The sequence below is a fragment of the Mycolicibacterium sp. XJ1819 genome (genome assembly GCF_053483675.1).
The window spans coordinates 1-108,507 of record NZ_JBEFST010000009.1 but is presented as its reverse complement, the minus strand read 5'-3'; the positions used below and the strand labels follow the sequence as shown (position 1 = coordinate 108,507).

Sequence of the window (108,507 nt, the reverse complement as noted above, 5' to 3'; positions counted from 1 at the left end):
ACGCTGGAGCGAATCAAGGACGCGGGATCGATCAAGGTCGGTATCGCCGGTGAGGTGCCGTACGGCTACACCGCCGACGGCGAGGTGACCGGGGAGGCGCCCGAAGTCGCCAAGGCGGTCTTCCGGGCGATGGGCATCGACAGCGTCGACGCCACCCAGGTCGAGTTCGGCCAACTGATTCCGGCGCTCAACGCCGGCCAGTACGACATGGTGGCCGCGGGCATGGCGATCCTTCCTGCTCGCTGCGACAACGCACAGTTCTCTACCGTCGACTACGTCACCCCGACCGCATTGCTTGTCCCAGCGGGAAATCCGCAGCAGGTCAACAACTTCGATGACATCAAGGCCAAGGGCCTCAAGCTCGCGGTGCTGTCCGGCACGGTGGAGGAGGCCGTCGCCCGTGACCTGGGTATCCCCGCAGGCGATATCCAGCACTACGAGGGCCAGCCGGAGATGCTGCAGGCCCTGTTGGACGGGCGGGCGTACGCCGGCGCCCTCACCGACATCTCGCTGCGCCGGATGGTGGCGGACAATCCCGCCGCACCGTTGGAGGTCACCGAGGGATTTGTGCCGATTGTGAACGACAAGAAGCAGATTCAGGCCGGCGGCTTCGTGTTCCGCAAGGGCGACGATTCATTGGTCGAGCAGTTCAACGCCGAACTGCAGAAACTGCATGACAGCGGCCAGTGGCTGGAAATCGTCCGACCGTTCGGCTTCACCGAGGACAATGTGCCGCCGAACGACCTGACCACCGCGCAGTTGTGCGAGGCCGCCTGAGCCGACGCTGATGTTCGACAACATCGGGCTGTTCGTCGAGACCATCTCCCGCGGGCTGCTCGTCACCGTTGAGGCGACCCTCGGCGGCATCGTGCTCGCCACGGTGCTTTCGTTCGTCTTCGGGCTTGGCCTGCTGTCGGGTTCCCGAATCATCCGGGGCTTCGCCCGCGTCTACGTCGAACTCTGGCGAGGCACCTCCGAGGTGGTCCAGCTGATGTGGATCTACTTCGTGCTGCCGGTCCTGGTGGGCTACCAGATCGTCCCGCTGGCGGCGGGCATCGCCGTGCTGGGGCTCAACCACGGCGCGTACGGCGCCGAGATCGTGCGCGGCGCCATCCAATCCGTGCCGAAGGAGCAGTACGAAGGGTGCATCGCGCTCAACCTCACGCGGACCCAGCGGATGCTGCGGGTGATTCTGCCGCAGGCGCTGGTGGAGATGGTGCCGCCGTTCAACAACCTGTTCATCCAGCTGCTGAAGAGCAGTGCGCTGCTGACCATCATCACCGTCCATGAATTGACCTACCAGGCCCGCGAGGTGCTCATCGACCGGTTCATCTCGCAGGCGGCCACGATCTGGACCATCGTGCTGCTGTTCTATCTGGCACTGGCGATCCTGATCACCTTCGGGATGCGCACGCTGGAGCGTTGGGCCGCCAAGGTCGCCGGCCGCAGACCGCCGCCGCGCCGTGGGCTGTGGACCGTGTTGCGCACAGGCCGAACGAATTTCAGCGCCGGACCGTCAACCACTCGGCGCGCCGCGGAGGGTCGGCGATGATTTGGGACTGGAACTTCGCGTGGGAGGTGCTGCCCAGAATCGTCGTGGACGGCCTGCGCGTCACCGTCGTGGCGACCATCGCAGGTTCGGTGTTGGCCTATGCGCTCGGCCTGGCCCTGGCGCTGCTGCGACGATCGCGAAACACCGTCGTCAGCGCGGTCACCTGGGGGTTCATCGAGTTCGTCCGCAGCACTCCCCTGCTGGTGCAGATCTTCTTTTTCTTCTTCGTGCTGCCCGACATCGGACTCAAATTCGATCCGCTGACCACCGGGATCATCGCGATCGGCCTGCACTACTCGACCTACACCGCTGAGGTGTACCGGGCCGGAATCGAGGCCGTCCCCGCCGAGCAGTGGGAGGCCGCCGTCGCGCTGAATCTTCCGCGCCGGCGCACCTGGACCGCGGTGATCCTGCCGCAGGCCATTCCGCGCGTTCTGCCTGCGCTCGGCAACTACACGATCTCCATGCTCAAGGAGACACCGCTGCTGCTGATGATCGGGGTGCTGGACATCGTCGGCGTGGCCAATCAGGCCGGCTCCCGCGCGTTTCGCTACGTGGAACCGATCACCATCGCCGGCGTGCTGTTCTTGGTGCTGAGCTACTCGGCGTCCCTACTGGTCCGATGGTTGGAGCGACGTGTCCGATACAGCGGCTGAGATGATCCGGTTCGACGACGTCGTCAAACAGTTCGGCGACCACGTGGTTCTCGACGGCCTGAGCTTCTCAGTGCGCCCCGGTGAGTTCGTGGCGTTGATCGGCCCCAGTGGGTCGGGTAAGACCACAATCCTTCGTCTTCTGATGACGCTGGAGACGGTCACCGACGGACGCATCCACGTCGCGGGCGAATGCCTCAGTCACATGGTCCGCGGTGGGCGCGAAGTGCCTGCCGACGAAAAACATCAGCGGCGGGTCCGCAAGCGCATCGGCATGGTGTTCCAGCAGTTCAACCTGTTTCCCAACATGCGGGTGTTGGAGAACCTCACCGAGGCGCCGATCCGCTCACTCGGCCTGAGTCGCGACGAGGCCGAAACCAGGGCGCACGAACTGTTGCGGTTGGTGGGGCTGACCGACAAGGCGACCCAGCGTCCCTACCAGTTGTCCGGAGGCCAACAGCAGCGGGTGGCGATCGCCCGTGCCCTCGCCATGCAACCCGACGTGCTGCTGCTCGACGAGGTCACCTCTGCCCTGGACCCCGAATTGGTGGCCGGAGTGCTCGGTCTGCTCAGGGATATCGCCGCCTCCACCGACATTACGTTTCTGTGCGTCACGCATGAGATGAACTTCGCCCGCGACGTCTCCGACCGGGTGCTGATGTTCGACGACGGTCAGGTCGTGGAGGACGCGCCGCCCGACAAGTTGTTCACCGACCCCGACCATGCGCGCACCCGCTCATTTCTGCGGGCCGTGTTGGAGCGGGGCTGACCGCGGTTCGCGTGCCGCGCCCTCGTGGTGGCGAAGTCGACGTATTGGCGTGATCTACCCGCACTTTGTCGCCCGTTTGTCCGTTTGGGCGTTGGGGGCGTCGGGGAAGGTCAGCGCGGGCGGGTCTGGACGTAGAACTCGACGTCCTCACCCTCGACCTTCTCGACCCGCATGTCCGCGATGTATCGCCTGCCGTCGGGGCCGGTGAAGGTGCATTCGAACGTCGTGCCCTGCTTGGCGTCGACGCCCTCGGGACAGGCGACGTCCTTGGGCGTGAACCCGGTCTGCTGCTTGACCAGATCGACGACCGACCGGGCGGCGCCTTCGGGTCTGATGGTCCCCGCGCAGCCGGCAGTCAGCAACGCAACCGACGCGGCGACGGCCAGCAACACGGTGCGCATCGCAGCAGTATGGCAGAGATAGCAAATCTTTGGAGAAATTTACCCACACGTCATCAGGCGGCGGAGGCCACCCGGTACACGTCGTAGACGCCCTCGACATTGCGCACCACGTTGAGCAAATGGCCCAGATGCTTGGGATCGCCCATCTCAAAGGTGAACCGGCTGATCGCCACGCGGTCATCGGAGGTCGTCACCGACGCGGACAGGATGTTGACCTTCTCGTCGGCGAGCACCCGGGTGACATCCGACAGCAACCGGTGCCGGTCCAGGGCCTCGACCTGGATCGCGACCAGGAACACCGAGGACGGCGACGGCGCCCACTTGACCTCGATGATGCGCTCGGACTGCTCCTGCAGCGAACCCGCGTTCGTACAGTCGGTGCGGTGCACGCTGACCCCACCGCCGCGGGTGACGAACCCCAGGATGTTGTCGCCGGGCACCGGCGTACAGCACTTGGCCAGCTTGGTCAGCACCCCGGGCGCGCCGGGCACCGCCACCCCGACGTCGTCGCTGCTGCGCTGGCGCACCGGCATGGTGGCCGGCGTCGAACGTTCGGCGAGCTCGTCGGTCGCGTCTTCGTCACCGCCGAGCAGCGTCACCAGCCGGTGCACCACGTGGCGGGCCGACACGTGCCCCTCCCCCACGGCGGTGTAGAGCGCCGACACGTCCGCATAGCGCAGGTCGCGGGCCAGCTCGGACATCGACTCGGCGCTCATCAGGCGCTGCAGCGCCAGCCCGCCGCGGCGGACTTCGCGCGCGATGGCGTCCTTACCGGCCTCCAGCGCCTCTTCGCGGCGCTCCTTGGCGAACCACTGCCGGATCTTGGCCTTGGCCCGCGGCGACCCCACGAAGGACTGCCAGTCCCGCGACGGGCCCGCGTTAGGCGCCTTGGACGTGAAAACCTCGACCTGGTCACCGTTTTCGAGCTCACGCTCGAGTGCGACCAGCCGCCCGTTGACGCGTGCGCCGATGCAGCGGTGCCCCACCTCGGTGTGCACCGCATAGGCGAAGTCCACCGGCGTCGAACCCTTCGGCAGCGTGATCAGATCCCCCTTGGGGGTGAACACGAAGATCTCTTGCACCGCAAGGTCGTAGCGCAGCGACTCGAGGAACTCGCCGGGGTCGGCGGCCTCCCGCTGCCAGTCCAGTAGCTGGCGCATCCAGGCCATGTCGTCGATCTCGGCGGCGGCGTGGCTGGGCGGAACTCCGTTGCGGCCCTTGGCTTCCTTGTAGCGCCAATGCGCCGCGATGCCGTATTCGGCGGTCTTGTGCATGTCGGTGGTGCGGATCTGCACCTCCAGCGGCTTGCCCTCCGGGCCCACCACCGTGGTGTGCAGCGACTGGTACACGCCGAAGCGTGGCTGGGCGATGTAGTCCTTGAACCGCCCGGCGATCGGCTGCCACAGCGAATGCACCACGCCCACCGCGGCGTAGCAGTCGCGGACCTCGTCGCACAGGATGCGCACACCGACCAGGTCGTGGATGTCGTCGAAATCGCGGCCCTTGACGATCATCTTCTGGTAGATCGACCAGTAGTGCTTGGGTCGGCCCTCCACCACCGCGTTGATCTTCGACGCCGTCAGGGTCGAGGTGATCTCGGCGCGCACCTTGGCCAGATAGATGTCACGCGACGGCGTTCGGTCGGCGACCAGTCGGACGATCTCCTCGTACTTCTTGGGGTGCAGGATCGCGAACGCTAGATCCTCGAGCTCCCACTTGACCGTCGCCATGCCGAGTCGATGAGCAAGTGGCGCAATGACTTCCAGCGTTTCCCTGGCCTTGCTGGCCTGCTTCTCCGGCGGCAGGAAACGCATGGTGCGCATGTTGTGCAGCCGGTCGGCGACCTTGATCACCAGCACCCGTGGATCGCGTGCCATCGCCAGGATCATCTTGCGGATGGTCTCGCCTTCGGCGGCGGTGCCCAGCGCGACCTTGTCCAGCTTGGTCACCCCGTCGACCAGGTGGGCGACCTCGCTGCCGAAATCCTCGGTGAGCGCCTCGATCAGATACCCGGTGTCCTCGACGGTGTCGTGCAGCAGCGCGGCGATCAGCGTCGTGGTGTCCATCTCGAGTTCGGCCAGGATCTGGGCGACGGCCAGCGGATGGGTGATGTACGGGTCGCCCGAGCGGCGCAACTGGTCGGCGTGGCGCTGCTCGGCGACCTCGTAGGCGCGCTGCAGCAACGCCAGGTTGGCCTTCGGGTAGTACTGCTTGTGCACCGCGACCAGCGGTTCGAGCACCGGGCTGACCGGGCTGCGCTGGGCGGTCATCCGCCGGGCCAGCCGGGCCCGCACCCGCCGCGAGGCGCTGGTCGAGGTCTTCGGGGCGTCCGGCGCCTGGGCCTCGGCGGCGTCCTTGCCCGGCGGCGACTGCACGGCCGGTCCTGCGACGGGATCGTCAGCCATGGTCACCTCCTCGTCCGCCTGGGTTCGCGCGGGCCTGCTCTGAGCGGGGCCGCCCCAGCTTCGAGGATATCGCTCAGACCGTGTGCAGGGACGTCACGGCGAGCGGTGCGACCTGCCCACGGCCGCCCAGGGCGGTCAGTTCCAGCACCACCGCGGCCCCGATCACCGTCGCGTCGCAGGCCGTGAGCAGCCGCGAGGTGGCCGCCAGCGTCCCGCCGGTGGCCAGCACGTCGTCGATGATCATGATCGAGCGCCCGGCGAGCTCGGTGCCGTCGGCCGGTATCTCCAGCGTCGCGGTGCCGTACTCCAGGGCGTAGGTCTGGCGGTGCACCGGCGGCGGCAGCTTGCCGCCCTTGCGCACCGCCAGCACACCGGTGCCGAGCCGGATCGCGGCCGCGGCGCCCAGCAGGAAGCCGCGGGCGTCGATGCCCGCCACCAGGTCGGCGCCCTCGGCGACCTGGGCGAGCGCGTCGGTGACGACGGCCAGTCCGTGCGCGTCGGCCAGCAGCGGGGTGAGGTCCTTGAACTGCACGCCCGGCTCGGGGAAGTCGGGCACTTCGCGCATCAGCGTCGCGATGAGCGCCGAGACGTCCTGACCGGAGCTCGCGGGCCCGTCCAATCCGCACCTCACCGCGACAGCACCCAGCGGTCCATGTTCCAGCCCGCGCCCCACCGGGTCGGGTTGCTGCTGACCGCGTACATCTTGTTGGAGGTCAACACGGTTCGCTGCTGCCGATACAGCGGCAGGGTCGGCATGTCGGCCCACAGGATCGGTGCACCCTCGCCGAGCAGCCGTGCCAACTCCTTGGGGTCCGCGGCCACCGCCATCGCCGCGATGATGTCGTCGATGCGCTTGTTGGAGTAGCGCGGCAGATTGTTGCCGTTGTCGGTGTGCAGCGTGTACGCGTCCATCACCGACGCGCCGGTCGACCCGCTGCCCGCCGAGCCGCCCGTGCTGGCCAGCAACACGTCGATCTCGTTGTTGCGCAGGGTCAGCGGGCCGGTGGTCTCGGTCGCGGCGTCCTGCACGGTGATCCCGGCGGGTTCACACGCCTTCGCGATCGCGCCGACGGTCGCGGCGAGCCGGGCGTTGGGGCTTTGGTAGCCGATCCGCACCGTCAGCGGCCGGCCCTCCAGCGCGGCCCGCGCGGCCTCGGGGTTGGCCGCGGTGAACTGTCCGGCCTCGGCGGCGGCCTCGGAGGCGCTGTAGGCGTCTTCGGCCACCGGGCTGATCCGCGTGTTGGCGATCGGCACCTCGGCGTTGCGGGCGATCACGTCGCGCGGCGTGCAGTGGGCCAGCGCACGCCGAGCCGGTACGGCGGCCATCGGGCCCTGCGGGCTGAAGATGAGCTGCTCGATACCCGCGGACGGGGCCTCGGTGCGGATGAAGTCGTCGGGCGGGGTCAGCGTGCCCGAGGAACCCGTCGCGATGTCGACGACGTCGTACTCACCCTGGTTGACCCGGTCCTGGATGTCGGCGCTGAGCTGATAGACGGTGACCTTGTCGGTGACCGGCTCGGCGCCCCACCACTTGTCGTTGGCCACCAGCACCACGGCGCCGTCCTCGGTCACCGAGTCCAGCTTGTAAGGGCCCGAGGACGGGAACTTCTTGAGGTCCAGATCGGGTTTGAGTTCCCACGTGCTGTTCCACACCTTGGCGATGCGTTCGATCGTCGGGCCGTCGTTCTCCAGCAGAGCGGTGGTGACGTCGACACCGAGCGCGTCGGCGATCACGTGCGAGGGCATCATCGAGGTCGCGGTGAACAACTGCCCGAAGTCGACGAAGCTGCGGTGCTGGACGAACGACACCCGCGCCTTCTTCTCCCCGGGTGTGCAGTCCACCGACGCGATGTCGCTGTAGCCCGCCCGGCTGGCCGCGTCGAAACCCGGGAACCGGCCCGACTGCGACGCCCACGCCAGCACCACGTCGTCGCACGTGATCGGCTTGCCGTCGGAATACACCGCGGCGGCGTTGATCTCGTAGTCGAGCACCAGCGGGGCGCGCCCGACCACCGAAACACTGCCGAAGTCGTGATCGCCCACGATCTGACCCTCGGGCCCGTGGTAGGTGAACCCCGTCAGCACCCTCGCGAACGCCTGGGGGCCACCGGATGCCGCGCCGGCGACGGTATTGGTGTTGTAGGTGCTCAAGATGCCGTCGACGGCGTAGTCGATGCTGCCCGCGGGGCTGCCCGCGCAAGACGTCAGTCCGGCGGTCAGCAGGGCCGCCGCCAAGAGACCACCACCTCGGCTCCAGGACTTCATCGACGCGCCTACCGTCGCCGGCTGTCGCGCTTACCCGAGGGTCGTCCGGTGCGGCCGCCGGTCGGTCGTGTGGGACGGGCGCCGGGTGCGGGCTTGTCGGCAAGCGGTGCGGCGGCGGCCCGCGGAGCGGCAGCGACGGTCTCGGGTTCGTCGGTGTCGGTGTCGGTGTTCTTGGCGCCGGCCGCGTTGCGGCGGTTGAGCACCCGACGCGTGTGGTTGCGGACGACGTCGGTGCGTTCACGAAGCGTCACCAGAAGCGGTGTGGCGAAGTAGATCGACGAGTAGGTGCCGACGATCACACCGACCAACTGCACCAGCGCCAGGTCCATCAGGGTGCCGACACCGAGCAACCACACCGCGACCACCATCAACGCGATGATCGGCAGCACCGAGATCAGGCTGGTGTTGATCGACCGCATAAAGGTCTGGTTGACCGCGAGGTTGGCGTGCTCGGCGAACGTGCGGCGGGTGGTGTGTTCGAAGCCGTGGGTGTTCTCCTCGACCTTGTCGAACACGATCACGGTGTCATACAGCGAGAACCCGAGGATGGTCAGCAGCCCGATCACGGTCGCGGGGGTCACCTCGAACCCGACGATCGAGTACACCCCGGCGGTGACGATGAGGTCGAAGAACAGCGTGGCCATCGCCGCCATCGCCATGTAGCGCTCGTAGCGCACGGTGATGTAGATGGTGGCCAGCACCAGGAACACCACCAGCGCCATCAGCGCCTTCTCGGTGATCTGGCCGCCCCAGGTCTCCGAGACCGCCGAGTCGCTGATCGCCTGCCTGCTCGGCTGCCCGTCCGCGGACAGCGGCTCAAAGGCGTCGAACAGCGCGGTGCGCAGTTCCTCGGTCTCGTCGTTGGTCAGCGTCTCGGACCTGATCTGTACGGTGGCCGATCCGCCGCTGCCGACCACCACCACCGATTCGGGGGTCTTGCCGAGCGTCTCGTTGAACACGTTCTCGACCTGCTGGACCGTGACGGTGCCGGTGGCCGTCGCCGTCGGCATCGACACCTTGGTGCCGCCCTCGAAGTCGATGCCGAAAGTGAAGCCGCGAAAGACCATGCTGGCGATGCAGACCGCGACGATCAGGGCGCTGATCGCGTACCACATTTTGCGCTTGCCCACGACCTCGAATGCACCGGTGCCGGTGTAGAGCCGGACGAAGAAGCCGTGGCGGGGCAGATCCGCTGCCAGCTCCGGCGCCTCCATCGCGGTGGACCTCAGATCCTCCGGGTTGTCGGTCCGCTTGGTGTCTTTGGCGTTCTTGGCGGCCATCTCGTCAACTCCGTCCCGTCGCATGTGCGGCCGCTCGTCGTTCGCGGGCGATCTGCTGCACGGCGCCGAGACCGTTCAGCGACGGTTTGGCCATCGTCGGCGACTTCGACGCCAGGTACACCAGCGGCCAGGTCACCAGGAACACCACCGTGACGTCGAAGATCGTCGTCAAGCCGAGGGTGAACGCGAAGCCCTTCACCTGGCCGACGGCCAGGAAGTAGAGCACCGCCGCGGCCAGGAACGTCACCGCGTTACCGGACATGATCGTCTTACGCGCCCGGGCCCAACCGCGTGGCACCGACGAGCGGAACGAACGGCCCTCGCGAATCTCGTCTTTGATCCGTTCGAAGAACACCACGAACGAGTCGGCCGTGGTGCCGATGCCGATGATCAGACCCGCGATACCCGCCAGGTCGAGCGTGTAGTTGATGTATCTGCCCAGCAACACCAACACCGCATAAACCATGGCTCCGGCCGCGACCAGCGACAGCGCCGTGAGCACACCCAACGCGCGGTAATAGAGCAGCGAGTACGCCAGCACCAGGGCCAGCCCGATCGCACCCGCGATCAACCCCGCCCGAAGCGACGTCAAACCCAGTGTGGCGGAGACGGTTTCGGCTTCAGAGGATTCGAACGACAGCGGAAGGGAACCGTACTTGAGCACGTTGGCCAGTTCGCGCGCGGTCGACTCGTTGAACTGGCCGGTGATCTGGGTGCGCCCGCCCGGTATCGGCTCGAGGATCTCGGGGGCGCTGACCACCTGCGAGTCCAGCACGAATGCCGTCTGGGTGCCGACGTTGGCGGCGGTGAAGTCCGCCCAGGTACGCGAGGCGTCGCCCTTGAACTGCACGTCGACGACGTATTCGCCGCGTTGCTGGTCCAGTCCCGAGGAGGCGTTCTCGATCTGCTCACCGTTGATGATCGACTTGTCGAGCAGATAGACCTGGTCGCCGTCCTGCGAGCAGGCGATCAACGGCAGGTTCGGGTCGTCGTTACCGGCGAGGATGTCGTCCTCGTGGCAACGGGTCGCCTGATACTGCAGCGCCAGCCCCTGGATGATCTGGTCGGTGCTCTGCCGCCGCTGTTTTTCCGCGGCGATGCGTTCGGCCAGCGAGGGCTCACCGGGTGGCGGCGGCGCGTCGGCCGGCGTCGGCGTGACCGGAGCTTCGGGCGACGGCGACGGCGTCGGTGACGGTGGAGGTTGGGCGGGGGCCGGTTCCTGTGGATACGGCCGCGGCTGCGCGGGCACCTCGGCGGGCGGGGCGGGCGTCTGCTGGGCCGGCGGCTGCGGCGCCTGCGGCGCTCCGGGTGTGCCGGGAGCGGCGGGCGCGGCGGGCGGCGCGTTGGCCGGTCCCTCGGTCTGCTGCTGTTCCTCCGGTGGCATGGCCGGCATCTGGTAGATCACCGGGCGGATGTAGAGGCGCGCGGTCTGGCCGAGCGTGCGCGCCTCGCTCCCGTCGGTGCCCGGCACGGTGATCACGAGGTTGTCCCCGTCGATGATGACCTCGGAGCCCGACACGCCCAGCCCGTCCACGCGGGCACTGATGATCTGCTGGGCCTGCATCAGGGCCTCACGAGTGGGCCGAGACCCGTCCGGAGTGCGGGCGGTCAGCGTGACGCGGGTGCCGCCCTGCAGATCGATGCCCAGCTTGGGCTCGGCCTGTTTGTCCCCGGTCAAGAACACCAGAAGATAGGCGCCGATCAGCAGAGCCAGGAACAACGACAGGTAGCGGGCAGGTTGCACCGGCGCCGAGGGCGATGCCACGTTTCTAAGGTCTCCTCGAGATCATTTCGTCAGCACCGCAAAGGGTACGTGCTCGTGCTGAGAACTTAGCTGTCAGTCTTGCGGTTCGGGCTGTCGGTGATCTCGATGGCCGTCGACTCCTCGTCGTAGCCGTCCTCGTCATAGTCCTCGTACTCGTCGTCATCGTCGTCGAGGTCGTCCTCGATCTTGTCCCGCACGGCCAACTTCATCCAGGTGGTGACCACGCCCGGGGCGATCTCCAGGTCGACGGTGTCGTCGGTGATCTCGGTGATGGTGCCCTGCAAACCGGATGTGGTGTGTATCCGATCGCCGATCTCCAGGGAATTGTGCAGGTCAATGGTGGCCTGCATGGCCTTCTTCTGGCGTCTGGACGCGAAGAACATGAAGGCGCCCATGATGATGAGCAAGGGCAGGAATATGACCAGATCCATGTCAGCAGCTGTCTTTCGTATAGGTCTGTTCGGCAACAGCGCACGACCGGCAGGCCAGGCGCCCCGTAGTTGACCAGTGTGCCATTGCCGCGACGGGTCGATGAAAGTCCGTCGACACATCTGGGCAGACGGCCCTCGTGACGACGAATTCCGTCGCGCTGATCGAGCTAGGCGGTGGATCCCGCCGGGACCTGGCGTTGTTTTCGACCGAATCGGTGCATGGCCGTCTAGGCTCGATGGCGGTGCGTGAGCGCGAAAACCCACGATCGGCAACCTGACCATCAGGAGCTCTCATGACAGACGGATTACAGGTGTCGAACTTCATCGCCGGTGAGCGCGTCGACCCCGTCGACGGGTCGACCATGGCGCTGGTCGACCCCAGCACCGGGGAAAAGTACGCCACCGCACCGATTTCGGGACCTCAGGACATCGACAACGCCTACGCCGCGGCCGCCGCGGCGTTCGCCGACTGGAAGCGCACCACGCCGGCGCTTCGGCAGAAGGCGATGCTCGACTTCGCCGACGACGTCGAAAAGCACGCCGAGGAGCTTGTTGTCGCCGAGGGGCGCAACACCGGCAAGCCCAATCACGTCACCACGGCCGAGGAGATTCCGCCGATGGTCGACCAGATTCGGTTCTTCGCCGGCGCGGCACGGATGTTGGAGGGCAGGTCGGCCGGCGAATACATGGAGAACCACACGTCGTGGATCCGCCGCGAGCCCGTCGGCGTGATCGGCCAGGTCGCGCCGTGGAACTATCCGATGATGATGGCGATCTGGAAGTTCTGTCCCGCCATCGCGGCCGGCAACACGGTGGTGATCAAGCCCAGCGACACCACACCGGTGACCACGGTGATGCTCGCCGAGATCGCCTCTCGCCACTTCCCGCCGGGGGTGCTGAACGTCGTCTGCGGGGACCGCGGCACCGGCGCGGCGGTGGTCGCGCACCCGACGCCGCAGATGGTGTCGATCACCGGTTCGGTGGCCGCGGGTCGCGCGGTCGCGGCCAGCGCGGGCGAACAGGTGAAACGCACCCATCTGGAATTGGGCGGCAAGGCGCCGGTGATCGTCTTCGACGACAGCGATATCGCCGTTGCCGCCGAGGGAATCGCGACGGCGGGGTTACTTCAACGCCGGCCAGGACTGCACTGCGGCCACCCGTGTGCTGGCGACGGCCAAGGTGGCCCCGGACCTGACCGACGCCCTGGCCGAACAGGCGCGCGGGGCGGCGACGACGTACGGCCGGCCCGCCGACGACGAGGACGCCTGGGTGCCGCCGGTCAACAACGCCGACCAACTCGAGCGGGTCTTGAGCTTCCTCGGTGACGTGCCCTCACATGCCGATGTCGCCGTCGGCGGAGGACGCCAGGGCGACAAGGGTTTCTACGTCGAGCCGACGGTGATCGGCGGGCTGCGCCAAGACGACCGACTGGTGCAACAAGAGATTTTCGGCCCGGTGATCACCGTTCAGTCGTTCACCGACGAGGATGAGGCGATCGCGTGGGCCAACGGCACCGAATACGGGCTGGCCTCGTCGGTGTGGACCCGTGACGTGTCACGCGCTTTACGCGTCTCGGCCGCTTTGGATTTCGGTTGTGTGTGGATCAACACGCACATCCCGTTGGTGGCCGAGATGCCGCACGGCGGATTCAAGTCGTCGGGTCACGGCAAAGACCTGTCGATGTACGGCTTCGAGGATTACACCCGCATCAAGCATGTAATGGCCTACACAGGCTGATCGCCACTCCACAAGTTGCCGAGCAACCGGGCGACCCGGTCCCGGTCGATCAACAGCGGCGAAATGTGACGGGGGCTCCTCGCTCTAGATGCGCGTCACCAACGAAGCGACGTAGCGGTGGATGTCCTCGACGCTCAACTCCTCGCCGTCGACCTCGAGTTCGATCAGCCGGGACACCAGGTCGTCGCCGGGCTGGTAGCACCGCTCGGCGATCATCACGTCGACATACTGATGAAGCGTGTCCATGGACTCCGGCGAGGGGTCCGCGGCCCAACGGGTGAACAGCGGCCAGTCGCGGGCGGGCACACCCAGCGCCTCGCACACCGCGGTGATCGAATATCGGCGTGCCGCATGGGAACCGGCGCGGCCGGAGGGGTAAGTCATAGCTAGGCACGCTAGCTTTTAGGCCTGGTCGACGTCAGTCATGACGATCACAGACCGGGGGTGAAGCTGATCTCATTTCCACGAAACTGTATTCCAGCAGACAACGTCGAAAGACGGCCTGCTGGAATACAGTTTCGCGGCCAGATCAGTGGGCGTGGGTGTGGCGACGGTTGAACACGTCACGCCAGCTACGGCGAGACCGCACAGGCGCGCCGGCCGGGCGCATCTCCGTCGTGTCCGTCGCGTCCGGGTCCGTCACGCGCGCTGTGTCCGTCGCGTCCGAAGTCGTGGTGGCGGTCGTATGAGCCACGGGGCTGTCCACGAACTCGATATCGCGCACACTGCGCACCGAGATGCGGCCCAGCGCGAGCGCGCCCAGGAACACGATCAGCGCGCCCAGGCCGGAGAAGTACGCCAGATCCAGCGCGATGGCCTTGGCCTCGGTCGCGGCCACCGGTGCGCCTACCTCACCGATGCCCAGCGGGCCGGCCAGCGCACGCCCGACGACGAACCAGGCACCGCCCGCCACGGCCAGCCACCCACCCAGCATCGCGGTGGCGCGGTTGCCCGACACCAGCAACAGCAGGCCACCGAGCGCCACGGCAGCGCCGGGCAGCACCTCGAGCCACCCGCGCGCGGTGGTCCACGTCCACGCCGCGTCCGAGTTGAACGCGAAGTCGAAGTACGGGCCGACGAACGGGATGAGTGCACCCCACAGGCCCAGCAAGATCAGTAGAAACCCGCTCATGGCGCCGCGACTGCGGGACATCCCCAGCCGACCGCCTCGCGGTCGAATACGCGCATCAGTCATGTTGGCCTCCTTGGTTGGCGAGTGATTACCCACCCTCACCTCGGTGTAACCCGGCCCGACGCGACTAGTTTGGCGGTATGGGAATCCGTGGCACCCGAGAGGCACTCGCCGACGCGTGGGAGCGTTGGGCTCGGCGCTGCACCGCGCTCACCGCGGCCCAGTGGTCGGCGCCGACGCGTTGCATCCCATGGGACGTGCGCGCCCTGATCGCCCACGTGTGCCCCGATCCCGCGATGTTCGACATGCTCACCGAGGCCGTGATCGACGGGCCGCCGGCCGTCGACGACGCCGCAGAATTGTTGCGCCTGTTCAACGAACCCGGCGGCGTCGCGCATACATCGGCCGGCAGGGTGGCCGAGCAGGCGCTCACCGATGCGGCCAAGCTCTCCCCGCAAACCGTCGTCGCGCGGTTCGCCGAATCCGCCCACATTCTGCGGTCCATCTCGACGCCCGACTCCACGGTGATCAGCTACCCCGTGGTGGGCAGCACCACGCTGGCCGTCATCACCGAGACGGCGCTGATGGAGGCGACCGTGCACCTGCTCGACCTCGCCGACGCGGTCGGTGGCGTCACGCCGTCGGACGCCGCGCTCACCGCGACGCGTGACCTGCTCATCGGCGTACCCGACGCCACCGCCGCCGTCGAGGTGCTCGCCGGCCGCGCCGATCCTGCCACGGCGCTGCCCGCGGTCCGGTGACGCTCAGGGCCGTCCGCGTACCCGCTCGACGATGTCGATGATGTTGTCGGCGACGAACTTCGGCTGATACAGCATCATGTTGTGGCCGCTGCCGCTCGACACGATGTGGGCGGCGCCCAGCGCCGCCGCCAACTCGGCGTTCGCGGCGTGGATCTGGGCCAGTGTGTAGTTGTCGGGGCTGAGGGCCTCCGGTGGCTGGAACTTGTCGGAGCTGAGCACCACCGCCGGTACCCGCGGCAGCGGTGGTGCGGCGTGAATCTGGGCAATCGACTCGGAGATGACCACGGCCTCCGCGCCCGGCTGCGGCGGGATTCTGGTGTCGCGCTCGAATGCGGCGTTCTGCGCGGGACTGCCCAGTGCGGTCAGGTATTCCGACAGCGGATCGACCATCACGATGCCCGCCACCAGCCCCGGATGTGTCCGTGCCAGCAGGTCGAGGATCAAGCCGCCGTAGGAGTGGGCGACGAACACGAACGGCCCGGGCAGCCGGGCCGCGTCGATCAACGCGATCACATCGTCGACGTCGCGCTGCACGGTGTGCGGCTGTGGCGCCGGCGTCGACAGGTCGACGCCGTCGGGTCGGGTGTCAGGACGGTCGTAGGCACACACCTGTGTCGTCTTGGCCACCGTCGGCGCCACCGCCTCGGAGCTGGGCTCCAGCCCGGCCTCCGTGATCAGGTCGTAGGGCGAGGACCGAATCGGATCATCGGGCGGGACAACATAATTCCAGGCCTCGGCGTAGCTGCCCTTGCCGGGTATGACGAAGACGGTGGGGCCGCCGGCGCCCTGACAATCCAGAAACAGCGCACGATCGCCGCCGATGTCGACAAGACCCGAGGACGCCACCGGGTCGGCCGCGCCGGCCGCGCATCCGCCGATCGTCACGATGAGCACGGCAAGCGCTGCCAGCCTCTTCATCTTGCGGACGCTACAAGGTCAGGCCGACCACCATCAGCACTATCGCGATCAGCGGCAGGATCCCCTGTGTGACCGCCGCGCGCGCCTTGTCCGGTGACGACGCCAGCAGCACCACCGCCGCGGCCAGCATCGACCCGGTGCCCGCGAAGACCAGCGCAAGGCCGACGTAGTTGTAGCCGACGCCGCCGATCACGAGTCCGGCAGACGTGACGACCGCCAGGAACAGGTTGTAGAAGCCCTGGTTGAACGCGAGTTCCTTGGTGGCGTGCGCCTGCTCCTCGGTCAGTCCGAAGGTCGCACGGGTACGCGGAGACGTCCACGTGAACGACTCCATCACCCAGATGTAGACGTGCAGCAACGCCGCGAAACCGGCGAAGACCAGACCGATGTAACCCATTACGCCCCCACACTTTCCACTCGCACGACGGGCGGGATTGCCAGCATGGTCAACCCGGTCAGCGCCATCCACGCGAGCACGCAGTACGCGGTGGGCAGGCCGATCCACGTCTGAAGCAGCGCCGGAACGCCCAGTACCGCAAGCGCCGCCGACCACTTGGGCAGCACGCCGGTGCGCCAGACGATGTAGGCGGTGGCGAAGATCAGCGCCGCCGACCCCAGGTAGCCGCAGGTGTACAGCCACAGCGCCAAACCCAGGAACGGTTGGGCGTATTCGGTGACGGTCACGTCGCCGAACTGTACGATCGCCGCGGGCACGGCCACCTCGGCAGCCAGACCCGCACTCGTCAGCGCGAGGTAGAGCGCCCCGCCGAGCAGTGCGACGTAGGCCGCGCCGGTGACCCCCGACGCGGTGCGCAACATCGCGACCAGCACCCCCACGAACAACAGCGCGAACAGCACGTGCAGCAACGCCAGCGTGCCGTTGGCGGTGAGAAACGCCGCCGCGTCGTCGAAGTAGCGATGCGCGTCACCGGGAGCGCGTGGGTGCTCGGGCGACCCGGCGACCAACGCGGGAATCAGGGCGCCCGCCGCCGCCACCCCGCACAATCCGCCGATTCGGATGGTTCCGCTGCCCATCGCACCTCCCTAATCGAACAAGCCGCCCTGCCCCATCCCGCCGACTCCGGCCGGGGGCTTGAGCCCCAGATGTGTCCAGGCCTGCGCGGTGGCGACCCGCCCGCGCGGGGTGCGGGCGATCATCCCGGCCCGCACCAGAAACGGCTCGCACACCTCCTCGACCGTGGTGGCCTCCTCCCCCACCGCGACCGCCAGCGTCGACACCCCGACCGGTCCGCCGCCGAAACTGCGTGTCAGCGCGGACAATACGGCCCGGTCGAGTCGATCCAGCCCCAACTCGTCGACGTCGTAGACCTCCAATGCGGCCTTGGCGACGTCGCGGGTGATGACACCGTCGGCGCGCACCTCCGCGTAGTCGCGCACCCGCCGCAGCAACCGGTTGGCGATGCGCGGCGTGCCGCGGGAGCGCCGGGCGATCTCGGCTCCCGCCTCGGCGCCCAACTCGATTCCCAGGATGCCTGCCGAACGGGACAGCACCCGTTCGAGCTCGGTCGGTTCGTAGAAGTCCATGTGCGCGGTGAAACCGAACCGGTCGCGCAGCGGCCCGGTCAACGCGCCGGACCGGGTGGTGGCGCCCACCAACGTGAACGGCGCGACCTCCAGCGGAATCGACGTGGCACCGGGGCCCTTGCCGACCACGACGTCGACGCGGAAGTCCTCCATCGCCAGATACAGCATCTCCTCGGCGGGCCGGGCGATGCGGTGGATCTCGTCGATGAACAGCACGTCGTGTTCGACGAGGTTCGACAGCATCGCGGCCAGATCCCCCGCACGTTCCAGCGCGGGACCGGACGTCACCCGAAGCGAGGTACCCAGTTCGGCGGCGATGATCATCGCCAGCGACGTCTTGCCCAGGCCCGGCGGCCCGGACAGCAGGATGTGATCCGGTGTGCCGCCGCGGTTCTTGGCGCCCTCGATGACCAACTGCAACTGCTCACGCACCCGGGGCTGGCCGATGAACTCGTGCAGGGTCCGCGGCCGCAGACTGGCGTCGATATCGCCCTCGCCGACCGTCAGCGCCGGCGACACCTCGCGCTCGTCGGGGTCTTCGGAGGAGTCTTCGTCAAAGCGGCTCATTTGTTACCCAACATCGACAATGCCGCCCGCAGCGCCGTCGCTTGCGTGGCCTCTGGTTCGTTGGCCAGTACCTTGTCCGTCGCCTCCTCGGCCTGCTTGGCGCTGAAGCCAAGCCCGACAAGGGCTTCCACAACCGGAGTGCGCACCGAGTGACCGCCGAGGACGACCGCGTCCGACGGAGCCACCGGCCCGATCTTGTCCCGCAGTTCGAGCACCATCCGCTCGGCACCGCGCTTGCCGATGCCCGGTACCCGCGTCAGCGCGGCGATGTCACCCTCGGAGAGTGCCTGCCGCAGCGAATGCGGATCGTGCACCGCGAGCGTCGCCATCGCGATCTTGGGCCCGACCCCCGAAACGCCGAGCAGGGTGAGGAACAGGTCGCGGGAGTCGGCGTCGGCGAAACCGAACAGCGTCATCGAGTCCTCGCGCACGATCATCGCGGTGATCAACCGGATTTCGTCGCCGCGGCGCAAGGTGGCCAGCGTGGCCGGTGTCGCCATCACCTTGTAACCGACACCGGCGGCCTCGATGACCGCGTGGTCCAGGGCGATCTCGAGCACCTCACCGCGGACGGATGCGATCACCGGGCCGCCCTCACTTTCGCCTTGACCGCCGCCTGGTACTTGCGTTTCTGCTCGGCGGCCAACGCCTCGGCCGCGGCCATTCTGGCGATCATCGGGGCACGCCAGCAATGGCAGATGGCCAGCGCCAGCGCGTCGGCGGCGTCCGCTGGCGTCGGCTTGGTCTGCAGCGCAAGGATTTTCGTCACCATCGCGGTGACCTGTGCCTTGTCCGCGCTGCCGTTGCCGGTGACGGCCGCCTTGACCTCGCTGGGGGTGTGGAAGTGCACGTCGATTCCGCGCTTGGCGGCCGCCAGGGCGATCACCCCGCCGGCCTGGGCGGTGCCCATCACCGTGGACACGTTCTGCTGAGAAAACACCCGTTCGATCGCGATCACCTCGGGGCGATGGGTGTCCATCCAGTACTCGACGGTGTCGCTGATGATGAGCAGACGACGATGCAACGGTTCGTCGGACGGGGTGCGCACCACGTCGACGTCCAGTGCGACCACCTGACGGCCCTTGCCACCCTCGATGACCGAAAGCCCACAACGCGTCAACCCCGGGTCGACGCCCATCACCCGCATGGGTCAACTCCTTGTCGTGAACACTTGTTCGAGAGACTAGCCCGACTCACCGACCGGATCGGGGAGGACACGCCTTCCCCGCCCGCACCAGGGGATTATCGGGCTCGCCGTCGTGGGTATGCGGTGCGGTTGATGCTCGTCTCGAGCATTCCCGATGAATGGAGTTGAAACCCGAACCGATGCCCGACGACAAGGAACTGCAGACCGCCACCAACCTCGCCGTGACGCTGGCGTGGGTCGGGGGCGCCGTGGCCGCCGCCTACCTGCTGGGGGTGGTGATCACCTGGGTGCTGACGCGGGTGAGCCGCCGCAGCGACCTGCTGCGGGACATCGAGGTGCTGTGCCGCCTGCCGGTGCGCGCCACGCTGATGGTCGTGGCCGCCACGTTCGCGGTGCGACAGGCCTCCGACCCGGCCGACTCCTGGCGCGGCCTGGTCGACCGCACCCTGCTGATCGGGCTGATCGCAACGCTCACCTGGCTGGTCACCGGGCTGGTTCTGGTCGCGGAGCGGCGCGCGATCGCCCGCTTCGGCGGCGGAACCGAGGAGATCTCCGACGCGGACCGCCGCTGGCGGCGGGTTCGCACCCAGGTGACGGTGATGCGTCGGCTGGCGATCGCGGTCGTCGTGGTGCTCGGCGCGGCCGCCATCCTGATGACGTTCCCGCGGTTCTCCGACATCGGCACGACGGTTTTCGCCTCGGCCGGGGTGTTGTCCGTGGTCGCCGGCCTGGCCGCGCAGACCTCTTTGGGCGCGGCGTTCGCCGGCATGCAGATCGCGTTCTCCGGTGCGATCCGGGTCGGCGACGTGGTGCAACTCGAAGACGGGCAATGGTGGGGCCGCATCGAGGAGATCACGCTGACCTACGTCGTCGTGCGCCTCTGGGACGAACGCCGACTGGTGCTGCCGTGCTCGTACTTCACCACCGAACCCTTCGAGAACTGGACCCGCAACGCCACCCAACTGATGGGCACCGTCGATCTCGACGTCGACTACTCGATCCCCCTCGACGACATGCGCGCGGAGTTGGACCGGCTCCTGGCCGAGAGCCGTCTGTGGGACGGCCGCAGCGGTGTGCTGCAGGTGACCGACGCCGTCGGTGGGGTGGTCCGGGTGCGCATCGTGGTCAGCGCGCCCAACTCCGGCGCGCTCTACGACCTGCGCTGCGCGGTGCGAGAAGGCATGGTCGCCTGGCTGCAGCGCACCCGCGCGCTGCCCCGCGACCGCATCGAGGCTTCCGAACTGAACCCGGTGCTGCCGTCGCGCACCGACGACGACGCACCGCGGGCGGCCCCGGGCATGTTCTCCGGGAGCCCAGAGGCCGAGGCGCGCGGACGCGCGTTCAGTGACTCACCCGAGGACTCGCTCGACGATTCTGCCGAGAACCGAGCATTCGCCCGGTCGAACGGCAGCCGCTGAGCGGTCAGTCCTCGCTGTCGAGAATCGCGGCGACGTCGTCGGGGACGTCGATGTTGGTGTAGACGTCCTGGACGTCGTCGAGTTCCTCCAGCGCGTCGACGAGCTTGAGGATCTTGCGGGCGCCCTCCAGGTCGACCGGCACGGTCACCGACGGCTCGAAACCGGCCTCGGCGGACTCGTAGTCGATCCCGGCCTCCTGCAACGCGGTGCGCACGGTGACCAGATCCCCTGGCTCGCAGATGATCTCGAACGTGTCACCGAGATCGTTGACGTCCTCGGCGCCCGCCTCGAGCACCGCGGTCAGCACGTCGTCTTCGGTCAGGCCGTCCTTCTCCAGCGTGATCACGCCCTTACGGGAGAACAGGTAGGCCACCGATCCCGGGTCGGCCATGTTGCCGCCGTTGCGGGTCATCGCCACCCGCACGTCACCGGCGGCGCGGTTGCGGTTGTCGGTGAGGCACTCGATCAGCACGGCGACACCGTTGGGGCCGTACCCCTCATAGGTGACGTTCTGGTATTCGGCGCCGCCGGCTTCCTCACCGCTGCCGCGTTTGCGGGCGCGCTCGATGTTGTCGTTGGGCACCGACGACTTCTTGGCCTTCTGGATGGCGTCGTACAGCGTCGGGTTGCCCGCCGGGTCCCCTCCGCCGACACGGGCGGCGACCTCGATGTTTTTGATCAGCTTGGCGAACATCTTGCCGCGGCGGGCGTCGATGACAGCCTTCTTGTGCTTGGTGGTGGCCCATTTCGAATGGCCGGCCATAAATGTCCTAACTCTTTCCGTGCGCTGAGTCCGCCCAACGAGTCTACGTGGAGGTTTACCCGCTACCGCACGGCGGCAGGCGGTGTCAGCGCGACAATCCGGTAGCCGACGCCCGCCGGCCAACCCACATGCCCGTGGATGTGGACCTGGATCCACGTCGGCGCGCCGGACGGGTCGTCGGTGAACGTCGCGGCGGCGCCGGCGATGACGCCGGTCTCACCGGAGCCCTGCCGCGTCACCGACACCGACAGCGTCGCGTCGCCGAGAGCGAGCCGGTCATAGGCCAGGCTGTCCGGGAGGAAGAACGACGCCGAGAAGTTCGGGGTGCGGATCCCCCGCGGCGCATTCGGCGACCGCCGCAGTACCAGCCCCGACACCTCGGGTTTGCCGTCGAACCACACCGTACCGACGTACTCGGTGCGCCGCGCCTCCCCGCCGCCGGGAGTGCGCGCCAGCGTGTCGATCCGCGGCTGTGGCTCGACCTCGACCATCGTCATCGATCAAAAACCTAGCTCGGTGTTAGCTACACCACATTGTTTCGCGGTGAACTTACTGCCGAGTAAGATTGCGCTGAATCTGTCAGCAGCGCGGATCACCACTCGAAAGGACCGCGACTCATGTCGTTCTCGCTTGAACTCCCGGCCGACCTCGTCCACATCCAGAGCTGGGTCCACGACTTCGCCGCCGACGTGATCCGGCCCGCGGCCGCCGAATGGGACGAGCGCGAAGAGACCCCGTGGCCGATCATCCAGGAGGCCGCCAAGGTCGGCATCTACTCGATGGAATTCTTTGCCGAGCAGTCCGCCGAACCGACGGGGCTGGGCATGCTCGTCGCGTTCGAGGAGATGTTCTGGGGCGACGCGGGCATCGCGCTGTCGATCCTGGGCACCGGCCTGGCCGCCGCTTCGCTGGCCAGCACCGGCACGCCCGAGCAGATTGGTGAGTTCCTGCCGCTGATGTTCGGCACCGTCGACGATCCGAAGGTGGCGGCGTTCTGCTCGTCGGAACCGGGCGCAGGCTCCGACGTCGGCGCGATCCTGACCCGGGCCCGCTACGACGAGGCCACCGACGAGTGGGTGCTCAACGGCACCAAGACCTGGGCCACCAACGGGGGCATCGCCGACGTGCACATCGTGGTGGCCTCGGTGCACCCCGATCTCGGTGCCCGCGGTCAGGCGACGTTCATCATCCCGCCGGAGACCCCGGGGTTCCGGCAGGGCCAGAAATTCCTCAAGCACGGCATCCGCGCCTCCCACACCGCCGAGGTGATCCTCGACGACGTGCGCATCCCCGGTCGCCTGATCGTCGGCGGCAAGGAGAAGTTCGACGAGCGCATCGCGCGGGTGCGCGAGGGCAAGAGGGCCGCGGGCCAGGCCGCGATGGCGACCTTCGAGCGGACCCGCCCGGCCGTCGGCGCGATGGCCGTCGGGGTGGCCCGGGCGGCATACGAGTACGCCCTGGACTACGCCCTGCAGCGCGAGCAGTTCGGCCGCAAGATCGCCGAATTCCAAGCCATCGCATTCAAACTGGCCGACATGAAGTCGCGCATCGACGCGGCCAGGATGCTGGTGTGGCGGGCCGGTTGGATGGCGCGCAACGGCAAGGCGTTCGACAACGCCGAGGGCTCGATGGCCAAACTCGTCGCCAGCGAGACCGCCGTGTACGTCACCGACGAGGCGATCCAGATCCTCGGCGGCAACGGCTACACCCGTGACTATCCGGTCGAGCGCATGCACCGCGACGCCAAGATCTTCACGATCTTCGAGGGCACCAGCGAGATCCAGCGTCTGGTGATCGGCCGCGCGGTGACGGGCCTCGAAATCCGCTGACGACGTCGCGATTTCGGCGTGCGTGGTCGCGCTCAGCGCGACCCGCCACGCCGAAATCGCTTATGTCAGCGAGTCGACGAACAGTCTGTGGATGCGACGGTCGCCGGTCACCTCGGGGTGAAACGCCGTCGCGAGCACGCGGTTCTGCCGCACCGCGACGGGGTGGCCGGCCGCCCGCGCCAGCACCTGCACCTGCGCGCCCGCGCGTTCCACCCACGGGGCGCGGATGAACACCGCGTGCACGGGATCGTCGAGGCCCGCGAAGGCGATGTCGTCTTCGAACGAATCCACCTGACGGCCGAAGGCGTTGCGCCGCACCGTCATGTCGATCGCCTTCAACGGTGTGGCTTCGCGGCCCGCCGAGCCGGCGTCGAGGATCTCGGTGGCCAGCAGGATCATGCCCGCGCACGACCCGTAGGCCGGCATCCCCTCCGCCAGCCGGGCGCGCAGCGGCTCGAGCAGTCCGAGCTCGCGCATCAGGTGGCTCATGGTGGTGGACTCCCCGCCGGGGATCACCAGCGCGTCGACGCCCTCGAGTTCACTGAGCCGCCGCACAGTCGAGGCCGTGGCGCCAGCCTCCTCCAGCGCGGCCAGGTGTTCACGGGTGTCTCCCTGCAGCGCGAGCACACCGACCCGGGCGACGCTCACGGCTGGTAGCCGCGTTGGTAGCGGGTGAGGCCCTCCTGCATCACCGCCGCGACCATCTCCCCGTACTGGTTGAAGATCTTGCCCTCACACAGCGACCGGCCACCGGACGCCGACGGCGAGGACTGGTCGTAGAGCAGCCATTCGTCGGCGCGGAAGGGCCGCATGAACCACATCGCGTGATCCAGCGACGCGACCTGCAGATGGTCGCGCTCCTGCTGGTGGTGGACCTGCGCGGAGCCCAGCAGCGTCAGATCGCTCATGTAGGCCAGCGCGCAGATGTGCAGCACGTAGTCGTCGGGCAGCGGGTCGCGATGGCGGAACCACACCTGCTGCTGGGAGGCCTTCCCCGGCAGCCGCACCAGCTTGTCCTTGGGCACCACGCGCACGTCCCACTCGGCGAACTGCCGGAATCCCTCGTCGTCGAATGCCTTCATCTCGGTCAGCCTCGGCAGGTCCTCCGGCGGCGGCGCCGACGGCATCGCGTCCTGGTGGTCGATGCCGCTCTGGTCGGTCTGAAACGACGCCGACATCGAGAAAATGGTCTCCCCGTGCTGGATCGCGTTGACGCGCCGGGTCGCGAACGAGCCGCCGTCGCGGAGTCGCTCGACGATGAACACGGTCGGCGCCTTGGAATCCCCCGGCCGCAAAAAGTAACCGTGCAGCGAGTGCACCTGGTAGCGGGGATCGACGGTGCGCACCGCCGAGACCAGCGACTGGCCGGCCACCTGACCGCCGAAGGTGCGCTGCCAGTTGGCCAAGTTCGGGCTGAAGACCCTGCCGCGGTAGATGTTGACCTCGAGCTGCTCGAGATCAAGGATCTCCTCGATCGCCATGCAGCGTTACCAGCCGCGTTCGGCGAGCCGATGCGGGGCGGCGACGTCCTCCACGTTGATACCGACCATCGGCTCGCCCAGCCCGCGCGACACCTTGGCCAGCACGTCGGGGTCGTCGTAGAAGGTGGTGGCCTTGACGATCGCCGCGGCGCGGGCGGCGGGGTCGCCGGACTTGAAGATGCCCGAGCCGACGAACACGCCCTCGGCGCCGAGCTGCATCATCATCGCGGCGTCGGCCGGGGTCGCGATGCCACCGGCGGTGAACAGCGTCACGGGCAGCTTGCCCGCCCGCGCCACCTCGGCGACCAGATCGTAGGGCGCCTGCAGTTCCTTTGCCGCAACATACAACTCGTCCTCCGACAGGGAGGTGAGCCGACGGATTTCACCGCCGATCTGACGCATGTGCATGGTGGCGTTGGACACATCGCCGGTGCCGGCCTCACCCTTGGAACGGATCATCGCCGCGCCCTCGGTGATGCGGCGCAGCGCCTCGCCCAGGTTGGTCGCGCCGCACACGAACGGCACGGTGAACTTCCACTTGTCGATGTGGTGGGTGTAGTCGGAGGGGGTCAGCACCTCGGACTCGTCGATGTAGTCGACGCCGAGGCTCTGCAGTATCTGGGCCTCGACGAAATGCCCGATGCGCACCTTGGCCATCACCGGAATCGTGACCGCGGAGATGATGCCCTCGATGAGATCGGGATCACTCATCCGTGCGACGCCACCCTGGGCGCGGATGTCGGCGGGGACGCGTTCGAGGGCCATCACGGCCACCGCCCCGGCGCCCTCGGCGATGCGCGCCTGCTCGGGCGTGACGACGTCCATGATGACGCCGCCCTTGAGCATTTCGGCCATTCCGCGTTTGACCCGGGCGGTTCCGGTTTGGGTCACCGACCCGCTTTCAGGTGCGGTATCCACTTATATCTCCTCCAAGTCGCTACTGATCCAGTCTAGTGGCGGCCGCAAATCCGTTTAATCCGCAGCGCACCGCGGAAACAGCCGCAGCCGAGCTCACCTGATCGATTGCAGCTGCCGCCGCGGCACCGCGCCCCGCGCATCGGCGAGGGCGTGGGCTTCGGGAAGCAGCTCGCCGAGCTGCAGCGGGTAAACGGTTTCTCCGTTGGCGACCAGCTCATCGATCATTGTCTCATCGCACCACCGGTGACCGTGAATGTAGGCGCGCTCCAGGCCCGTCCGACCCGCCGGCGACGGTTCGAAACGCCGGGTGCGGTGCACGAAGAACATCTCCTCGCTGCGGATGACCGACCCGTTGAAGTCGATCACCGCGTCGCGACGCCATACCGGGCCGATCATGTCGGCGGGTTCGACCCGCAGCCCGGTCTCCTCCTCGAGTTCGCGGGCGGCGGCCTGGGCCAGCGTCTCGCCGTGCTGCACCGCTCCCCCGACGGTGAACCACCAGCGCGGCGCGGGGTTGTCCGCGCTCGCCGGAATCGCCGGGTCGGAGCCACACAACAGCAGCACCGATCCGTCGCCGTCGATCAGCACCACTCGCGCCGAAACCCGTTTGCTCACCGTCGCCGTCGTCACCGCGCGTTCGGCGATCTCGAAATACCTTGGCAGCGGAGCCGTTCCGCCCAGCCGCAGCATCCGCACCGCGCGTCGTTCGCGCAGGGCCAGAATGTCGCGCACCGCGTCGTTGTGAAATCGGCGGGCCAGCAGCACCCGCGCCTCCGCATCGGCCAACTCGGCGACCAGCGCAACCGGCAGCGCCGCCGGATCGACCAACGCCAGCGCCCCCGACAGTTCGTTCTCGGCGGCCTCCCGCAGGCTTCGCGGGGCGCGCTCGGCGGCGTCGGCCAGGCCCGCCAACCGTGTGCCCTCCGGCCCGCCGCCGTAGGCGTCGACGGCCACCGCGCGCGCGACGACCGCCCGTCGCGCCAGCGCACTGTCGAGCGCCTGCCAGGACAGGTCGTAGCGCACGTGCAGGCGGTCCAACCGGTGGGCGGTCTGGTAGGCCCAGGCACCCACCGCCAGCAGGATGACGACCAGCACCGCCAGCGCGGCGACCAGCACCCAGGTGATCACCTGGCGCCCCTCGGGCTGGCCTCGGACTCGGCCCCGGCCACCGTGACCTTGACCCCGACGCCGGCGACCGTCTCGTAGACGCGCATGATCTGGCGTTCCACCACCGACCAGTCATAGCGGCGCACGGCCGCGGCCGCCGCGGCGGTGTAGCGTTCGCGGGCGGCGTCGTCGTCGAGCACCTCGATCAGACCGGCGGCCAACTCATCGGCGTCGCCGACGCGCACCAGCCGCCCGGCCGTGCCGTCGACGAGCACCCGGCGGAACGCGTCGAGGTCGCTGGCCACCACCGGCGTGCCCGCCGCCATCGCCTCGACGAGGACGATGCCGAAGCTCTCCCCGCCGAGGTTGGGCGCGCAGTACACGTCGGCGCTGCGCATCGCCGACGCCTTCGCCTCGTCGTCGACCTGGCCCAGAATCCGCAGGTGTTTGGCGAATTTGCCTGCGGCTCCGCGTAACTCGTCCTCGTCGCCGCGGCCGACGATCATGATCTCGATGTCGGGGAAGCGCGTCGCGAGCTTCGGCAGCGCACCGATGAGCACCGACATGCCCTTGCGCGGTTCGTCGAAGCGGCCCAGAAACAGCACCGACCTGCCGGCGCGGGGGTACCCGTCCAGGACGGGCGCGTCGGCGAAGAACCCGACGTCGACCCCGTTGGGGATCTCCACGGCGTCGGAACCCAACGCCTCCATCTGCCAGCGCCTGGCCAGATCGGACACCGCGATGCGCGCGACGATCTTCTCGTGCCAGGGCCGCAGGATTCCCTGAAACACGCTCAGCGTCAACGATTTCGTGGTGGAGGTGTGGAAGGTCGCGACGATCGGGCCCTCGGCGATCATCAGCGCGAGCATCGACAGGCTCGGCGCGTTGGGCTCGTGTAGGTGTAGTACGTCGAATTTGCCTTGCACCAGCCACTTTTTCACCAGCCGGTGGGTGGCCGGACCGAACCGCAGCCGCGCCACCGAGCCGTTGTACGGGATCGGCACCGCCTTACCACCGGAGACCACGTAGTCGGGCAGCTTGACGTGTGGCGAGAAGGGCGCGAGCACGCTGACGTCGTGTCCGCCCGCGCGCATCACTTCGGCCAACTGCAGCACGTGTGACTGCACGCCGCCGGGCACGTCGAACGAATACGGGCAGACCATGCCGATGCGCATCAGGTCGACTCCAGCCTGGCGCGCCGCTCGGCCGACAGGTCGGCCAGCCACTGCGGCTGCAGCATGTGCCAATCCTCCGGGTGCGCGGCGATGTTGTCGGCGAATCGGTCGGCCAGCGCCTGGGTGATGACGGTGACGTCGGACGAGGAGACGTCCAGCGCCGGGTACACCCCGAATCCCCAGTCGTCGGGCTCGAACCAGCAGTGCACGGGCAGCAGTGCCGCACCGGTCTCGATGGCCAGTTTCGCCGAACCGGCAGGCATCCGGGTCGGCTCGCCGAAGAAGTCGACCTGCACACCGTTGCGGCTGAGGTCGCGGTCGGCCATCAGGCACACCAGCCCGTTGGCGCGCAGTCGTTCGGCCAGCACGTCGTAGGGCGGGCGCTTGCCGCCGGTGAGCGGAAGCACCTCGAAGCCCAGGCTTTCGCGGTAGTCGACGAACCGCCGGTACAGCGATTCGGGTTTGAGACGCTCGGCGACCGTGGTGAACCGGCCGTGGTTCTGCACCAACCAGACCCCGGCCATGTCCCAGTTGCCGCTGTGCGGCAGCGCCAGGATCGCCCCGCGCCCGGCGTCCAGAGCCGCCAGCACGTGGTCGTAGTCGCGCACCATGAGCTGACGGCCCAACTTCTCGTGATCCATCGTCGGCAACCGGAACGCCTCCCGCCAGTACCGGGCGTATGAGGCCAGCGAAGCACGGATCAGCTTGTCCGGCACCCGGTCGGGCGAGACGCCGGTGACCCGGGCCAGGTTCTTGCGCAACTGCTCGGGTCCGCCGCCGAACGCGGCGTAGAGCGCCCCGGCGTCGAACGCACCCCGCGCCACGAACTCGGGCATCGCGCGGACCAGTCGCCAACCGGCCGCGTACCCCCAGTCCGCGAGGTGCCCGCCCAGCGGGATTCGGCTGCCACCAGCCGTCTGGGATCCCGCTGCAGTGCCGCTCACGGCTCGCTTGCCTCGGGTTTCTCCCCGCCCGAGTTGGCCGCGTCGGGGTTGGCCATCCGGTCCTCCGCACCCGGTGAGGTGCGCACCGTGTGCAACCGCTGGCCGACGGTGACCAGGCTGGCCACCGCGAGCACCCACATCGCCACGGGCAGCGCCCAGGGCATCGGGAAGAACGGCAGATCCGACAGACCCGCCCCGGCCAGCACGATGATCAGCCGCTCGGGGCGCTCGATGAGGCCGCCGCCGCCGGACAGCCCGCTGGCTTCGGCACGGGCCTTGATGTAGGAGATCACCTGCGAGGTGACCAGGCAGATCAGTGTCGCCACCATCAGCGACGGGCTGTCCAGGCCGAACGCCGCCCACCACAGCAACCCGCAGAACACCGCGCCGTCGCCGATCCGGTCACAGGTGGCGTCGAGCACCGCGCCGAACCGCGTGCCGCCGCCGCGCTCGCGCGCCATCGCGCCGTCGAGCATGTCGGCGAGCACGAAGAACCACACCGCGACCGCGCCCCAGAAGATCTGGCCCATCGGGAACAGCGTCAGCGCGCCCACCACCGAGCCCGCGGTGCCCAGGATCGTGATGCTGTCGGGGGTGAAACCGGCCCGCAGCGCGGCCTTGGCGACCGGCCGGGACAGCTTCTCGTAGGCCGCGCGGGTCATCAGGTAGATGTTGCTCACTGCTGTTTCGCCCACTCCGTGGCCAGCAATTGCCGGGTCTCGCGCAGCAGTTGCGGGATCATCTTCGTGCCGCCGATGATCGTGATGAAGTTGGCGTCACCGACCCAGCGGGGCACCACGTGCATGTGCAGGTGCTCGGCCAGTGAACCGCCCGACACTCTGCCGAGGTTGAGCCCGACGTTGAAGCCCATCGGGCTCGACACCGCCTTGATGACGCGAATCGCCTTCTGCGTGAAGGCCATCAGCTCCGCGCTCTCCTCGTCGGTGAGGTCCTCGAGCTCCGAGACCCGCCGGTAGGGCACCACCATCAGATGCCCCGGGTTGTACGGGTAGAGGTTGAGCACGGCGTAGACCAGTTCGCCGCGCGCCACCACCAGACCGTCCTCGTCGGACAGGGTGGGGATGTCGGTGAACGGTTGGGAGCGGGAGTCGTCTTGGCGGCGCACCGGCGCCTGGGCGATGTAATTCATCCGGTACGGCGTCCACAGCCGCTGCAACTGGTCGGCTTCACCCGCCCCTTGATCGACGATGGAGCGTTCGTCGGGATCGCTGGTGCGGTCGTCAGGATCGGTGGTCACGACGTAGCGCCCACCTTGAGCAGTTCGGCTGTCGGGGTGGCGTTTTCACGACTGGCTATCCATCCGCGGATGGCTTCGACGGCCGCGTCACGGGGCACACCGTTGATCTGGGTGCGGTCACCGAAACGGAAGCTGACGGCGCCGGCCTCGACGTCGCGGTCGCCGGCCACCAACATGAACGGCACCTTCTGGTTGGTGTGGTTGACGATCTTCTTGGCCATCCGGTCGTCGCTGGCGTCCACCTCGGCCCGGATCCCGTGCGTCGCCAATTGCGCGGCGACGTCGTCGAGGTAGCCGACATGGTCGTCGGAGACGGGGATCCCGACCACCTGCACCGGCGCCAGCCAGGCCGGAAACGCGCCGGCGTAGTGCTCGGTGAGGATGCCGAAGAAGCGCTCGATCGACCCGAACAGCGCGCGGTGGATCATCACCGGCCGCTGCCGACTGCCGTCGGCGGCGGTGTACTCGAGTCCGAAGCGTTCCGGGAAGTTGAAATCCAGTTGGATGGTGGACATCTGCCAACTGCGGCCCAGGGCGTCTTTGACCTGCACCGAGATCTTAGGCCCGTAGAAGGCTGCCCCACCGGGGTCGGGCACCAACTCCAGGCCCGAGGCGGCGCCCACCTCGGCCAGCACGCTGGTGGCTTCCTCCCACAACTCGTCGGAGCCGACGAACTTCTCCGGGTCCTTGGTGGACAGTTCCAGGTAGAACTCGGTCAGCCCGTAGTCGCCGAGCAGGTCGAGCACGAACCGCAGCAGCGAGGTCAACTCGCCGCGCATCTGGTCACGGGTGCAGTAGATGTGCGCGTCGTCCATCGTCAGGCCGCGCACCCGGGTCAGGCCGTGCACCACACCGGAGAGTTCGTAGCGGTAGACCGTGCCGAATTCGAAAAGCCGCAACGGAAGTTCGCGGTAGGACCGCCCGCGTGACCGGAAGATCAGGCAGTGCATCGGGCAGTTCATCGGCTTGAGGTAGTAGTCCTGGCCGGGCTTGCGCACGGTGCCGTCGTCGTTGTATTCGGCGTCGAGGTGCATCGGCGGGAACATCCCGTCGGCGTACCAGTCCAGATGCCCGGAGATCTTGAACAGTTCCGCCTTGGTGATGTGCGGACTGTTGACGAACTCGTAGCCGGCCTCGGTGTGCTTGCGCCGCGAATAGTCCTCGAGTTCGCGTCGGATCACCCCGCCCTTGGGGTGGAAAACCGCCAGCCCGGAACCGATCTCGTCGGGGAAGCTGAACAGGTCGAGTTCGGCGCCGAGCCTGCGGTGATCGCGGCGCTGGGCCTCCTCGATCATCTGCAGGTGGTGGTCGAGCGCCTCCTGCGATTCCCACGCGGTGCCGTAGATGCGCTGCAGGCTGGCGTTGCGCTGATCCCCGCGCCAGTACGCCGCCGAACTGCGGGTCAGCTTGAACGCCGGGATGTACTTCGTGGTGGGGATGTGCGGGCCCCGGCACAGATCGCCCCATTCCCGTTCGCGGGTGCGAGGATTGAGGTTGTCGTAGGCGGTCAACTCGTCGCCGCCGACCTCCATCACCTCGGGGTCACCGGACTTGTCGTCGACGAGTTCGAGTTTGTAGGGCTCGTCGGCGAGTTCCTCGCGGGCCTGCTCCTTGGACTCGTAGACCCGCCGAGCGAACAGCTGGCCCTCCTTGACGATCTGACGCATGCGCTTTTCCAGCGCCGCCAGATCTTCGGGCGTGAACGCGCGCGACACGTCGAAGTCGTAGTAGAAGCCGTCGGTGATCGGCGGGCCGATGCCGAGCTTGGCTTCGGGAAACAGGTCCTGTACGGCCTGGGCCAGCACATGGGCGGCGGAGTGACGCAGCACGCTGCGACCGTCGTCGGTGTTGGCCGCGACCGGGACCACCTCGACGTCGGAATCGGGCACCCAGGACAGGTCGCGCAGTTTGCCGTCGGGGTCTCGCACCACGACGATCGCGGCCGGGTCGCCGCGGCCGGGCAGTCCCGCCGCGCGCACCGCCTCCCCCGCGGTCGTTCCAGCAGCCACCCGGATCGGAGCTGCCGGGGCGGACTTGACGGGGGCGCTCATCGGTGACTCTCCAAACGTGCGGCGGTGGTCGCGAGGATTTCGGGACGCGACCATGCTATCGGGGTGAGTGCTCAGCTCCCCACGCCAATGGGGCTCTTCAGCCACGGGTAGTCGATGCCGAGCAGTCCGGCCGCCCAGCCGAGCGCTCCGAGCAACCACAGCGTGGCGAGCACGACCGCACAGGTGAACACCGCGCCCAGGGCCTGCACCCACAGGCCCTGGGCGAGGAACCACGCCATCGCCCGGTCGTAGTGCTTACGCGCGAAGCCCAGCAGGCGTCGGGCCCAGTCGAACTCGGTGGCCAGGATCCCGAGCCCGACGAACACGATGGCCCAACCCGGGCCGGGATACGGGATGGCGACGATGCCTATTGCCAGTACCGTCAGCCCGACGACCCCGACGACGATCCGATAGCCCAACTCCGCGGCCGGTCGGTCGCGCAGCCAACTGCGCAACCGCACCAGCCGCCAGTTGGCGTCGGACAGTTTCACGGCTGGCCCGGCTTGAGCTTGACGAACAGGGCGTGTGCCTCGGCGACGACGGCGTCACCATCGGCGATCTGCCCGGAGACGAAGATCTTGCGGCCTTCGATGCGGTCGATGCCGGCGTCGACTTGGAGCTCGGTTTCCACCGGCGCGATCCTGCGGTAGTCGACGTGGAGGAACGCGGTGCGCTGGGTTCGGCTGCCGCTGAGCTGGAACGCGGTGAACCCCAGCAGCGAGTCGAACAGCAGCGCCACCGTGCCGCCGTGCGCGGCGCCGTTGCGGCCCAGGTGGAAGCGACGGAACCGGGCCGTGCCGGCGACGCGTCCGTCGACGACCCGCAGGTCGTTGGGGATCAGCAGCGGGTTGCCCCGGTCGGGTAGGTCCATCCGGCGCCCGGACGGCGACGTCCACTCGTCGGCGTCGTACGGCGCGAGCAGTTGGCAGGCCTTGTCGACCAGGTCGGCGGCCTCGGTGATGACTCCGTCGGGAGCGTCGGCCGCCCGGGCGTGGTCCTGCAGCGTGCGGAGGGCCTCCAGGAACCGGCCGTAATCGGGTCCGCCCTTGGTGGTCGGCACCGGCGGGTTGAACCCGCCGCCGACGTGTTCGCCCGAAGTTGGCTCACTGGTCACCCGACCACCGTATTGCCTGCTTCAGCCAGAAGCCGAGCCGGCTTTGCTCAGCGTCTCGAACTCCTCGTCGGACAGTTCGATCTCGGCGGCCGCGACGTTCTCCTCCAGATGGGCGACCTTCGACGTGCCGGGGATCGGCAGCATCACCGGGGATCGTTTCAGCAGCCAGGCCAGCGCCAGCTGCGACGGGGTGGCGTGATGCTCGGCGGCGATGCGCTGCAGCGGGCCGTCGGGCGCGGCCAGCGGGCCGGCGGCCAGCGGGAACCAGGGGATGAACCCGATGTTCTGGGCCGTGCAGGCGTCGAGCAGCGGCTCGGCGGTGCGGGCCGAGACGTTGTACATGTTCTGCACCGAGACGATCGTGGCAACCTTCTGGGCGGCCGCGAGCTGGTCGACGTCGACTTCGGACAGCCCGATGTGGCGGATCTTGCCCTCCTGTTGCAGCTTGGCCAGCTCACCGATCTGGTCCTCGGCCGGGAACTTGGCGTCGATGCGGTGCAGCTGGAACAGGTCGATGGTGTCGACGCCCAGGCGGCGCAGGCTCATCTCGCACTGTTGCCGCAGGTAGGCGGGAAAGCCCAGCTGGTGCCATTCGTCGGGCCCGGTGCGCAGCAGGCCGGTCTTGGTCGCGATGACGACACCGTCGGGATACGGGTGCAGCGCCTGACGGATCAGTTCCTCGGAGACGTGCGGACCGTAGGAGTCGGCGGTGTCGATGAAGTTGACACCGAGTTCTACGGCGCGGCGCAGCACGCGCAGGCATTCGTCGGGGTCGGCGGGCGGGCCCCACACCCCGGGCCCGGCCAGGCGCATGGCGCCGAAGCCCAGCCGGTTGACGGTGAGGTCGTCGCCGATGGTGAAGGAGGTCATCCTGCCGACCGTACGCCCGGGATGACAGGCTGGCCTGGTGAGGCTGGATGACCTGGCGGCGCTGTCTCATACCTATCCGGAGGTGGGCGCCACCGCGGGCCGGCTGCCCGCGGGCTATCACCACGTGCAGAAGTCCGCGGTGATCGGGCGGGGCAGGCAACGCTTCGAGGAGGCCGCCGCGGCGGGGATGCGGTGGGGCATGCTGCGCGGGGCCGGGGTGAGGGTGGAGCCGACCACCGAGGTCGCCGCGGTGGGCTCGGACGTGATCGTGCATCTGGGCCCGGTCCGAGTGCCGTGCCGCGTCGTCTACGTCGTCGACGAACCCGACCGCCGCGGCTTTGCCTACGGCACCCTGCCCGGGCACGCCGAGACGGGCGAGGAGTTGTTCCTGGTCCGCTACGACCCGCACACCGAGGACGTCTACGCCGAAGTGGTGGCGTTCTCCCGGCATGCCACGTGGTGGAGTCGGTTGGCCTATCCGGTGACCTCGTTGATCCAGCGGATCGTCACCACCCGCTACCTGCGCGCGCTGTAGCGCTGATCCCCGGGTGGGCCACGGCGTATGTTCTAACCATTCGGCGATCGTGATGGGACGTGATGGGAGTGGAGGTGACCGAAACCGGCGGGCTGGAGGCCAGACACCTGCGCATCGCCGAGCTGGTGAAGGGCCTGCACAGCCGATCAGATGCCGACTCCGAGACGGTGATCGCGGAGCTGGCCGAACACGCCGCGGTCGAGATTCCGGGGGCGCAATTCGCCGGGGTCACGGTCACCCGCAATGCCAAGCACATCGACACTCCCGCCGCGACACACATGTGGCCGGTGCTGTTGGACAAGATCCAGCAGCGCTACCGGGAAGGCCCGTGCCTGACCGCGGCCTGGGAGGAGCAGACGGTCTACGTCGCCGACCTGGAGACCGACCTGCGGTTCCCGCAGTATCGCCGAGAGGCGTTGGCGCAGACGCCGATCCGGTCCATCATGGCATTCCAGTTGTTCATCGCCGGGGAAACGATGGGCGCGCTCAACGTCTACGCCGAGGTGCCCGACGCGTTCGGTCCGGAGGCGCGCAACATCGGGTTGATCTTCGCCGCGTATTCGTCGGTGGCCTGGAACGCGGCACGCCGCGACGAGCAGTTCAAGCGCGCGCTGTCCAGCCGCGACGTCATCGGTCAGGCCAAGGGCATGATCATGGAGCGCTACGGCGTCGACGCCGTGGCGGCGTTCGAACTGCTGCGCAAGCTGTCGCAGGACTCCAACACGGCGCTGATGCAGGTCGCCACCAGCCTCGTCGCGACGGTCGACAAGTCGAATTAGACCGGGCCTCGGGTCGTGGCCGTGCCGTGACCCATCCTTGACCGAATTGCTAAGGCGCACCTCCACATCGAATCGCTGCGGTGACCCTACGATCGAATTGACACTGTTGTAATTTCGGAGGAATCAAAAGCATGCGTGGGGTTGTCCTGTGTGTTCTTGCCGCGGTCGGCATCAATTCCGTGGTCGCCTCGGCGCCGGCAGACGTGGGCCTGGCGACGGTCACCCATGCGGACAAACCGGCCGCGGTGAACCCGTTGTACAAGCCCGCGATCGCCTCGGTGCGCCCGGCCCCCGACCAGGTCGTCGGTGTGGGACACCCCGTGGTGGTGACGTTGTCCGCACCGGTCACCGACAGGCTCGCCGTGCAGCGCGCCATCGACATCAAGACCACGCCCGCGATGACCGGAAAGTTCGAGTGGCTGAGTAACGATGTCGTGCAATGGGTTCCGGATCGCTTCTGGCCGGCACACACCACGGTGGCGCTGTCGGTGGGTGGGGTGAAGACCAACTTTGCTGTCGGTGCCGCCGTCATCGGCATCGCCAACATCTCCGATCATTCGTTCACCGTGCGCATCGACGGCGCCGACGCGGAGCACATCTCTGCGCTGCCCTCACCGCACCACCGACCGCACTGGGGAAAGCCCGGCGTGTTTCCGGCCTCGCTCGGCAGGCCCGAATACCCGACGCCGGTCGGCACTTACACCGTCTTGGGCAAGGACCGCGACGTGCTGATGGATTCGAGCAGTGTCGGAATCCCCGTCGACGCCGACGACGGCTACCTGCTCGACGTGGAGCACGCCGTCCGGATCACCAACCGCGGGATCTTCGTACACGCGGCGCCGTGGGCCGTGAACTCACTGGGATACGAGAACGTCAGTCACGGCTGCATCGGCTTGAGCCCCGAGGACGCCGAATGGTACTTCGACACAGTCAAAGTCGGCGACCCGGTGATCGTCCAGGAGAACAACATCGAGGTCCCCCGCCCCATATCGGGCTGAGGTGCAAACGATTTCGGCGTGAAAACCTGCGCTGGTCGCAGGTTTTCACGCCGAATCAATCGACTGGCGGCTGTCAGCCCGCTGGGCCCGGCAGAATCGGCTGACCGTCGACGGGTGCGCCCTCCGGCGCGGGGCCGGTCGGCTGTCCCTTACCGCCGTAGGCGCCGGCCATCTCGGTCAGCGGAGCACCCGCCGCCGTGGCGACCGGGGCACCCACCGGCACCGGTGCGGCGACGGGAGCACCCGCCGGCACCGGGGCACCCACGGGCACCGGCGCGCCCACCGGAACCGGCGCGGGCACCGGGGCGCCCACGGGCACCGGCGCGGCGACCGGCGCCGGCACGGGCCCCGGCAGAGCCATCGGCACCCCCGCCATATCGGTGATGGGAGCGGCCGGACTGCACCCACCCGCCGCAGGCGCGCCGACTTGGCCCGCCGCTGTCTCGATGCAGTCGTAGCCGCCGGTCAGAAACGGGCCCGCCACTGCGGTCGGGCTCAACGTCATGGCAAGGCCGCACAGCCCCGCCCCGGCAACAACCACTGTCCTGTTGAACCGATCAAAGATCGCCATCGGCGTCGACCCCTCTACTCCCTGGAAACCACATACCCGTGATGCAGCAAATTGCGCGCCGCATCGAAGTCGCAAGCTAGACGACCTCGTCAATTATTGGCAGGAACATCGCCCGACACGCCACGCCGCACCACACCGTTACGGTGACGTTCGACATGCGTGACCCAACCGTTGCACCAGGGCCGAGCGTTTCAACGCCGTGAGCGTGGGCATCTCTGTGAGAGCACCCGAAAACGTGAGGGGTTGGGAAAAATGGCCGTGGAGACCAAACCCACCGCGGACCCGTCGGTCGGCGAACTGATGAGCCAGCTGTCGTCGCAGACATCGCGACTGGTCCGTGATGAAATTCGGTTGGCGCAAAAGGAGTTTCAGCAATCCGCCAAGCATGCCGGCCTCGGCGCCGGCCTGTTCAGCGTGGCGGGCCTGCTAGCTTTCTTCGGCGTCGCCACGTTCATCGCCGCGGCGGTCGCGGCGCTGTCCTTGGTCCTTCCGGTCTGGGCGTCCGCGCTGATCGTGGGCGGCACGCTGGTCGTGCTGGCCGGGATCGCCGCACTCGTCGGCCGCAAGGAGGCGCGCGAGGTCACGCCCGCCGCACCCAGGACCGTGGAAACCGTGAAAGCCGACATCCAGGAGATCAAGGACATCCGCCATGACCAGGCCTGAGCAGGCACGCCCGGAACCGGGCCGGGACGCCGGCATCGACGACATCCAGACCGACATCGAGCAGACCCGCGAGGATCTCGGACACACGGTCCAGGCGCTGGGGGCCAAACTCGACGTCAAGGCGCAGGCCCGGCATAAGGCGGCCTCGGTGCGGCACTCGGCGGCCGACAACCCGCAGGTGCCGGTGATCGCGGCCGTGGCGGTCCTGACGGTGCTCGGGCTGCTGCTGTGGCGCCGCCGCCACTGACGGTCAGCCTGGTCAGCCGCCAGCCAGTGAATCGATGGCGTTCTGCAGTTTCGCGGTGACCTCGTCGGCGACGGGACGCAACGCGTCCTCACCGGTCACCCGCACCAGCAGCTGCGGGTCCATCGCCTCGACGAGCACGGTGTCCGCGTCGTCCGGATCGCGGCGCACCACCACGTTGCACGGCAACAGCAGGCCGATCTGGCGCATCGTGTTGACGGCACGGTGGGCCAGCGGCGGATTACAGGCCCCGAGGATCAGGTAGTCCTCCATGTCCTCGCCCAACTTCTCCTTCAACGTCGCCTGGACGTCGATTTCGGTGAGCACCCCGAAGCCCTGCTGCGCCAGCGCCTCCCGGGTGCGCGACACGGCGTCGTCGAACGACGTCTTCAGGCTTGTCGCCAATGCGATTCCCATCTCGGTCCTTTCTCTCGGCGTCCCGCGTGTCATGCCAGCGCGAGGAACAGCTTCTCCAGTTCGGCTTCGGTCATCGGTGTCGCGCCGTCGGGCGTCTGCCCACTGATGCACTCCCGCAACCCGCTGGCGACGATCTTGAAGCCCGCCCGGTCCAGGGCGCGCGAGACCGCCGCCAGTTGGGTGACGACGTCCTTGCAGTCGCGACCCTGCTCGATCATCGTGATCACGCCGGCCAACTGCCCTTGCGCGCGACGAAGCCGGTTGAGCACTGCGGCGACGGCGTCTTCATCTGCAATCATGTGGCTCCTTTCGATCCCCAATATACCCCCTGGGGTATATGATGTCGACCGTACGATGACTCAGGAGGCGATATGTGTTACCCGGTCCAGTGCCCGAACTGCCGCAAGACCACGTGGGAAGGCTGCGGCGACCACGTGGACGAGGTGATGAGCGCGGTGCCGGTGTCCGAACGGTGCACGTGTCGCCCCGCGGCAGACGCGGCGCAGTACCGTTCGAACTGAAACACGCGCCCGAGCGAACAGAAAGTGCGCCATGTCAGAGACTGCAGATGAGCACGGCATATTGGTGGGGGTCGACGGGTCCGCGGAGTCCCAGGCGGCCGTGCGCTGGGCGACCCACGAAGCCGGGCTTCGCGAACTGCCACTGACCCTGATGCACGTCATCGAACCGGTGGAGGTCCGGCGGCCGGCCAAGTCGTGGCAGTCGGCTTTCGACGAGGCGCAGGAACGAAGCGCGCGCACCGCCATCGAGCAGGCGCGACTGATCGTCTCCGAGGGCGCGGCGGGCGCGCGGCCCTCCGCCGTGCGCACCGTGGTGCGGCGCGCCCACGCCGCGAACGAGTTCGTCAGCGCCTCCTACGACGCCTTCATGGTGGTGGTCGGCAGTCGTGGGCTGGGCGCGGTCGGCAGGGTCCTGCTGGGCTCGGTGAGCAGCGGCTTGCTGCACTACGCGCACTGCCCGGTCGCCGTCATCCGCACCGAGGAGATCCCGCCGGCCGACAGCACGTCGCCGGTGCTGGTCGGCATCGACGGATCACCCGCGTCGGAGGAGGCCACCGCGCTGGCCTTCGACGAGGCCGCGCGGCGAGGGGTGGATCTGGTGGCGTTTCACGCGTGGAGCGACGCGAATGTCCTCGCGGCCATCGGCATCGAGTCGCCCCGCTACGAAGAGGAGGCCCACGAGGTCCTCGCTGAGCGACTGGCCGGCCGGCAGGAGCAGTACCCCGACGTGCGCGTGCATCGCCGTGTCGAGTGCGACCAACCGGCCCGCTGGCTCATCGAGGAATCCGAGCGCGCACAACTGGTCGTCGTCGGCAGCCGGGGCCGCGGCGGGTTCCCCGGCGTGCTGCTGGGTTCGGTGGGCAATGCGGTGGCGCAGGGCGCCAAGGCCCCGGTCATCGTGGTACGGCCGCGCTGACCTCGCTCAGGTTGTACGGCAACAGAGTTGCCAGGCCTCGTCGACCGACTCGCCGGGCGGCCTGCTGGTGTCGAGGCGATGCCCTGCGGCGATTTGACCGTCGGCCGCCAGGGCCGCCGCGATCTCGGGTGTCGCGTCCGATGTCGAGGACTGTCGGTGTCGGATCCGCTGCGACGCCGTCTCCAGCGGAACCGCACAGGTGAATTCCACCATCGGCACCGCGGCCTCGGCCGCCAGCGCACGCGCCCGCGCACGTTGCTCGTCGTCCCGCCACGTGCCGTCGAGCACCACCGACACGCCGCGCGGCAAGAGCCGGCGCGCCCGTGCGAGCACCTCGTCGTAGACGGCCGCCACCTTCTCCGGCGAATACAGTCCGGCGTCGAGATCGCCCGCGTCGCCGGTGATCGCCCCCTGCTGCATCAGTTCCCGACGCACCTCGTCGGTCGAGATGATCTGCGCACCAAGGCGTTCGGCGAGTCCACGCGCCACAGTGGTCTTACCCGTTCCCGGCCCGCCGCCGACCAGAATCAGCCGCACGGCGCCGGCGCGAAGATGCGCGACGGCGATATCCAGGTGCCGACGGGCCTGCGCGGCTGCGTCCTGGTCGCCTTGTGTCACTCGCACGCAGTCCACCTTGGCGCGCACACCCGCGCGATAGGCGATGTAGAAGTCCTTCAGTGCGCGCGGGGCGCGATCCTGTGCGAGCCTGCAGTATTCGGCCAGGAAGTACTCCCCCAACTCGGGGCCCGCGAGGAACTCCAGGTCCATGGCCAGAAACGCCGCGTCGTCGACACCGTCGACATAGCGCAGCCGATCGTCGAACTCCAGACAGTCCAGCATGGCGGGCCCGTCGGGCAGACAGAAGATGTCGTCGGCCAACAGGTCGGCGTGCCCGTCCACGATCCGTCGGTCGGCGATGCGCTGGTCGAACAGCGCGCCGCGGCCGGCGATGAACTGGGTGACAAGCCGTTCGACTTCGGCAACCGACTCCCCCGGTAACACCGTGTCGGCGTGCGCCTTCAGCTCATCGATGTTCTTCAGCCAGCGGGCCCGTACCGCCTCGGCGGTGCCTTCGGCGTCGATCACCGGACCCCGCTCGGCGTCGCGATGGAATCGCGCCATCGCCGCGGCGACCTCGACGAGATGGTGGTGCACGGGCTCGCCGGCCTTGACCAGCGACGCCAGTCGGACCGAATCGCCGTAGCGCCGCATCACGATCACCGGTTCGGCCGGGCCGCCGTCCGGATCGGTGAAATGTCCGACTCCCAGATAACTCTCGGGCGCCAGCCGGCGATTGAGCTCCACCTCGCGCCGACAGGCCTGCGCTCGACGCTCCGCGGTGCTGAAATCGAGGAAGTCGGTCGTGACGGGTTTCTTGGCCTTGTAGGCCTTGTCACCGAGCAACATGACGATGCCGGTGTGCGTCTCGTGCACCGCAGCGCTCAGGTTTCCCGCGATCTCCCAAGGGTCGTGGACAGTGTTCGTTGCCGACGGCGCTTCGCTCATGTCTCCATGGTGCCCGTCGACCGGGTCCGTCCGGCAGGGCAGGACGCCCTCGGGTTCAGGACCAAAGGCCCTGGTGTCGAACCGATGAGCCGCGAGAAGATCAGGTGAGTTCGACAGTGTTCGACAATGGAGGCTGGTAGTGCCCGAACGCGAGTTGGATACCGACGTCATCAAGGCTGCCGTGCAGCGCGCCTGCCGGGCCCCGTCCCTGCACAACAGCCAGCCGTGGCGATGGGTCGCCGACGGTGATGCCGTCGAGTTGTACCTCGACAAGGACCGAGTCCTGTACGCGACCGACCGGTCGGGTCGTGAGGCCGTGATCAGCTGCGGCGCCGTGCTCGACCACTTCCGGGTGGCGATGGCCGCGGCGGGCTGGACGGCCGAAATCCACCGGTATCCCAACCCCAACAACCGTCTGCACCTGGCGACCATCCACTTCGAACCCGCGGATTTCGTCACCGAGGGCCAGCGTCGCCGCGCGGAGGCGATGGCCCAGCGACGTACCGACCGGCTGCCGTTCGCCGAGCCGCCGGACTGGGAGACGTTCGAGGCGCAGCTGCGGCACACCATCACCGGCGACACCGTGCGCGTCGACGTGGTCTCCGACGACCTGCGTGTCGAGCTCACCCAGGCGTCGCAGCTCACCGAGTCGCTGCGCCGGTACGACACGTCCTATCACGCGGAACTGTCCTGGTGGACACGTGAACTCAGGCGGACCGAGGGAATTCCCTACAGCGCCTTGACATCGCCGCGGGAGAGAGCCCGCGTCGACGTGTCGCGCGATTTTCCCGCCCGCGTCGACACCGACAGACGCGTCGGCCTGGACGTCGACCAGTCGAAGGTGGTGGTGTTGTCGACCTACGACGACACACCTGCCAGTGCGCTGCGGTGCGGTGAGATGCTTTCGGCCGTGCTGCTCGACGCCACCATGGCAGGGCTGGCCACCTGTCCACTGACCCACATCACCGAATTACAGTCCAGCAGGGACATCGTCGCGTCGCTGATCGAGCAGTCCACCACGCCCCAGGTGCTGGTCCGCGTCGGCGTGGCGCCCGACAGCGACGACGCCCCGGAGTTCACGCCGAGGCGCCCCATCGACGACGTCTTCGAAATCAAGGGCACGCCATGACCACCGCGCGTGAGAACCTCGGCATCGTCGTCGGAGTCGACGGATCGCCCGCATCCAGGGTGGCCGTCGACTGGGCCGCGCGTGACGCGACGCTGCGCAACCTGTCGGTGACCCTGGTGCACGTGGCAGGCCCGATCCTGGCGTCGTGGTCGCGCACGCCCCCACCCGTCGGCATCGGGAAATGGCAGCAACAGCAGGGGCGTTCGGCTCTCGAGGATGCCGTCGGAGTTGCCCGCGAGGCGGGTGCGACGCGGATCAAGACCGAGATGTACTACTCGGCGACCGTGCCGACCCTGGTGGACTTGTCGAAGGACGCCGACATGGTGGTGGTGGGCAGCCGGGGACAGGGAGCGCTCGGCAGGCTGCTGGGCTCGGTCAGCGACGGCCTGGTGCACCACGCGCACTGCCCGGTCGCGGTCATCCGCGACGAGGACCCGTTGATGCCGACCCCGGCGAAAGCCCCTGTCCTGGTGGGGATCGACGGATCACCGGCATCCGAGCTCGCGACCGCGATCGCGTTCGAAGAGGCGTCGTTTCGACAGGTCGATCTGATCGCCCTGCACGCGTGGAGCGACGAGGGCGTGCTGGATTTCCCCGGCATGGACTGGTCGACGATGAAAGCCGGCGAGGACGCGGTGTTGGCCGAGCGCCTGGCCGGCTGGCAGGAACGCTTCCCCGATGTGCAGGTGCACCGGTTGGTGGTGTGCGATCGACCGGCGCGGCAACTGGTCGAACACTCCGAAGAAGCCCAACTGGTGGTCGTCGGCAGCCACGGGCGCGGCGGATTCGCCGGCATGCTGCTCGGCTCGGTCAGCGCGGCGGTGGTTCAGGCGTCGCGGATGCCGGTGATCGTCGCACGGCAGCGGTGACGGGTTCCGGATCGGGGGCCACCTCGTGGAGGCGTTCGACGTCGGCGGATGTGCACGGCATCGTGCCGGGCGTCAGCAGCATCGCCGCGGCGGTGGCGTTACCGAACCGCACCGATTCCGGCAGGGACCACCCACGGGTCAGTCCGACGGTGATGGCCGCGACCATCGCGTCGCCCGCGCCGACACCGCTGACCGCGCGCACCGGTATCGCCGAGTACCGGAAGCATTCCCGCGCGGTCACCAACAGCGCTCCGTCCGCTCCGAGGGACACGACGATGGCCTCGCAGCGGCCGTCGTCGATCAGTTCACGGGCGGCGTCGATCTGTTCGGCTTCGGTGGCCAGCGGACGGTCCACGCATTCTCGGAGTTCACGCAGGCTGGGTTTGAGCAGGTAGACCCCGGACTCGATCTGCTGCAGGCCCGCGCCGGAGGTGTCCAGCACGAACCGCACACCCAGCTCACCGCACATGTCGGCAACCCGCTGGTAGAACGCCGGCGGCACGCCCGGAGGCAGGCTGCCGCTGGCGACGACGTATTGCGCCGAGGCGGCGGCCAGGCGCACCTCCTCGAGGCACCGCGTCTGTTCGTCGCGGGTGAGTCGGGGCCCGGGCAGCACGAACCGGTACTGCAGGCCGGTGCTGGTCTCGTTGACCGTGAAGCTCTCCCGCGTCGCGTTGCCGATCTTGACCTCGCGGACCGGCACCTCGTTGCCGGCGAGCAGTTCGGTGAGCATCTGCCCCGTCCACCCGCCGATGGGAAACACCGCCAGCACGGAGGCGCCGAGCACATGGGCGATCTGCGCGACGTTGACCCCGCCGCCGCCCGGGTCGTGGCGGGCCTCGCCGCAGCGGACCTTGCTGGTGCTGTGCACGGTATCGGTGTCGGTGGTGATGTCGAGCGCCGGGTTCATCGTCAGCGTGACGATCGAATGCATGCCACCTCCTCGATGCCGGCCGTCACCTCGATCGCGCCGAAAGCAAGCGCGTCGAAGGGTCTTTGACCATTTAACAGGTGGCCGTCCACCGGCGGCGATGCGCCTCAGGGGAACGGGTCGGCCGGACCGAACCGGAACCGGCGGCCGGTGACCCTTCTGGGCAGGATCCGGACGTAGTGCTGCTTGACCGTGGCGGTCCACGGGAGCAGTTGTGCGCGTTCTGCCTCCGCGACGTCGTCGTCGGAACGGACGCTGCGGGCCACGCCGCGAACGATCACACTCCAGCCCTCGGCGACGCCGTGGTCGTCGGCTTCGAACAACACCGAGTTGTTGATCGCGACGCTGGACAGCTTGGTGCCTTCGGCGGTGCGGAACAAAAGCGTTCGGTTCTGGGCGACGAAATTCACCGGGAAGATCTCGGGCTGGCCGTCGGCGCTGGTGACCAGTCGCCCCAGCGAGACGCTGCCCAGCAGATCCCAGCATTCGCTTTCGGACAGGACGGTGACGGGCTGCCTGGTCTCAGTCACGGTGATCGCCAGACCGCTTGGGCAGCGCGGCGATCAGCGGGGTGTCGACGCCGATGCGTCCCACCGCGGCGGCCCCGCCCGGCGCGCCCAACGGTGCGTCGCGACCGGGCAGGACCTCGCTGAAGAACGCGGCGTTGTCGGCGAGATGCTGACGTTGCTCGTCGGGCAGGTCGGTTTCGTAGTAGATCGCGTCCATGCGGCAGATCAGCTTGCACGCACCGCAATCCACGCACTCGTCGGGGTTGATGTAGAGGACGCGGTCACCTTCGTAGATGCAGTCCACCGGGCACTCCTGAACACAGGATTTGTCCATGACGTCGACGCACGCACTTCCGATCACGTAAGCCATGCCCGAAAGCCTAGGAAGACGGCGGGTCGAGATCTGGGGCCGAAGGCAACATTGCCCAGGGACCAAGGACCCTGATCGGCAGCACGGCGACGCGCCGATCTGCCAAGCTGGACGGCGTAGCAACACGGCCGCAATGGGCCGTCGCGACCGTGGAGAGGCTTGACAATGGTGAAGGTGTTTCTCGTCGATGACCATGAGGTGGTCCGCCGGGGACTGGTCGACCTTCTCGGTGCCGACAGCGACCTCGAGGTGGTCGGTGAGGCGGGGACGGTGGCCGAGGCGATGGCGCGGATACCCGCACTCGAGCCCGACGTGGCCGTGCTCGACGTGCGGCTGCCCGACGGCAACGGCATCGAACTGTGCCGAGACCTGTTGTCGCGGCTACCGAACCTGCGCTGCCTCATCCTGACCTCCTACACCTCCGACGAGGCGATGCTGGACGCGATCCTGGCCGGCGCGAGCGGTTATGTGGTCAAGGACATCAAGGGCATGGAACTGGCCAAGGCGATCAAGGACGTCGGCGCGGGGCGCTCGCTGCTGGACAACAGGGCGGCCGCGGCGTTGATGGCCAAGCTGCGGGGCACCGCCGAACGGTCAGATCCGTTGTCGGCGCTCACCGATCAGGAGCGGGTTCTGCTCGACCTGCTCGGCGAGGGTCTGACCAACAAACAGATCGCGGCCAGGATGTTTCTCGCCGAGAAGACCGTCAAGAACTATGTGTCTCGGCTGTTGGCCAAGCTGGGCATGGAACGGCGCACGCAGGCAGCGGTTTTCATCTCGAAGCTGGACCGATCGCAGGGCCGCGGCTGAGAGGTCCGACGCGGCAGCAGTTTTCGCTTACGCCTGTCGCGCGGGCCGGACCTCGTCGTCACCTTCCGCGAATTCTCGGATCTGGACCAGGCCGTGGTGGCGTGCGGCGGTGATCGCCCACACCAACGCGATGACGGGCAGCGGACCGAAGGCCACCCACCACCTGGCGCCGGGCGGCAGAAGGTCGGCGATGACCTGGGCGCGCGGAACGCCGTCGACCATCGCGGGTAGCCACTCATTGAGCAGGATCGTCAGCATCCGGGTGCTCTCGAACGGGCCCACGATGGTCGCGAGGGTCCACGACAGGCACGCGATGATCAACGCCCACGGCCAGGCCAACATCAGCGACTGCTCGTCGACGATGTCGGCCGCCGACCGGATGGACTCGACGATGAATGCCACCCCCAGCGCGGCGAGCAGGACACCGACCTGTGCGGCCAGCAGGTCGTCGATCACCGAATGAGCCTCGGCGTCGCCGTGGCGGGCGGGCAGCCCGAACGCCAGCGACAGCAGGCCGGCGACCAGGGCCAGCAGCGTCAGGTGCGAGGTGGAGTCGCTGATCCGCGCGAAGGAGCTGGAGATGATGCGCATGACCAGGTGCGACGACGCGGCGGGCCGGGTGCGGTAGAGAATCATCACCACCAGACCAGAGATGACGATCGAGGTCAGCCACGCCACGACGGCGGTGCAGATAATGACCAGCGCCAGCGAGCCGATCAGCGGGACCAGCAGCGAGTCCTCGTCGCTGCTGCTGCGCACCACCAGCAGCGGGACCACACCGACGGCCAGGACCCCGACGGCGCGCACCAGCAGCGGGAAGGTGAACAGGGTGATGTCGGCGGGGGCCAGATCCGGGTCCTGCCGCCGGATCGCCGCCCATTCGGCGCGCAACACTGATCGCGCCCGCTGCAGCGACGGTTTGCCCGCCATGGCGCGAATGTAGGCGCGAACCGGTGCGGGTGCGGTGATGACACGCCCGGCGGCCGGGGATGTTGGGGTGACGATCGGTGTTGTGGTCCCGACTGGGATCGAACCAGTGACCTTCCGCGTGTGAGGCGGACGCTCTCCCGCTGAGCTACGAGACCGGAAAGCCCGACCGGATAGGCCGAACGACGTCGAAGACTAGCACGGGACAGCTTACCGGCCCGAATCGATTACTTGCCTTCCACCTGCTGTTCTCGGAGGTGGGTGCAGGTTGGAGGGCTGCCGATTTGGTGTGCGGCCCCCGGCGCCCGGGCCGACATCTGAGGGCAGGCCCGCTGCCATATTGCCGGGTCCGGCATCGCCTGTCGCGGGGCGGAATCGGGCCGCGGCTTCTCGAATTCGGGGGCGGACTGCCGGGTGCCCTAAGCTTGGGGGGTGACGACGACGCGGCACGGGTCGTCGAGATTTGTGCGGCTACACTCGGGTCGACTATCGTCGTCATTCGCGATGGGCGACGGGGTCGCTCGTGGCGTGCGGATGTAGCGCAGTTGGTAGCGCATCACCTTGCCAAGGTGAGGGTCGCGGGTTCGAATCCCGTCATCCGCTCGGAGGGTGCAGTGGCATCAACCCAAGCGGTGGAGTGGCCGAGTGGTGAGGCAACGGCCTGCAAAGCCGTGCACACGGGTTCGATTCCCGTCTCCACCTCTAGCCCGCGCGATTAGCTCAGCGGGAGAGCGCTTCCCTGACACGGAAGAGGTCACTGGTTCAATCCCAGTATCGCGCACCACAGTTTGTGCAGTTCAGCGACTCTTTTTACGATGAGGCGCGGAGGCGCGTTCCCAATACATGCCCAGTCCGCTTGGGGAAGTGTTGACCGCTATCCCCGTGGGGGAAACGGATCCTTGCCATACGTGTTCTTCTCCCCGACAGTGCCGTCCTGATTACGGATTGTGTGCTCGGCTCTGCGGGCTTGGGCCATTCGTCTACCTACCGCCACTTGCTCGACCTTGGTACCCCCGACATGGGCGGCTCGACTGCTCCCCTCGACCTTCGACTTCCATGCACCATTCTCGAAGTACGTGTTGACGTCACCTTTCGCCATGGCTTACCTCCTCAATTGAAAACGACTCGCTAATACGCGCGTTCCCGGTTTCTCGCCTCCCTAACCGGTCTGGAAAGTCCCGCGTAGGGCGCGCGCTGCAGATGGCCGACGCGGCGCTGGCCGCACCGATCGTGTGAGCCGAACTCGTGGACGAGTGCCGGATCGTGATCGCACCCATCACGGTGGCCGGCGGTACCCCGTTTCCGACATTGCCTTCATGGATCTCGCTGCGACGGTTGGAGAATCGCACCTTGCCGTGCGGCACAGCCCTGCTGCGCGCTATGAAACGACGTGCGACTGACCTTCACTTTGGTCAATTTGCTGATGTGTTTGCTGCACCAGCGGTATGGTCTGAGTATCAGGCTAATCGCACACCAGATCACCAGAGAGCAACAATGTTTCGCATACTCCTCGCCGCAGTAGGCCTCGCCGCCGTCGTCGCTGTCGGTGCTGCACCGGTAGCTGAGGCCGCGCCGTACCAGAACTGCAAGGCAGCCGCCGCCGACGGTCGCTACAACATCCCGTCCGACGATCCGGCCTACGGCCCCCATCTCGATCGTGACGACGACGGCATCGGCTGCGAGAGGTAGCACCCGGGTTGATACGCCACCTACTCACCGTCGCCATCTCCGCACTCATCGGTCTTGCCGGTCACCTGTCCCCCGCGATCGCCACCGCTGACCCCGTCGACGCCACAGCCGTCGTCCTCCGAGTCGTCGACGGCGACACCATCGACATCCGCGACGACAACCGCGGTCGCCTCCGCGTCCGCATCCTCGGCATCGACACACCGGAGACCTCCAAGCCCGGCTACACCGTGGGCTGCTGGGGCCCCGAAGCCACCCAGTTCGCCACCGAGAACATGCTGGGTCAGCGCGTCGCGCTGCAACCCGACCCCACCCAGGACCGCACCGACCGGTACGGCCGCACCCTGGCCTACCTCGTCCGCGCCGACGGCTGGGACTACTCGGTCGAGGCCGCTCGCGCCGGCACCGCGAAGTCCTACGTCTACGGCGGCAAGCCCGTCACCCGCTACGCCCAGATCGTCCAAGCCGAACAAGAGGCCAAAGACGCCGGCCGGGGGCTGTGGGGCCCGCCGTGCAACGGCCAGACAGAATCGCACCCGCGCGGCTCCTCGTCGGCCAGCTCACAACCACCGCCGCCGGTCGGCATCGCCGGCCTGGCCCCACCGTCCTCCTCGAACGTCTACTACGAGAACTGCGCCGCCGCCCGCAAAGCCGGCGTCGCGCCGCTGCGCATCGGCGAACCGGGCTATCGGATCGGCATGGACGGCGACGGCGACGGCGTCGCCTGCGAGTAGCGACGCGCTTCGGTTCGGCCGGTGTCGGCCCGGGCTATCCATTACATTGGCGAAATGCGGTTGACCGCAGCGTTCTTAGCCAACCACGCCGAGATCGTCAACGGCATGCTCAACGTGGACGGCGGCTTCTGGAAGAGCACCAGGGTTCCCCCGGACGCGACCAGTTTCGGGTGCGACGTGGTGGTGCTCTGCGAGGTCGAACCCGAAGAGGTGGGCAGCCGGTTCTTGTTGCACATCAACGCCGAGGGTCCGTCCGGCCGGCACTGGCGACCCGCCTACTCCTCCGATTTCACCCTCAACTCCCCGGTCAAGTTCCTGCTGTTGCCGCAGACTCGGCTACCGATCGAGCCCGGCGGCGGCCCGCACCTCTACGCCTTCCGCCTCGACGGCCAGCACGAGCGCGTCGACGTCCCGCTCACCGTGCACACCGGCCCGCCGCGGCACGAGCGTCATGCCGGCCCCGCCGACGCGGTCTGAGAAACCACCCGCGCGGTAGGTTCGACGCACTAGGCTTTGCCAAGGCCAACCGGTCACCGGGACCAAGAGGTGGACATGATTCGCGAACTCTTCGCCGCCGCGGCGATCGCCGGCGCAGCGCTCGGCGCGGCTCCGGTCGCCGTCGCCGATGACCTGATGTATCCCGACACGTCAGGGCGCTACCCCAGCGACGTGCCGGGCATGAACTACGAGGCGCACCTCACCGCGCCGTGCACCAACCTCCACCGGTTCACCTTCGGCCGTGGCCCGGGCGGCGAGGTGCTGCAGTGCCGCTGGATCGAGAACCAGTGGCCACCCCAGTACACCGGCTTCTGGGTCGCGGCCTATCAGCTGTTCGGTGTCCAGGAGCAGGGCGCCCCGTGCCCCAAACCCCAAGCGGCGGCCCAACATCCCGACGGACGTCCGATGTTGTGCCTGGGCACCCAGGGCTGGCAGCCCGGCTTCTTCACCCGCGAGGGCTTCTTCCCGATCTAGACCAGCTCACCCGTAGCCACGCAGCGTCCGGCTCGGCGGTGTGCCGAACGTCTGCTTGTACATGCCGCTGAACCGGCCCGCGTGGCTGAAGCCCCACCGGTAGGCGATCGACATCACCGTGTCGACGGACGGGTCTGCGGCCACCAACTCGCGGTGCGCTCGGTCCAGCCGCACTCGGCGCAGGTACTCCAGCGGTGTGGTGTTCAGATGCCGTCGAAACATGTACTGCACCGACCGCGGAGTGACCCCCGCCGCCGCGGCGATCCCGACCAGGGTGACGTCGCGGTGCGCGTTGTCGTGGATGTAGGCGACGGCCCGCCGCAGCAGCGGCGGTTGGTCCACCCCTTTCTCGACACGCTTTGACATCCCGCTCGGAGTTTCCCGAACCCGCGACCGCAAAACCGTCCCCAGCAAATTTCGGCAGCCGCCCAGGCAGGGCCGTCAACCTTTGGTTGACGATCCGGCAGCGTCAACCTACAGTTGACGTATGACCGCCGCTGAAACACCCGACCCCGCCCCCGCCCGCATCACCAATCCCGTTCGCCTCGACGACCTCATCGACGTCATCAAGCAGGTGCACTCCGAACCGCTCGACCAACTCACCGACGCGGTGCTGGCCGCCGAGGCCCTCGACGACATCGCCGACCACCTGATCGGTCATTTCGTCGACCAGGCCCGCCGTTCCGGGGCGTCGTGGACCGAGATCGGCAAGTGCATGGGCGTCACCAAGCAGGCCGCCCAGAAACGGTTCGTGCCCAAGACCCCCGACACCACCGAGGCGATGGACCCCGACGCCGGGTTCAGCCGATTCACCCCGCGGGCCCGCAACGTCGTCGTCGTCGCACAGAACAAGGCCCAGCAGGCCGGCAACACCGAGATCACCCCCGACCATCTGCTCCTGGCGATGTTCGACGACCCCGACGGGCTGGCCGTCAAACTGCTCGCCGCCCAGAAAGTCACCGTCGAGGCGGTGACGAAGGCCATCACGCTGCCGCCGCGCACCGACGGCGAGTTGCCCCCGCTCACCCCGTTCGACGGGGCCGCCAAGAAGGTGCTGGAACTGACCTTCCGCCACGCACTTCGGTTGGGACACAACTACATCGGCACCGAGCACATCGTGTTGGCGCTGTGGGAGGTCGAAGACGGTGACGGGCCACTTCATCGCGTCGGCGCCGACCGGGACCGCTTCGAAGCGGATCTGAACGCGGCTCTGGAACCGTTCACCAAAGGCTGATCTCACAACCACGACGGCCGCGGCGTCTACATGATGTGAGGGTGCGTCCGTTCGAAGAGGTGGTGGCCGAGCACGCCCCGACGGTGCTGCGGGTGTGCCGCGCGGTGCTCGGCCCCGTCGACGCCGAGGACGCCTGGTCGGAGACGTTCCTGTCCGCCCTGCGCGCCTACCCCGACCTGCCCACCGGCGCCAACGTGGAGGCCTGGCTGGTCACCATCGCCCACCGCCGCGCCCTCGACGTCGGCCGCGCCCGCTCCCGTCGCCCCACCCCGATCGAGGACCTGCCGGATCGGGCGGCGCCGCACGGCGATCCCGCCCTGCGCGACCCCGACCTGTGGACGGCGCTGCAGCGGCTGCCCACCAAGCAGCGGCAGGCGGTGGCCTACCACCACATCGCCGGTCTGCCGTTCGCCGAGATCGCCACACTGCTGGACAACTCACCCGACGCCGCGCGCCGCGCGGCCGCCGACGGCATCAAGACCCTGCGCAAGATCTACCGAGAGGACGAAACATGATGACTGTCAAGGCCTTCGACCAGATCCCGGCCGAGGACCACACACTGGCCCGACTGCACGACCGGCTCGGCCACGCCGCCGAGGCCGACGGGCTGCTCGACGTGGCCTACCGCACCGTCGACACACCGGTCGGCACCCTGCTGCTGGCCGCCACCACCGTCGGCGTGGTCCGGGTCGCCTATGACATCGAGGACCACGACGCGGTGCTCGCCCGGCTCGCCGAGGCGGTCAGCCCGCGCATCCTGCGGGCACCCGCGCGACTGGACTCCGCCGCGCGCCAACTCGACGAGTACTTCGCCAGGCGCCGCACCATCTTCGAGGTGCCCCTGGACCTGCGAATGGCCGACGGGTTCCGGCGCACGGTCATCGAGCACCTGCGCGACATCGACTACGGGCGTCGGCAAAGCTACGCCGCGGTGGCCGCCGCGGTCGGCAGTCCTCGTGCGGTGCGCGCGGTCGGCAGCGCCTGTGCCCACAATCCGCTGCCGGTGCTGATCCCGTGTCACCGCGTGGTGCGCTCCGACGGGTCGACGGGCCAGTACATCGGCGGGCCGTCGGCCAAGTCGACGCTGCTGGACCTCGAAGCCGCCTGATGCGCCCGGAAGAGGCTGTAACACGTTTCAGTCTGTGCGATCATGCGTGGATGCGCCGCTGGTTCGTGCTCCTGATCGCCACCGCGGCGGCCGTGGCCGGCCTCACCGCCGTGCCCGCCGCCGCTGTGCCCGCCGCCGCCCCGACGCCGATCGGCCGCCTCGGCGACACGCTGCAGATCAAGTTCGAGGGCCTGATCGCCGACATCACCGTGCACAGCGTCGACCCGTCCCCGATTCCGCCGGGCTTCGGCTATCCGCCGCGCCCACCGCGCCATCAGGTCTGGCGCGCGCAGATCACCGTGCACCCCATCCAGGTGCCCACCCCGTACGCCCAGGCCATCACGTATCAGTTCCGCGGTGTCACGCCGACCGGCGACTCCTACGAACCGCGAAACACCGACGCGCCCGACGCGCTGCAGTTCGCCCTGAACAACGCCCCGGCCGGATCCACGGTCAGCGGCGGTGTCTGGTGGGACTGCTACCGCGACCTGGTGTCCAACGTGGTGCTGATCGACAAGATCACCGGCCAGCACCTGGCGCAGTGGAACGTGTCCTGAGCATCGGACGCTGAGTTGGTCGCTGAGGTCAGCACGGCCGACGCCGCCGACGCAGCGCACCTGGCCGATGTCGCCGCGCGCACGTTTCCGCTGGCCTGTCCCCCGTCGGCGACACCGCAGAACATCGCCGCGTTCATCGCCGAGAACCTGTCCGAGAGCCGGTTTCGCGACTACATCACCGATCCCGACCGCGTGGTGCTCGCCGCCCGTGCGGACGGCCGAATCGTCGGCTACGCCATGCTGATTCGCGAAGACGGCGGCGCGGTGGAGATCTCGAAGATGTACGTGCTGCCCGACAGTCACGGCCGCGGCGCCTCGTCGGCGCTGATGACCGCGGCGCTGCGCGAAGCCCGCGGGCTCGGCGCCACCTCGGTGTGGCTGGGCGTCAACCAGCACAACCAACGCGCCCAACGCTTCTACACCAAGCACGGTTTCACCGTCACCGGGACCAGGACGTTCCGGCTGGGCGACGGCGTCGAGAACGACTACGTGATGGGCCGCCCCCTTTGAGCGCGGGCAGACGCAAAGTCCGCGCGAATACGGCGTGTCGCACGGATTTTACGTCTGCTCGCGGGAGTGGCGGGGCTCGCGAGAGTGGCGGGAGTCGCGGGAGTGGCGGGACAGTGCCAGCAGCCGCGATGTCGCGCGCAGGTACTTCTTGCGGAATCCGCCCGCCAGCATCTCCTCGCTGAACACCTCGTCGAGCTTGACCCCCGACGCCGCCACCGGGATGCCCGCGTCGTAGAGCCGGTCGGTCAGCGACACCAGCCGCAGCGCGACGTTCTGGTCGTCGACCGGGTGCACCCCGGTGATGAACACCGCGGACACCCCCTCGATCAGGGTGAGGTAGCGCGACGGGTGCATGGTGGCCAGGTGCGCACACAGCGCGTCGAAATCGTCGAGGGTGGCACCGGGAACTTCAGCGGCGCGGGCGGCGATCTCCTTGTCGCTCAACGGCTCCGGCGCGGCGGGTAGGCCGCGGTGGCGGTAGTCGGGTCCGTCGATGCGCACCGTCGTGAAAATCGCGGCCAGGGTGTTGATTTCGCGCAGGAAGTCCTGCGCGGCGAAGCGGCCCTCGCCGAGTTGCTCAGGCAGCGTGTTGGAGGTGGCCGCCACCGACACCCCGCGTTCGACGAGTTGTGACAGCAGCCGCGAGATCAGGGTGGTGTTGCCGGGGTCGTCGAGTTCGAACTCGTCGATGCACACCACGACGTAGTCGGCGAGCAGATCGATACATTCGGCGAACCCGAAAACGCTTGCCAGCTGGGTCAACTCGCCGAACGTGGCGAACGCCTTGGGCTGCGGCAACCGGTAGTAGGACGACGCCAGCAGATGCGTCTTGCCCACGCCGAACCCGCCGTCGAGATACAACCCGACACCGGGAAGCGCTTCGCGCCGGCCGAACAGCTTCTTCTTACCCGCCCGCCGTTGCACCGCGAGGTCGCAGAACCGCAGACACGCCTGCACCGCCTCGGCCTGCGACGGTTCGCCCGGATCGGGCAGGTAGGTGTCGAAGCCGACGTCGGCGAAAGTGGGCGGCGGGACCAGTTGGGCGATCAGCCGCTCGGGGGTGACGTCGGGGTGCCGGTCCACCAGACGTCCGACGCTGCTGGACCCGTGCATGCGAGCACCCTATGCGACGTGCTGCAATCGTCTTCATGGCCGATACCGCCGCTGGGGCGCAATTCACCGTCCTCGGGGCCGACGGCGCCGCGCTCGACGGCGCCGACCCCCGGCTGACCGAGTTCTACGCCTACCCCGACGCGCTGACGCGCTGTTATGTGCGGGGCAACATGGTCACCAGCGTCGACGGCGCCGCGACGGCCGACGGCAAGACCGAAGGGCTCGGCGGCGACGGGGACCGCAGCCTGTTCGCGATGATGCGAAGCGCCGCCGATGTCATCCTGGTCGGGGCCGCGACCGTGCGCGTGGAGAACTACTCCGGCGCGCAGATGCCGCTCGCGCAGCGTCACGCCCGGCAGCGCCGCGGCCAGGCCGAGGTGCCGCCGATCGCCGTGGTCACCCGGTCGGGAAACCTCGATCCCGACGCCCGGTTCTTCACCCGCACCGAGGTGACGCCGCTGATCCTGACCTGCGCCGACGCCTGCGACCGCACCGGCAGACGACTCGGCGCGGCGGCCGAGGTACTCAACGCCTCGGGTGCCCACCCGGACAGCGTCGACCCCGCGGCCGCGCTGGCGTTGCTGGCCGAGCGTGGGCTGTTTCGGGTGCTCACCGAGGGCGGCCCGCAGCTGCTGAGCCAGCTGATCGAGAGCGACCTGCTCGACGAACTCTGCCTGACCGTGGCGCCGGTGCTGGTCAGCGGCTCCGGGCGGCGCATCACGGCCGGCACCCGTGAGGTCCGCGTCGCGATGCGGCCCGCGCATGTGCTCTCCGACGCGCACGGCTACCTCTACACCCGCTACGTCCGAAGTGGTTGACGCGCACATCAGTACTGTGGTCGGCATGCCTGCGCGTCGCCTGGTCCGGGCTTCAAGCCTGTCGGCCCTGGTGTTGTCGACTGTCCTGGCCGGTTGCGCACCGGGGTTGGCCGCCAACCCGCGGTTCGCCACCAACTCCGACGCCAAACCGCAGGGCCAGCCCGAAACCAGCCAGGCGCCCGAGGGGCCGCCGCCGCTGGAGGCGCCCAAGAACGACCTGAGCTGGCGGGAGTGCACGTCGCGGGTGTTCTCCGATGCGTCGGTGCCCGCGATCCCGGGAGTGACGCTGGACTGCGCCACCTACGACGCCGACCTCGACCCGATCAAGGGCGCGACCGGCACCATCAGCATCGGGGTGGTGCGCGCGAAGTCCGCCCAGACCCCCGACGACGCCGGTCCGCTGGTGATGACCACCGGTTCGGACGTGCCCACTTCCCGGCAACTGCCGGTGTGGCTGGCCCGGTCGGGCACCGACGTGCTCAAGTCGCATCCGATCGTCGCGGTGGACCGGCGCGGCATGGGCATGTCCAGCGCGATCGACTGCCGCGACCTGTTCGACCGCCAGGCGATGCTCGACCAGGCCCAGTTCCAGCCGGGCGACGACCCGGTCGCCGCCCTCCGGACGATCGTGCAGGAGGCGACCACCAGCTGCACCGACACCATCGCGCCCGGTGACTCGGCCTACGGCAGCGCCCACGCCGCCGAGGACATCGAGCGACTGCGCAGCACCTGGGACGTGCCGACACTGGCGTTGCTCGGGGTCGGCAACGGCGCGCAGGTGGCGCTGGCGTACGCCGGATCCCATCCGAACAAGGTCGCCAGGCTGGTGCTGGACTCCCCGCTGCCGTTGGGCATCGCCGCCGAGACCGCCATGGAGCAACGCGTCAAGGGCGAACAGGCCGCGCTGGACGCGTGGGCGGCCCAATGTGTAGCGCTCAACTGCGCGCTGGCGCCCAACCCCAAGGCCGCCGTCGACGCCGTGCTGAACCAGGCGCGCGGATCGGGCACCGGCTCGCGATCGGTGGCCACCGTCGCGAACGCGATCGCCACCGCGCTGGCCTATCCGCGCGGCGACCGGGTGGCCGCCACCAACGACCTGGCCGCGGCGATCGACGGCGCCCGCTCCGGTGACTGGAACGCGATGACCGCCCTGATCAACGAGGCCGAGATACTGCGCGGCACCGACGGCCAGTTCGTCAACGACTGCAGCGATTCCCTGAACCGGCCGACCCCCGACCGGGTGCGCGAACTCGTGGTGGCGTGGGACAAGCTCTACCCGCAGTTCGGCACCGTGGGCGCGCTGTCGCTGGTGGACTGCCTGAGCTGGCCCAGCGGGTCGGCGCCGCAAGAACCGCAGAACCTCAAGATCCCGGTGCTGCTGCTCGGCACGCAGAACGACCCGATCGTCGGCAACGAAGGGGTGGCCGCGGTGGCCGCCATCGTGCTCAACGCCCGGTCGGCCAACAGGCGGGTGATGTGGCAGGGCATTGGCCACGGCGCGTCGGTGTACTCGCCGTGCGCGCTGCCGCCGGTGCTGGGCTACCTCGACAGCGGCAACCTGCCCGACACCGACACGTTCTGCCCGGCCTGACGCCTCGCGCCGACGGCGGTCGGGTACCGTGCGGTCGTGCGCGATCTTGTCCTGGCTGCCTTCCGGCCCCGCACTTCCCCGCCGAGCACCGCCTCCGTGCTGCGTTCGATCCTGTGGCCGATCGCGATCTTGGCGATCATCCACCGCAGCTATGTGCTGGCCACCAACGGCTACATCACCGACGACTTCGGGCCCGTCTACCGCGCGGTGGTGAACTTCAAGCTGGGCCTGGACATCTACAACGAGCACTTCAACCACGTCGACCCGCACTACCTCTACCCGCCCGGCGGCACGCTGATCATGGCGCCGTTCGGCTATCTGCCGGTGGAGGCGTCGCGCTACTGGTTCATCTTCTTCAACACACTGGCGATCGTGCTGGCCGCCTACTTCCTGCTGCGGCTGTTCAAGTTCACGTTGGCGTCGGTGGCCGCGCCGGCCCTGCTGCTGGCGATGTTCTGCACCGAAAGCGTCACCAACACCTTGGTTTTCGGCAACATCAACGGCTGCATCCTGCTGTTCGAGGTGCTGTTCTTCCGGTGGCTGCTCGACGGCAAGAAGACCAGCGAATGGTGGGCCGGGGTGGCGATCGGGCTGACGTTGGTGGTCAAGCCGCTGTTGGCGCCGCTGCTGTTGCTTCCGCTGCTCAACCGGCAGTGGCGAGCCCTGGTGACCGCGTTCTTGGTGCCGCTGGTGTTCAACGCGGCCGCGTGGCCGTTGATCAGCGACCCGATGAGCTTCGTCACCCGCACCCTGCCCTACATCATGTCCACCCGCGACTACTTCAACAGCTCGATCCTGGGCAACGGGGTCTACTACGGCCTACCGATGTGGCTGATCATGGTGTTGCGCTTGGCATTTGTGGTGTTGGGTGCGGTCAGCCTGTGGCTGCTGTACCGCTACTACCGGACCCGTGACCCGCTGTTCTGGATGTTGACGTCGTCTGGCGTCCTTCTCATCACGTCGTGGCTGGTGCTGTCGTTGGGCCAGGGCTACTACTCGATGATGCTGTTCCCGTTCCTGATGACGGTCGTGTTGCCGAACTCGGTGCTGCGCAACTGGCCGGCGTGGCTGGGTATCTACGGCTTCATGACGATGGACCGCTGGCTGCTCGGGCACTGGCCGACCACCGGGCGCGCCCTGGAGTACCTGAAGATCACCTACGGCTGGTCTCTGGTGGTGATCGTGGTGTTCTCGGTGCTGCTGTTCCGCTACCTCGACGCCAAGGAGGCCGAGCGTCTTGCCGACGGTATCGACCCACCCTGGATGAGGGAACCGCAGAGGCAGCCCGCAACGGCCTGACCTCGCGCCGATTCGTTGCGCACGCAAGCTGTTTCGTCACTGCGGCATGCGCGTAATTCCCTCCGGGGTGCCCCTGGGCTCGTACGATTGAATCGCCTGAGGTCAGGGCCGGGGGGGAGGTGAGCCGTGCCGACGATTCCTGCCGACCCGCCGCCGAGACTCGCTAGCCTGGAGCTATGACCACACCAGCTCCCAAGCTGCAGCTCACCGACGACGAGTGGCGCAAGAAGCTCACACCCGAGGAATTCCACGTGCTGCGCCAGGCGGGCACCGAGCGTCCGTTCACCGGCGAGTACACCGACACCAAGACCGAGGGCATCTACCAGTGCCGGGCCTGCGGCGTCGAACTGTTTCGCAGCACGGAGAAGTTCGAATCCCACTGCGGCTGGCCGTCCTTCTTCGACCCGGCCGACTCCGACGCGGTGATTCTGCGGCCGGACAACTCGCTGGGCATGCGCCGCGTCGAGGTGATCTGCGCGAACTGCCACAGCCACCTCGGCCACGTCTTCGAAGGCGAGGGCTACCCGACACCGACCGATCAGCGCTACTGCATCAACTCCATCTCACTGCGACTGGTGCCCACGGCCGACTGACCCGGCCAGGGGCGGGCTAGCCGGGGTAGACGGCGAATTCGGCGTGGTCGACGGTGTCCGCGACGCACTGGAAGATCAGCGGCGCGGTCATCGCATTACCGGAGTAACAGTTGAACGGGCCGATCGATTGATACTTGTCGCCGTCGACGTCGTACTGGACCGCGTAATCCGACGCGGTGACGCAGTCGATGTCCCCGACGTTGATGACGACTGTTAGGCCGTTTCGCGGCGGGCACTGTTCGCCGGTCGGTGACTGCGCAACAGCGCTGGGCGCCGCCGTGAACGCGACAATCAGCAATGGTGCGGCAACCCACGCCCGGATGGTCATTGACCAATGATGATGGGGCGACGTCGCGTCTGCGGTGAGTTCCGCGATTCTCGGCGCGAAGAACAGCGGGCTACGGCAGAGCGGTGACCAACTGTTCGGGGCTGACCCGCGGGCCGGTGAAGAACGGCGTCTCCTCGCGGACATGCCTGCGCGCGTCAGTGGCGCGCAGGTCGCGCATCAGATCGACGATGCGATGCAACTCCGGCGCCTCGAACGCCAGGATCCACTCGTAGTCGCCCAACGCGAACGCGGGCACGGTGTTGGCCCGCACGTCCTTGTACTCGCGGGCGGCCATTCCGTGCTCGGAGAGCATGCGGCGGCGCTCCTCGTCGGGCAGCAGATACCAGTCGTAGGACCGCACGAACGGATACACGCAGATGTAGTTGCCCGGCTCCTCACCGGCCAGAAACGCCGGGATGTGGCTCTTGTTGAACTCGGCCGGACGGTGCAGTGCGACGTTGCTCCACACCGGTGTGCTCGCGCGTCCCAGCGTGGTGGTGCGGCGGAAGTCCGAATAGGTGGCCTGCAGCGCCTCGATGCTCTCGGCGTGCGTCCAGAACATGAAGTCGGCGTCGGCCCGGGTGCCTGCGATGTCGTAGATGCCGCGCACCACCACGCCGCGCTCCTCCTGCTCTTTGAGGAACGTCGACAGCTCGTCGATGACGCCCGCGCGGTCCTCCCCCAACGTCCCCGGTTGCACCGAGAACACCGAAAACATCAGGTAGCGGAGGGTCGAGTTGAGCGCGTCGAAATCGAGCTTGGCCATACCCCTATCGTGCCACGCGCGTGGTGACCAGCGAAGCGGCCGCCCTGGTGGCGGCCGCCACACAGGCGGGCACGCCGATCCCGTCGAGATAGTTTCCCGCCACGGCCAGGGTCGGCGGCAGGCCGGCGCGCAGATCGGCGACCAGTTCGGCGTGCCCGGGCCCGTACTGCGGCATCGCGTCGATCCAGCGCGTCACCAGGCAGTCGACCGGTTCGGTCGCGATGCCGAACACCGCCTTGAGGTCCTCGACCGCCCATGCCAGCAGATCGTCGTCGCTGGTCGCGCGCGCCAACCGGTCGCCGAAGCGTCCGTAGGACAGCCGCACCAACTCCACGTTGCCGCGCGCTCCCCACTTCTGCGTCGACAGCGTGATCGCCTTGGCGCGCAGGCGCTCACCGGTGGCCACCAGCACACCGGAGCGGGCGGGCAGCGGTGTGCCGCCGGGCAGTGCCAACGCCACCACCGCCGTCGACGCCACCGCGATGCGCCGGGCCGTCTCGGCCGCGCGTGCGGCGACGCCCTCCACCAGGCGCGCCAGCCGCGGCGCCGGGACGGCCAGCACCACCGCGTCGGCGTGATGGGGCACGCCCTCGTCGTCGATGAGCCGCCAGCCCCGCGGTGACCTGTCGACCCGCTCGACGGGAACCTGGATCCAGCGGATGTCGGCGCGGCGGATCAACTCGTCGAGTAGCACGCCGTAGCCGCCGTCGACGGCGCCGAAGATCGACCCGGACACCGGCGGGCCCGCGGCCATCAGCGCCTCGTTGACCGCGGCGGTCAGGCTCGGCGCGCCCCGGTCCAGCGCGGCGACCAGCGTCGGAAGGGCCGAACGCACCCCGATGGTGGCCGCGGACCCGGCATAGACGCCGGCCAGCAGCGGATCGACCGACCGGGCCACCACCTGCTCGCCGAAGCGGTCGGCCACCAGGTCGGCGACCACGGGGTCCGCGCCGGGCCGCCAGGACAGCGGCCTGTGGCGTTCGTCGCGGATGCGGGCGGTCGTCGCGTCGTCGACCAGGCCGGCCAACGCCGCCGAATGCGCCGGGATGCCTTGCAGCGTGTCGGCGGGCAGCGGGTGCAGACGGCCCTGGCTGTAGATCAGCGGCCGCACGCCCGTCGTGCCGATCTGCCTGCCCGCCAGACCCAGCTCGGCCAGCAGCGCGGGCACCTCCGGCCTGCGCGCGACGAACGCCTCGGCCCCGACGTCGAGCAGCTGACCGCCGACCCGTTCGGTGCGCAACGCCCCACCGAGCCGGTCGGCCGGGTCGAACACCGTGATCGACGCGTCGGGTCCGGCCGAGACACGCAGCCGGTAGGCGGCTACCAAACCCGAAATGCCGCCGCCGACAACGGCGTACGACACGGTCACAATGAGTGCACCAAGGCCACCACGTCGCTGATCACACCGGGGTCGGTGCTGGGCAGCACGCCGTGGCCGAGGTTGAACACATGACCGGTCGCGCCGGCATCGACGGCCCTGCGGCCGTCCTCGACCACCGCGCGCACCGCGCGTTCCACCACCGGCCAGCCCGCCAGCAACACCACCGGGTCGAGGTTGCCCTGCAACGCGGTTCCGGCCACGACGCGGGTGGCGGCGTCGGGCAGCGTCGTGCGCCAGTCGACGCCGACGACGGCCGACGCGCCCTGGATCGACACCGCCTCCGACATCGCGCCGAGCAACTCCGCGGTGCCCACCCCGAAGTGGGTCATCGGCACTCCGGCGCCTGCGAGCGCGGCGAACACCCGCGCGCTGTGCGGCAGCACGTAGGTGCGGTAGTCGGCCAACGCCAGAGTGCCCGCCCACGAGTCGAACAGCTGAATCGCGTCGACCCCCGCGTCCACCTGCATCTGCAGGAACGCGATTGTCACGTCGGTCAGGGCCGTCATCAGCGCGTGCCAGGTGTCGGGCTCGCCGAGCATCATCGCCTTGGTGCGCTCGTGGTGGCGGCTGGGCCCACCTTCCACCAGGTAGGACGCCAGCGTGAACGGTGCGCCGGCGAACCCGATCAACGGCACGTCACCCAGCTCGGACACCAAGTTGGTAATCGCTTCGGAGACCGGTGCCACCTGATGCGGCTCAAGGGCTTTCATCGCCCTCACATCGGCGATGTCGCGCACCGGCTTGTCGATCACCGGTCCCACGTCGGGCACGATGTCCAGCGCGATGCCCGCGGCCCGCAGCGGCACGACGATGTCGGAGAACAGGATGGCGGCGTCCACGCCATGTCTGCGGACCGGCTGCAGCGTGATCTCGGTGATCAGCTCCGCGTCGAAGCAGGCCTGCATCATCGTGTTCTTCGCGCGCAACTCCCGATACTCGGGCAGCGAACGCCCAGCCTGGCGCATGAACCACACCGGCACACGGCTCGGTTTGCGGCCTCGGGCGGCGGCGAGATAGGAAGACTCGGGCAGGTCACGACGGGTACTCATCCTCACCAATGCTGCCAGAGCCGCCGACAGGACCCAATTCCGTCGGTTCCGCCGGGCCCTGGTGCCGCCGGTCAAGATCGGCGCGCCTGCGCACAGACAAGGCGCAATCCGCTAGCGTCGAAGAAGTGACCACCGCCGAACCGGCTCAGTTCCGCGAAGCGGTGGCGGCGATGAATGCCACCACCGTGCGACCGGAGATCGAGCTCGGCCCGATCCGGCCGCCGCAGCGGCTGGCGCCGTTCAGCTATGCGCTGGGCGCGGAGGTCCGCCATCCCGAGACCGCGATCGTCCCGGAACGCTCCGAGGGCGACGCGTTCGGCCGGTTGATCCTGCTGCACGACCCCGAGGGCGCCGACGCCTGGGACGGCACGATGCGGCTGGTCGCCTACATCCAGGCCGACCTGGACTCCAGCGAGGCCGTCGACCCGCTGCTGCCCGAGGTGGCATGGAGCTGGCTGGTCGAGGCCCTGGAGGCCCGCCAGGAACATGTCACGGCGCTCGGCGGCACAGTCACCGCCACCACCTCGGTGCGCTACGGCGACATCTCCGGCCCGCCGCGCGCCCACCAATTGGAGCTACGAGCGTCCTGGACGGCCACGACGTTGGTCCTCGGCCCTCATGTCGAAGCGTTCTGTGAAGTGCTCGAGCATGCCGCCGGTCTGCCCCCGTCGGGGGTGACCGACCTGAGCTCCCGCACCCGCGCGTGACGATGTCCGGTACCGGGGACAAGGCAGTCGAGGAGACCGACCCAGATATCGAGGCCGAGGGCGAACCGCTGCTGGCGCCCCGCGACGGCGTACCCGACCTGTCGGTTAGCACCGACGAAATCAAAAGGGCGGCAGAGCGATTGGCCGACGGGCAGGGCCCGTTCGCCGTCGACGCCGAGCGGGCGTCGGGCTTCCGGTATTCCAACCGCGCGTACCTGCTGCAGATCCGGCGTGCCGGGGCGGGCACGGTGCTGATCGACCCGGTCAACCACGGTGGTGATCCGGAGAAGACGCTGGCGCCGGTCGCCGAGGTGCTCGCCGAAGACGAGTGGGTGCTGCACGCCGCCGACCAGGATCTGCCGTGTCTGGCCGAGTTGGGCATGACACCGACCAAGCTTTTCGACACCGAACTGGCCGGCCGACTCGCCGGCTACGACAAGGTCAACCTCGCCGCGATGGTGCAGCGCTTGCTGGGGCTGCGGTTGATGAAGGGCCACGGTGCGGCCGACTGGTCCCGACGGCCGCTGCCCCCGGAGTGGCTGAACTACGCGGCGCTGGACGTCGAGGTACTGCTGGATCTGCGCTACGCGATCGCCGAAGTCATCGACGAGCAGGGTAAAATACGTTGGGCCGCAGAGGAATTCGACCACCTGCGCGAGTTCGAGGCCGCCCCGACCCGGCGTGACCGCTGGCGGCGCACGTCGGGCATCCACAAGGTGCGTGATCGCAGGGCGCTGGCCGCGGTTCGCGAACTGTGGCTGACCCGCGACCACATCGCCCAGCGCCGCGACATCGCACCCGGCCGCATCCTGCCCGACGCCGCGATCATCAACGCCGCCACCACCGATCCCGACACCGTCGAGAAACTGACCGCGCTGCCGGTGTTCGGCGGGTCGCGTCAGCGCCGCTCGGCCCAGGTGTGGCTGGACGCGCTGGCCAGGGCGCGCAGCATCCCGGACCCGCCGCCCGCGCAGGAGCCGTCCACCGGTCCCCCGCCGGCGTCGCGGTGGGCCCGGCGCAAACCGGAGGCCGCCGCCCGCCTGGAGGCGGTTCGCACCGCCCTGACCGAACTGTCGCAGCGGCTGTCGGTGCCCAAGGAGAACCTGCTGTCCCCCGACGTGGTGCGCAGGCTGTGCTGGGACTGGCAACCCAAGCCCGACGCCGAGGCCACCGCCGCGGCCATCAACACGTTCCTGCGTGATGCGGGCGCACGCCCGTGGCAACGGGAGCTGACCGTTCCGGCGCTGACCGAGGCGCTCACCAATCCCGCCGAGCAGACGCAAACTGGGGCCGACACGCCGTCTGAGGGCTGATTTTGCGTCTGCTCGCGCAAAGGGGAAGGGAGCTAGTCGAGGTGTCCGCTGACTTCGTGCTCGGCGATCCGGGTGCCCAGCGCGGCCACCCAGCCGGTGATCTGGCGGGCGACATTGCGGTCGGTCAGGCCGACCTCGGTGAGCACCTCGCCGCGCGAGGCATGGTCGAAGAACTCCTGGGGCAGGCCCACGTCGCGGCACGGCACGTCGATCTCGGCGCGCCGCAACGCCGCTGACACCGCGGATCCGACGCCACCGCTGACGCCGTTGTCCTCCAGCGTCACCACCAGCTTGTGACCGTCGGCCAGTTCACCGATCACGCCGGGAACCGGCAGCACCCAACGCGGGTCGACGACGGTCACGCCGATGCCCTGGTTGCGCAGCAGCTCGGCCACCGTCAACGCCATCGAGGCGAAGGGCCCCACCGCGACCAGCAGCACGTCGTCGGACAGTCCCTCTGCCGGGACGGCCAGTACGTCGACACCGTCGCGCCGCTCGATCGCCGGAATGTCTTCGCCCACATCGCCCTTCGGGAACCGAATGGCGGTCGGGCCGTCCTTGACGTCGAGCGCCTCACCCAGCTCCTCACGCAACCGGATACCGTCGCGCGGCGCGGCCACGCGCATCCCGGGCACGATGCCCAGCATCGACAGATCCCATATGCCGTTGTGGCTGGCGCCGTCCGGACCGGTGACCCCGGAGCGGTCCAGCACCATCGTCACCGGCAGCCTGTGCAGCGCCACGTCCATCATGATCTGGTCGAACGCGCGGTTGAGGAACGTCGAGTAGATCGCGACGACGGGATGCAGGCCGCCCATCGCCAGGCCGGCCGCCGACGTCATCGCGTGCTGCTCGGCGATGCCGACGTCGAAGAACCGGTCGGGGAACCGCTGGCGGAACTTGGTCAGCCCCGTCGGGCCGGCCATCGCGGCGGTGATCGCCACCACGTCGCGGCGCCTGGCGGCGTAGCCGATCAGCGCATCGGAGAACACCGAGGTCCAGCCCGGACCGGACACCGACGTCGCCAGACCCGTCTCGGGATCGATGATTCCGCAGGAGTGCATCTGGTCGGCCTCGTCGTTCTCGGCCGGCGCGTACCCCATCCCCTTGCGGGTGACGACATGCACGACGACCGGCGCGCTGAAGCCGCGGGCCCGCCGCAGCGCCGTCTCCACGGCCTGCTCGTCGTGGCCGTCGATCGGACCGACGTACTTCAGGCCCAGATCGCTGAACATCACCTGCGGTGAGAGCGCGTCTTTGATGCCGGCCTTGATGCTGTGCATGCACTGGTAGCAGAACTCGCCGATGACCGGCATTCCGCGGACGGCCTTGCGGCCCTCCTCGAGCACCCGCTCGTAGCCCGGCTGCAGCCGCAGCGCCGCCATGTGCTCGGCGAATCCGCCGATGGTGGGCGCGTAGCTGCGGCCGTTGTCGTTGACGACGACCACGACCGGACGCTGCGCCGCGGCGATGTTGTTCAGCGCCTCCCAGCACATGCCGCCGGTGAGCGCACCGTCACCGACCACCGCCACCACGTGCCGGTTGCGGTGCCCGGACAACTCGAACGCCTTGGCCAGCCCGTCGGCATAGGACAGCGCCGAGCTGGCGTGGCTGGACTCCACCCAGTCGTGCTCGCTCTCGCGGCGCGACGGGTAGCCGGACAGGCCGCCCTTCTTGCGCAGGCTGTCGAACTCGTGGACACGCCCGGTCAGCATCTTGTGCACATAGGACTGATGGCCCGTGTCGAAGATGATCGGGTCGGACGGCGAGTCGAACACCCGATGCAGCGCGAGCGTCAACTCGACGACACCCAGGTTGGGACCGAGATGTCCTCCGGTTGCAGCGACCTTGTGGATCAGGAATTGCCGGATCTCATGTGCCAGGTCGCTCAGCTGCGACTGCGTCAGGTGCTGCAGATCAGCGGGACCGCGGATCTGTTCAAGCATGCCGTCAGTTTAGCCACGCCGATGTAGCTCAGTCGCGTCGAGCCTGGTAGATGTCGGGCACACCATCGTGGTCCGAGTCGACGGTCTCCTGCTCCCAGATCGCCCGGTAGTGGCGGTTACGCAGGCGCAACAGCACCGCGGCGAGCGCGGCCGCGGCGAGTGATCCGGTCAGCACCCCGACTTTGACGAATTCGTCACGATTCGACTGCGTGCCGTAGGCGAGGTCGCCGATGAGCAGCGACACGGTGAACCCGATGCCCGCCAGCATCGCGATGCCCAGCACGTCGACCCAGCGCAGCGCCGCGTCCAGGGTGGCGCGGGTCGCCGCGGCCAGCACCCTGGTGGTCAGGAAGATGCCGACCGGTTTGCCCACCACCAGGCCGAACACGATGCCGAGCGTGATCGGGTCCGCCAGCGCGGCGCCCAGGCCCTGCAGTCCGCCCAGCGCCACCCCGGCCGCGAAGAACGCGAACACCGGAACGGCCACGCCCGCCGACAGCGGCCGCAGCCGGTGCTCGAAATGCTCGGCGAGTCCGGGTCCGGCCTCCGGTCCTCCCGCGGCCTGCGACCGCAACACCGGCACGGTGAATCCGAGCAGCACGCCGGCGACGGTGGCGTGCACCCCGCTCTCGTGCATCAGCACCCAGGTGGCCAGCGCCAACGGGACCAGCAGCCACCACGCTCGGACCCGCCGCTGCACGCACACCGCGAACAGCGCCAGCGGCACCGCGGCCGACGCAAGCGCGGGCAGGTTGATGTGCTCGGTGTAGAACACCGCGATCACCGTCACCGCCAGCAGGTCGTCGACGACCGCCAGCGTCAACAGAAACGTCCGCAGCGCCGCGGGAAGGTGGGTGGAGAGCACGGCGAGCACCGCGACCGCGAACGCGATGTCGGTGGCCGTCGGTATCGCCCAACCGCGCGTCGCCCCGTCGCCCACCGGCGCGGTGAACGCGACGAAGATCAGCGCCGGCACCACCATCCCGCCCACGGCCGCCGCGATCGGCAGCGCGGCCCTGGCGGGGTCACGCAGGTCGCCCGCGACGAACTCGCGTTTGAGTTCCAGGCCGACGACGAAGAAGAACACCGCAAGCAAACCGTCGGCCGCCCACGTGCCCAGCGACAGGTCCAGGTGCATGCCCAACGGTTCGGCGCCGACCTGCAGATCCCGCAAGTCGAAGTAGCCCGCCGACCACGGCGAGTTCGCCCACAGCAGCGCCATCGCGGAGGCCGCCAGCAGGATTGCGCCGCCGACGGTCTCCCTGCGCACGATCGACGAGATGCGGCTGGTCTCCGCCCACGACCCCCTGGACAGCAGCCGCCGGTTGCCGGGTCGACGGGTGGGTTTTGCGGTCACGGGAGTCCTTCTCTGGGCGTGGGAACGGCGAATCCGTCGCCGACCAGACTTCCCGGCACACCCTGCGGTACACCCTAATGGCACCGATGTGACCGCCTGGGCAACACCCGAACCGCGCATGAACTACGTTGGAGGAGTTCCTCCTTGACCATTTGCCGACCATTTGCCGCGAAGTGATGTGATGACCTCGGCCACGCTCACCACCCTCACGACGGCGGCCGAATCCGGGATCCCACCGCCGGCCGTCACTGCCGCGATCGAGTGTGCGGGCCACGAAATGCGCCGGTTTCGATGACACTTCGCAACGTGCCGGCAGCAGCCCCGAACCGGCGCCCAGAGCGCGAGATCGTGTATCTGGTTGCCCCCGGCGGGAATCCGAACTACGGCGACGAGTTCATTCTGCGCGCCTGGCTGCGGCGCCTGGCGGTGATCCGCCCCGAGGCCGACGTCGTCGTCGACTGTCACACGCCGGGGCAAGCCGCGGTGCTGCTGCGCAACTGCCACCCACGGTTGACCTTCGTCGACACGGTGTGGCGGGTGTGCTTCCAGACCGCCCTCCTGCCGCCGTCCGAGGCGGCCGTCGTCGCCGAACAGGCCATCCACGATCCCGGCCGGATGCCGACCATCGTCTCCGGGATCGAACTTCTGGCCCGCGCGAACACCGTCCACCTGGTCGGCGGCGGCTACATCAACGCGGTCTGGTCACACCACATGGCCCTGCTGGCGGCCGCCCTGGCGGCGGTGGACCGCTCCGGTGGCCGCGCGGTGGCCACCGGCCAGGGCCTGCTGCCCGTCGGCGACCCATCCCGCCTGGGCCTGCTGCGGGAACTGCAGGCCCGGTTCGGCCTGTTCGACGTGCGCGATCGCCCGTCACACGAAGCGATCGCCGGAAACAGCGGCCGGGAGTCGTTCAGTTGCGACGACGCCTGGCTGGGCATCGGCGACGAGGGCGTCTACGACACCGAAACCGAGGCGGCCCGGCGCCGCTTCGTGTTCTGCCTGCAGTCCGATCTCGTCGAGGACTTCGCCGGCGGGCGTGGTATCGACGCGCTGATCGGCGCGATCGAGGGCCTGATCGAGCAGTGGCGGATCGACGGACGCGAGGTCGCCGTCATCGAGGGCATCCCCGGCGCCGACCGGATCGTCTTCGACCGGATCGCGCATCTGCTCGAGGGCGTCGTGTTCGTGCCGTTCACCGAGGTGTGGCAGAACGGGCTGCCGGCCCGGCCCGACCAGACCTGGGTCAGCACCCGCTTTCACCCGCATCTGCTCGCCGCGGCCGCCGGGGCCAGCGGTCTGGCCCTGTCCGGACGCACCGACTACTACCCGATCAAACACCAGTCCCTGCTGGAGGCGGGGTCGCGTTGGCGGCTGGCGGACTCCCCGGAGTTGCCGACGTCGCCGGTGCGCGACGGCGGCTTCCCACCGCACGCGGTCACCGCGATGCATCGGCGCAAGCTCGAGGTCGCCGCCGACATCTATCCGCCGGCGCCGTCGTCGATCCGCCGGGCCGTCGGCGCGTTACGCATGATGAGAAGACCTTGACCGACAGTTCGTCCACCGATACGGAACCGATACGGAGCACGACATGAGTACTCGACCGCCGGGCATCAGGCCCCCGTTGTCCAAACGCGGCCGGCGCGCGATGGTGACCGCCGTCGTGGTGGTCGTGCTGTTGCTGGCCGCGCCGCGGTTGGTGAACACCTATGTCGACTGGCTGTGGTTCGGCGAGGTCGGGTTTCGCCACGTGTGGGTGACGGTGTTGGTGACCCGCCTGGTGATCTTCGCGGTGGTGGCCCTGGCGGTGGGTGGGGCCGTGTTCGCCGCGATGGCGCTGGCCTACCGGTGGCGGCCGGTCTTCGTCCCCGCCCAACGCTCCAACGATCCACTTTCGGACTACCGCACGGCGGTGATGGCCAGGCCGCGGCTGATCGCCATCGGCATCGCGGGCGCGATCGGGGTGGTGTGCGGCCTGCTCGCCCAATTGAACTGGGCCACCGTGCAACTGTTCCTGCACGGCGGCTCGTTCGGGATCACCGATGCCGAGTTCGGCCACGACGTCGGGTTCTTCGTCTTCGACGTGCCGTTCTACCGCTCGGTGCTGACGTGGTTGTTCGTCGCGGTGTGCGCGGCGTTGATCGCCAGCCTGATCACCCACTACCTGTTCGGTGGCATCCAGTTGGCGGGCGGCAAGGGAGGGCTGACAGCCGCCGCACGCATCCAGTTGGCGGTGCTCGCCGGGGTGTTGATTCTGCTCAAGGCGGTGGCCTACTGGTTCGACCGCTACGAGTTGCTGACCGGCAACCGCAAGGAGCCCACCTTCACCGGCGCCGGTTACACCGACATCAACGCGGCGCTGCCGGCCAAGCTCGTGCTGTTGGCGATCGCGGTGCTGTGCGCCGTGACGTTCTTCGCCGCGACGGTCATGCGCGACCTCCGGATTCCCGCGATGGCCACGGCGCTGCTGGTGCTGTCGTCGGTTCTCGTCGGCGGCGGATGGCCGCTGCTGATGGAGCAGTTCTCGGTGCGGCCCAACGCCGCCGATGTGGAACGCCCCTACATCCAGCGCAACATCGACGCCACCCGCCACGCGTTCCGGCTCGACGGGGACTTCGTCGAGTACCGCGACTACCCCGGCGTGGGAACCCGTTCTCCGCGTGATGTTCCCGCCGACCTGACCACCATCGCCAACGCCAGGCTGCTCGACCCGAACATCTTGTCGCGGACCTTCACCCAGCAGCAGCAGCTGAAGAACTTCTACAGCTTCCCCGACGAACTCGACATCGACCGCTACCGCATCGACGGTGAGTTGCAGGACTACATCGTCGGCGTGCGCGAGCTTTCGCCCAACAGCCTGACCGGCAACCAGACCGACTGGATCAACCGGCACACCGTCTACACCCACGGCAACGGATTCGTCGCCGCGCCGGCCAACCGGGTCAACGCCGCGGTTCGCGACGCCGCCGAGGCCTCGGAGAGCAACAGCGGGTACCCGATCTACACGGTCAGCGACATCGCCACCCAGGGCTCAGACCGCCAGGTGATCCCCGTCGACCAACCACGCATCTACTTCGGCGAGGTGATCGCGTCGTCGTCGCCGGATTACGCGATCGTCGGCGGCGCACCGGATTCCGCGCCGCGCGAGTACGACACCGACACCTCCACCTACACTTACACCGGTCGCGGCGGCGTGCCGATCGGAAACTGGTTCAACCGCTCGCTTTTCGCCGCCAAGTTCGCCGAGCGCAACATCTTGTTCTCCAGGGCGATCGGTTCCGAGTCGAAGGTCATCTTCCACCGTGATCCCAAGGAGCGTGTGCAACGGGTGGCCCCGTGGCTGACGCCGGACTCCAACACCTATCCCGCGGTGATCGACGGGCGCATCGTGTGGATCGTCGACGCGTACACCACCCTGGACACCTATCCCTACGCGCAACGCAATTCGCTGGAGGGCGTGGTCACCACCACGACGGGTATGGTGCGACCGGGCAAGCAGGTCTCCTATGCCCGCAACTCGGTCAAGGCCACCGTCGACGCCTACGACGGCACCGTGACCCTCTACGAGTTCGACACCGAGGATCCGGTGCTGCAGGCGTGGATGCGCACGTTCCCCGACAGCGTCAAACCGGAGTCCGACATCCCCGGCGAACTGCGCGAGCACTTCCGTTATCCCGAAGACCTGTTCAAGGTTCAGCGCGACCTGCTGGCGAAGTATCACGTCGACGAGCCACGGGAGTTCTTCACCACCAACGCCTTCTGGTCGGTGCCCAGTGATCCGACCAACGACGCCGACTCGGCGCAGCCGCCGTTCTACGTGCTCGTCGGTGACGAGCAGACCGCCAAGCCGTCGTTCCGGTTGGCCACCGCGATGGTCGGCTACAACCGCGAGTTCCTGTCGGCATACATTTCGGCGCACTCCGATCCGGACAACTACGGCAAGCTCACGGTGTTGCAGTTGCCCACCGACACGCTGACCCAGGGTCCGCAACAGATCCAGAACTCGATGATCTCTGACACCCGGGTGGCCTCCGAGCGCACCCTGCTCGAACGGTCCAACCGGATCCACTACGGCAACTTGTTGACGCTGCCCATCGCCGACGGCGGGGTGCTGTACGTGGAACCGCTCTACACCGAACGCATCTCGACCAACCCGAACAGTTCGACGTTCCCGCAGCTGTCGCGGGTGCTGGTCAGTTTCCGTGAGCCGGGTGGCGGCGGAGTGCGGGTGGGATACGCCCCGACCCTCGCCGAGGCCCTCGACCAGGTCTTCGGCCCGGGCACCGGGCGCGCGGCCACGGCGCCCGGCGGAGACGCCACCAGTGCGCCACCGAGTGAAGCCGGCAGGCCGTCGGTGGCCGCGCCCGAATCACCGGCCGCCGCAACGGCACCGCGGCCCAGCGCGCCACCCGAGGCCACGCCGCCGGCGACCGAGGGTGCGCCGACCACCGCCGCCGAACTCAAGGAGGCCCTCGACGAGATGCGCGCGGCCCTGGACAAGATGGAGCGGGCGGTCGACGCGATCGACGACGAGCCCAATCCGTGACGCCCGCCAACGGATAGGACGCCGATGATCGTCGAAGTTCAGAGCACCGTCGACGCACCGGTCGAGCAGGTCTGGGCGCGGATCGTGACGCCGGAAGGCATCAACGACGAACTGCGGCCGTGGATGACCATGTCGATGCCGGCCGGCGCCGAGGATCTGACCGTGGAGACGGTCCCGGTGGGCACTGCGGTCGGCCGCTGCTGGATGCGGTTGTTCGGGGTGGTGCCGTTCGACTACGACCACCTGATGATCGCCGAACTGTGGCCCGGGCGCGGATTTCACGAGGAATCGACGATGTTGAGCATGCGGCTGTGGCGTCACGAACGCACCCTCGACCCGACCGGAGAAGGCAAAACCGTTGTGCGCGACCGGCTGACGTTCACGCTGCGCGCTCCGTTGCGTCCGCTGACACCGGTCATCCGGGTGGGCGTGCGGGCACTGTTCGGCCACCGGCACCGGCGCCTGCAACGCCACTTCGCCGGTTAGACGGGCACCCGTCGTTGCCGGTCCGAGGTCGGCCACACATACGGCAGGTCGTCGGGAACGTCGGGAAAGTGCGGACGGTAGTGCGCGGCGTCCTTGCGCAACAGCGCCGACCGATGGCTGCGGTGCATCGCCTCGTCGCCCAGCCAGGGCGGCACCTCGCCGGCCGCGACCAGGTCCGCCTGCCGGCGGGGCGAGGAGATCCCGGTTCCCCGCACCAGATCGGACACCAGCGTCGTCGCGCAGGTGTCGGCGCGGCCGGTCTCACACCACACCGCGCAGATGTCCAACCCGTAGCGGACCAGCGCCTCCTCGTATCCCGCCCACATCGCCGCGGCGGGGTGATGGCGCCAGCCGTAGCCCGGGACGGTCAGCGCCCGCAGCACCTGGATGGTCTCGACCCGCTGTTTGCCGAGTCGCCGGCTGTCGAGCACACGCGCCGACTGCTCGAATCCGACGTAGGGCAGGAAGGTCTGCATCCGGGGTGGATACCCGCTTCACCGGGTGAGAACCGCCATGCACTCCACGTGATGGGTCAGCGGAAACGAATCGAAGACCCCAAGCTCCTCGACGGCGTATCCATGCCCGCGGTACAGGCCGATGTCGCGCGCGAATGACGCCGCCTCGCAGCCGATGTGGACCACCCTGGGCACCCCGGCGGCGGCCAGCAGATCGATGACCTCGCGACCGGCACCGGACCGCGGCGGGTCCAGCACCGCCACGTCGGCCGCGGATCGCTGCGCTTTGAGCGCGAGGCGCACCGAATCGCGCACCACCGACACCCACGCCATGTCGGCCAGCGCCGCGCGGGCCGAGGAGGCCGCGCCCCGGCTGGTGTCGATGGTCACCACACGCCCGGTCTCGCCGACCGCCTGCGCCAACACGGCGGCGAAAACCCCGGCGCCGCCGTACAGATCCCACGCGGTCATTCCCGCGTCCAGCCGCGCCCACCGGGCCACCAACTCGCTGTACACCGCCGCCGCGTCGCGGTGGGCCTGCCAGAACGCGGTCACCGGCACCCGCCACTGGCGCCGGCCGACCCGCTGCAGCGCTTCGTAGTCGCCCTCGACCACCTGGGTCGGGGTCTTGCGGCCGGTGCGCGGGCCGGACTGCACCACGTGCCGTCTGCCGTCGTCGTCGACCGCCACGTGCAGTTGGGCGCCCGGCGGCCAGCGGCGCTCCGCAATGCCGTCGAGCATGCCCGGGGGCAGTTGGGCGCAGTTCAGGTCGGTCACCAACTCCGCGCTGTGATAGCGGTGAAAACCCGCGCGGCCGTCGGCCGAGACGTCCAGCCGCACCCGGGTGCGCCAGCCCGTGGGCTCCGCCTCCCCCACCGGTTCGGCGTGTGCGTCGTGTTCTGCACGCCAGTGGTAGCCGCCGAGGCGCCCCAGCTGATTGGCCACGACGGCGCCCTTCAACCGGCGCGCGGCCGACGGTTCGACGAAGGCCATGTCGCAGCAGCCGGCGCCGTCGATGCCCGCGATCGGGCAGATCGAGTCCACCCGGTCGGGTGACGGTTCGATGATCTCGACAGCGTCTGCGTGCCAATACGATCCGCGGTCGGCGGTGCCTTTCCTGACGCGGGCCCGGACGGTCTCGCCGGGCAGCGCGTAGCGCACGAAGACCACCCTGCCGTCGAGGCGCGCCACACAACTGCCCCCGTTGGCCGGCGCCCCGGTGGCCACCGTCAATTCGATAGCGTCCATCTCAGTCCAGGAAGCCTCTGCGCGCGTCGCCCGGGGCCGACTGCGGCTGCATCGTCCTGAGTCGTTCCGACGAACTCAGTTGCCAGGGCACCGACGTCACCATGACGTTGGGCTCGAACAACAGCCTGCCCTTCAACCGCAGGGCGCTCTGGTTGTGCAGGATGTTCTCCCACCAGTGGCCGACCACATACTCCGGGATGAACACCGTGACCACGGTGCGCGGTGAGTCCTTGCTGATCCGTTTCACGTACTCGAGCACCGGTTTGGTGATCTCGCGGTACGGCGAGGCGATCACCTTCAGCGGCACACTGATGTCACTGTCCTCCCACTTGGCCACCAGCGACTTGGATTCGGCGTCGTCGACGCTGACGTTGACGGCTTCGAGCACGTCGGGACGCGTCGCCCTGGCGTAGGCCAGCGCGCGGCGGGTGGGCAGATGCAGGTTGGACACCAGCACGATAGCGTGGTTGCGGCTGGGCAGCACGATATCGCCGTCCTCGCCTGCGGCCTGCTCGTCGAGTTCGCGCGAGACCGTCTCATAATGGCGGTGGATCAGCTTCATCATCGCGAACATCGCGCTCATCGCCAGGATCGCGATCCACGCCCCCGCCACGAACTTGGCCACCACCACGATCACCAGAACCGTTCCCGTGCACAAGAATCCGATGGTGTTGACCACCCGCGACCGCTTCATCTTGGCGCGCATCTCGGGGTCGGTCTCGGTGTCCAGCAGGCGCGTCCAGTGCCGCACCATGCCGATCTGGCTGAGTGTGAACGCGACGAACACGCCCACGATGTAGAGCTGGATGAGCGCGGACACGTGCGCCTGGAACGCGACGACGAACGCGATCGCCGCGACCGTCAGGAACAGGATGCCGTTGGAGAACGCCAGCCGGTCACCCCGGGTGTGCAGCTGCCGCGGCAGGTAACGGTCTTGGGCCAGAATCGATCCCAGCACGGGAAAGCCGTTGTAGGCGGTGTTGGCCGCGAGCACCAGGATCAGTGCCGTGACCCCGGCGATCAGGTAGAGCCCGACGGGGAAGCCGTGGAACACCGCGTCCGCCAACTGTGCGATCAGCGTCTTCTGCTGGTAATCCGGCGGTGCCCCGACCAACTGCTCGTGTGGGCGCTCGGCGATCTTCACCCCCGTCGCCCGGGCCAACATGATGGTGCCCAAGAACAGCGTGATCGCGATCAGGCCCAGCATGGCCAGCATGGTCGCCGCGTTGCGTGACTTCGGTTTACGCAGTGCGGGCACTCCGTTGCTGATGGCCTCGACGCCGGTCAGCGCCGCGCTGCCCGACGAGAATGCCCGTGCGACAAGGAAGACCAGCGCGAAGCCGAGGATCTCACCGTGTTCGGAGTGCATCTCGAAGTCCGCCGACTCCGCGCGCAGCGGGGTGTCGAGGAGATAGATCTGCACCAGGCCCCAGCCCAGCATGCCGTACATGCCGATCATGAACGCGTAGGTCGGGATCGCGAACGCGGTGCCCGACTCCCGCACGCCCCGTAGGTTTATCGACGCCACCAACAGGATCGCCGCGACCGCGAACCACACCTTGTGCTCGTTGATGAACGGCACCGCCGAGCCGATGTTGGCCGCCGCAGAAGACATCGACACCGCGACGGTCAGCACATAGTCCACCAGCAGCGCGCTGGCCACCGTCAGCCCGGCGGTCGGGCCCAGATTCGTGGTGACCACTTCGTAGTCGCCGCCGCCCGACGGGTAGGCGTGCACGTTCTGTCGGTAGCTGGCGATGACGACCAACATCACGAAGGCGACGGCCAGGCCGATCCACGGCGACATCGAGTAGGCGGCCAGGCCGGCCACCGACAGCACCAAAAAGATCTCCTCCGGCGCGTAGGCCACCGAGGACAGGGCGTCGGAGGCGAACACCGGCAGGGCCACCCGCTTGGGCAGCAGGGTGTTGGACAGCCTGTCGCTGCGAAACGGCCTGCCCAGAAGCAACCGCCGCGCGGCCGTCGAAAGCTTGGACACGACTGCCAAGAGTAAGCCCAGGAGCAATTGGGCGTCGAAAAGCTGTAGCGTTCCTCAATGCGCAGGTTCAACCGAAAGGATCCCTGGTGCGTGTAGTGGTGATGGGATGCGGACGCGTGGGGGCGTCGCTCGCCGACAGCCTGGCCCGCATCGGCCACGACGTCTCGGTCATCGACCGGGACAGCACCGCGTTTCACCGACTCTCGCCGGAGTTCTCCGGCGAGCGTGTTCTGGGCATGGGATTCGACCGCGACGTGTTGTTGCGGGCCGGCATCGAGGAGGCCGGCGCGTTCGCGGCGGTGTCCTCCGGGGACAACTCCAACATCATCTCTGCCCGGGTCGCGCGGGAGAATTTCGGCGTCGAACGGGTGGTCGCGCGCATCTACGATGCCAAGCGCGCCGCGGTGTACGAGCGGCTCGGCATCCCCACGGTGGCCACCGTGCCGTGGACCACCGACCGACTGCTCAACGTGCTGACCCGCGAAACCGAAACCACCAAGTGGCGCGATCCCACCGGCAACGTCGGCGTGACCGAGCTTGCGCTGCACGAGGACTGGGTGGGCCGGCGGATCACCGATTTGGAGGCCGCGACCGGCGGGCGGGTCGCGTTCCTCATCCGGTTCGGGGCGGGGATGCTGCCCGACGCCAAGACCGTGGTGCAGGCCAGCGATCAGGTGTACCTGGCCGCGATCGCCGGGCACATCGCCGAGGCGTTGGCCATCGCGGCGCTGCCGCCCAGCGAGGACACCGAGACACCGTGACGCGCACGGGAGGAGCAAGTCGATGAAGGTCGCGATCGCCGGGGCCGGCGCGGTCGGCCGGTCCATCGCCCGCGAACTCGTCGAATCCCACGAGGTGACCCTGCTCGAACGCAACCCCGACCACATCGACGTCGACGTGATTCCCGCGGCGCAGTGGCGCCTCGGCGATGCGTGTGAGCTGACCCTGCTGGAGTCGGTGCGCCTCGAGGAGTTCGACGTGGTGATCGCCGCAACCGGAGACGACAAGGTCAACGTGGTGGTCAGCCTGCTGGCCAAGACCGAGTTCGCGGTGCCGCGGGTGGTGGCGCGGGTCAACGATCCCCGCAACGAGTGGCTGTTCGACGAGAACTGGGGCGTCGACGTCGCGGTGTCCACCCCGCGGATGCTGGCCTCACTCGTCGAGGAGGCCGTCGCCGTCGGAGATCTGGTGCGGTTGATGGAATTCCGCAAGGGGCAGGCCAACCTCGTCGAGATCACCCTGCCCGACGACACCCCGTGGGGCGGCAAGCCCGTCAAGCGCCTCGAACTACCGCGCGACGCCGCACTGGTGACGATCCTGCGCGGGGCACGGGTGATCGTGCCGGAATCCGATGAGCCGCTGGAGGGTGGCGACGAACTTCTGTTCGTGGCGGTCGCCGAGGTGGAGGATCAACTACAGGAGTTGCTCCTGCATCCACAGTCACGCTGAGTCGGAGCGGGCGTCGACCCCCGGCGGTGGCGCGTCGGCATCGGCGTCGGTGACCTGCGCGCCGATCGCGCGCTGGGCGGCGCGGATGGCCAGATAGGTGACCAGGGCGGCCACCGCCGTCAACGGCCAGCCCATCGCGATGCGCGCGACCCCAAGCCAGCCGGTCTGGTCGGCGTCGTAGAGGTGGTTCTGCACCACGAACCGGGCGGCGAACACCAGTACCCAGAACATGGTGGCGATGTCGAAAGCCCGCACCGCCCGGCGCACCCGCCGCCAGTCCCGGCCGTGGCCGTTGACCCAGCTCCAGACGAAACCCACCACCGGACGCCGAATCAGCACCGAGGTGGTGAACACCGCCGCCCACAGCAGCGAGGTCCAGATGCCGAGCAGGAAGTAGCCCTTGGACTCGCCGAGCAGGTAGGCGATCAACGCGCAGATCCCGACGCCGAAAAAGCCGGAGATGGCCGGTTGGGCGGTCTCGCGGCGCGCCAGCCGCCAGACCAGGATGACCGCGGCCACGCCCAGCGCCGCGGCGATGGCCGCCGTCAGCCCAGCCAGCTGGGACACCGGAACGAACGCCACCACGGGCAGCGAGGAGTAGATCAGCCCGCTGATGCCGCCCATCTGGTCCAGAAGGGCCGGCGCTTTCGCCATCGGGTTCCCCGGTTCGGTTCCGGGATCGCTCACTTCTGAATCTCGTAGTGCGGGTTGTAGATGGCCTTGGCGCCGCTGTCGAGCTTGCCCACCCGGCCGTGCACCTTGAGCATGCGGCCCGACTCGATCCCGGGGATGCGCCGCTGGCCGAGCCAGACGAGCATCACCGAGTCGGTGCCGTCGAACAGTTCGGCCTTCACGCCGCCCGCACTGCCCTTGCCGCTGCATTCGACGCTGCGCAGGGTGCCGATCATCGTCACTTCCTGACCGCGCTGACAGTCGATCGCCTTCTGTGCGCCGGTGCTGGCGACTTCGTCACTGAGCTCCTCGACGTCACGTTGCTCAGGGTCCTCCGTCAACCGCCGCGTGAGGCGGCGCAGATACCCTTCGGCGGTAGCCATGGCCTTCACCTAGCCTTCTGCAGATCACCGTAGATCTACCCCAATCAACGCCACGGTAGACCTCTTGGTTCCGGTTGGCCACGTTGGGGCGGGGTCGCCACGCCGGGCAATTCGGCGGCAGGGCAACATCGTGTGATGGCGGTCGATCTGCGCGGCGTTCCCGTGGTGCTGCTGCCCGGCACCGGCTCCGACGAAGACTTCGTCTACCGGGCATTTTCCCCCGCGATCGGGCGGGCCGGTGCGACGCTTGGCACACCGGCGCCGCAACCGGACCGGCTGATCGGCGGCTACCTCGAGGCGTTGGACGACGCCGCGGCGGCGGGTCCGATCGCGGTCGGCGGGGTATCTCTCGGCGCCGCGGTGGCGACCGCGTGGGCGCTGGCCCATCCCGAGCAGACGGTGGCGGTGCTCGCGGCGCTTCCGGCCTGGACGGGTGCCCCCGACACCGCGCCCGCGGCGGTTGCTGCGCGTTATTCGGCGGCTTCGCTCTGCCGCGACGGCCTGGCGTCGTCGACGGCGTCGATGCAAGCGTCCAGCCCGCGTTGGCTGGCTGACGAGTTGACCCGGTCGTGGCGGGCGCTGTGGCCGGCGTTGCCCGACGCCATGGAGCAGGCCGCCGCTTACGTCGCGCCCACCCGCGCCGAACTGGCCGGGCTGTCCGCGCCGATGGGGGTGGCCTCGGCCGTCGACGATCCGGTGCATCCGCTCGCGGTGGGCGCCGAGTGGGCGGCGGCCGCGCCGCGGGCCGCGCTGCGCACCTTCACCCTCGACGAGTTGGGGGCCGACCCGTCGGTGCTCGGCGCGGCGTGTCTGGCCGCGCTGCGGGACTGCGATTCGGCCGAGGCGAACTAGCCGCCGGTGATCGTGCGCAGTTGCTGCATGGCCGAGCCCTGTTCACTGCGGCGGGCGGCGGGCTGCGGCGCGGGCGGTTGTTGGCCGGCCTGCTGAGCCTGTTGCGCGGCGGCCTGTGCGGCGGCGGCGGCCAGCTGGTTCGCCATCGGTTCCGGCAACTCCACCGGCAGCGGAGTGCGCACCGGAAGCGGTGTGTCGCCGCGACGGACAACCGTGTCGGCCAATGCGTTTCGCGCCTCCTGGGCCAACGCGTCGATCTTGTCGTGCGCACCGTTGACGACACAGCGGATCATCCAACGGTAGCCGTCGACGCCGATGAAGCGCACCATCCCAGCCTGCGCCGGATCCCCCGGCGCCGTGCCGACGACCTCGCGACCCCACGGGCCGTCCTGGATCGACACCTGCGAGACGTCCTTGCGCAGCGATTCGGCCAGCTCGGCGGCCACCTCCCGCCACAAGCCCGCGCTCTTGGGGGCGGCGTAGGCGGCCACGGTGAACCTGCCGTTGGGCGTGACGACCCACACGGCGCTGGGCACGCCCTGCGGGGAGAGCTCCACCTGCACCTGGCCGGCCTCGGGAAGCGGGATCATCACCGACCCGAGGTCGAGTCGGCCGGTCGCGGCCACCTCGGGGTCGTCGAAGTCCTCGATGTCGAACGGGCCGTCGAAGTCGTCGTCGGCCACGGTGTCGTCGTTGTCGCTGCTGTGTTTACTCATGCCATCTCAGCCATCTCACAAACTCGCATGTCCGCCGGAGGAACCGTGGCCGCCATCGCCACGGGAGGTGTCAGCCAAGCCGGCCTCGTCGAACGAGGTCACCTCGACCAGCTCGGGCAGCTCAACGCGCTGGATCAGCAGTTGGGCGATGCGATCCCCGCGATTAATGACGATCGGGTCCTCCTGGTCGAGATTGATCAGTGCCACCTTGATCTCGCCACGGTACCCCGCGTCGATGGTGCCGGGGCTGTTGACAATCGAAAGGCCCACGCGGGCAGCCAGTCCCGAACGCGGATGGACCAGCCCGACCATCCCGTGCGGCACGGCGACCGCGATTCCGGTTCCCACGAGCGCACGCGCGCCGGACGCCAGCTCGAGATCGATCGCGCTGAACAGATCAACCCCCGCGTCGCCCTCGTGGGCGCGGGTGGGCATCGGCAGACCGGGGTCTAAGCGGACGACCGCCACAGTGGTGGACACGACGACACAGATTACTCTTGGCCGCGTGTCCGACACGCGTGCCACGTCGCAGTCCGTTCGCTACCGCGAACGGCTGCTGGTGCCGTGGTGGTGGTGGCTGCCGGGGCTGGGCGTAGCCGTGCTGTTCGGCCTGGAGGCCAACCAGGGCTTGCCGGCGGTGCCGGTTTGGGTGCCCTATGCGGTGTTGCTGCCGGTCGCGGTGGTGGTGCTGCTGCGCCTGGGCAAGACCCAGGTGCGGGTGGTGGCCGGTGCCGAGGGCACCGAGCTGTGGGTCGGCGACGCCCATCTGCCGTTCAGCGTCGTCTCACGGTCGGCGGAGGTGCCGCGCAGCGCCAAGTCCGCGGCGCTGGGGCGTCAACTGGATCCGGCGGCCTACGTCGTGCACAAGCCGTGGGTCGGCCCGATGGTGCTGCTGGTACTCGATGATCCGGACGACCCCACGCCTTATTGGCTGGTGAGCACGCGTCATCCCGATCGCGTGCTGGCCGCCCTTCGTGATTCCGGCTAGATCGGCTCTGTGGTCTGGGTTTTCAGGCGGCGCAGTCGGTGCACAGCATCACGCCGTTCTTCTCGCTGGCGAGCCGGCTGCGGTGGTGCACCAGGAAGCAACTCGAGCAGGTGAACTCGTCGGCCTGCTTCGGGATGACACGTACCGAGAGTTCCTCGCCCGACAGATCCGCGCCGGGCAGTTCGAACGACTCCGCGGTCTCCGACTCGTCGACATCGACAACCGCCGATTGAGCCTCGTTGCGCCGTGCCTTCAGTTCCTCGAGAGAGTCTTCGGAAACATCATCGGTTTCCGTACGCCTTGGGGCGTCGTAGTCGGTAGCCATCTGGTGTCCCCTCCATCAGCCTTGCAGCAGAGCTTTGTACCAGCGTCGAACGCATCCACCAAATGATTCGTGCCCGGAATGGTACCCGTTGCACTGTGATTTATGTCACAGCGACGGCGGCAAAGCCGGGAAGGTGCAGTACGGCTGCCTATAGAGCGCATTTGCGCACGCCTCTAGAGTGCACACGTGGTCGCGCAAATTACTGAGGGCACGGCGTTCGACAGGCACGGTCGACCGTTCCGCCGCCGCAACTACCTGCCGGGAATTCTCACCCTCGTCGCCTTCGCGGTCGTGACGCTGGTGATCTGGGTGATCGCGTTGACCCGGCCGGTCGACGTCGAGCAGACCGCCGCGTGCAATCCGCCGCCGCCGCCGCCGGATGCGACCGCTCCCACGCTGGGCGAGCAGCTCACCCGCAGCGACATGATCGACGTCATCCCCGCCAAGCTGGCCGACACCCACATCCGCGTGCTCAACGCCAGCGGCCGCGGCGGTCAGGCCGCCGAGGTGGCCGGCGCGCTGCGCGACCTGGGATTCGCCGAACCGACCGCGGCCAACGACGCGGTCTACGCCGACGCCCGACTGCAGTGCCAGGGCCAGATCCGGTTCGGGCCGTCCGGTCGGGCCGCCGCGGCCGCGGTCTGGCTGGTGACGCCGTGCACGGAGATGTACCAGGACACTCGCGGCGACGACAGCGTGGACCTCGCGCTGGGCACCGACTTCAACGAGATCAGTCGCGGCGACGACATCGAGGCGGTGCTGGCCAGCCTGCGCCCGGACGCCACCCAGGCGGCCAACCCCGAGATGGTGCAGAAGGCCCATACCGGCGCCTGCTGAACGACGCCGACGAACGCGGGGTCGACGCCTACCGCGCGCCGCACCGCCGCAGTTCGGCGTCGAAGGCCTCGGCGATCGACGGCGCCGCGGCCACCACGAGTGGCGCCTCACCGTCCGACGGCAACTGCACCCGCGCGCCGGCTTCGGCCGCGATCAGTGCACCCGCCGCCCAGTCCCACACCTGCACGCCCTCCTCGTAGTAGGCGTCCAACCGCCCGGCGGCAACGAAGCACAGGTCGAGCGCGCACGAGCCGATGCGGCGCACGTCGCGCACAGCGGGCAGCAGCTTCGCGACGACCTGCGCCTGGCGGACTCGCCGGTCGGCGGCATAGGCAAACCCGGTGCCCACCAACGACATCGGCAAGTCGGCAGGCGCGCTGGTGCGCAACGCGGTGGTGCTGCCGTCGCGTTGTACGCGCGCCCCGTGTCCGAGCGCGGCGGAGTACAGCGCCCCGCTGGGCACGTCGGCGACCGCGCCGGCCACCGATGCCCCGTCGCGCTGGACGGCCACCGACACGGCGTAGGCCTCGATGCCGTAGACGAAGTTCACCGTGCCGTCGATGGGGTCGAGCACCCACGTCAACCCGTCGCCGTCGACCGGACCGCCTTCCTCCTCGCCGAGAATCTGTTCACCGGGACGCAGCGTCGCCAGACGATCGCGCAGCAACCGCTCGGTCTCGGTGTCGACGACGGTGACGGGGTCGGTCGGCGTGCTCTTGGTCCGCACCGCCGACGCGGCGCGGTGCGGATCCGGTGTGTCGCCGAACACTTCGTCGCGACGGCGCCGGACGAACGCGGCGGCCTCCGCGGCCAGTCGCTCGGCGACCGAGCGCAGCTGGACTGGATCGGTGTCTGGATCTGGGTTGTCATCGGCCACCGGTCCATCGCAGCACAGATGCACCCGCCGGGTTGCGCGAGAGCCGGGCACGACGTTTCCCGAGCCACTAAGGTGTGGAACGCATCGAACCGCCGGGCTGCACCGAAGGAGCGCCGATGACCGCCACCGATACCCCCGCCGTTGCGCCCAGCGGAGGCGGGGGCCGGCGCCGCGGGTTCGGTGTGGATGTCGGCGGAAGCGGCGTCAAGGGCGGCATCGTCGACCTGGACACCGGCGAACTGATCGGCGAGCGGATCAAGATCGCCACCCCGCAGCCCGCGACCCCCGACGCGGTCGCCGAGACCATCGCCGCGGTGGTGCGCGAATTCGGCTGGACCGAACGGCTCGGCGTCACCTACCCCGGGGTGGTCACCGAGGGGACCGTGCACACCGCCGCCAACGTCGACAAGAGCTGGATCGGGGTCAACGCCCGGCAGGTCATCGAGTCGCACCTCGACGGGCAGTCGGTGGCGGTGCTCAACGACGCCGACGCGGCCGGTCTGGCCGAGGAGAAGTTCGGCGCGGGCCGGGACAACAGCGGGGTCATCGTGCTGCTGACGTTCGGCACCGGCATCGGTTCGGCGGTGATCCACAACGGCGTGCTGCTGCCCAACACCGAGTTCGGACACCTCGAAGTCGGCGGCAAGGAGGCCGAGCATCGCGCGGCGTCCTCGATCAAGGAGAAGAAGGGCTGGAGCTACGAGCGCTGGACAGTCGAGGTGACAAAGGTGCTGGTCGCGATCGAGAACGCGATCTGGCCGGACCTGTTCATCGCCGGCGGCGGCATCAGCCGCAAGGCCGACAAGTGGATTCCGCTGCTGACCAACCGCACGCCGGTCGTGGCGGCCGCGTTGCGCAACACCGCGGGCATCGTCGGCGCGGCGATGGCCGCTGAGTCCGACGTGACAGCTACCGCCAAGTAGCCGCGCGCACACCGCGAATTTGCCGCTCATCGCGGCAATCGCAGACACTGTCGTTACAATGGACGTCGGCGGCCGCAGCCCGGATAGCGGCGATATCCAACCGCCAATATTCAACAGCCGACATTTCCGACGGCGCACCAGTCTGCCCATCGGAACGCAGCAAGACGAAAGGGTGTACGTGGCAGCGACCAAGGCCAGCCCGGCAACCGATCACCCGGTAAAGCGCACCGCTACCAAGGCCCCCGCAAAGAAGAGCCCCGCGGCCAAGTCCGCCAACGGATCTGCACCCGCGAAGCGAGCCGGCAAGTCATCTGAGACCGCGCCCGAGTCCGAATCCGGCAAGGGCCGCGCGGCCAAGTCCGCCAAGTCGGGCGCCACCAAGACCGCCACCAAGACCGCCGCCAAGTCCGCCGCCAAGGCCCCCGCCAAGTCGGCGGCCAAGGCCGCGCCCGCCAAGCGCGCGACCAAGGCGAAGAGCGCGCCGGGATCCCGCAGCCGCGCGAAGAAGGCCACCGCACCCGCCACGGAAACCACCAAGGCCGACGGCGAGGTCGACGACCTCGAGACCGACGCCGCGCTGGAGGCCGAGCCGGGCGAAGACATCGAGATCGACGACACCGACCTCGAGCTGGAAGACCTCGCCGCGGACGTGGCCGAGGAAGACGGGGACGACGCCGGGGAGGGGGCGGCCAAGAAGGCCACCGACACCGCCGAGGACGTCCCGGCTGCAGAGGACGACGAGATCACCGAACCAAGCGAGAAGGACAAAGCCTCCGGAGACTTCGTCTGGGACGAGGAGGAATCCGAGGCGCTGCGGCAGGCCCGTAAGGATGCCGAACTGACCGCGTCGGCCGACTCCGTCCGCGCCTACCTCAAGCAGATCGGCAAGGTCGCGCTGCTCAACGCCGAGGAAGAGGTGGAGCTGGCCAAGCGCATCGAGGCCGGCCTGTACGCCACCCAGGTGATGGCCGAGATCGCCGAGAAGGGCGAGAAGCTGCCGGTCGCCCAGCGGCGCGACTACGCCTGGATCTGTCGCGACGGCGAACGCGCGAAAAACCATCTGCTGGAGGCGAACCTGCGTCTGGTGGTGTCGCTGGCCAAGCGCTACACCGGCCGCGGCATGGCGTTCCTCGACCTCATCCAGGAGGGCAACCTCGGCCTGATCCGTGCGGTCGAGAAATTCGACTACACCAAGGGATACAAGTTCTCCACCTACGCCACGTGGTGGATCCGCCAGGCCATCACCCGCGCGATGGCCGACCAGGCCCGCACCATCCGCATCCCGGTGCACATGGTCGAGGTGATCAACAAGCTCGGCCGCATCCAGCGTGAGCTGCTGCAGGACCTGGGCCGCGAGCCCACACCCGAAGAGCTCGCCAAGGAAATGGACATCACGCCGGAGAAGGTGCTGGAGATCCAGCAGTACGCGCGTGAGCCGATCTCGCTCGACCAGACCATCGGCGACGAGGGCGACTCCCAGCTCGGCGATTTCATCGAGGACTCCGAGGCCGTGGTGGCCGTGGACGCGGTGAGCTTCACGCTGCTGCAGGACCAACTGCAGTCGGTGCTGGAGACGCTGTCCGAACGCGAGGCCGGTGTGGTGCGGCTGCGGTTCGGGCTGACCGACGGCCAGCCCCGCACGCTCGACGAGATCGGCCAGGTCTACGGCGTGACCCGCGAACGGATCCGCCAGATCGAGTCCAAGACGATGAGCAAGCTGCGCCACCCGAGCCGTTCTCAGGTGCTGCGCGACTACCTGGACTAGAGCCGCCGCGCGGCCGGCGCCGGGCCAGAGTAATGTCTGCCCGTGCCCGCGAAACCGCCCAAGATGCCGCCCGTCGCGCTGGTCCGTGTGTTGGACACCGTCCGCGCCCGATTACAGGGGCTGCACCGCCGCCTCGCGCCGGGTGGGATCAACCTGCTCGAGCTGGGGATCGGCGCCTGGGTCACCCAAACCATCTATGTCGCAGCAAAACTGGGCATCGCCGACGAACTCGCCGAGGGCCCGCTGCGCGCCGACGAGGTGGCCCGGCGCGTCGGCACCCACCCGGACGCCACATTTCGGCTCATGCGGGCGTTGGCCTCCAACGGTGTGCTGCGGCAGCGCCGCGACGGCCGGTTCGCGCTGACCTCGGTCGGCCGGGCGATGCGCACCGACGCACCGGGCACCATGCGCGGCCTCATGCTGTGGATCGGCCACCCCAAACGGTGGGAGGACTGGGGCCACCTGATGTACAGCGTCCGCACCGGCGAGCCCGCCACAGAGATGCTGCGCGGAATGCCGACGTTCGAGTACCTCGAGACCGACCCCGAGTTGGCCGAGGCGTTCAACAACGCGATGACCTCGACCAGCGAGTTCGCCATTCACTCGACGCTCGCGGCCTACGACTTCGCCCGGTACCGCACGGTCGTCGATGTCGGCGGCGGCCACGGCCGACTGCTGTCGGCGATCCTGACCAAGGTCCCGGGGGCCCGCGGCGTGCTGTTCGACCTTCCCAGCGTGGTCGAGGGCGCCGAAGAGCAGTTGACGTCGGCCGGTGTCGTCGATCGCTGTGAGGTCGTCGGTGGATCGTTCTTCGACTCGGTGCCCGAAGGCGCCGACGCCTACACGATGAAGTCGATCCTGCACGACTGGAACGACGACGACGCCGAACGCATTCTGCGCAACATCCGGACCGCGATCGCACCCGAGGGCAAGCTGCTGTTGCTGGAAAGTGTTCTGCCGCAACGACCTAAGGCCCATCCCGGCGCGATGTTCGACCTCGAGATGATGGTCGCCCTGCACGGCAAGGAACGCACCCGCGCCGAGTGGACGGCGCTGCTGGGCCGCGGCGGTTTCCGGCTCGACCGCGTCGTCGACACGGTCGGGCCACTGGCGGTCATCGAAGCCAGTCCGGCCTGACCGACCGCCTCAGCGCTTCTTGTCGCGCACCTTATACGTCGACGGCCACGACTCGCGCGTCTCGTCGCCGACCAACGGGACGCCCTTGCTGCCGATCCTGATGTCGTAGGCCTCCTTGCCCGCCCCGACCTCGCGGTTGGCGTGCTCGGTGGCGAGATAGATCAACTGGTCGATCTCGGCCTCGGCGAACGCGACGAACGTGGTGCTTCGGACGATGTCCTCGTCGGGCGGGGCCATCCGCTCGGGCAGCACCCGGGAGGCCAGCGCCGCCAGGCCCAGCAGCGAGAACGGGACGACCCAGTAGCAGACGAACGACAGCGGCGTCTTGGTGTCCAGGATGGTCGCCTCGCCGTACACGACGGGCGGGATCGCCGAGGAGACCGTCATGCCGGCGAACGCCGCGATCCAGATCCAGGTCAGCACCAAGGTGATGCGCTTGAACACGTCGGTCTCGAGGACCTCTTCGGGTTGGCCGACTTCGGCGAACTCCCTCACGAAGGGCCTGCCGATCAGCACGCTGGTCAGCGCCACCAAGAAGATCCCGGCATTGCTCAGCGGCTGCAGCCACTGCTCCATGAACGCCTCGTCCACGGTGAAGGTCAGCACCGTCAACACCAGAAATGTTGCGACGGCCCCGATTTCAAGGGTGCGGCCCGCAGAGCCCCTGACCCGTCCGATCGCGAACGAGCCCACGGACACCGCCAGCGCGACCAGCACGGCGGTGTGAAACGGGACGTTGCCGACCAGAACCCAGTAGACGATCCACGGCGCAAAACCAAAAAGTATGCCCACGGACGGCAGTTTAGGTTGTCGGTCGACGGCCGAGTCCGGCTCGGGCTACCCGCCCAGCGGAGCGAACCGGCCCTCGGCGTCGGGCCGAAATTCAGTGACGCTTATCACAGCCGCTGTCGGCAACGGTCCGTACAGATGTGGGAACTCCATGCCCACGGGATCAGCGGGCACACCGGGCTCCCAGCGAACCGGAGAGGACAGCCGTGCGGGGTCGATGCGCAACAGCACCAGATCGGTGCGACCGGCGTAGAGCCGGTTGGCGGGCAGGTGCACCTGCTCGGGCGTGGACAGGTGGACGAACCCCTGCGCGCTCAGCGACGGTGGACGGTGCTCGCCGCACGCTCGCGCCGAGCGCCATTCGGCAGCGCTGCACAGGTGGACGAGCACGGCCGGCGACGATCTCATACTCGAAGCCTGCCTTGTCCGAAGTCCGGCGTAACCGTGAGGCACGACACACCGATAGAACCTCAGGGAACAAGCCCGGAAGCCAAAACGTCTGAGACAGTGAAGGCACGCGAAGCTAAACGGAGGTCGCCATGAACGCAACGCTCACCAGTCCCGAGTTGACCCGGGCTGACCGCTGCGACCGGTGTGGTGCCGCTGCCCGCGTACGCGCGAAGCTTCCTTCCGGCGCCGAACTGCTCTTCTGCCAGCACCACGCCAACAAGCACGAGGCGAAGCTGATCGAGGCGGCCGCCGTGCTCGAGTCCAGCCCGCTGGAGCCGTAGACCCGAAACGGGCCCGAGGACACCGCTGGGTAGGAACACCATTCGTCGGCGATGCTGGGCTGGTCATGACTGACCAGTCCCGGCCGCTGCCGGTGCCACCGTCGCGCCACCACATTCGCCACGTCGTGCGGCGCACGCTGTCGAAAAGCTGGGACGATTCGATCTTTTCCGAATCCGCCCAGGCGGCGTTCTGGTGTGCGCTGTCCCTTCCCCCGCTGCTGCTGGGGATGCTGGGCAGCCTCGCCTACATCGCGCCCCTGTTCGGGCCCGAGACGCTGCCGACGATCCAGAGCCAGCTGATCCACACCGCAGGCAGCTTCTTCTCGTCCAACGTCGTCGAGGAGATCATCGAGCCCACGGTCCGCGACATCGTCCGGGGCGCCCGCGGTGAAGTGGTCTCGCTGGGTTTCGTGATCTCGCTGTGGGCGGGCTCCTCGGCGATCTCGGCGTTCGTCGATTCGATCGTGGAGGCCCACGACCAGACCCCACTGCGCCATCCGGTGCGCCAGCGGTTCTTCGCGCTGGGGCTGTACGTGGTGATGCTGGTCGGCGCGATCGCCGCCGCGCCGCTGGTCGCGCTCGGGCCCCGCAAGATCGCCGAATACCTCCCGGACAGTTGGGAGGACGTGTTGCGGTACGGCTACTACCCGGTGCTGTTCGTCGCGCTGGTGGTGGCGATGAACGTGCTGTACCGGGTGTCGCTGCCCAAACCGCTGCCCTCCCACCGGCTGCTGCTCGGCTCGGTGCTCGCCGCCATCGTCTTCTTGATCACCACACTGGGGCTGCGGTTCTACCTGACGTGGATCACCTCGACCGGCTACACCTACGGCGCGCTGGCGACGCCGATCGCCTTTCTGTTGTTCGCGTTCTTCTTGGGCTTCGCGATCATGCTGGGCGCCGAACTCAACGCCGCGATCGAAGAGGAGTGGCCGGCGCCGGTGACCCATGCGCGCCGGTTGCGGTGGTGGTTGGAGCAGAAGGCCGAGAGCCTCAACGGGTCCGGCGGCGAACCGGACCGTGAGGCCGACGGCGCTACTTCTTGAGGCTCTCGTAGATCCGCTTGCAGTCCGGGCACACCGGTGAGCCGGGCTTGGCCGACTTCGTCACCGGGAAGACCTCGCCGCACAGCGCGACGACGTGTGTGCCCATCACGGCACTCTCGGCGATCTTGTTCTTCTTGACGTAGTGGAAGTGCTTGGGGGCGTCGTCGTCGGTGCCGTCGTCGACGCGTTCGTCGGTGTCGGTGCGTTCGATGGTCTGGGTGCGCATGTATCCATTTTGCCTTTCCCGGACGCAGTCCGTACAGCAGACCTCGGGTGTGCGACAGTGGAGGTTATGAAACACGGCCACGAGCTGAGTTTCGACGACGAAGGCAAGCCCGTTCTCATCACGCGGGCCGCCGTCTCTTACGAAGAACAGCATCGCCAACGAGTACGTAAGTACCTTTTGCTCATGTCGGTCCGCATACCGGCATTGGTGTTCGCCGCCATCGCGTACGGCATCTGGCACAACGGGCTGCTTTCGTTGGCGATCGTCGTGGTCTCCATCCCGCTGGCATGGATGGCCGTGGTCATCGCCAACGACCGTCCGGCTCGCAAGGCCGACGAGCCCCGGCGCTATCAGGCAGCCCCATCGCTGGGCCCGGCCGCCGAGCAGCCCTCACTGGAGAGTCCCGCATTCGACCAGTGGGCGGATCCGCCGGCACAGCCCGAGTCCGGGGACCGGCCCGGCGATGTTCCCAGCTGAGCCGGCTGCGGCCCGATTCTCAGCACATTCTCAGGTCGACCCCGAAAAACCGCTGATCAAAGGTGTGAACCGGACAGCCGCCGGGAACTCCTGACTGCACGTGGGCGTTGTAGCTCATGACAGTTCGACCCGATCAGGAGGCCGTCATGGCAAATGCCACCACTAGCCGTACCAGCCGCGTCGACACCGACTTGGACGCTCAGAGCCCGGCCGCTGACCTCGTGCGCGTGTACCTCAATGGCATTGGCAAAACGGCCCTGCTCAATGCCGCCGACGAGGTCGAGCTTGCCAAGCGCATCGAGGCGGGGCTCTACGCTGCCCATCAACTCAAGACGCGGAAGAGGTTGGGCGAGAAGCGTAAGCGCGAGCTCGCCGAGGTGGTGCGCGACGGCGAGGCCGCTCGTCGTCACCTTCTCGAGGCCAACCTTCGACTGGTGGTCTCGCTGGCCAAGCGCTACACCGGACGCGGGATGCCGCTGCTGGACCTGATCCAGGAGGGCAACCTGGGTCTGATCCGCGCGATGGAAAAGTTCGACTACGCCAAGGGATTCAAGTTCTCGACCTACGCGACGTGGTGGATCCGTCAGGCGATCACCCGCGGCATGGCCGACCAGAGCCGCACGATCCGACTGCCGGTTCATCTGGTCGAGCAGGTCAACAAGCTCGCCCGGATCAAGCGCGAGCTGCATCAGCAGTTGGGCCGTGAGCCCAGCGACGACGAGCTGGCCGAAGAGTCCGGCATTCCCGTGGAGAAGATCAACGATCTGCTCGAGCACAGCCGCGATCCGGTCAGCCTGGACATGCCCGTCGGCAGCGACGAGGAAGCCCCGCTGGGCGACTTCATCGAGGACGCCGAGGCGATGTCGGCCGAGAACGCGGTGATCTCCGAGCTGCTGCACACCGACATCCGCTACGTGCTGGCCACCCTCGACGAGCGCGAGCAGCAGGTCATCCGGCTGCGGTTCGGCCTCGACGACGGCCAGCCGCGCACGCTGGACCAGATCGGCAAGCTGTTCGGGCTGTCCCGGGAGCGGGTGCGCCAGATCGAGCGTGAGGTGATGGCCAAGCTCCGCAACGGGGACCGCGCCGACCGGCTGCGTTCCTACGCCAGCTGACCTCAATCAGTGCTCCGCCGCATGCGGAGAAAGCGCCCGCCGCGGACGACCGCGGCGGGCGCTGCTGTGTCGGCATTTCGATGAACCGCTGCTCAAGCCGCTGACCAGGTAGACTCTGGCGAGACGGAGGGTGCCATGAACGATCTTGTTGATACGACGGAGATGTATTTGCGGACGATCTACGACCTCGAGGAAGAGGGCGTAGTGCCGCTTCGCGCGCGGATTGCCGAACGGCTCGAGCAAAGCGGACCCACCGTCAGCCAGACCGTGTCGCGTATGGAACGCGACGGGCTGCTGCACGTCGCCGGCGACCGTCACCTCGAGCTCACCGAGAAGGGCCGCTCGCTGGCCGTCGCGGTGATGCGCAAGCACCGGCTCGCCGAGCGACTGCTCGTCGACGTGATCGGGCTGCCCTGGGAGGAAGTCCACGCCGAGGCCTGTCGGTGGGAACACGTGATGAGCGAGGATGTCGAGCGCCGACTGGTGCAGGTCCTCGACAACCCCACCACTTCCCCGTTCGGCAACCCCATTCCCGGTCTGTCCGAGCTCGGACTGTCCGGTAGCGCGTCACGCGCCGACGAGATCAACCTGGTGCGGCTGACCGAGTTGCCCGCGGGTATGCCCGTCGCCGTCGTCGTGCGACAGCTCACCGAGCACGTCCAGGGCGACGTGGAACTGATCGGGCGGCTCAAGGACGCCGGCGTCGTGCCCAATGCGCGGGTGACGGTCGAAGGCATCGACAACGGCGGCGTGATGATCCTGATCCCCGGACACGAGCGGGTCGAACTGCCCCACCAGATGGCGCACGCCGTCAAGGTCGAGAAGGTCTGACGGCCAGGCGCTACCCGGCCCGCCGGCCGTAGCCGCGTTTGGCGGGCAACCGCACGCCCAATTGGTCGGCCAGCCGATATCCGGTGGCCGCCAGGGCGCGAACCTGCTCCGGCCGCACCCCGGACTGCAGCGCCCTGTCGAGCATCGCGGCCATCCGATGGCCGGGGTCGCACCGGAGCGCCGCATCCAACGAGACTCCCGCGAGCGGTCCGTCGCCCCGCGTATAGGCCGAAAACGCGAGCAGTCCAAGCGCTTCCACGCGCCACGGCTCGGGCAGCGTTCGCGCCAGCTCGGCCCACAACGCCTCGGCCTGCTCGGCACGCTCCCCCACCGCCAACGCGTAGAGCGTGTCGCGCACCACCAGATCGGACAGCGCCAGCGCCAGCTGCGCCAGCGTGGCGTCGGGCAGGTCGACGCCGTCGGCCAACTGCGCGGCCGCCACGATCGCCGCCTCGACGTCGCGTCGCTTCGCGGTGTCGGGCCGGTCCTTCTCGATCGTACGGCCGCCGATCACCGCGGCCAGCGCCGCGGTGCGGGACGGATCGGTGACGGCGATGACCTCCTGCAGTTCGGCGCGCCGGGCATACAGCCTGCGTCCGTCGAGCACCGCCGCCGCGGCAAGCGGTGAGGAGTTCGGGTCGTCGACGGTGCCGGAGCATCCGCACCCGTCGGCGCAGTGCCAGCGCCCGCCGGCGGCCACCCGGTCGACCACATGGGTGGCCAGCAGTTCGATTCCGTGCCGACCCAGCGCCGCCGCCAACGTGGCCGCCAGTTCGCGGTACTCGTCGTTGCACATCCGGCAGGCCGCCCCCGCGTCGTCGACGACCACGGCGATCGCGGCGTCGGGTCCGGCGGTGGAGGCCACCTCGGCGAGGTGCTCGACCGCGTCGGCGAGGTCCTCGGACAGGTCGATGCGCATGACGCAACCCATCTGGCCGCGTTCGACCGTCACGACCACGAGCGATTTCTCCGGCACGAAACCGAGAACGGCGGGCAGGGCCGCGATCAGCACGCCCGGGCGGTTGAGGTGGAAATCTGGTGTTTGCGATGTCGTCATGCGAAGACGGTCCCCCGCCGCGCGGACGCCTGGCCCGCGACAGCCGTGGTGCAGGCACTGTCTGGGGATGAATTCGCCGTTGGGGATAGCCGCGAGAAGCTAGCCGTGGCGGCGCGCTGTAGACACGGCCTCGCGGAACAGCGTGTCCAGCGACGAGGTGTCGGGTGCGCCCGATGCGCCGTCATGTCGCCACGTCGTGCTGACCCGGACGGCCCCGATCTGCGCGACCAGCGTCAGCGACCGCCACATCGGTTGCGCCGCGGGCGTGCGGGCGCTCTGGTCGACCGCGACGCTCTCGTCGGCGTCGATCGGCGGCGCCGGGAGCATGGTGACCGTCACCGAGGTGGCGGCATCGCCCAGGCCGGTGGTGAACGAGGCGCAGTCGCGCAGTTGCGCCGCCCTGGTGCTCAACTGCGGGGCGGGACGGATCACCGCGACGACAAGACGGCTCGCCGTTTCGGGGTGGATGCCCTCGGCCACCGCGACGTCCGCCGCCGCGGGCGTGGTCGGCGCGCAGCCGGGTGGCGACACCGCCGCTCCCGCGGGGACGCCGTCGATGACCTGCAGGGCGCGCTGCGCGGCGACACCGTCGAGGACCGCGGCTCGGTAGGGACCCGGGAACCGGTCCGGCGCGAGGAGCAGTTCGGCGGCCGGCGGCCCGTCGTCGTCCTGGGCGCCCGGCGATCCGGTGACCACCCGGTCGCATCCGGCCGTCACCGCCGTCGCCGTCAGCAGCACACCGGTCCACCGGCGCCACGACCGCATGCTGAGCATCGCCGTCATCGTCTCACCGGGTGCCCGCGCCGGCCGTCAGGCGCGCGCACCCCGGCGTCGAGGTCGCCCGCCGAACAATTCGGGCGGTATTCGGGCCGGTCGGCATGCGGAAACCGGGCAACCGGCGTAGACCTTGTTGCTATGGATGCGATGGGTGCCATGGTGGAGTACGACCTCGTCGTCCTGGGTTCCGGTCCGGGCGGGCAGAAGGCCGCGATCGCCGCGGCAAAGCTGGGCAAGTCGGTGGCGGTGGTCGAGCGTGGCCGGATGCTCGGCGGGGTGTGCGTGAACACCGGGACCATTCCGTCCAAGACGCTGCGCGAGGCGGTGGTCTACCTGACCGGTTTGAACCAGCGCGAACTGTACGGGGACAGCTACCGGGTCAAGGAGAAGATCACCAACGCCGACCTGCTGTCGCGCACCGCCCATGTGATCGGCAAGGAGCAGGACGTCGTGCGCTCGCAGTTGATGCGCAACCGCATCGACCTGATCCAGGGGCACGGCAGATTCGTCGACCCGCACACCGTGCTCGTCGAGGAGCCGACCCGGGGTGAACGCACCACGGTCAGCGGCGAGTTCATCGTGATCGCGACCGGCACCAAACCCGCCCGGCCGCCGGGCGTCGAGTTCGACGAGGAACGGGTGCTGGACTCCGACGGCATTCTCGACCTGAAGTCGCTTCCCGCGTCGATGGTGGTCGTCGGCGCGGGCGTGATCGGCATCGAGTACGCCTCCATGTTCGCCGCGCTCGGCACCAAGGTCACGGTCGTGGAGAAGCGCGACAGCATGCTGGACTTCTGTGACCCCGAGATCGTGGAGGCACTGAAGTTCCACCTGCGCGACCTGGCGGTGACGTTCCGGTTCGGCGAAGAGGTGACCGCGGTCGACGTCGGTTCGGCGGGCACCGTCACCACGCTGGCCAGCGGTAAGCAGATCCCCGCCGAGACGGTGATGTACTCGGCGGGCCGACAGGGCCAGACCGACCGTCTCGACCTGGCCAACGCCGGACTGCAGACCGATCCGCGCGGACGCATCGCCGTCGACAGCAATTTCTGCACCAAGGTCGACCACATCTACGCGGTCGGCGACGTCATCGGCTTTCCCGCGCTGGCCGCCACGTCGATGGACCAGGGCAGGCTGGCCGCCTACCACGCGTTCGGCGAACCGGCCAAGGGCATGACCGACCTTCAACCGATCGGCATCTACTCCATCCCCGAGGTGTCCTACGTCGGGGCCACCGAGGTGGAGCTGACCCGAAACGCTATCCCCTACGAGGTGGGGGTCTCGCGGTACCGGGAACTGGCCAGGGGCCAGATCGCCGGCGACTCCTACGGAATGCTCAAACTTCTGGTGTCCACCGACGACCTGAAGCTGTTGGGCGTGCACATCTTCGGCACCACCGCCACCGAGCTGGTGCACGTCGGCCAGGCGGTGATGGGCTGCGGCGGCACCATCGAGTACCTCGTCGACGCGGTGTTCAACTATCCGACGTTCTCGGAGGCCTACAAGACCGCCGCGCTCGACGTGATGAACAAGTTGCGCGCGCTGAACCGATTCCGTGGTTTTTGAGCCGGCGCGGCCAGGAATCGGGGGCCGATCGGCGGGTGCCGGCGAACGGGAACGCTTCGTGGGCGACACTGGTTGTATTCGTATGGAGTTTTTGTTCTCTTGGCACCGCGGAGGAGGTGAGACAGATGGCTGATCAGCCCGACAATCCCGAGCAGAAGTACCAGCCCGAGCAAACCGGCATCTACGAGCTCGAGTTCCCGGCCCCCCAGCTGTCTTCAGGCGACGGCCGCGGTCCGGTCCTGATCCACGCCCTCGAAGGATTTTCCGACGCCGGGCACGCCATCCGCTTGGCCGCCCAGCACCTGAAGAACACGCTGGACACCGAGTTGGTGGCGTCCTTTGCCATCGACGAACTGCTCGACTACCGGTCCCGGCGTCCGCTGATGACGTTCAAGACCGACCACTTCACAAACTACGAAGAGCCCGAGCTCAACCTGTATGCGCTGCGCGACAGCGTGGGCACGCCGTTCCTGTTGCTCGCCGGCCTGGAGCCAGACCTGCGTTGGGAGCGGTTCATCACCGCCGTGCGCCTGCTGGCCGAACGGCTCGGCGTGCGCGGCGTCATCGGCCTGGGCACCATCCCGATGGCCGTCCCGCACACCCGGCCCATCACGATGACCGCGCATTCCAACGACAAGGACCTGATTGCCGATCACACGCCGTGGGTCGGCGAGGTGCAGGTTCCGGCCAGCGTGTCCAACCTGCTGGAGTTCCGGATGGCCCAGCACGGGCACGAGGTGGTCGGGTACACCGTGCACGTCCCGCACTACCTGGCGCAGACCGATTACCCGGCCGCGGCCGAGGCGCTGCTGGCCGAAGTCACCAAGAGCGCCTCGCTGGAGATTCCGCTCGACGCCCTGGACCGGGCCGGCGCCGAGGTGCTGGACAAGATCAACGAGCAGGTCGAGGGAAGCACCGAGGTGGCCCAGGTGGTCGCCGCGCTGGAACGTCAGTACGACGCGTTCGTCGCCGCTCAGGAGAACCGGTCGCTGCTGGTGCGCGACGAGGATCTGCCCAGCGGTGACGAACTCGGTGCCGAATTCGAACGCTTCCTGCGCCAACAGTCCGAGAAGCGCAGGGACGACGACTCCGGGTAGCCCGGTTTGCGAGGCAACCTAAGTTATCGCAGAGTTGTCGGCATGGCCGCGCCTGAATCCGACCCGCCTCCGGATCGGGAACCGACCCCGTCGCTGGAGTTTCGCACCATCCACGGCTACCGCCGCGCGTTTCGAGTGGCGGGTTCGGGGCCGGCGCTGCTGCTGATCCACGGCATCGGCGACAACTCCACCACGTGGAGTCCGGTGCATGCGTCGCTGGCACGGCGCTTCACCGTGATCGCCCCCGACCTGCTCGGCCACGGCAGATCCGACAAGCCGCGCGCCGACTACTCGGTGGCCGCCTACGCCAACGGGATGCGCGATCTGCTGAGCGTGCTCGACATCGACCGGGTCACCGTGATCGGCCACTCACTCGGCGGCGGGGTGGCGATGCAGTTCGCCTACCAGTTCCCGCAGCTCGTCGAGCGGCTGATCCTCGTCGGCGCCGGCGGGGTGACCAAGGACGTCAACATCGCACTGCGCATCGCCTCGCTGCCGCTGGGCAGTGAGGCGTTGGCGCTGCTGCGGCTGCCGATGGTGTTGCCGACGCTACAGGTGGCCGGGCGAGTGGCGGGCACACTGCTGGGGTCCACCGACGTAGGCCGGGACCTGCCCAACGCGCTGCGCATCCTCGCCGATCTGCCGGAGCCGACGGCGTCCTCGGCGTTCGCGCGCACGCTGCGCGCGGTGGTCGACTGGCGCGGGCAGGTGGTGACCATGCTCGACCGCTGTTATCTGACGCAATCGGTGCCCGTGCAGTTGATCTGGGGCGCCGGCGACTCGGTGATTCCGGTCAGCCACGCCGAAATGGCGCACGCCGCGATGCCCGGCTCTCGGCTCGAGATCTTCGAGGGCTCGGGCCACTTTCCCTTCCACGACAATCCCGGTCGCTTCGTCGAGGTCGTCGAGAACTTCATCGACACCACCGAGGCGGCCACGCACGACCCCGAGTACCTGCGCGAACTGCTGCGCAGTGGCGTCACCGACAGACCCGTCGGCGGGCGGCGCGACACCCGGATGGCGGTCCTCGACGCCTTGGGCACCGACGTCCGCAGCGCCACCTGATCATTCATCCCACCCATCCGGCACGACGTAGCATCGGCGACATGGCAATCGACGTGACCGTGCTGCGGGTGTTCACCGACCCCGACGGCAACTACGGCAATCCACTCGGCGTGGTAGACGCCGACACCGTCGCACCCGCCGACCGTCAGCGGATAGCCACCGAATTGGGTTTCAGCGAAACGGTATTCGTCACGGTGCCCGAGCCCGGCACCAATACCGCGCATGCGCGCATCTACACACCGGCCGTGGAGTTGCCGTTCGCCGGCCATCCCACCGTGGGGGCGGCGTGGTGGCTGCGCCGCAGGGACAGGCCCGTTCACACGCTGCGGGTTCCGGCCGGCCTCGTCCAGATCACCTACACCGACGATGTGACGTCGGTCAGCGCACGCGCCGAATGGTCACCGGAGTTCGCCATCGAGGAAGTGAACTCGACCGATGAACTGTCGGCCGCCGATCCCGCCGACTACCCCGACGACGTCAACCACTACTTGTGGACGTGGACAGATCGGGAGCAGGGGGTGATCCGGTCGCGCATGTTCGCGACCGACCTAGGCGTGCCCGAGGACGAGGCGACAGGTTCGGCCGCGGCCCGCATGACCGACTACCTCAGCCGCGATCTGACCATCGTGCAGGGCAAGGGATCGGTGATCTACACCGAATGGAGCGCCGAAGGCTGGGTCCGCATCGCCGGCCGCGTCGTCGACGACGGCACAAAGCAGATCGACTAGAGCAGCCCCGTCGATGCGCCGCCTCAGCCGCCGGCCGGTTGCGGCGCCTTGCGGTGCGCGCGCAGCGCCTCGATCTCCCGCTCGAAGTCCTCTGCGGAGGTGAACCCGCGGTAGACCGAGGCGAACCGCAGGTAGGCGACCTCGTCTAGTTCCCGCAGCGGGCCCAGGATCGCCAGGCCCACCTCGTGACTGGGCACCTCCGGTGATCCGGTGGCCCGCACGGCGTCTTCCACCTGTTGTGCCAGTAGGTTCAGCGCGTCGTCGTCGACCTGCCTGCCCTGACACGCCCGGCGCACGCCCTTGATGACCTTTTCCCGGCTGAACGGTTCGGTCACACCGCTTCGCTTGACCACCGCGAGCACCGCGGCCTCCACCGTGGTGAAGCGCCTGCCGCACTCCGGGCACGACCGGCGCCGGCGAATCGCCTGCCCTTCGTCGGTTTCGCGGGAATCGACCACCCGCGAGTCGGGGTGACGGCAGAACGGACAGTGCATCACCGCTCCTTCACCGCGCCAACAAACGACCACTTCGGACGATTTCGAGCGTACTCGGGCGCCATTACTTCGGCCCGGAATGGGGCCGATTGGCCCGTTTCGGACAGACGCCGACCCGATCCATCCTGAACGGCCTTGAGCGGTCATGGTTTTCACCGCCTCGCAACGTGCGGTCAGCCGATCGGTGCGATCAGCGTCTGGCCGGCGTCCACGGCGACGGACTCGAGGCGGTTGAGTTCGCGGATCCGGTCGACGACCTCGTACACCGGCGCATCCGGGGCCACCCGCTTCGCCACGTGCTGCAGGGTCTCACCGGACTGCACCTGGACCACCGCCAGTTGATCGGGTACGGCGGCCGACTCCGCGGCCTCGCCGAGCACCCCGCCGAACTGCGCCACCAGCCCCAGCCACACGGTGATACCCGCGGCGACCAGTGCCAGCACGACGGTGCTGGCCGGGGTGATGGGTCGCCGTCGGTGCGACGCGCGGGACATCAACACGCCGGTACCGCGGTATCGCACCGTCGCACCCCCCGGGCGCCGCGACGGCGGCCTGCGGCGCGCACCGGCGGGCCGGGCGGCCGGCCGGATTCCCGGCCTGACCACGCGTGTTTCCCGAGATTCCCGGATGTCTTGCTGGGTGTCGAGGATCGTCATCGTCTGCCCTTCCGCTTGGCGGTGTTCGCTTCTGTGTTCGAATCTAGTCGATCATGCGTTCGATTGATAGAACACGTGATCGAACTGTTGCCAAACCCTAGGGCACCCCACCGACAGATTTCGCGGCCGCACGGCCCGCCGCCGAAATCGGCCGACACACCTCGAACAAATGTTTGATTAATGGTCTGCTGCGCGTTACATTCGGCGTCATGGACTCCAGCACCGACACTCCGGGCGGCTCTGACATCGGCACCGATAATTCTGTCGCTTCAGGCGCTCACCGAGGTCGCGACACGGGCCTCACCGAGCGGCAGCGCACCATCCTCGACGTCATCCGCGCCTCGGTGACCACCCGCGGCTATCCCCCGAGTATCAGGGAGATCGGCGATGCGGTCGGGCTGACCTCCACCTCGTCGGTAGCTCACCAACTGCGGACCCTGGAGCGCAAGGGCTACCTGCGGCGCGACCCCAACCGGCCGCGCGCGGTCGACGTGCGTGGTTCCGACGAACTGGCGACGCCGTTCGCGGGTACCGATGTCGCCGGTTCCGACGCGCTGCCCGAACCGACGTTCGTGCCGGTGTTGGGCCGGATCGCCGCCGGCGGACCCATCCTGGCCGAAGAGGCCGTCGAAGACGTGTTCCCGCTACCCCGCGAACTCGTCGGCGAGGGCTCCCTGTTCCTGCTCAAGGTCGTGGGCGACTCGATGGTCGACGCGGCGATCTGCGACGGCGACTGGGTCGTGGTGCGCCAGCAGAACGTGGCCGACAACGGTGACATCGTCGCGGCGATGATCGACGGTGAGGCGACCGTGAAGACGTTCAAGCGCACCCGTGGTCAGGTGTGGCTGATGCCGCACAACCCCGCCTTCGACCCGATCCCCGGCAACGAGGCGGCCGTGCTCGGCAAGGTCGTCACGGTGATCCGCAAGATCTAGCGGCTACTCCGCGCCGAGGAACCCGTTGGCACGGGCCAATTCTTCACTGGCAAACCAGATTTCGGCCCGCACATCGTCGTACCCGGGGCTGCCCGGCGCCCAGTACTGACCCGATTTCGTGCTGGCTTTCACCGGATATCCGTCCGGCGGGTCCTCCAGGCCGTCGGTGGCCAGCAGGAACGCGGTGCGCGGTTCCGGTTCGTCCACCTCGATGCGGGCATGGCGGCCGCTGTCGACCAGCGGATCGCGTTGGATGCCGGTCGGTATGCGAGTCGGCGCGGTGTCGACGGCGTCGGGGTCTTCGTCGTCGGCCTCCGGTGGCGGCGCGGCCTCCTCGACGTCGTCGAGGTCGTGCAGTTCGTCCTCGTCCGAGTCCTGGTCGTCGTATCCGTCGAAGCGGTCGTATTCGTCGTCCTCGTCGGGTCTCCCGGGGATGTCGGGCCCGGCGCCCGGGCGCGCCCCCCACAGATCCTCGGCGGCGCCGCCGGCGTGCCGAGGCGGCGGGGACAACGCGCCCAACCCCTCACGCGCGTAGCGGTCGCCGAACATCGCCGCGGAATAGTCGTCGGAGGACGACGGTTCCGGGCTTTCCGCGCCGTCGTATTCGGGGTCGTAGTCCGAGTCGTAGTCCGGCGACGGTTCGTATCCGGAATCGCCGAAGTCGAAGTCGTCGTCGCGACCGCCGCGGCGGCGGTTGCGCAGCGTGGCGAACCCGACCAGCCCGACGAGCACCAGCACCGGCACGATCGCCAGCAGCCACCACCAACTCCATTCGAACCACTTGCCGCCGTCGGAGTCAGACGCCCGCTCGTCACCTGTGGTCACGTCGGGCGCCTGCTGTCCGGGCAGCTGCAGGCCGGACAGTTCGGATGCGAGTTCGGCCGGTTCGGTGCTGAAGGTGTTCTCGGCCCGGTTCCACGACACCACACCACCGCTGAACCGCTGGGTGATGACGTCGCCGTCTTCGGTCTGGTCGGCGATCGGCGCCCCGAGCGTGCCCTGCGCACCGCCGAGCTTGTCCCAGGCGGCGCTCATCGGGCCGCGCAGCAGCACCGCGCCGTGGTCGGGCGTCCAGAAGATGACCGGCTTGTCCTCGGCCGCGAAACTGGCCATCTTGCTGTCGGTGGCCAACCCGCCGTCGACCTCGTCGGTGACCGGGAAGCCCAGATCGCCCTCGGGCCCGCCGAGCTCGTCGTACTTGACCAGCACCTGACCGGTCAGCACATGGGCGCCGGTCTGTGGGCTGTAGAAGATCTTGCCGTTGGCGAAGTTCTGCCCGAGCCCGTCGCGGCCGATCGGATAGGGCGGCCCTTCCGAGGCGCCCAGCGGGCCCAGCGGTCCCCCGGCCGCCCGCCGCGCAGCGTTGATGGCGGCGGTGGGGTCGTCGGGCACCTCGAGGTCCCCCAACTGAGTTGCGAGATCGGGCGGCTCCGTGGTGAACGTCTTGTCGCGGAGGTTGTACGACAGCTCGCCACCGGTGAACTTCTGGCTGAGCACGTCGCCGCGGTACACCTCGTCCTCGGCGGGCACCCCGAGCGCGCCCGACGAACCGCCGAGCCGGTCCCATGCGGCGTTGATCGGGCCGCGCACCACCCGCGCACCCGTGGCAGGTGTCCAGAAGATCACCGGGTTGTCGCCGGCGCTGAACGTGACGTTGCGGCTGTCCGGGGCTCGGCCGGGACCCTCGTCGATCTTCGGGAACCCGAGGTCACCCTCGGCGGCCCCGCCCAGCGACTCGTACTTCTCCAGGATCGCGCCGGTCATGATGCGTGCTCCGGTCGCGGGGGTGAAGAAGATCTTGCCGCCCGCGAAGTCCTGCACGAAGCCCTCACCGGCCGGGTAGACGTCACCGGTCCGGGGGCCCAGCGGCCCGCCCTCACCGCCGCTGGCGTCCCAGGCGGCGCTGATCGCGGCGTTGGCGTCGTTCTCGGGTTGCGCCGCGGCCGCCGGTGCCACAAGCATCGCGGCCACCATCACGAACACTGCGATGACCGTCCGATGGATCACCGTGCTGCGCCGGATCAGAGTCCAGCTCATTCGTCCTCCCGCGGTCGGCACGAGATCCTCGCGAATCCCTTGGAAGTGCGGTGCCCGTCGACTCGTAGGTGCGACAAGCACGCCCTTTCCTGCAGTGAAAATACCCGCACGCGCAAAAAACGGGGGGAACCACCCGTCACGCGTGCCGCATCCGGCTGCCGGTGAGGGGGCTGCCGTGTCATCATTCGGCGATGACCGTCCGGGTCACAATCGCTGGTGACGGGGTGAAACGGTGACGGACTCCGAGTCGCTGCGGGTGCAGGAGCGCGGCCAGACGATCACGTTCACGATCGAGGACCTGATGCGGTATCACGGCTCGCATTCGCCCGGCGGCGTGGCCGTCGCGTTCAAGGCCATGCACCGGGCATTTTTGTTGCTCTGCCCCCACGGGCCGGTGCCCCGGCGCGACGTCGAGGTACGGACCCCGTTTCGTGGGCCGGGCGCACGCGACGGATTCGAGGCCGTGACGCGCGCGGTCACCGACGGGCGCTACCACGTCGACCGGTCGCTGGCCCGCCCCGACCGGGGCCGACTGCTGGAGGATTTCGTCTTCGAGCTGACCGCCTGCGAGCGCACCGTCACCGTGCTGCTTCGCGACGGCTACGTCACCACCGAATTCATCGACCTGGCGCGCACCGACAACCGCAGCGACGAACAGGAACGCCGCCTCGACCGGCTGAAAGCTCAACTCGCCCAACTCGTGCTGGGCAGTCCCACGAACGAGGTGTTCGACGCCGTCTCGACGTGACCTCGCCCACGCGTGGTTTAGCGACCACCCTGGGCGGGGAAATCCCAGGTCATCATCGACCCGACAGGGAGGAACCCGCATGTCGTCGAACAACAACAGTGGCCCCGAAGAAGCCGTCAAGGGCGTCGTCGAGGGCGTCAAGGGCAAGGCCAAAGAGGTCGTCGGAGCGGTCACCGGCCGCGACGACCTGTACCGCGAGGGCCAGGCCCAGCAGGACAAGGCCGACGCGCAGCGTGACGCCGCGCGCAAGGAGACCGAGGCCGACAGCGCCCGCGCTGCGGCCAAGGCCGCCGAGAAGCGCCAGGAAAAAGAGCAGTAGCGGCTCGATAATTCAAAGCCAAAGGGACGCAGGGAAACCCAAAAGGTTCCCTGCGTCCCTTCAGCTTTGGGTCAGAAGGTGGCGTAGTCGCGCAGGCTGGCCGCCAGCGGGATCGGTACGCGCGCCTTGATTCTGGTGCCGTCGGCGGTGTGCTCGGTGGCGTCCACTCGGCCGTCGGCGTGCACCCGGTTGACCAGATCGCCGCGGTCATACGGGATCGTCACATCGACGATCGTGTCGGTCGGGGCGATCAACTCGGCCATCCGTTGCTGCAGCCGGTCGAGCCCCTCCCCGGTGTGTGCCGACACGAAGACGGCCTCGGGCAGGCTGCGGCGCAACTGGGCCAGCGCCAGATCCCCGGCCGCGTCGATCTTGTTGACCACCAACAGTTCCGGGGCGGGTTTGCAGTCACGCTCGGCGATCACCTCGTTGATCACCTGGCGCACCGCATTGATCTGGGCCAGCGGGCTGGCGTCGGCGCCGTCCACCACATGCACCAGCAGGTCGGCGTCGACCACTTCCTCCAGCGTGGACCGGAACGCCTCGACCAACTGCGTCGGCAGATGACGCACGAACCCGACGGTGTCGGTGAGCACGAACGGCCTGCCGTCGGCGAATTCACCTCGGCGCGTTGTCGGTTCCAGCGTGGCGAACAGCGCGTTCTCCACCAGCACCCCGGCCCCGGTCAGCGCGTTGAGCAGGCTCGACTTGCCCGCGTTGGTGTAGCCGACGATCGCGATCGACGGCACGTCACTGCCCAGCCGTCGGCTGCGCTGGGTGTCGCGGACGCGTTTCATCGCGCGGATATCGCGGCGCAGCTTGGCCATTCGCTCCCGAATACGACGGCGGTCGGTTTCGATCTTGGTCTCACCGGGCCCGCGCAGGCCCACCCCGCCTCCGCTGCCGCCGGCGCGACCGCCGGCCTGCCGGGACATCGACTCACCCCAGCCGCGCAGCCTGGGCAGCATGTACTCCATCTGCGCCAGACTGACCTGCGCCTTGCCCTCTCGACTGGTGGCGTGTTGGGCGAAGATGTCGAGGATCAGCGCGGTGCGGTCGATGACCTTGACCTTGACGGCCCGCTCCAGCGCGGTCAGCTGGGCCGGGCTGAGCTCACCGTCGCAGATCACGGTGTCGGCGCCGGTGGCGACCACGATGTCGCGCAGTTCGGCGGCCTTACCGGAGCCGATGTAGGTCGAGGCGTCCGGTTTGTCGCGGCGCTGGATGAGGCCCTCGAGCACCTCTGAGCCCGCGGTTTCGGCCAGTGCGGCCAGTTCGGCGAGGCTGGCCTCGGCGTCGGCCGCGCTGCCTTCGGTCCACACCCCGACCAGCACGACGCGCTCCAAGCGCAACTGGCGGTACTCGACCTCGGAGACGTCGGCCAGTTCGGTGGACAGCCCGGCCACCCGGCGCAGCGCCGAGCGGTCCTCCAGCGCGAGCTCGCCCACGCTGGGTGTGTCGTTGACTGGGAAATCGGAAGATGTCATAGGCGAATACAGATTCGCACGGAGATCACTGTTCATGCACCCCGTTTAACGTTGCGCAGCGCTCCACCATTCCTCCGACACCTCGCCGTGGGCCACCAGGACCGACGGGCCACGCAGGTAGCTGCTGGCGTCGGTGACCGTGACAGACACTTCGCCGCCGGGCACGCGCACCTGCATCGTGCCCGTGGTGGCGCCGGAGTGCGCCAACGCCGCGACCGCCGCGGCGACGGTTCCCGTACCGCACGAGCGGGTCTCACCGACTCCGCGCTCGTGCACCCGCATCGAGACGGTTCCGTTCGTGGGCGCCGTGAGCACCTCGACGTTGACGCCCTCGGGGAACTGCGCGCGGTCGAAGGACACCGGCGCGGCCACGTCGAGGGCGGCCAGGCCGTCGTCGGTCAGGGCGGGGTCCACGCACGCCAGGTGGGGGTTGCCGACGTCGACCGCCAGGCCCGCGAACGCCCTGCCCCCGACCCTCGCCTCGCCGGTGCCGAGTTGGTTGGCCTTACCCATCTCGACGGTGACGTCGGCGGTGGTGGCGTCGTGGGAGTGCAGCACCACCGGTCGCGGCCCCGCCGGCGATCCGATCACGAACTCGTCGCGCCCCTCCAGGCCGCTCGTGCGCAGGTAGTGGGCGAACACCCGCACGCCGTTGCCGCACATCTGCGCGAGCGAACCGTCGGCGTTGCGGTAGTCCATGTACCAGTCGTCGCCCGAGACCCCCTCGGGGAGTCGGTCGAACACGCCCGCGGCCTGCGCGGCGGCCGCCGTGGTCACCCGCAGCACGCCGTCGGCGCCCAGCCCTCGGCGACGATCGCAGAGCGCGGCCACCGCGGCGGGCGCCAGCGTCAGCACGCCGTCGAGGTCGGGCAACAGCACGAAGTCGTTCTGCGTGCCGTGGCCCTTGATGAACTTCACCAGCTCAGGATACGTCTCGCCAGGCCCGTAGCACGTCGTCGACGAGGCCGCCCGCTGCCCCGTCCAGCCAGGTGATGCGGTGATCACGGCGAAACCACGACCGTTGCCTGCGCACATAGCGGCGGGTGCCGTAGAACGTCGGCTCGCGTGCTGCCGAACCGTCGCCGCCGGCGTCGAGGTCGGCGACGACTTGCGCGTATCCCAGCGCCCGCGAGGCGGTCACCCCGTCGCGCAGACCCCGGCCAAGCAGCGTGCGCACCTCACCCACCAGTCCGTCGGCGAACATCTTGTCGGTGCGCTCGGCCAGCCGTGCATCCAGAAGCACTGTGTCCCAATCCAGTCCGATGATGACGGTGCCCCACCGGGGTGTGCCGATGGCCGGGAACGACGCCGCATAGGGCCGGCCGGTCAGTTCGACGACCTCCAGTGCGCGCACGATCCGGCGCCCGTCGGTCGGCAGGATCGACGACGCGGCCGCGGCGTCGACCCGGGCCAGTTCGGCGTGCAGTTCGTGCGCGCCGACCTCGGCGAGGCGCTGTTCGTATCTGGCCCGCACCGCCGGATCCGTCGCGGGGAAGGTCCACCCGTCCAGCAGCGACTGGACGTACATCATCGACCCGCCGACGATGATCGGCACGGCGCCGCGGCCCGCGACGGCCTCGATGTCGGCGCTTGCGGCCTGCTGGTAGCGCGCCACGCTGGCGGTCTCGGTGACCTCCAGGACGTCGAGCTGATGGTGCGGGACGCCGCTGCGCTCGGCCTCGGTCAGCTTCGCGGTGCCGATGTCCATGCCCCGGTAGAGCTGCATCGCGTCGGCATTGACGATCTCCGCGCCGGCGCTCAACCGTTCGGCGACCTGCAGGGCCAACGCCGACTTGCCCGTTCCGGTCGGGCCGATGATCGCGATGGGCCGCGTCACGGCTGCCAGACCCCGACGAAGTAACCGACCCCGTAGGGCGCGCCGCGGTACAACTCGCCGGCCGATGACGGCGCGGGGTCCACCAGCCCGGCCAGCACCTGGTAGGCGACCCGGCCCAGGACGGCGTCGGGCTGGCGCGTCAGCGTGGCGGCATCGCCGCGGGCCAGCGCGTCGTCGAGGGCCTCCTGCACCGGGAGGTCGTGCGGCTGGTATCCGCCGGGGGCGGACTGACTGAGGGTGTGTGCGCCGTCGGCGACGACGAGCACGCCGACCGGGTCGGCCACCGCGTCGAGGTCCGCGCGCAGCCGCCTGCCCCGCCCCACCGCCTCTTCGGCGCCGTGACCGTCGGCGTACACCCGCACCTCGGCGTGCGCCCGGGGGTTGACGCGGCCGCGCAGCCAGCCGGCGATCAGCGCACACAGCGGCAGCGGTGCGGGCGCGCCGGTCGGGGCGTCGGGCGACAGCGCCACCGGCACGTCGACGCCGTAGCCGGCGAAGGTGCCCGACCGCCGCGGGTGGACGACATCGTCGGCGCGCCCCGTGCCCACCACGACCCACCGCGCGGGCAGCGACGCGGCGGCCTCCGTTACCGCAGCACGCAGATCGGCGAGCTCGGAGTCGGTTCCGGGGGCCAACTCGTCGACCATGACCGGGGCCGACGGGACGATCGCGATGGCGCTCAACACGCGTTTCTCCTATGTCAAGCCGCCGCCAGTTGGCGAGGCTTTTGGCGGTTGTTGAGGTCGGTGAGGAGGTGGTTGAAGACGACGCGGGCCAGACGGCGTTTGAGACAGCGCAGGGCTTCGGGCCTGGAGTCCCCCTCA

The 108,507-nt window shown here is 68.5% G+C and carries 121 protein-coding genes, 4 tRNA genes and 3 pseudogenes (1 of these 128 only partly in view); 59 read left to right on the top strand and 69 right to left on the bottom strand.

Translation table 11 applies throughout. The features are described from left to right. The 4 genes in view from ehuB to ehuA are tightly spaced (at most 10 nt apart) and all read left to right on the top strand, a layout consistent with a single transcriptional unit that may run on beyond the window. Positions 1–777, top strand: the 3' portion of a protein-coding gene (gene ehuB, locus ABQE89_RS11730; RefSeq protein ID WP_448416584.1) for an ectoine/hydroxyectoine ABC transporter substrate-binding protein EhuB. 102 nt of this gene lie to the left of the window's left edge; only the last 777 of its 879 coding nucleotides appear in the window; its start codon lies beyond the left edge, outside the window; its stop codon occupies positions 775–777. Between the two features lie 10 nt (positions 778–787). Beyond that, on the top strand, positions 788–1,552 hold the full coding sequence (ehuC, locus tag ABQE89_RS11725) for an ectoine/hydroxyectoine ABC transporter permease subunit EhuC (RefSeq protein ID WP_448416582.1): 765 nt from the start codon (positions 788–790) through the stop codon (positions 1,550–1,552). After that, complete coding sequence (gene ehuD / locus ABQE89_RS11720) at positions 1,549–2,208, top strand: ectoine/hydroxyectoine ABC transporter permease subunit EhuD (RefSeq protein WP_448416580.1); 660 nt, start codon at positions 1,549–1,551, stop codon at positions 2,206–2,208. The genes ehuC and ehuD overlap by 4 nt, the downstream gene beginning before the upstream one ends. 1 nt (position 2,209) lies before the next feature. Further along, complete coding sequence (gene ehuA, locus ABQE89_RS11715) at positions 2,210–2,974, top strand: ectoine/hydroxyectoine ABC transporter ATP-binding protein EhuA (RefSeq protein WP_448416578.1); 765 nt, start codon at positions 2,210–2,212, stop codon at positions 2,972–2,974. Positions 2,975–3,084: 110 nt separating this feature from the next. On the opposite strand, the gene ABQE89_RS11710 is transcribed toward ehuA, so the two are convergent. From ABQE89_RS11710 to yajC, 7 genes are all read right to left on the bottom strand, one after another. After that, positions 3,085–3,375 carry a DUF4333 domain-containing protein gene (locus ABQE89_RS11710; protein ID WP_448416576.1) on the bottom strand — a complete coding sequence of 97 codons (291 nt, stop codon included), beginning with the start codon at positions 3,373–3,375 and terminating at the stop codon, positions 3,085–3,087. 53 nt (positions 3,376–3,428) lie between these two features. After that, positions 3,429–5,780: a RelA/SpoT family protein gene (locus ABQE89_RS11705; RefSeq protein WP_448416574.1), complete on the bottom strand. Its 2,352-nt coding sequence runs from the start codon at positions 5,778–5,780 to the stop codon at positions 3,429–3,431. A gap of 73 nt (positions 5,781–5,853) precedes the next feature. Then, positions 5,854–6,399 (bottom strand): adenine phosphoribosyltransferase, encoded by a 546-nt coding sequence (locus tag ABQE89_RS11700; RefSeq protein WP_448416572.1) that lies wholly within the window; start codon positions 6,397–6,399, stop codon positions 5,854–5,856. Between the two features lie 8 nt (positions 6,400–6,407). Next, positions 6,408–8,045 (bottom strand): ABC transporter substrate-binding protein, encoded by a 1,638-nt coding sequence (locus ABQE89_RS11695; protein ID WP_448416570.1) that lies wholly within the window; start codon positions 8,043–8,045, stop codon positions 6,408–6,410. Between the two features lie 8 nt (positions 8,046–8,053). Next, complete coding sequence (gene secF, locus ABQE89_RS11690; RefSeq protein WP_448416568.1) at positions 8,054–9,325, bottom strand: protein translocase subunit SecF; 1,272 nt, start codon at positions 9,323–9,325, stop codon at positions 8,054–8,056. A 4-nt stretch (positions 9,326–9,329) separates the two neighbouring features. Beyond that, positions 9,330–11,090 (bottom strand): protein translocase subunit SecD, encoded by a 1,761-nt coding sequence (gene secD / locus ABQE89_RS11685; RefSeq protein WP_448416566.1) that lies wholly within the window; start codon positions 11,088–11,090, stop codon positions 9,330–9,332. A 65-nt stretch (positions 11,091–11,155) separates the two neighbouring features. After that, complete coding sequence (gene yajC / locus ABQE89_RS11680; protein ID WP_448416564.1) at positions 11,156–11,521, bottom strand: preprotein translocase subunit YajC; 366 nt, start codon at positions 11,519–11,521, stop codon at positions 11,156–11,158. Positions 11,522–11,814: 293 nt separating this feature from the next. Between yajC and ABQE89_RS11675 the strand changes: the two are divergent. Next, positions 11,815–13,258: pseudogene (locus ABQE89_RS11675) on the top strand (gamma-aminobutyraldehyde dehydrogenase). Positions 13,259–13,342: 84 nt separating this feature from the next. Here the strand turns inward: ABQE89_RS11675 and ABQE89_RS11670 are convergent. Then, entirely contained in the window at positions 13,343–13,642 is a 300-nt protein-coding gene (locus tag ABQE89_RS11670) for a cytochrome P450 family protein (protein ID WP_448416562.1), read from the bottom strand. A 145-nt stretch (positions 13,643–13,787) separates the two neighbouring features. Next, entirely contained in the window at positions 13,788–14,453 is a 666-nt protein-coding gene (locus tag ABQE89_RS11665) for a hypothetical protein (protein WP_448416561.1), read from the bottom strand. Positions 14,454–14,530: 77 nt separating this feature from the next. On the opposite strand from ABQE89_RS11665, the gene ABQE89_RS11660 reads away from it, so the two are divergent. After that, a complete protein-coding gene (locus tag ABQE89_RS11660; protein ID WP_448416559.1) occupies positions 14,531–15,151 on the top strand; it encodes a maleylpyruvate isomerase N-terminal domain-containing protein in 621 nt (206 codons plus the stop codon). 3 nt (positions 15,152–15,154) lie between these two features. On the opposite strand, the gene ABQE89_RS11655 is transcribed toward ABQE89_RS11660, so the two are convergent. Genes ABQE89_RS11655 through ruvC form a run of 6 tightly spaced genes read right to left on the bottom strand, consistent with a single transcriptional unit; the run spans position 15,155 to position 19,328 of the window. Next, positions 15,155–16,069, bottom strand: coding sequence for an alpha/beta fold hydrolase (locus tag ABQE89_RS11655; protein ID WP_448416557.1), 915 nt, complete (start codon positions 16,067–16,069; stop codon positions 15,155–15,157). A 10-nt stretch (positions 16,070–16,079) separates the two neighbouring features. Next, the gene (locus tag ABQE89_RS11650) at positions 16,080–16,466 is read right to left on the bottom strand and encodes a DUF1304 domain-containing protein (RefSeq protein WP_448416555.1); all 387 of its coding nucleotides are present in this window, start codon (positions 16,464–16,466) and stop codon (positions 16,080–16,082) included. Continuing rightward, positions 16,466–17,104 carry a hypothetical protein gene (locus tag ABQE89_RS11645; RefSeq protein ID WP_448416553.1) on the bottom strand — a complete coding sequence of 213 codons (639 nt, stop codon included), beginning with the start codon at positions 17,102–17,104 and terminating at the stop codon, positions 16,466–16,468. Before ABQE89_RS11645 ends, ABQE89_RS11650 begins: the two co-directional genes overlap by 1 nt. A gap of 9 nt (positions 17,105–17,113) precedes the next feature. Next, positions 17,114–18,181 carry a Holliday junction branch migration DNA helicase RuvB gene (ruvB, locus tag ABQE89_RS11640; RefSeq protein ID WP_448416551.1) on the bottom strand — a complete coding sequence of 356 codons (1,068 nt, stop codon included), beginning with the start codon at positions 18,179–18,181 and terminating at the stop codon, positions 17,114–17,116. Next, complete coding sequence (gene ruvA, locus ABQE89_RS11635; RefSeq protein WP_448416549.1) at positions 18,178–18,765, bottom strand: Holliday junction branch migration protein RuvA; 588 nt, start codon at positions 18,763–18,765, stop codon at positions 18,178–18,180. Before ruvA ends, ruvB begins: the two co-directional genes overlap by 4 nt. Further along, positions 18,762–19,328, bottom strand: coding sequence for a crossover junction endodeoxyribonuclease RuvC (gene ruvC / locus ABQE89_RS11630; protein ID WP_448416547.1), 567 nt, complete (start codon positions 19,326–19,328; stop codon positions 18,762–18,764). Before ruvC ends, ruvA begins: the two co-directional genes overlap by 4 nt. Before the next feature lie 179 nt (positions 19,329–19,507). Here ruvC and ABQE89_RS11625 point away from each other — a divergent pair, with 179 nt between their 5' ends. Beyond that, complete coding sequence (locus tag ABQE89_RS11625) at positions 19,508–20,746, top strand: mechanosensitive ion channel family protein (RefSeq protein WP_448416781.1); 1,239 nt, start codon at positions 19,508–19,510, stop codon at positions 20,744–20,746. A gap of 4 nt (positions 20,747–20,750) precedes the next feature. Here the strand turns inward: ABQE89_RS11625 and ABQE89_RS11620 are convergent, their stop codons facing one another. Both ABQE89_RS11620 and ABQE89_RS11615 read right to left on the bottom strand, forming a co-directional pair. Next, entirely contained in the window at positions 20,751–21,509 is a 759-nt protein-coding gene (locus ABQE89_RS11620; protein WP_448416545.1) for a YebC/PmpR family DNA-binding transcriptional regulator, read from the bottom strand. A gap of 62 nt (positions 21,510–21,571) precedes the next feature. Continuing rightward, positions 21,572–22,006, bottom strand: a complete 435-nt coding sequence (locus ABQE89_RS11615) for a hypothetical protein (RefSeq protein ID WP_448416543.1) — start codon at positions 22,004–22,006, stop codon at positions 21,572–21,574. Between the two features lie 120 nt (positions 22,007–22,126). Here ABQE89_RS11615 and ABQE89_RS11610 point away from each other — a divergent pair, with 120 nt between their 5' ends. Then, complete coding sequence (locus tag ABQE89_RS11610) at positions 22,127–23,338, top strand: acyl-CoA dehydrogenase family protein (RefSeq protein ID WP_448416541.1); 1,212 nt, start codon at positions 22,127–22,129, stop codon at positions 23,336–23,338. 60 nt (positions 23,339–23,398) lie between these two features. On the opposite strand, the gene pdxT is transcribed toward ABQE89_RS11610, so the two are convergent. From pdxT to ABQE89_RS11550, 12 genes are all read right to left on the bottom strand, one after another. Further along, on the bottom strand, positions 23,399–23,986 hold the full coding sequence (gene pdxT / locus ABQE89_RS11605) for a pyridoxal 5'-phosphate synthase glutaminase subunit PdxT (RefSeq protein WP_448416539.1): 588 nt from the start codon (positions 23,984–23,986) through the stop codon (positions 23,399–23,401). Beyond that, the gene (tesB, locus tag ABQE89_RS11600; RefSeq protein ID WP_448416537.1) at positions 23,983–24,819 is read right to left on the bottom strand and encodes an acyl-CoA thioesterase II; all 837 of its coding nucleotides are present in this window, start codon (positions 24,817–24,819) and stop codon (positions 23,983–23,985) included. The genes pdxT and tesB overlap by 4 nt, the downstream gene beginning before the upstream one ends. Before the next feature lie 6 nt (positions 24,820–24,825). Continuing rightward, positions 24,826–25,737, bottom strand: coding sequence for a pyridoxal 5'-phosphate synthase lyase subunit PdxS (gene pdxS / locus ABQE89_RS11595; RefSeq protein ID WP_448416535.1), 912 nt, complete (start codon positions 25,735–25,737; stop codon positions 24,826–24,828). A 93-nt stretch (positions 25,738–25,830) separates the two neighbouring features. Further along, positions 25,831–26,865, bottom strand: coding sequence for an NUDIX hydrolase (locus ABQE89_RS11590; protein WP_448416533.1), 1,035 nt, complete (start codon positions 26,863–26,865; stop codon positions 25,831–25,833). After that, on the bottom strand, positions 26,862–28,019 hold the full coding sequence (locus tag ABQE89_RS11585) for a glycosyltransferase family 4 protein (RefSeq protein ID WP_448416531.1): 1,158 nt from the start codon (positions 28,017–28,019) through the stop codon (positions 26,862–26,864). The genes ABQE89_RS11590 and ABQE89_RS11585 overlap by 4 nt, the downstream gene beginning before the upstream one ends. Next, positions 28,019–28,963, bottom strand: coding sequence for a phosphatidylinositol mannoside acyltransferase (locus tag ABQE89_RS11580; protein WP_448416529.1), 945 nt, complete (start codon positions 28,961–28,963; stop codon positions 28,019–28,021). Before ABQE89_RS11580 ends, ABQE89_RS11585 begins: the two co-directional genes overlap by 1 nt. After that, on the bottom strand, positions 28,960–29,643 hold the full coding sequence (gene pgsA, locus ABQE89_RS11575; RefSeq protein ID WP_448416527.1) for a phosphatidylinositol phosphate synthase: 684 nt from the start codon (positions 29,641–29,643) through the stop codon (positions 28,960–28,962). Before pgsA ends, ABQE89_RS11580 begins: the two co-directional genes overlap by 4 nt. Next, positions 29,640–30,221: an ATP adenylyltransferase gene (locus ABQE89_RS11570; protein WP_448416525.1), complete on the bottom strand. Its 582-nt coding sequence runs from the start codon at positions 30,219–30,221 to the stop codon at positions 29,640–29,642. Before ABQE89_RS11570 ends, pgsA begins: the two co-directional genes overlap by 4 nt. After that, positions 30,218–32,272, bottom strand: a complete 2,055-nt coding sequence (gene thrS, locus ABQE89_RS11565) for a threonine--tRNA ligase (RefSeq protein ID WP_448416523.1) — start codon at positions 32,270–32,272, stop codon at positions 30,218–30,220. The genes ABQE89_RS11570 and thrS overlap by 4 nt, the downstream gene beginning before the upstream one ends. A 71-nt stretch (positions 32,273–32,343) precedes the next feature. Next, positions 32,344–32,763, bottom strand: coding sequence for a TIGR02611 family protein (locus ABQE89_RS11560; RefSeq protein ID WP_448416521.1), 420 nt, complete (start codon positions 32,761–32,763; stop codon positions 32,344–32,346). After that, complete coding sequence (locus ABQE89_RS11555) at positions 32,760–33,386, bottom strand: PaaI family thioesterase (protein ID WP_448416519.1); 627 nt, start codon at positions 33,384–33,386, stop codon at positions 32,760–32,762. Before ABQE89_RS11555 ends, ABQE89_RS11560 begins: the two co-directional genes overlap by 4 nt. Positions 33,387–33,407: 21 nt before the next feature. Then, positions 33,408–34,256 carry an aldo/keto reductase gene (locus ABQE89_RS11550; protein WP_448416517.1) on the bottom strand — a complete coding sequence of 283 codons (849 nt, stop codon included), beginning with the start codon at positions 34,254–34,256 and terminating at the stop codon, positions 33,408–33,410. A gap of 37 nt (positions 34,257–34,293) precedes the next feature. On the opposite strand from ABQE89_RS11550, the gene ABQE89_RS11545 reads away from it, so the two are divergent. The 3 genes from ABQE89_RS11545 to ABQE89_RS11535 all read left to right on the top strand — a co-directional run bounded on the left by ABQE89_RS11545 (position 34,294) and on the right by ABQE89_RS11535 (position 36,568). Continuing rightward, complete coding sequence (locus tag ABQE89_RS11545; protein ID WP_448416515.1) at positions 34,294–34,791, top strand: DUF1990 domain-containing protein; 498 nt, start codon at positions 34,294–34,296, stop codon at positions 34,789–34,791. Between the two features lie 62 nt (positions 34,792–34,853). Continuing rightward, positions 34,854–35,570, top strand: a complete 717-nt coding sequence (locus ABQE89_RS11540; RefSeq protein ID WP_448416778.1) for a GAF and ANTAR domain-containing protein — start codon at positions 34,854–34,856, stop codon at positions 35,568–35,570. Positions 35,571–35,701: 131 nt separating this feature from the next. Next, complete coding sequence (locus ABQE89_RS11535) at positions 35,702–36,568, top strand: L,D-transpeptidase (protein ID WP_448416513.1); 867 nt, start codon at positions 35,702–35,704, stop codon at positions 36,566–36,568. A gap of 73 nt (positions 36,569–36,641) precedes the next feature. Here ABQE89_RS11535 and ABQE89_RS11530 read toward each other — a convergent pair whose 3' ends face one another. Next, a complete protein-coding gene (locus ABQE89_RS11530; protein WP_448416511.1) occupies positions 36,642–37,139 on the bottom strand; it encodes a hypothetical protein in 498 nt (165 codons plus the stop codon). A 252-nt stretch (positions 37,140–37,391) separates the two neighbouring features. Between ABQE89_RS11530 and ABQE89_RS11525 the strand changes: the two genes are divergently transcribed. After that, a complete protein-coding gene (locus ABQE89_RS11525; RefSeq protein ID WP_448416509.1) occupies positions 37,392–37,802 on the top strand; it encodes a phage holin family protein in 411 nt (136 codons plus the stop codon). Next, a complete protein-coding gene (locus ABQE89_RS11520) occupies positions 37,789–38,049 on the top strand; it encodes a DUF3618 domain-containing protein (RefSeq protein WP_448416507.1) in 261 nt (86 codons plus the stop codon). Before ABQE89_RS11525 ends, ABQE89_RS11520 begins: the two co-directional genes overlap by 14 nt. 12 nt (positions 38,050–38,061) lie before the next feature. Here ABQE89_RS11520 and ABQE89_RS11515 read toward each other — a convergent pair whose 3' ends face one another. Next, a complete protein-coding gene (locus tag ABQE89_RS11515; RefSeq protein ID WP_448416505.1) occupies positions 38,062–38,463 on the bottom strand; it encodes a DUF302 domain-containing protein in 402 nt (133 codons plus the stop codon). 29 nt (positions 38,464–38,492) lie between these two features. Further along, on the bottom strand, positions 38,493–38,762 hold the full coding sequence (locus ABQE89_RS11510; protein WP_448416503.1) for a metal-sensitive transcriptional regulator: 270 nt from the start codon (positions 38,760–38,762) through the stop codon (positions 38,493–38,495). 253 nt (positions 38,763–39,015) lie between these two features. Here ABQE89_RS11510 and ABQE89_RS11505 point away from each other — a divergent pair, with 253 nt between their 5' ends. Beyond that, the gene (locus ABQE89_RS11505) at positions 39,016–39,900 is read left to right on the top strand and encodes a universal stress protein (RefSeq protein WP_448416501.1); all 885 of its coding nucleotides are present in this window, start codon (positions 39,016–39,018) and stop codon (positions 39,898–39,900) included. A 6-nt stretch (positions 39,901–39,906) separates the two neighbouring features. Here the strand turns inward: ABQE89_RS11505 and ABQE89_RS11500 are convergent, their stop codons facing one another. Beyond that, positions 39,907–41,406, bottom strand: a complete 1,500-nt coding sequence (locus ABQE89_RS11500) for a bifunctional aminoglycoside phosphotransferase/ATP-binding protein (protein ID WP_448416499.1) — start codon at positions 41,404–41,406, stop codon at positions 39,907–39,909. Positions 41,407–41,545: 139 nt separating this feature from the next. Here ABQE89_RS11500 and ABQE89_RS11495 point away from each other — a divergent pair, with 139 nt between their 5' ends. Beyond that, positions 41,546–42,535 (top strand): Acg family FMN-binding oxidoreductase, encoded by a 990-nt coding sequence (locus ABQE89_RS11495; protein WP_448416497.1) that lies wholly within the window; start codon positions 41,546–41,548, stop codon positions 42,533–42,535. Next, entirely contained in the window at positions 42,532–43,404 is an 873-nt protein-coding gene (locus ABQE89_RS11490; protein ID WP_448416495.1) for a universal stress protein, read from the top strand. Before ABQE89_RS11495 ends, ABQE89_RS11490 begins: the two co-directional genes overlap by 4 nt. Here ABQE89_RS11490 and ABQE89_RS11485 read toward each other — a convergent pair. The 3 genes from ABQE89_RS11485 to fdxA form a co-directional block, all read right to left on the bottom strand. Continuing rightward, complete coding sequence (locus tag ABQE89_RS11485; protein WP_448416493.1) at positions 43,346–44,338, bottom strand: 1-phosphofructokinase family hexose kinase; 993 nt, start codon at positions 44,336–44,338, stop codon at positions 43,346–43,348. The genes ABQE89_RS11490 and ABQE89_RS11485 overlap by 59 nt on opposite strands. 104 nt (positions 44,339–44,442) lie before the next feature. Continuing rightward, positions 44,443–44,865: a pyridoxamine 5'-phosphate oxidase family protein gene (locus ABQE89_RS11480; RefSeq protein WP_448416491.1), complete on the bottom strand. Its 423-nt coding sequence runs from the start codon at positions 44,863–44,865 to the stop codon at positions 44,443–44,445. Continuing rightward, on the bottom strand, positions 44,858–45,214 hold the full coding sequence (gene fdxA / locus ABQE89_RS11475) for a ferredoxin (protein WP_448416489.1): 357 nt from the start codon (positions 45,212–45,214) through the stop codon (positions 44,858–44,860). The genes ABQE89_RS11480 and fdxA overlap by 8 nt, the downstream gene beginning before the upstream one ends. Before the next feature lie 165 nt (positions 45,215–45,379). Between fdxA and dosR the strand changes: the two genes are divergently transcribed. Further along, entirely contained in the window at positions 45,380–46,024 is a 645-nt protein-coding gene (gene dosR / locus ABQE89_RS11470; RefSeq protein WP_448416776.1) for a hypoxia response regulator transcription factor DosR/DevR, read from the top strand. Between the two features lie 27 nt (positions 46,025–46,051). Here dosR and ABQE89_RS11465 read toward each other — a convergent pair whose 3' ends face one another. Beyond that, on the bottom strand, positions 46,052–46,954 hold the full coding sequence (locus ABQE89_RS11465; protein WP_448416487.1) for a hypothetical protein: 903 nt from the start codon (positions 46,952–46,954) through the stop codon (positions 46,052–46,054). Positions 46,955–47,037: 83 nt separating this feature from the next. Next, positions 47,038–47,109, bottom strand: a tRNA-Val gene (locus tag ABQE89_RS11460). Positions 47,110–47,481: 372 nt separating this feature from the next. On the opposite strand from ABQE89_RS11460, the gene ABQE89_RS11455 reads away from it, so the two are divergent. From ABQE89_RS11455 to ABQE89_RS11445, 3 genes are all read left to right on the top strand, one after another. Next, positions 47,482–47,554 (top strand) — tRNA-Gly (locus tag ABQE89_RS11455). Between the two features lie 28 nt (positions 47,555–47,582). Then, positions 47,583–47,653: transfer RNA gene (locus tag ABQE89_RS11450), tRNA-Cys, on the top strand. A gap of 7 nt (positions 47,654–47,660) precedes the next feature. Continuing rightward, positions 47,661–47,735 (top strand) — tRNA-Val (locus tag ABQE89_RS11445). A gap of 90 nt (positions 47,736–47,825) precedes the next feature. Here ABQE89_RS11445 and ABQE89_RS11440 read toward each other — a convergent pair. Beyond that, positions 47,826–48,050 (bottom strand): DUF2188 domain-containing protein, encoded by a 225-nt coding sequence (locus ABQE89_RS11440; protein WP_448416485.1) that lies wholly within the window; start codon positions 48,048–48,050, stop codon positions 47,826–47,828. A 101-nt stretch (positions 48,051–48,151) separates the two neighbouring features. Between ABQE89_RS11440 and ABQE89_RS11435 the strand changes: the two are divergent. The 5 genes and pseudogenes from ABQE89_RS11435 to ABQE89_RS11415 form a co-directional block, all read left to right on the top strand. Next, a pseudogene (locus ABQE89_RS11435) lies at positions 48,152–48,328 on the top strand (dihydrofolate reductase family protein); the annotation flags it as partial. A gap of 117 nt (positions 48,329–48,445) precedes the next feature. After that, positions 48,446–48,640 carry an excalibur calcium-binding domain-containing protein gene (locus ABQE89_RS11430; RefSeq protein WP_448416774.1) on the top strand — a complete coding sequence of 65 codons (195 nt, stop codon included), beginning with the start codon at positions 48,446–48,448 and terminating at the stop codon, positions 48,638–48,640. An 8-nt stretch (positions 48,641–48,648) separates the two neighbouring features. Then, positions 48,649–49,371: a thermonuclease family protein gene (locus ABQE89_RS11425; RefSeq protein ID WP_448416483.1), complete on the top strand. Its 723-nt coding sequence runs from the start codon at positions 48,649–48,651 to the stop codon at positions 49,369–49,371. Between the two features lie 54 nt (positions 49,372–49,425). Continuing rightward, positions 49,426–49,848: a hypothetical protein gene (locus ABQE89_RS11420; protein WP_448416481.1), complete on the top strand. Its 423-nt coding sequence runs from the start codon at positions 49,426–49,428 to the stop codon at positions 49,846–49,848. Positions 49,849–49,923: 75 nt separating this feature from the next. After that, complete coding sequence (locus ABQE89_RS11415) at positions 49,924–50,343, top strand: hypothetical protein (RefSeq protein WP_448416479.1); 420 nt, start codon at positions 49,924–49,926, stop codon at positions 50,341–50,343. Positions 50,344–50,349: 6 nt separating this feature from the next. Here the strand turns inward: ABQE89_RS11415 and ABQE89_RS11410 are convergent, their stop codons facing one another. After that, positions 50,350–50,709: a helix-turn-helix domain-containing protein gene (locus tag ABQE89_RS11410; RefSeq protein WP_448416477.1), complete on the bottom strand. Its 360-nt coding sequence runs from the start codon at positions 50,707–50,709 to the stop codon at positions 50,350–50,352. Between the two features lie 121 nt (positions 50,710–50,830). On the opposite strand from ABQE89_RS11410, the gene ABQE89_RS11405 reads away from it, so the two are divergent. Genes ABQE89_RS11405 through ABQE89_RS11385 form a run of 5 tightly spaced genes read left to right on the top strand, consistent with a single transcriptional unit; the run spans position 50,831 to position 53,752 of the window. Further along, complete coding sequence (locus ABQE89_RS11405; protein WP_448416475.1) at positions 50,831–51,577, top strand: Clp protease N-terminal domain-containing protein; 747 nt, start codon at positions 50,831–50,833, stop codon at positions 51,575–51,577. 41 nt (positions 51,578–51,618) lie between these two features. Then, positions 51,619–52,092 carry an RNA polymerase sigma factor gene (locus tag ABQE89_RS11400; protein WP_448416473.1) on the top strand — a complete coding sequence of 158 codons (474 nt, stop codon included), beginning with the start codon at positions 51,619–51,621 and terminating at the stop codon, positions 52,090–52,092. Beyond that, a complete protein-coding gene (locus ABQE89_RS11395) occupies positions 52,092–52,685 on the top strand; it encodes a methylated-DNA--[protein]-cysteine S-methyltransferase (RefSeq protein WP_448416772.1) in 594 nt (197 codons plus the stop codon). The genes ABQE89_RS11400 and ABQE89_RS11395 overlap by 1 nt, the downstream gene beginning before the upstream one ends. A gap of 50 nt (positions 52,686–52,735) precedes the next feature. After that, a complete protein-coding gene (locus ABQE89_RS11390; protein WP_448416471.1) occupies positions 52,736–53,242 on the top strand; it encodes a hypothetical protein in 507 nt (168 codons plus the stop codon). 15 nt (positions 53,243–53,257) lie between these two features. After that, complete coding sequence (locus ABQE89_RS11385; protein WP_448416469.1) at positions 53,258–53,752, top strand: GNAT family N-acetyltransferase; 495 nt, start codon at positions 53,258–53,260, stop codon at positions 53,750–53,752. Between the two features lie 48 nt (positions 53,753–53,800). Here ABQE89_RS11385 and zapE read toward each other — a convergent pair whose 3' ends face one another. Continuing rightward, positions 53,801–54,865, bottom strand: coding sequence for a cell division protein ZapE (zapE, locus tag ABQE89_RS11380; RefSeq protein ID WP_448416467.1), 1,065 nt, complete (start codon positions 54,863–54,865; stop codon positions 53,801–53,803). A gap of 35 nt (positions 54,866–54,900) precedes the next feature. Between zapE and ABQE89_RS11375 the strand changes: the two genes are divergently transcribed. The 4 genes from ABQE89_RS11375 to msrB all read left to right on the top strand — a co-directional run bounded on the left by ABQE89_RS11375 (position 54,901) and on the right by msrB (position 59,166). Next, positions 54,901–55,683, top strand: coding sequence for a pyrimidine reductase family protein (locus tag ABQE89_RS11375; protein ID WP_448416465.1), 783 nt, complete (start codon positions 54,901–54,903; stop codon positions 55,681–55,683). A 25-nt stretch (positions 55,684–55,708) separates the two neighbouring features. Continuing rightward, positions 55,709–57,274 carry an alpha/beta hydrolase gene (locus tag ABQE89_RS11370; protein ID WP_448416463.1) on the top strand — a complete coding sequence of 522 codons (1,566 nt, stop codon included), beginning with the start codon at positions 55,709–55,711 and terminating at the stop codon, positions 57,272–57,274. 36 nt (positions 57,275–57,310) lie between these two features. Further along, positions 57,311–58,573: an arabinofuranan 3-O-arabinosyltransferase gene (aftC, locus tag ABQE89_RS11365; protein ID WP_448416461.1), complete on the top strand. Its 1,263-nt coding sequence runs from the start codon at positions 57,311–57,313 to the stop codon at positions 58,571–58,573. A 176-nt stretch (positions 58,574–58,749) separates the two neighbouring features. After that, entirely contained in the window at positions 58,750–59,166 is a 417-nt protein-coding gene (msrB, locus tag ABQE89_RS11360; RefSeq protein ID WP_448416459.1) for a peptide-methionine (R)-S-oxide reductase MsrB, read from the top strand. 16 nt (positions 59,167–59,182) lie between these two features. Here msrB and ABQE89_RS11355 read toward each other — a convergent pair whose 3' ends face one another. From ABQE89_RS11355 to hemE, 4 genes are all read right to left on the bottom strand, one after another. Further along, positions 59,183–59,494, bottom strand: coding sequence for a hypothetical protein (locus ABQE89_RS11355; protein WP_448416457.1), 312 nt, complete (start codon positions 59,492–59,494; stop codon positions 59,183–59,185). Positions 59,495–59,564: 70 nt separating this feature from the next. Then, positions 59,565–60,260: a hydrogen peroxide-dependent heme synthase gene (gene hemQ / locus ABQE89_RS11350; protein WP_448416455.1), complete on the bottom strand. Its 696-nt coding sequence runs from the start codon at positions 60,258–60,260 to the stop codon at positions 59,565–59,567. A 4-nt stretch (positions 60,261–60,264) separates the two neighbouring features. After that, positions 60,265–61,629 carry a protoporphyrinogen oxidase gene (locus tag ABQE89_RS11345; protein ID WP_448416453.1) on the bottom strand — a complete coding sequence of 455 codons (1,365 nt, stop codon included), beginning with the start codon at positions 61,627–61,629 and terminating at the stop codon, positions 60,265–60,267. Continuing rightward, complete coding sequence (gene hemE, locus ABQE89_RS11340; protein ID WP_448416451.1) at positions 61,626–62,690, bottom strand: uroporphyrinogen decarboxylase; 1,065 nt, start codon at positions 62,688–62,690, stop codon at positions 61,626–61,628. The genes ABQE89_RS11345 and hemE overlap by 4 nt, the downstream gene beginning before the upstream one ends. Before the next feature lie 125 nt (positions 62,691–62,815). Here hemE and ABQE89_RS11335 point away from each other — a divergent pair, with 125 nt between their 5' ends. Beyond that, a complete protein-coding gene (locus ABQE89_RS11335; RefSeq protein WP_448416449.1) occupies positions 62,816–63,397 on the top strand; it encodes a DUF3000 domain-containing protein in 582 nt (193 codons plus the stop codon). Positions 63,398–63,399: 2 nt separating this feature from the next. Then, a complete protein-coding gene (locus tag ABQE89_RS11330) occupies positions 63,400–64,710 on the top strand; it encodes an HRDC domain-containing protein (protein ID WP_448416770.1) in 1,311 nt (436 codons plus the stop codon). A gap of 32 nt (positions 64,711–64,742) precedes the next feature. On the opposite strand, the gene dxs is transcribed toward ABQE89_RS11330, so the two are convergent. Together dxs and nhaA are read right to left on the bottom strand one after the other, a co-directional pair. Then, positions 64,743–66,656, bottom strand: a complete 1,914-nt coding sequence (dxs, locus tag ABQE89_RS11325) for a 1-deoxy-D-xylulose-5-phosphate synthase (RefSeq protein WP_448416447.1) — start codon at positions 66,654–66,656, stop codon at positions 64,743–64,745. A gap of 28 nt (positions 66,657–66,684) precedes the next feature. Then, a complete protein-coding gene (nhaA, locus tag ABQE89_RS11320; RefSeq protein ID WP_448416445.1) occupies positions 66,685–68,013 on the bottom strand; it encodes a Na+/H+ antiporter NhaA in 1,329 nt (442 codons plus the stop codon). Between the two features lie 306 nt (positions 68,014–68,319). Here nhaA and ABQE89_RS11315 point away from each other — a divergent pair, with 306 nt between their 5' ends. Genes ABQE89_RS11315 through ABQE89_RS11305 form a run of 3 tightly spaced genes read left to right on the top strand, consistent with a single transcriptional unit; the run spans position 68,320 to position 73,042 of the window. After that, on the top strand, positions 68,320–69,558 hold the full coding sequence (locus ABQE89_RS11315) for a polysaccharide pyruvyl transferase family protein (protein WP_448416443.1): 1,239 nt from the start codon (positions 68,320–68,322) through the stop codon (positions 69,556–69,558). 43 nt (positions 69,559–69,601) lie between these two features. After that, positions 69,602–72,556 carry a UPF0182 family protein gene (locus tag ABQE89_RS11310; RefSeq protein ID WP_448416441.1) on the top strand — a complete coding sequence of 985 codons (2,955 nt, stop codon included), beginning with the start codon at positions 69,602–69,604 and terminating at the stop codon, positions 72,554–72,556. Positions 72,557–72,580: 24 nt separating this feature from the next. Continuing rightward, complete coding sequence (locus tag ABQE89_RS11305; RefSeq protein WP_448416439.1) at positions 72,581–73,042, top strand: Rv1443c family protein; 462 nt, start codon at positions 72,581–72,583, stop codon at positions 73,040–73,042. On the opposite strand, the gene ABQE89_RS11300 is transcribed toward ABQE89_RS11305, so the two are convergent. The 3 genes from ABQE89_RS11300 to ABQE89_RS11290 are packed head-to-tail and all read right to left on the bottom strand — an operon-like array spanning position 73,039 to position 76,753. Next, on the bottom strand, positions 73,039–73,518 hold the full coding sequence (locus ABQE89_RS11300) for an MSMEG_6728 family protein (protein ID WP_448416437.1): 480 nt from the start codon (positions 73,516–73,518) through the stop codon (positions 73,039–73,041). The genes ABQE89_RS11305 and ABQE89_RS11300 overlap by 4 nt on opposite strands. Before the next feature lie 18 nt (positions 73,519–73,536). Continuing rightward, positions 73,537–74,745 carry a class I SAM-dependent RNA methyltransferase gene (locus ABQE89_RS11295; RefSeq protein WP_448416435.1) on the bottom strand — a complete coding sequence of 403 codons (1,209 nt, stop codon included), beginning with the start codon at positions 74,743–74,745 and terminating at the stop codon, positions 73,537–73,539. Position 74,746: 1 nt separating this feature from the next. Then, positions 74,747–76,753 carry an APC family permease gene (locus tag ABQE89_RS11290; RefSeq protein ID WP_448416433.1) on the bottom strand — a complete coding sequence of 669 codons (2,007 nt, stop codon included), beginning with the start codon at positions 76,751–76,753 and terminating at the stop codon, positions 74,747–74,749. 77 nt (positions 76,754–76,830) lie between these two features. On the opposite strand from ABQE89_RS11290, the gene ABQE89_RS11285 reads away from it, so the two are divergent. Both ABQE89_RS11285 and ABQE89_RS11280 read left to right on the top strand, forming a co-directional pair. Further along, positions 76,831–77,505 carry a potassium channel family protein gene (locus ABQE89_RS11285; RefSeq protein ID WP_448416431.1) on the top strand — a complete coding sequence of 225 codons (675 nt, stop codon included), beginning with the start codon at positions 76,831–76,833 and terminating at the stop codon, positions 77,503–77,505. A 22-nt stretch (positions 77,506–77,527) separates the two neighbouring features. Further along, positions 77,528–78,193, top strand: a complete 666-nt coding sequence (locus tag ABQE89_RS11280) for a potassium channel family protein (protein ID WP_448416429.1) — start codon at positions 77,528–77,530, stop codon at positions 78,191–78,193. Here the strand turns inward: ABQE89_RS11280 and ABQE89_RS11275 are convergent. Together ABQE89_RS11275 and ABQE89_RS11270 are read right to left on the bottom strand one after the other, a co-directional pair. Next, positions 78,185–78,880 (bottom strand): DUF3159 domain-containing protein, encoded by a 696-nt coding sequence (locus ABQE89_RS11275; protein ID WP_448416427.1) that lies wholly within the window; start codon positions 78,878–78,880, stop codon positions 78,185–78,187. The two genes, ABQE89_RS11280 and ABQE89_RS11275, sit on opposite strands and share 9 nt — an antisense overlap. Beyond that, entirely contained in the window at positions 78,877–79,248 is a 372-nt protein-coding gene (locus ABQE89_RS11270) for an OB-fold nucleic acid binding domain-containing protein (RefSeq protein ID WP_448416425.1), read from the bottom strand. Before ABQE89_RS11270 ends, ABQE89_RS11275 begins: the two co-directional genes overlap by 4 nt. 135 nt (positions 79,249–79,383) lie before the next feature. Between ABQE89_RS11270 and ABQE89_RS11265 the strand changes: the two genes are divergently transcribed. Then, positions 79,384–80,100 carry an alpha/beta hydrolase gene (locus ABQE89_RS11265; RefSeq protein WP_448416423.1) on the top strand — a complete coding sequence of 239 codons (717 nt, stop codon included), beginning with the start codon at positions 79,384–79,386 and terminating at the stop codon, positions 80,098–80,100. Here ABQE89_RS11265 and ABQE89_RS11260 read toward each other — a convergent pair. Together ABQE89_RS11260 and dut are read right to left on the bottom strand one after the other, a co-directional pair. Beyond that, positions 80,097–80,816 (bottom strand): DUF3710 domain-containing protein, encoded by a 720-nt coding sequence (locus ABQE89_RS11260; protein WP_448416421.1) that lies wholly within the window; start codon positions 80,814–80,816, stop codon positions 80,097–80,099. The genes ABQE89_RS11265 and ABQE89_RS11260 overlap by 4 nt on opposite strands. Before the next feature lie 15 nt (positions 80,817–80,831). Then, a complete protein-coding gene (dut, locus tag ABQE89_RS11255; protein WP_448416420.1) occupies positions 80,832–81,296 on the bottom strand; it encodes a dUTP diphosphatase in 465 nt (154 codons plus the stop codon). Between the two features lie 25 nt (positions 81,297–81,321). Between dut and ABQE89_RS11250 the strand changes: the two genes are divergently transcribed. Then, a complete protein-coding gene (locus ABQE89_RS11250; RefSeq protein ID WP_448416419.1) occupies positions 81,322–81,804 on the top strand; it encodes a DUF3093 domain-containing protein in 483 nt (160 codons plus the stop codon). A 22-nt stretch (positions 81,805–81,826) separates the two neighbouring features. Here ABQE89_RS11250 and ABQE89_RS11245 read toward each other — a convergent pair whose 3' ends face one another. Beyond that, a complete protein-coding gene (locus ABQE89_RS11245; protein WP_448416418.1) occupies positions 81,827–82,129 on the bottom strand; it encodes a DUF4193 domain-containing protein in 303 nt (100 codons plus the stop codon). Positions 82,130–82,315: 186 nt separating this feature from the next. Between ABQE89_RS11245 and cei the strand changes: the two genes are divergently transcribed. Further along, positions 82,316–82,966: an envelope integrity protein Cei gene (cei, locus tag ABQE89_RS11240; protein WP_448416417.1), complete on the top strand. Its 651-nt coding sequence runs from the start codon at positions 82,316–82,318 to the stop codon at positions 82,964–82,966. Positions 82,967–82,994: 28 nt separating this feature from the next. On the opposite strand, the gene ABQE89_RS11235 is transcribed toward cei, so the two are convergent. Then, complete coding sequence (locus ABQE89_RS11235; RefSeq protein ID WP_448416416.1) at positions 82,995–83,843, bottom strand: inositol monophosphatase family protein; 849 nt, start codon at positions 83,841–83,843, stop codon at positions 82,995–82,997. Between the two features lie 116 nt (positions 83,844–83,959). Here ABQE89_RS11235 and ppgK point away from each other — a divergent pair, with 116 nt between their 5' ends. The 3 genes from ppgK to ABQE89_RS11220 all read left to right on the top strand — a co-directional run bounded on the left by ppgK (position 83,960) and on the right by ABQE89_RS11220 (position 87,668). Continuing rightward, positions 83,960–84,766, top strand: a complete 807-nt coding sequence (gene ppgK / locus ABQE89_RS11230; RefSeq protein ID WP_448416415.1) for a polyphosphate--glucose phosphotransferase — start codon at positions 83,960–83,962, stop codon at positions 84,764–84,766. Positions 84,767–84,944: 178 nt separating this feature from the next. Further along, complete coding sequence (locus ABQE89_RS11225; RefSeq protein ID WP_448416414.1) at positions 84,945–86,531, top strand: RNA polymerase sigma factor; 1,587 nt, start codon at positions 84,945–84,947, stop codon at positions 86,529–86,531. Positions 86,532–86,573: 42 nt separating this feature from the next. Continuing rightward, positions 86,574–87,668 (top strand): methyltransferase, encoded by a 1,095-nt coding sequence (locus tag ABQE89_RS11220; protein ID WP_448416413.1) that lies wholly within the window; start codon positions 86,574–86,576, stop codon positions 87,666–87,668. 9 nt (positions 87,669–87,677) lie between these two features. Here ABQE89_RS11220 and ABQE89_RS11215 read toward each other — a convergent pair whose 3' ends face one another. Both ABQE89_RS11215 and ABQE89_RS11210 read right to left on the bottom strand, forming a co-directional pair. Then, complete coding sequence (locus ABQE89_RS11215) at positions 87,678–88,460, bottom strand: DUF3159 domain-containing protein (RefSeq protein WP_448416412.1); 783 nt, start codon at positions 88,458–88,460, stop codon at positions 87,678–87,680. Between the two features lie 45 nt (positions 88,461–88,505). Beyond that, positions 88,506–88,865 (bottom strand): DUF952 domain-containing protein, encoded by a 360-nt coding sequence (locus tag ABQE89_RS11210; protein WP_448416411.1) that lies wholly within the window; start codon positions 88,863–88,865, stop codon positions 88,506–88,508. A 131-nt stretch (positions 88,866–88,996) separates the two neighbouring features. Between ABQE89_RS11210 and ABQE89_RS11205 the strand changes: the two genes are divergently transcribed. Next, on the top strand, positions 88,997–89,188 hold the full coding sequence (locus ABQE89_RS11205; protein ID WP_448416410.1) for a DUF7455 domain-containing protein: 192 nt from the start codon (positions 88,997–88,999) through the stop codon (positions 89,186–89,188). Positions 89,189–89,253: 65 nt separating this feature from the next. Then, complete coding sequence (locus tag ABQE89_RS11200; protein WP_448416409.1) at positions 89,254–90,231, top strand: YihY/virulence factor BrkB family protein; 978 nt, start codon at positions 89,254–89,256, stop codon at positions 90,229–90,231. Here the strand turns inward: ABQE89_RS11200 and ABQE89_RS11195 are convergent. Then, a complete protein-coding gene (locus ABQE89_RS11195; RefSeq protein ID WP_448416408.1) occupies positions 90,221–90,457 on the bottom strand; it encodes a DUF3039 domain-containing protein in 237 nt (78 codons plus the stop codon). The two genes, ABQE89_RS11200 and ABQE89_RS11195, sit on opposite strands and share 11 nt — an antisense overlap. 66 nt (positions 90,458–90,523) lie before the next feature. Between ABQE89_RS11195 and ABQE89_RS11190 the strand changes: the two genes are divergently transcribed. The 3 genes from ABQE89_RS11190 to ABQE89_RS11180 all read left to right on the top strand — a co-directional run bounded on the left by ABQE89_RS11190 (position 90,524) and on the right by ABQE89_RS11180 (position 92,880). Then, positions 90,524–90,934 (top strand): DUF3099 domain-containing protein, encoded by a 411-nt coding sequence (locus ABQE89_RS11190; RefSeq protein WP_448416407.1) that lies wholly within the window; start codon positions 90,524–90,526, stop codon positions 90,932–90,934. 146 nt (positions 90,935–91,080) lie between these two features. Then, positions 91,081–92,049, top strand: coding sequence for a sigma-70 family RNA polymerase sigma factor (locus tag ABQE89_RS11185; protein ID WP_448416406.1), 969 nt, complete (start codon positions 91,081–91,083; stop codon positions 92,047–92,049). Positions 92,050–92,184: 135 nt separating this feature from the next. Next, complete coding sequence (locus tag ABQE89_RS11180) at positions 92,185–92,880, top strand: iron-dependent transcriptional repressor DtxR (RefSeq protein ID WP_448416405.1); 696 nt, start codon at positions 92,185–92,187, stop codon at positions 92,878–92,880. Positions 92,881–92,890: 10 nt separating this feature from the next. On the opposite strand, the gene ABQE89_RS11175 is transcribed toward ABQE89_RS11180, so the two are convergent. Continuing rightward, on the bottom strand, positions 92,891–93,937 hold the full coding sequence (locus ABQE89_RS11175) for a DUF4192 domain-containing protein (RefSeq protein ID WP_448416404.1): 1,047 nt from the start codon (positions 93,935–93,937) through the stop codon (positions 92,891–92,893). A 99-nt stretch (positions 93,938–94,036) separates the two neighbouring features. Further along, entirely contained in the window at positions 94,037–94,720 is a 684-nt protein-coding gene (locus ABQE89_RS11170) for a hypothetical protein (RefSeq protein WP_448416403.1), read from the bottom strand. A gap of 150 nt (positions 94,721–94,870) precedes the next feature. On the opposite strand from ABQE89_RS11170, the gene sthA reads away from it, so the two are divergent. The 4 genes from sthA (at position 94,871) to ABQE89_RS11150 (ending at position 99,170) form a co-directional block, all read left to right on the top strand. After that, positions 94,871–96,280, top strand: coding sequence for a Si-specific NAD(P)(+) transhydrogenase (gene sthA, locus ABQE89_RS11165; protein WP_448416768.1), 1,410 nt, complete (start codon positions 94,871–94,873; stop codon positions 96,278–96,280). Positions 96,281–96,405: 125 nt separating this feature from the next. Continuing rightward, on the top strand, positions 96,406–97,377 hold the full coding sequence (locus ABQE89_RS11160) for a proteasome assembly chaperone family protein (RefSeq protein ID WP_448416402.1): 972 nt from the start codon (positions 96,406–96,408) through the stop codon (positions 97,375–97,377). A 42-nt stretch (positions 97,378–97,419) separates the two neighbouring features. Further along, positions 97,420–98,442 (top strand): alpha/beta fold hydrolase, encoded by a 1,023-nt coding sequence (locus tag ABQE89_RS11155; protein WP_448416401.1) that lies wholly within the window; start codon positions 97,420–97,422, stop codon positions 98,440–98,442. A 41-nt stretch (positions 98,443–98,483) separates the two neighbouring features. Then, entirely contained in the window at positions 98,484–99,170 is a 687-nt protein-coding gene (locus tag ABQE89_RS11150) for a PhzF family protein (RefSeq protein WP_448416400.1), read from the top strand. A 23-nt stretch (positions 99,171–99,193) separates the two neighbouring features. Here the strand turns inward: ABQE89_RS11150 and nrdR are convergent, their stop codons facing one another. Continuing rightward, on the bottom strand, positions 99,194–99,664 hold the full coding sequence (gene nrdR, locus ABQE89_RS11145; RefSeq protein WP_448416399.1) for a transcriptional regulator NrdR: 471 nt from the start codon (positions 99,662–99,664) through the stop codon (positions 99,194–99,196). A 173-nt stretch (positions 99,665–99,837) separates the two neighbouring features. After that, positions 99,838–100,320, bottom strand: a complete 483-nt coding sequence (locus ABQE89_RS11140; RefSeq protein ID WP_448416398.1) for a LysM peptidoglycan-binding domain-containing protein — start codon at positions 100,318–100,320, stop codon at positions 99,838–99,840. A 209-nt stretch (positions 100,321–100,529) separates the two neighbouring features. Here ABQE89_RS11140 and lexA point away from each other — a divergent pair, with 209 nt between their 5' ends. Beyond that, positions 100,530–101,255, top strand: a complete 726-nt coding sequence (gene lexA, locus ABQE89_RS11135; RefSeq protein WP_448416397.1) for a transcriptional repressor LexA — start codon at positions 100,530–100,532, stop codon at positions 101,253–101,255. A gap of 3 nt (positions 101,256–101,258) precedes the next feature. Here the strand turns inward: lexA and ABQE89_RS11130 are convergent, their stop codons facing one another. Then, on the bottom strand, positions 101,259–103,292 hold the full coding sequence (locus ABQE89_RS11130; protein WP_448416396.1) for an LGFP repeat-containing protein: 2,034 nt from the start codon (positions 103,290–103,292) through the stop codon (positions 101,259–101,261). 232 nt (positions 103,293–103,524) lie between these two features. Here ABQE89_RS11130 and ABQE89_RS11125 point away from each other — a divergent pair, with 232 nt between their 5' ends. Both ABQE89_RS11125 and mbp1 read left to right on the top strand, forming a co-directional pair. Continuing rightward, positions 103,525–104,040 carry a hypothetical protein gene (locus tag ABQE89_RS11125; RefSeq protein WP_448416395.1) on the top strand — a complete coding sequence of 172 codons (516 nt, stop codon included), beginning with the start codon at positions 103,525–103,527 and terminating at the stop codon, positions 104,038–104,040. Between the two features lie 79 nt (positions 104,041–104,119). Further along, positions 104,120–104,359 (top strand): microaggregate-binding protein 1, encoded by a 240-nt coding sequence (mbp1, locus tag ABQE89_RS11120; RefSeq protein WP_448416394.1) that lies wholly within the window; start codon positions 104,120–104,122, stop codon positions 104,357–104,359. Between the two features lie 71 nt (positions 104,360–104,430). On the opposite strand, the gene hflX is transcribed toward mbp1, so the two are convergent. The 5 genes and pseudogenes from hflX to ABQE89_RS11095 all read right to left on the bottom strand — a co-directional run. Beyond that, positions 104,431–105,846: a GTPase HflX gene (gene hflX, locus ABQE89_RS11115; RefSeq protein ID WP_448416393.1), complete on the bottom strand. Its 1,416-nt coding sequence runs from the start codon at positions 105,844–105,846 to the stop codon at positions 104,431–104,433. A gap of 45 nt (positions 105,847–105,891) precedes the next feature. Continuing rightward, positions 105,892–106,764, bottom strand: coding sequence for a diaminopimelate epimerase (dapF, locus tag ABQE89_RS11110; RefSeq protein WP_448416392.1), 873 nt, complete (start codon positions 106,762–106,764; stop codon positions 105,892–105,894). A gap of 4 nt (positions 106,765–106,768) precedes the next feature. Then, positions 106,769–107,683, bottom strand: coding sequence for a tRNA (adenosine(37)-N6)-dimethylallyltransferase MiaA (gene miaA / locus ABQE89_RS11105; RefSeq protein WP_448416391.1), 915 nt, complete (start codon positions 107,681–107,683; stop codon positions 106,769–106,771). Beyond that, positions 107,680–108,369, bottom strand: coding sequence for a class III extradiol ring-cleavage dioxygenase family protein (locus ABQE89_RS11100; protein ID WP_448416390.1), 690 nt, complete (start codon positions 108,367–108,369; stop codon positions 107,680–107,682). Before ABQE89_RS11100 ends, miaA begins: the two co-directional genes overlap by 4 nt. Positions 108,370–108,383: 14 nt before the next feature. After that, positions 108,384–108,507 (bottom strand): annotated as a pseudogene (locus ABQE89_RS11095) (IS110 family transposase); the annotation flags it as partial.

Excerpts from the sequence above, each read along its gene's own strand:
- thrS (WP_448416523.1), bottom strand. The coding sequence starts at position 32,272 with ATGAGCGCCCCCGTCAAGTCCGCCCCGGCAGCTCCGATCCGGGTGGCT.
- ABQE89_RS11390 (WP_448416471.1), top strand. The coding sequence starts at position 52,736 with ATGCGCCGCTGGTTCGTGCTCCTGATCGCCACCGCGGCGGCCGTGGCC.
- ABQE89_RS11190 (WP_448416407.1), top strand. The coding sequence starts at position 90,524 with ATGAAACACGGCCACGAGCTGAGTTTCGACGACGAAGGCAAGCCCGTT.
- ABQE89_RS11205 (WP_448416410.1), top strand. The coding sequence starts at position 88,997 with ATGAACGCAACGCTCACCAGTCCCGAGTTGACCCGGGCTGACCGCTGC.
- ABQE89_RS11465 (WP_448416487.1), bottom strand. The coding sequence starts at position 46,954 with ATGGCGGGCAAACCGTCGCTGCAGCGGGCGCGATCAGTGTTGCGCGCC.
- fdxA (WP_448416489.1), bottom strand. The coding sequence starts at position 45,214 with ATGGCTTACGTGATCGGAAGTGCGTGCGTCGACGTCATGGACAAATCC.
- ABQE89_RS11265 (WP_448416423.1), top strand. The coding sequence starts at position 79,384 with ATGGCGGTCGATCTGCGCGGCGTTCCCGTGGTGCTGCTGCCCGGCACC.
- ABQE89_RS11210 (WP_448416411.1), bottom strand. The coding sequence starts at position 88,865 with ATGAGATCGTCGCCGGCCGTGCTCGTCCACCTGTGCAGCGCTGCCGAA.
- ABQE89_RS11550 (WP_448416517.1), bottom strand. The coding sequence starts at position 34,256 with ATGACCTCCTTCACCATCGGCGACGACCTCACCGTCAACCGGCTGGGC.
- ABQE89_RS11510 (WP_448416503.1), bottom strand. The coding sequence starts at position 38,762 with ATGATTGCAGATGAAGACGCCGTCGCCGCAGTGCTCAACCGGCTTCGT.
- ppgK (WP_448416415.1), top strand. The coding sequence starts at position 83,960 with ATGACCGCCACCGATACCCCCGCCGTTGCGCCCAGCGGAGGCGGGGGC.
- ABQE89_RS11370 (WP_448416463.1), top strand. The coding sequence starts at position 55,709 with ATGCCTGCGCGTCGCCTGGTCCGGGCTTCAAGCCTGTCGGCCCTGGTG.
- ABQE89_RS11195 (WP_448416408.1), bottom strand. The coding sequence starts at position 90,457 with ATGCGCACCCAGACCATCGAACGCACCGACACCGACGAACGCGTCGAC.
- ABQE89_RS11310 (WP_448416441.1), top strand. The coding sequence starts at position 69,602 with ATGAGTACTCGACCGCCGGGCATCAGGCCCCCGTTGTCCAAACGCGGC.
- ABQE89_RS11395 (WP_448416772.1), top strand. The coding sequence starts at position 52,092 with ATGACTGTCAAGGCCTTCGACCAGATCCCGGCCGAGGACCACACACTG.
- ABQE89_RS11525 (WP_448416509.1), top strand. The coding sequence starts at position 37,392 with ATGGCCGTGGAGACCAAACCCACCGCGGACCCGTCGGTCGGCGAACTG.
- ABQE89_RS11175 (WP_448416404.1), bottom strand. The coding sequence starts at position 93,937 with ATGACGACATCGCAAACACCAGATTTCCACCTCAACCGCCCGGGCGTG.
- ABQE89_RS11440 (WP_448416485.1), bottom strand. The coding sequence starts at position 48,050 with ATGGCGAAAGGTGACGTCAACACGTACTTCGAGAATGGTGCATGGAAG.
- ABQE89_RS11295 (WP_448416435.1), bottom strand. The coding sequence starts at position 74,745 with ATGGACGCTATCGAATTGACGGTGGCCACCGGGGCGCCGGCCAACGGG.
- ABQE89_RS11520 (WP_448416507.1), top strand. The coding sequence starts at position 37,789 with ATGACCAGGCCTGAGCAGGCACGCCCGGAACCGGGCCGGGACGCCGGC.
- dxs (WP_448416447.1), bottom strand. The coding sequence starts at position 66,656 with ATGCTTGAACAGATCCGCGGTCCCGCTGATCTGCAGCACCTGACGCAG.
- ABQE89_RS11270 (WP_448416425.1), bottom strand. The coding sequence starts at position 79,248 with ATGGCTACCGCCGAAGGGTATCTGCGCCGCCTCACGCGGCGGTTGACG.
- ABQE89_RS11160 (WP_448416402.1), top strand. The coding sequence starts at position 96,406 with ATGGCTGATCAGCCCGACAATCCCGAGCAGAAGTACCAGCCCGAGCAA.
- hflX (WP_448416393.1), bottom strand. The coding sequence starts at position 105,846 with ATGACATCTTCCGATTTCCCAGTCAACGACACACCCAGCGTGGGCGAG.
- mbp1 (WP_448416394.1), top strand. The coding sequence starts at position 104,120 with ATGTCGTCGAACAACAACAGTGGCCCCGAAGAAGCCGTCAAGGGCGTC.
- ABQE89_RS11500 (WP_448416499.1), bottom strand. The coding sequence starts at position 41,406 with ATGAGCGAAGCGCCGTCGGCAACGAACACTGTCCACGACCCTTGGGAG.
- ABQE89_RS11670 (WP_448416562.1), bottom strand. The coding sequence starts at position 13,642 with ATGACTTACCCCTCCGGCCGCGCCGGTTCCCATGCGGCACGCCGATAT.
- ABQE89_RS11130 (WP_448416396.1), bottom strand. The coding sequence starts at position 103,292 with ATGAGCTGGACTCTGATCCGGCGCAGCACGGTGATCCATCGGACGGTC.
- hemQ (WP_448416455.1), bottom strand. The coding sequence starts at position 60,260 with ATGGCCAAGCTCGATTTCGACGCGCTCAACTCGACCCTCCGCTACCTG.
- zapE (WP_448416467.1), bottom strand. The coding sequence starts at position 54,865 with ATGCACGGGTCCAGCAGCGTCGGACGTCTGGTGGACCGGCACCCCGAC.
- ABQE89_RS11655 (WP_448416557.1), bottom strand. The coding sequence starts at position 16,069 with ATGAAGAGGCTGGCAGCGCTTGCCGTGCTCATCGTGACGATCGGCGGA.
- ABQE89_RS11410 (WP_448416477.1), bottom strand. The coding sequence starts at position 50,709 with ATGTCAAAGCGTGTCGAGAAAGGGGTGGACCAACCGCCGCTGCTGCGG.
- hemE (WP_448416451.1), bottom strand. The coding sequence starts at position 62,690 with ATGAGTACCCGTCGTGACCTGCCCGAGTCTTCCTATCTCGCCGCCGCC.
- msrB (WP_448416459.1), top strand. The coding sequence starts at position 58,750 with ATGACCACACCAGCTCCCAAGCTGCAGCTCACCGACGACGAGTGGCGC.
- ABQE89_RS11530 (WP_448416511.1), bottom strand. The coding sequence starts at position 37,139 with ATGGCGATCTTTGATCGGTTCAACAGGACAGTGGTTGTTGCCGGGGCG.
- ABQE89_RS11330 (WP_448416770.1), top strand. The coding sequence starts at position 63,400 with ATGTCCGGTACCGGGGACAAGGCAGTCGAGGAGACCGACCCAGATATC.
- secF (WP_448416568.1), bottom strand. The coding sequence starts at position 9,325 with ATGGCCGCCAAGAACGCCAAAGACACCAAGCGGACCGACAACCCGGAG.
- ehuC (WP_448416582.1), top strand. The coding sequence starts at position 788 with ATGTTCGACAACATCGGGCTGTTCGTCGAGACCATCTCCCGCGGGCTG.
- ABQE89_RS11660 (WP_448416559.1), top strand. The coding sequence starts at position 14,531 with ATGGGAATCCGTGGCACCCGAGAGGCACTCGCCGACGCGTGGGAGCGT.
- ABQE89_RS11505 (WP_448416501.1), top strand. The coding sequence starts at position 39,016 with ATGTCAGAGACTGCAGATGAGCACGGCATATTGGTGGGGGTCGACGGG.
- ABQE89_RS11485 (WP_448416493.1), bottom strand. The coding sequence starts at position 44,338 with ATGCATTCGATCGTCACGCTGACGATGAACCCGGCGCTCGACATCACC.
- ABQE89_RS11280 (WP_448416429.1), top strand. The coding sequence starts at position 77,528 with ATGAAGGTCGCGATCGCCGGGGCCGGCGCGGTCGGCCGGTCCATCGCC.
- ABQE89_RS11415 (WP_448416479.1), top strand. The coding sequence starts at position 49,924 with ATGATTCGCGAACTCTTCGCCGCCGCGGCGATCGCCGGCGCAGCGCTC.
- ABQE89_RS11170 (WP_448416403.1), bottom strand. The coding sequence starts at position 94,720 with ATGACGGCGATGCTCAGCATGCGGTCGTGGCGCCGGTGGACCGGTGTG.
- ABQE89_RS11625 (WP_448416781.1), top strand. The coding sequence starts at position 19,508 with ATGCCCGACGACAAGGAACTGCAGACCGCCACCAACCTCGCCGTGACG.
- ABQE89_RS11185 (WP_448416406.1), top strand. The coding sequence starts at position 91,081 with ATGGCAAATGCCACCACTAGCCGTACCAGCCGCGTCGACACCGACTTG.
- ehuA (WP_448416578.1), top strand. The coding sequence starts at position 2,210 with ATGATCCGGTTCGACGACGTCGTCAAACAGTTCGGCGACCACGTGGTT.
- ABQE89_RS11375 (WP_448416465.1), top strand. The coding sequence starts at position 54,901 with ATGGCCGATACCGCCGCTGGGGCGCAATTCACCGTCCTCGGGGCCGAC.
- ruvC (WP_448416547.1), bottom strand. The coding sequence starts at position 19,328 with ATGCGGGTGATGGGCGTCGACCCGGGGTTGACGCGTTGTGGGCTTTCG.
- ABQE89_RS11710 (WP_448416576.1), bottom strand. The coding sequence starts at position 3,375 with ATGCGCACCGTGTTGCTGGCCGTCGCCGCGTCGGTTGCGTTGCTGACT.
- ABQE89_RS11540 (WP_448416778.1), top strand. The coding sequence starts at position 34,854 with ATGGGAGTGGAGGTGACCGAAACCGGCGGGCTGGAGGCCAGACACCTG.
- ABQE89_RS11610 (WP_448416541.1), top strand. The coding sequence starts at position 22,127 with ATGTCGTTCTCGCTTGAACTCCCGGCCGACCTCGTCCACATCCAGAGC.
- ABQE89_RS11405 (WP_448416475.1), top strand. The coding sequence starts at position 50,831 with ATGACCGCCGCTGAAACACCCGACCCCGCCCCCGCCCGCATCACCAAT.
- ABQE89_RS11665 (WP_448416561.1), bottom strand. The coding sequence starts at position 14,453 with ATGACTGATGCGCGTATTCGACCGCGAGGCGGTCGGCTGGGGATGTCC.
- lexA (WP_448416397.1), top strand. The coding sequence starts at position 100,530 with ATGGACTCCAGCACCGACACTCCGGGCGGCTCTGACATCGGCACCGAT.
- ABQE89_RS11695 (WP_448416570.1), bottom strand. The coding sequence starts at position 8,045 with ATGAAGTCCTGGAGCCGAGGTGGTGGTCTCTTGGCGGCGGCCCTGCTG.
- ABQE89_RS11355 (WP_448416457.1), bottom strand. The coding sequence starts at position 59,494 with ATGACCATCCGGGCGTGGGTTGCCGCACCATTGCTGATTGTCGCGTTC.
- ABQE89_RS11620 (WP_448416545.1), bottom strand. The coding sequence starts at position 21,509 with ATGGCCGGCCATTCGAAATGGGCCACCACCAAGCACAAGAAGGCTGTC.
- ABQE89_RS11245 (WP_448416418.1), bottom strand. The coding sequence starts at position 82,129 with ATGGCTACCGACTACGACGCCCCAAGGCGTACGGAAACCGATGATGTT.
- ABQE89_RS11585 (WP_448416531.1), bottom strand. The coding sequence starts at position 28,019 with ATGCGCATCGGCATGGTCTGCCCGTATTCGTTCGACGTGCCCGGCGGC.
- ABQE89_RS11305 (WP_448416439.1), top strand. The coding sequence starts at position 72,581 with ATGATCGTCGAAGTTCAGAGCACCGTCGACGCACCGGTCGAGCAGGTC.
- ABQE89_RS11200 (WP_448416409.1), top strand. The coding sequence starts at position 89,254 with ATGACTGACCAGTCCCGGCCGCTGCCGGTGCCACCGTCGCGCCACCAC.
- ABQE89_RS11645 (WP_448416553.1), bottom strand. The coding sequence starts at position 17,104 with ATGGGCAGCGGAACCATCCGAATCGGCGGATTGTGCGGGGTGGCGGCG.
- ABQE89_RS11140 (WP_448416398.1), bottom strand. The coding sequence starts at position 100,320 with ATGACGATCCTCGACACCCAGCAAGACATCCGGGAATCTCGGGAAACA.
- ABQE89_RS11490 (WP_448416495.1), top strand. The coding sequence starts at position 42,532 with ATGACCACCGCGCGTGAGAACCTCGGCATCGTCGTCGGAGTCGACGGA.
- yajC (WP_448416564.1), bottom strand. The coding sequence starts at position 11,521 with ATGGATCTGGTCATATTCCTGCCCTTGCTCATCATCATGGGCGCCTTC.
- sthA (WP_448416768.1), top strand. The coding sequence starts at position 94,871 with ATGGTGGAGTACGACCTCGTCGTCCTGGGTTCCGGTCCGGGCGGGCAG.
- ABQE89_RS11535 (WP_448416513.1), top strand. The coding sequence starts at position 35,702 with ATGCGTGGGGTTGTCCTGTGTGTTCTTGCCGCGGTCGGCATCAATTCC.
- ABQE89_RS11615 (WP_448416543.1), bottom strand. The coding sequence starts at position 22,006 with ATGACGATGGTCGAGGTCGAGCCACAGCCGCGGATCGACACGCTGGCG.
- ABQE89_RS11515 (WP_448416505.1), bottom strand. The coding sequence starts at position 38,463 with ATGGGAATCGCATTGGCGACAAGCCTGAAGACGTCGTTCGACGACGCC.
- ruvB (WP_448416551.1), bottom strand. The coding sequence starts at position 18,181 with ATGAGCCGCTTTGACGAAGACTCCTCCGAAGACCCCGACGAGCGCGAG.
- ABQE89_RS11150 (WP_448416400.1), top strand. The coding sequence starts at position 98,484 with ATGGCAATCGACGTGACCGTGCTGCGGGTGTTCACCGACCCCGACGGC.
- dosR (WP_448416776.1), top strand. The coding sequence starts at position 45,380 with ATGGTGAAGGTGTTTCTCGTCGATGACCATGAGGTGGTCCGCCGGGGA.
- ABQE89_RS11705 (WP_448416574.1), bottom strand. The coding sequence starts at position 5,780 with ATGGCTGACGATCCCGTCGCAGGACCGGCCGTGCAGTCGCCGCCGGGC.
- ABQE89_RS11300 (WP_448416437.1), bottom strand. The coding sequence starts at position 73,518 with ATGCAGACCTTCCTGCCCTACGTCGGATTCGAGCAGTCGGCGCGTGTG.
- ABQE89_RS11420 (WP_448416481.1), top strand. The coding sequence starts at position 49,426 with ATGCGGTTGACCGCAGCGTTCTTAGCCAACCACGCCGAGATCGTCAAC.
- ABQE89_RS11430 (WP_448416774.1), top strand. The coding sequence starts at position 48,446 with ATGTTTCGCATACTCCTCGCCGCAGTAGGCCTCGCCGCCGTCGTCGCT.
- ABQE89_RS11650 (WP_448416555.1), bottom strand. The coding sequence starts at position 16,466 with ATGGGTTACATCGGTCTGGTCTTCGCCGGTTTCGCGGCGTTGCTGCAC.
- nrdR (WP_448416399.1), bottom strand. The coding sequence starts at position 99,664 with ATGCACTGTCCGTTCTGCCGTCACCCCGACTCGCGGGTGGTCGATTCC.
- ABQE89_RS11180 (WP_448416405.1), top strand. The coding sequence starts at position 92,185 with ATGAACGATCTTGTTGATACGACGGAGATGTATTTGCGGACGATCTAC.
- ABQE89_RS11155 (WP_448416401.1), top strand. The coding sequence starts at position 97,420 with ATGGCCGCGCCTGAATCCGACCCGCCTCCGGATCGGGAACCGACCCCG.
- ehuD (WP_448416580.1), top strand. The coding sequence starts at position 1,549 with ATGATTTGGGACTGGAACTTCGCGTGGGAGGTGCTGCCCAGAATCGTC.
- ABQE89_RS11260 (WP_448416421.1), bottom strand. The coding sequence starts at position 80,816 with ATGAGTAAACACAGCAGCGACAACGACGACACCGTGGCCGACGACGAC.
- tesB (WP_448416537.1), bottom strand. The coding sequence starts at position 24,819 with ATGGCGATCGAGGAGATCCTTGATCTCGAGCAGCTCGAGGTCAACATC.